Origin of the sequence: Qipengyuania benthica, assembly GCF_030717865.1 — a bacterium.
GTDB classification, from domain to species: domain Bacteria; phylum Pseudomonadota; class Alphaproteobacteria; order Sphingomonadales; family Sphingomonadaceae; genus Qipengyuania; species Qipengyuania benthica.
Genome location: NZ_JAVAIL010000003.1, coordinates 281956 through 393798 on the forward strand (window position 1 = coordinate 281956; position 111843 = coordinate 393798).

At 64.8% G+C, this 111843-nt stretch carries 114 protein-coding genes and 2 tRNA genes (2 of these 116 cut by a window edge); 59 read left to right on the forward strand and 57 right to left on the reverse strand.

Annotation, left to right across the window (positions count from 1 at the left end; all coding sequences use genetic code 11):
* The 5 genes from Q9K01_RS10255 to Q9K01_RS10275 all read right to left on the reverse strand — a co-directional run.
* Positions 1-740, reverse strand: partial view of a serine hydrolase gene (locus Q9K01_RS10255; RefSeq protein ID WP_305930155.1) — the 5' end (the start) only. It extends 838 nt beyond the left edge of the window; only the first 740 of its 1578 coding nucleotides appear in the window; it begins with the start codon at positions 738-740; its stop codon lies beyond the left edge, outside the window.
* Positions 737-1876: a YkvI family membrane protein gene (locus Q9K01_RS10260; RefSeq protein ID WP_305930156.1), complete on the reverse strand. Its 1140-nt coding sequence runs from the start codon at positions 1874-1876 to the stop codon at positions 737-739. Before Q9K01_RS10260 ends, Q9K01_RS10255 begins: the two co-directional genes overlap by 4 nt.
* Positions 1873-2913, reverse strand: coding sequence for an N-acetyltransferase DgcN family protein (locus Q9K01_RS10265; RefSeq protein ID WP_305930157.1), 1041 nt, complete (start codon positions 2911-2913; stop codon positions 1873-1875). Before Q9K01_RS10265 ends, Q9K01_RS10260 begins: the two co-directional genes overlap by 4 nt.
* A gap of 239 nt (positions 2914-3152) precedes the next feature.
* A complete protein-coding gene (locus Q9K01_RS10270) occupies positions 3153-4154 on the reverse strand; it encodes a dipeptide epimerase (RefSeq protein ID WP_305930158.1) in 1002 nt (333 codons plus the stop codon).
* A 5-nt stretch (positions 4155-4159) separates the two neighbouring features.
* Positions 4160-6142, reverse strand: a complete 1983-nt coding sequence (locus Q9K01_RS10275) for a serine hydrolase domain-containing protein (RefSeq protein WP_305930159.1) — start codon at positions 6140-6142, stop codon at positions 4160-4162.
* Positions 6143-6288: 146 nt separating this feature from the next.
* Between Q9K01_RS10275 and Q9K01_RS10280 the strand changes: the two genes are divergently transcribed.
* Entirely contained in the window at positions 6289-6915 is a 627-nt protein-coding gene (locus Q9K01_RS10280; RefSeq protein ID WP_305930160.1) for a helix-turn-helix domain-containing protein, read from the forward strand.
* A gap of 33 nt (positions 6916-6948) precedes the next feature.
* On the opposite strand, the gene Q9K01_RS10285 is transcribed toward Q9K01_RS10280, so the two are convergent.
* From Q9K01_RS10285 to Q9K01_RS10300, 4 genes are all read right to left on the reverse strand, one after another.
* Positions 6949-8904: a serine hydrolase domain-containing protein gene (locus tag Q9K01_RS10285; RefSeq protein WP_305930161.1), complete on the reverse strand. Its 1956-nt coding sequence runs from the start codon at positions 8902-8904 to the stop codon at positions 6949-6951.
* A gap of 103 nt (positions 8905-9007) precedes the next feature.
* Positions 9008-10468 (reverse strand): serine hydrolase domain-containing protein, encoded by a 1461-nt coding sequence (locus Q9K01_RS10290; RefSeq protein WP_305930162.1) that lies wholly within the window; start codon positions 10466-10468, stop codon positions 9008-9010.
* A gap of 137 nt (positions 10469-10605) precedes the next feature.
* The gene (locus tag Q9K01_RS10295; protein ID WP_305930163.1) at positions 10606-13263 is read right to left on the reverse strand and encodes a TonB-dependent receptor domain-containing protein; all 2658 of its coding nucleotides are present in this window, start codon (positions 13261-13263) and stop codon (positions 10606-10608) included.
* 263 nt (positions 13264-13526) lie between these two features.
* On the reverse strand, positions 13527-14669 hold the full coding sequence (locus Q9K01_RS10300; RefSeq protein ID WP_305930164.1) for a dipeptidase: 1143 nt from the start codon (positions 14667-14669) through the stop codon (positions 13527-13529).
* A 444-nt stretch (positions 14670-15113) separates the two neighbouring features.
* Here Q9K01_RS10300 and Q9K01_RS10305 point away from each other — a divergent pair, with 444 nt between their 5' ends.
* The 3 genes from Q9K01_RS10305 (at position 15114) to Q9K01_RS10315 (ending at position 19726) form a co-directional block, all read left to right on the forward strand.
* The gene (locus Q9K01_RS10305; protein ID WP_305930165.1) at positions 15114-16853 is read left to right on the forward strand and encodes an N-acyl-D-amino-acid deacylase family protein; all 1740 of its coding nucleotides are present in this window, start codon (positions 15114-15116) and stop codon (positions 16851-16853) included.
* Between the two features lie 96 nt (positions 16854-16949).
* Positions 16950-19028 (forward strand): S9 family peptidase, encoded by a 2079-nt coding sequence (locus tag Q9K01_RS10310; RefSeq protein ID WP_305930166.1) that lies wholly within the window; start codon positions 16950-16952, stop codon positions 19026-19028.
* Between the two features lie 200 nt (positions 19029-19228).
* Positions 19229-19726 (forward strand): hypothetical protein, encoded by a 498-nt coding sequence (locus tag Q9K01_RS10315; protein ID WP_305930167.1) that lies wholly within the window; start codon positions 19229-19231, stop codon positions 19724-19726.
* A gap of 13 nt (positions 19727-19739) precedes the next feature.
* On the opposite strand, the gene Q9K01_RS10320 is transcribed toward Q9K01_RS10315, so the two are convergent.
* Positions 19740-19829, reverse strand: a tRNA-Ser gene (locus Q9K01_RS10320).
* Between the two features lie 179 nt (positions 19830-20008).
* Here Q9K01_RS10320 and hspQ point away from each other — a divergent pair.
* Complete coding sequence (gene hspQ, locus Q9K01_RS10325; protein WP_305930168.1) at positions 20009-20389, forward strand: heat shock protein HspQ; 381 nt, start codon at positions 20009-20011, stop codon at positions 20387-20389.
* Between the two features lie 37 nt (positions 20390-20426).
* Here the strand turns inward: hspQ and Q9K01_RS10330 are convergent, their stop codons facing one another.
* Positions 20427-21332, reverse strand: coding sequence for an ABC transporter permease (locus Q9K01_RS10330; RefSeq protein WP_305930169.1), 906 nt, complete (start codon positions 21330-21332; stop codon positions 20427-20429).
* Positions 21333-21420: 88 nt separating this feature from the next.
* Here Q9K01_RS10330 and Q9K01_RS10335 point away from each other — a divergent pair, with 88 nt between their 5' ends.
* Together Q9K01_RS10335 and Q9K01_RS10340 are read left to right on the forward strand one after the other, a co-directional pair.
* On the forward strand, positions 21421-22146 hold the full coding sequence (locus tag Q9K01_RS10335) for a GcrA family cell cycle regulator (protein WP_305930170.1): 726 nt from the start codon (positions 21421-21423) through the stop codon (positions 22144-22146).
* Positions 22147-22248: 102 nt separating this feature from the next.
* On the forward strand, positions 22249-22773 hold the full coding sequence (locus Q9K01_RS10340; protein ID WP_305930171.1) for a DUF1993 domain-containing protein: 525 nt from the start codon (positions 22249-22251) through the stop codon (positions 22771-22773).
* A 15-nt stretch (positions 22774-22788) separates the two neighbouring features.
* Here the strand turns inward: Q9K01_RS10340 and Q9K01_RS10345 are convergent, their stop codons facing one another.
* The 6 genes from Q9K01_RS10345 to Q9K01_RS10370 form a co-directional block, all read right to left on the reverse strand.
* A complete protein-coding gene (locus tag Q9K01_RS10345; protein ID WP_305930172.1) occupies positions 22789-23469 on the reverse strand; it encodes a polyamine aminopropyltransferase in 681 nt (226 codons plus the stop codon).
* Between the two features lie 88 nt (positions 23470-23557).
* Entirely contained in the window at positions 23558-25861 is a 2304-nt protein-coding gene (gene pnp / locus Q9K01_RS10350) for a polyribonucleotide nucleotidyltransferase (protein ID WP_305930173.1), read from the reverse strand.
* Between the two features lie 174 nt (positions 25862-26035).
* Complete coding sequence (gene rpsO, locus Q9K01_RS10355) at positions 26036-26305, reverse strand: 30S ribosomal protein S15 (protein ID WP_305930174.1); 270 nt, start codon at positions 26303-26305, stop codon at positions 26036-26038.
* A gap of 5 nt (positions 26306-26310) precedes the next feature.
* On the reverse strand, positions 26311-27339 hold the full coding sequence (truB, locus tag Q9K01_RS10360) for a tRNA pseudouridine(55) synthase TruB (protein WP_305930175.1): 1029 nt from the start codon (positions 27337-27339) through the stop codon (positions 26311-26313).
* A complete protein-coding gene (locus Q9K01_RS10365; RefSeq protein WP_305930176.1) occupies positions 27336-28028 on the reverse strand; it encodes a site-2 protease family protein in 693 nt (230 codons plus the stop codon). Before Q9K01_RS10365 ends, truB begins: the two co-directional genes overlap by 4 nt.
* Positions 28029-28052: 24 nt before the next feature.
* Complete coding sequence (locus tag Q9K01_RS10370) at positions 28053-28628, reverse strand: thymidine kinase (protein ID WP_305930177.1); 576 nt, start codon at positions 28626-28628, stop codon at positions 28053-28055.
* Between the two features lie 123 nt (positions 28629-28751).
* Between Q9K01_RS10370 and Q9K01_RS10375 the strand changes: the two genes are divergently transcribed.
* Positions 28752-29201 (forward strand): DUF4126 family protein, encoded by a 450-nt coding sequence (locus Q9K01_RS10375; RefSeq protein ID WP_305930178.1) that lies wholly within the window; start codon positions 28752-28754, stop codon positions 29199-29201.
* 1 nt (position 29202) lies between these two features.
* Here Q9K01_RS10375 and rbfA read toward each other — a convergent pair whose 3' ends face one another.
* The 7 genes from rbfA to pspF form a co-directional block, all read right to left on the reverse strand.
* Positions 29203-29613 carry a 30S ribosome-binding factor RbfA gene (rbfA, locus tag Q9K01_RS10380; protein ID WP_305930179.1) on the reverse strand — a complete coding sequence of 137 codons (411 nt, stop codon included), beginning with the start codon at positions 29611-29613 and terminating at the stop codon, positions 29203-29205.
* On the reverse strand, positions 29613-30032 hold the full coding sequence (locus tag Q9K01_RS10385) for a PaaI family thioesterase (RefSeq protein ID WP_305930180.1): 420 nt from the start codon (positions 30030-30032) through the stop codon (positions 29613-29615). The genes rbfA and Q9K01_RS10385 overlap by 1 nt, the downstream gene beginning before the upstream one ends.
* Positions 30033-30173: 141 nt before the next feature.
* A complete protein-coding gene (infB, locus tag Q9K01_RS10390) occupies positions 30174-32717 on the reverse strand; it encodes a translation initiation factor IF-2 (RefSeq protein ID WP_305930181.1) in 2544 nt (847 codons plus the stop codon).
* A 16-nt stretch (positions 32718-32733) separates the two neighbouring features.
* Positions 32734-33483, reverse strand: coding sequence for a DUF448 domain-containing protein (locus Q9K01_RS10395; RefSeq protein ID WP_305930182.1), 750 nt, complete (start codon positions 33481-33483; stop codon positions 32734-32736).
* On the reverse strand, positions 33464-35170 hold the full coding sequence (nusA, locus tag Q9K01_RS10400) for a transcription termination factor NusA (protein ID WP_305930183.1): 1707 nt from the start codon (positions 35168-35170) through the stop codon (positions 33464-33466). The genes Q9K01_RS10395 and nusA overlap by 20 nt, the downstream gene beginning before the upstream one ends.
* Complete coding sequence (gene rimP, locus Q9K01_RS10405) at positions 35170-35736, reverse strand: ribosome maturation protein RimP (protein WP_305930184.1); 567 nt, start codon at positions 35734-35736, stop codon at positions 35170-35172. Before rimP ends, nusA begins: the two co-directional genes overlap by 1 nt.
* A 159-nt stretch (positions 35737-35895) precedes the next feature.
* Entirely contained in the window at positions 35896-36918 is a 1023-nt protein-coding gene (gene pspF / locus Q9K01_RS10410; protein ID WP_305930185.1) for a phage shock protein operon transcriptional activator, read from the reverse strand.
* Between the two features lie 171 nt (positions 36919-37089).
* Between pspF and Q9K01_RS10415 the strand changes: the two genes are divergently transcribed.
* The 14 genes from Q9K01_RS10415 (at position 37090) to Q9K01_RS10480 (ending at position 43860) form a co-directional block, all read left to right on the forward strand.
* The gene (locus Q9K01_RS10415; protein WP_305930186.1) at positions 37090-37242 is read left to right on the forward strand and encodes a hypothetical protein; all 153 of its coding nucleotides are present in this window, start codon (positions 37090-37092) and stop codon (positions 37240-37242) included.
* Entirely contained in the window at positions 37239-38225 is a 987-nt protein-coding gene (pspA, locus tag Q9K01_RS10420; protein WP_305930187.1) for a phage shock protein PspA, read from the forward strand. Before Q9K01_RS10415 ends, pspA begins: the two co-directional genes overlap by 4 nt.
* A 3-nt stretch (positions 38226-38228) precedes the next feature.
* Positions 38229-38525 (forward strand): envelope stress response membrane protein PspB, encoded by a 297-nt coding sequence (pspB, locus tag Q9K01_RS10425; RefSeq protein ID WP_305930188.1) that lies wholly within the window; start codon positions 38229-38231, stop codon positions 38523-38525.
* Entirely contained in the window at positions 38522-38908 is a 387-nt protein-coding gene (pspC, locus tag Q9K01_RS10430) for an envelope stress response membrane protein PspC (RefSeq protein ID WP_305930189.1), read from the forward strand. Before pspB ends, pspC begins: the two co-directional genes overlap by 4 nt.
* A 40-nt stretch (positions 38909-38948) precedes the next feature.
* Positions 38949-39260: a hypothetical protein gene (locus Q9K01_RS10435; RefSeq protein WP_305930190.1), complete on the forward strand. Its 312-nt coding sequence runs from the start codon at positions 38949-38951 to the stop codon at positions 39258-39260.
* Entirely contained in the window at positions 39260-39649 is a 390-nt protein-coding gene (locus Q9K01_RS10440) for a hypothetical protein (protein ID WP_305930191.1), read from the forward strand. Before Q9K01_RS10435 ends, Q9K01_RS10440 begins: the two co-directional genes overlap by 1 nt.
* Positions 39646-40005: a hypothetical protein gene (locus Q9K01_RS10445; protein WP_305930192.1), complete on the forward strand. Its 360-nt coding sequence runs from the start codon at positions 39646-39648 to the stop codon at positions 40003-40005. Before Q9K01_RS10440 ends, Q9K01_RS10445 begins: the two co-directional genes overlap by 4 nt.
* Entirely contained in the window at positions 40002-40295 is a 294-nt protein-coding gene (locus Q9K01_RS10450; RefSeq protein WP_305930193.1) for a hypothetical protein, read from the forward strand. Before Q9K01_RS10445 ends, Q9K01_RS10450 begins: the two co-directional genes overlap by 4 nt.
* A 33-nt stretch (positions 40296-40328) precedes the next feature.
* On the forward strand, positions 40329-40565 hold the full coding sequence (locus tag Q9K01_RS10455) for a hypothetical protein (RefSeq protein ID WP_305930194.1): 237 nt from the start codon (positions 40329-40331) through the stop codon (positions 40563-40565).
* Complete coding sequence (locus tag Q9K01_RS10460; protein WP_305930195.1) at positions 40562-40738, forward strand: hypothetical protein; 177 nt, start codon at positions 40562-40564, stop codon at positions 40736-40738. The genes Q9K01_RS10455 and Q9K01_RS10460 overlap by 4 nt, the downstream gene beginning before the upstream one ends.
* Before the next feature lie 38 nt (positions 40739-40776).
* Positions 40777-41184, forward strand: coding sequence for a SufE family protein (locus tag Q9K01_RS10465; RefSeq protein ID WP_305930196.1), 408 nt, complete (start codon positions 40777-40779; stop codon positions 41182-41184).
* A 1-nt stretch (position 41185) separates the two neighbouring features.
* The gene (locus Q9K01_RS10470) at positions 41186-41533 is read left to right on the forward strand and encodes a YbaN family protein (RefSeq protein ID WP_305930197.1); all 348 of its coding nucleotides are present in this window, start codon (positions 41186-41188) and stop codon (positions 41531-41533) included.
* Positions 41534-41684: 151 nt separating this feature from the next.
* A complete protein-coding gene (locus Q9K01_RS10475; RefSeq protein WP_305930198.1) occupies positions 41685-43517 on the forward strand; it encodes a sensor domain-containing diguanylate cyclase in 1833 nt (610 codons plus the stop codon).
* 193 nt (positions 43518-43710) lie between these two features.
* On the forward strand, positions 43711-43860 hold the full coding sequence (locus tag Q9K01_RS10480) for a hypothetical protein (RefSeq protein ID WP_305930199.1): 150 nt from the start codon (positions 43711-43713) through the stop codon (positions 43858-43860).
* A 36-nt stretch (positions 43861-43896) separates the two neighbouring features.
* Here Q9K01_RS10480 and Q9K01_RS10485 read toward each other — a convergent pair whose 3' ends face one another.
* Positions 43897-44820 carry a serine hydrolase gene (locus tag Q9K01_RS10485; RefSeq protein WP_305930200.1) on the reverse strand — a complete coding sequence of 308 codons (924 nt, stop codon included), beginning with the start codon at positions 44818-44820 and terminating at the stop codon, positions 43897-43899.
* 349 nt (positions 44821-45169) lie between these two features.
* Between Q9K01_RS10485 and Q9K01_RS10490 the strand changes: the two genes are divergently transcribed.
* The 3 genes from Q9K01_RS10490 (at position 45170) to Q9K01_RS10500 (ending at position 46497) form a co-directional block, all read left to right on the forward strand.
* Positions 45170-45505 (forward strand): hypothetical protein, encoded by a 336-nt coding sequence (locus Q9K01_RS10490; RefSeq protein WP_305930201.1) that lies wholly within the window; start codon positions 45170-45172, stop codon positions 45503-45505.
* Between the two features lie 129 nt (positions 45506-45634).
* Complete coding sequence (locus Q9K01_RS10495) at positions 45635-46024, forward strand: hypothetical protein (protein WP_305930202.1); 390 nt, start codon at positions 45635-45637, stop codon at positions 46022-46024.
* 152 nt (positions 46025-46176) lie between these two features.
* Positions 46177-46497, forward strand: coding sequence for a DUF6968 family protein (locus Q9K01_RS10500; RefSeq protein WP_305930203.1), 321 nt, complete (start codon positions 46177-46179; stop codon positions 46495-46497).
* 449 nt (positions 46498-46946) lie between these two features.
* Here Q9K01_RS10500 and Q9K01_RS10505 read toward each other — a convergent pair whose 3' ends face one another.
* From Q9K01_RS10505 to Q9K01_RS10515, 3 genes are read right to left on the reverse strand one after another with little or no spacing between them, the layout of a single operon-like run.
* Positions 46947-47447, reverse strand: coding sequence for a sterol desaturase family protein (locus tag Q9K01_RS10505; protein ID WP_305930204.1), 501 nt, complete (start codon positions 47445-47447; stop codon positions 46947-46949).
* Positions 47448-47454: 7 nt separating this feature from the next.
* Positions 47455-48246 carry a fatty acid desaturase gene (locus Q9K01_RS10510; protein WP_305930205.1) on the reverse strand — a complete coding sequence of 264 codons (792 nt, stop codon included), beginning with the start codon at positions 48244-48246 and terminating at the stop codon, positions 47455-47457.
* A 41-nt stretch (positions 48247-48287) separates the two neighbouring features.
* Positions 48288-48698: an acyl-CoA thioesterase gene (locus Q9K01_RS10515; protein ID WP_305930206.1), complete on the reverse strand. Its 411-nt coding sequence runs from the start codon at positions 48696-48698 to the stop codon at positions 48288-48290.
* A 103-nt stretch (positions 48699-48801) separates the two neighbouring features.
* Here Q9K01_RS10515 and leuC point away from each other — a divergent pair, with 103 nt between their 5' ends.
* From leuC to Q9K01_RS10560, 9 genes are all read left to right on the forward strand, one after another.
* Positions 48802-50238, forward strand: coding sequence for a 3-isopropylmalate dehydratase large subunit (gene leuC, locus Q9K01_RS10520; protein ID WP_305930207.1), 1437 nt, complete (start codon positions 48802-48804; stop codon positions 50236-50238).
* A 40-nt stretch (positions 50239-50278) separates the two neighbouring features.
* Positions 50279-50434, forward strand: a complete 156-nt coding sequence (locus Q9K01_RS10525; protein WP_305930208.1) for an isopropylmalate isomerase — start codon at positions 50279-50281, stop codon at positions 50432-50434.
* Positions 50434-51033 (forward strand): 3-isopropylmalate dehydratase small subunit, encoded by a 600-nt coding sequence (gene leuD, locus Q9K01_RS10530; protein ID WP_305930209.1) that lies wholly within the window; start codon positions 50434-50436, stop codon positions 51031-51033. Before Q9K01_RS10525 ends, leuD begins: the two co-directional genes overlap by 1 nt.
* Positions 51033-52034, forward strand: a complete 1002-nt coding sequence (locus tag Q9K01_RS10535) for an NADPH:quinone oxidoreductase family protein (RefSeq protein ID WP_305930482.1) — start codon at positions 51033-51035, stop codon at positions 52032-52034. Before leuD ends, Q9K01_RS10535 begins: the two co-directional genes overlap by 1 nt.
* Positions 52035-52104: 70 nt before the next feature.
* Complete coding sequence (locus tag Q9K01_RS10540; RefSeq protein WP_305930210.1) at positions 52105-52431, forward strand: DUF1476 domain-containing protein; 327 nt, start codon at positions 52105-52107, stop codon at positions 52429-52431.
* A gap of 4 nt (positions 52432-52435) precedes the next feature.
* Positions 52436-52669, forward strand: coding sequence for a BolA/IbaG family iron-sulfur metabolism protein (locus Q9K01_RS10545; protein ID WP_305930211.1), 234 nt, complete (start codon positions 52436-52438; stop codon positions 52667-52669).
* 40 nt (positions 52670-52709) lie between these two features.
* Positions 52710-53042: a Grx4 family monothiol glutaredoxin gene (gene grxD, locus Q9K01_RS10550; RefSeq protein WP_305930212.1), complete on the forward strand. Its 333-nt coding sequence runs from the start codon at positions 52710-52712 to the stop codon at positions 53040-53042.
* A 314-nt stretch (positions 53043-53356) separates the two neighbouring features.
* A complete protein-coding gene (locus Q9K01_RS10555) occupies positions 53357-54133 on the forward strand; it encodes an NUDIX hydrolase (RefSeq protein WP_305930213.1) in 777 nt (258 codons plus the stop codon).
* A 115-nt stretch (positions 54134-54248) separates the two neighbouring features.
* Entirely contained in the window at positions 54249-55628 is a 1380-nt protein-coding gene (locus Q9K01_RS10560; protein WP_305930214.1) for an NAD-dependent succinate-semialdehyde dehydrogenase, read from the forward strand.
* A gap of 35 nt (positions 55629-55663) precedes the next feature.
* Here Q9K01_RS10560 and Q9K01_RS10565 read toward each other — a convergent pair whose 3' ends face one another.
* Positions 55664-56380 carry a Crp/Fnr family transcriptional regulator gene (locus tag Q9K01_RS10565; protein WP_305930215.1) on the reverse strand — a complete coding sequence of 239 codons (717 nt, stop codon included), beginning with the start codon at positions 56378-56380 and terminating at the stop codon, positions 55664-55666.
* A 219-nt stretch (positions 56381-56599) separates the two neighbouring features.
* On the opposite strand from Q9K01_RS10565, the gene Q9K01_RS10570 reads away from it, so the two are divergent.
* Complete coding sequence (locus tag Q9K01_RS10570) at positions 56600-58042, forward strand: helix-turn-helix domain-containing protein (protein WP_305930216.1); 1443 nt, start codon at positions 56600-56602, stop codon at positions 58040-58042.
* Here the strand turns inward: Q9K01_RS10570 and Q9K01_RS10575 are convergent.
* The gene (locus tag Q9K01_RS10575) at positions 58039-58476 is read right to left on the reverse strand and encodes a DUF6894 family protein (RefSeq protein WP_305930217.1); all 438 of its coding nucleotides are present in this window, start codon (positions 58474-58476) and stop codon (positions 58039-58041) included. The two genes, Q9K01_RS10570 and Q9K01_RS10575, sit on opposite strands and share 4 nt — an antisense overlap.
* Before the next feature lie 178 nt (positions 58477-58654).
* Here Q9K01_RS10575 and Q9K01_RS10580 point away from each other — a divergent pair, with 178 nt between their 5' ends.
* Positions 58655-61153, forward strand: coding sequence for a CheR family methyltransferase (locus Q9K01_RS10580; protein ID WP_305930218.1), 2499 nt, complete (start codon positions 58655-58657; stop codon positions 61151-61153).
* A gap of 3 nt (positions 61154-61156) precedes the next feature.
* Positions 61157-61546 carry a PAS domain-containing protein gene (locus Q9K01_RS10585; protein WP_305930483.1) on the forward strand — a complete coding sequence of 130 codons (390 nt, stop codon included), beginning with the start codon at positions 61157-61159 and terminating at the stop codon, positions 61544-61546.
* Between the two features lie 61 nt (positions 61547-61607).
* Here the strand turns inward: Q9K01_RS10585 and Q9K01_RS10590 are convergent.
* Positions 61608-61684 (reverse strand) — tRNA-Arg (locus tag Q9K01_RS10590).
* 61 nt (positions 61685-61745) lie between these two features.
* On the opposite strand from Q9K01_RS10590, the gene Q9K01_RS10595 reads away from it, so the two are divergent.
* The gene (locus tag Q9K01_RS10595) at positions 61746-62486 is read left to right on the forward strand and encodes a queuosine precursor transporter (RefSeq protein WP_305930219.1); all 741 of its coding nucleotides are present in this window, start codon (positions 61746-61748) and stop codon (positions 62484-62486) included.
* Positions 62487-62554: 68 nt separating this feature from the next.
* Here Q9K01_RS10595 and Q9K01_RS10600 read toward each other — a convergent pair whose 3' ends face one another.
* The 10 genes from Q9K01_RS10600 to Q9K01_RS10645 form a co-directional block, all read right to left on the reverse strand.
* Positions 62555-65440, reverse strand: a complete 2886-nt coding sequence (locus Q9K01_RS10600) for a TonB-dependent receptor (protein ID WP_305930220.1) — start codon at positions 65438-65440, stop codon at positions 62555-62557.
* Between the two features lie 153 nt (positions 65441-65593).
* The gene (gene virB11 / locus Q9K01_RS10605; RefSeq protein ID WP_305930221.1) at positions 65594-66607 is read right to left on the reverse strand and encodes a P-type DNA transfer ATPase VirB11; all 1014 of its coding nucleotides are present in this window, start codon (positions 66605-66607) and stop codon (positions 65594-65596) included.
* Between the two features lie 14 nt (positions 66608-66621).
* On the reverse strand, positions 66622-67749 hold the full coding sequence (locus tag Q9K01_RS10610) for a TrbI/VirB10 family protein (RefSeq protein ID WP_305930222.1): 1128 nt from the start codon (positions 67747-67749) through the stop codon (positions 66622-66624).
* Complete coding sequence (locus Q9K01_RS10615) at positions 67746-68531, reverse strand: TrbG/VirB9 family P-type conjugative transfer protein (RefSeq protein ID WP_305930223.1); 786 nt, start codon at positions 68529-68531, stop codon at positions 67746-67748. The genes Q9K01_RS10610 and Q9K01_RS10615 overlap by 4 nt, the downstream gene beginning before the upstream one ends.
* On the reverse strand, positions 68528-69685 hold the full coding sequence (locus Q9K01_RS10620; protein ID WP_340324267.1) for a TrbL/VirB6 family protein: 1158 nt from the start codon (positions 69683-69685) through the stop codon (positions 68528-68530). Before Q9K01_RS10620 ends, Q9K01_RS10615 begins: the two co-directional genes overlap by 4 nt.
* Positions 69686-69702: 17 nt before the next feature.
* Positions 69703-72129, reverse strand: coding sequence for a VirB4 family type IV secretion/conjugal transfer ATPase (locus tag Q9K01_RS10625; RefSeq protein ID WP_305930225.1), 2427 nt, complete (start codon positions 72127-72129; stop codon positions 69703-69705).
* 28 nt (positions 72130-72157) lie between these two features.
* Positions 72158-72442 carry a VirB3 family type IV secretion system protein gene (locus Q9K01_RS10630; protein ID WP_305930226.1) on the reverse strand — a complete coding sequence of 95 codons (285 nt, stop codon included), beginning with the start codon at positions 72440-72442 and terminating at the stop codon, positions 72158-72160.
* A gap of 1 nt (position 72443) precedes the next feature.
* The gene (locus Q9K01_RS10635) at positions 72444-72743 is read right to left on the reverse strand and encodes a TrbC/VirB2 family protein (protein ID WP_422785306.1); all 300 of its coding nucleotides are present in this window, start codon (positions 72741-72743) and stop codon (positions 72444-72446) included.
* 7 nt (positions 72744-72750) lie between these two features.
* Entirely contained in the window at positions 72751-73368 is a 618-nt protein-coding gene (locus Q9K01_RS10640) for a lytic transglycosylase domain-containing protein (protein ID WP_305930228.1), read from the reverse strand.
* A gap of 168 nt (positions 73369-73536) precedes the next feature.
* Entirely contained in the window at positions 73537-73899 is a 363-nt protein-coding gene (locus Q9K01_RS10645) for a hypothetical protein (protein ID WP_305930229.1), read from the reverse strand.
* A 243-nt stretch (positions 73900-74142) separates the two neighbouring features.
* On the opposite strand from Q9K01_RS10645, the gene Q9K01_RS10650 reads away from it, so the two are divergent.
* A complete protein-coding gene (locus tag Q9K01_RS10650) occupies positions 74143-75726 on the forward strand; it encodes a hypothetical protein (protein ID WP_305930230.1) in 1584 nt (527 codons plus the stop codon).
* A 107-nt stretch (positions 75727-75833) separates the two neighbouring features.
* Positions 75834-78593 carry a TonB-dependent receptor domain-containing protein gene (locus Q9K01_RS10655; protein WP_305930231.1) on the forward strand — a complete coding sequence of 920 codons (2760 nt, stop codon included), beginning with the start codon at positions 75834-75836 and terminating at the stop codon, positions 78591-78593.
* Positions 78594-78666: 73 nt separating this feature from the next.
* Here Q9K01_RS10655 and Q9K01_RS10660 read toward each other — a convergent pair whose 3' ends face one another.
* From Q9K01_RS10660 to Q9K01_RS10670, 3 genes are all read right to left on the reverse strand, one after another.
* Positions 78667-79341: a response regulator transcription factor gene (locus tag Q9K01_RS10660; RefSeq protein ID WP_305930232.1), complete on the reverse strand. Its 675-nt coding sequence runs from the start codon at positions 79339-79341 to the stop codon at positions 78667-78669.
* 76 nt (positions 79342-79417) lie between these two features.
* Positions 79418-80560, reverse strand: a complete 1143-nt coding sequence (locus tag Q9K01_RS10665; protein ID WP_305930233.1) for an acyl-CoA dehydrogenase family protein — start codon at positions 80558-80560, stop codon at positions 79418-79420.
* Positions 80561-80571: 11 nt separating this feature from the next.
* A complete protein-coding gene (locus Q9K01_RS10670; RefSeq protein WP_305930234.1) occupies positions 80572-81549 on the reverse strand; it encodes an NAD(P)H-dependent flavin oxidoreductase in 978 nt (325 codons plus the stop codon).
* Positions 81550-81623: 74 nt separating this feature from the next.
* On the opposite strand from Q9K01_RS10670, the gene Q9K01_RS10675 reads away from it, so the two are divergent.
* Complete coding sequence (locus tag Q9K01_RS10675) at positions 81624-83147, forward strand: acetyl-CoA acetyltransferase (RefSeq protein WP_305930235.1); 1524 nt, start codon at positions 81624-81626, stop codon at positions 83145-83147.
* 87 nt (positions 83148-83234) lie between these two features.
* Here the strand turns inward: Q9K01_RS10675 and Q9K01_RS10680 are convergent, their stop codons facing one another.
* Positions 83235-84035 (reverse strand): crotonase/enoyl-CoA hydratase family protein, encoded by an 801-nt coding sequence (locus Q9K01_RS10680; protein WP_305930236.1) that lies wholly within the window; start codon positions 84033-84035, stop codon positions 83235-83237.
* 84 nt (positions 84036-84119) lie between these two features.
* Positions 84120-85304, reverse strand: coding sequence for an LL-diaminopimelate aminotransferase (locus tag Q9K01_RS10685; protein WP_305930237.1), 1185 nt, complete (start codon positions 85302-85304; stop codon positions 84120-84122).
* Positions 85305-85441: 137 nt separating this feature from the next.
* On the opposite strand from Q9K01_RS10685, the gene Q9K01_RS10690 reads away from it, so the two are divergent.
* From Q9K01_RS10690 to Q9K01_RS10715, 6 genes are all read left to right on the forward strand, one after another.
* Positions 85442-87352, forward strand: coding sequence for a PHA/PHB synthase family protein (locus tag Q9K01_RS10690; RefSeq protein ID WP_305930238.1), 1911 nt, complete (start codon positions 85442-85444; stop codon positions 87350-87352).
* 83 nt (positions 87353-87435) lie between these two features.
* The gene (locus tag Q9K01_RS10695) at positions 87436-88107 is read left to right on the forward strand and encodes a phasin family protein (protein ID WP_305930239.1); all 672 of its coding nucleotides are present in this window, start codon (positions 87436-87438) and stop codon (positions 88105-88107) included.
* A gap of 259 nt (positions 88108-88366) precedes the next feature.
* Positions 88367-88753, forward strand: coding sequence for an ATP-dependent Clp protease adapter ClpS (gene clpS, locus Q9K01_RS10700; protein WP_305930240.1), 387 nt, complete (start codon positions 88367-88369; stop codon positions 88751-88753).
* A 93-nt stretch (positions 88754-88846) separates the two neighbouring features.
* The gene (locus tag Q9K01_RS10705) at positions 88847-90073 is read left to right on the forward strand and encodes an LptF/LptG family permease (RefSeq protein WP_305930241.1); all 1227 of its coding nucleotides are present in this window, start codon (positions 88847-88849) and stop codon (positions 90071-90073) included.
* A 9-nt stretch (positions 90074-90082) separates the two neighbouring features.
* Positions 90083-91180 carry an LPS export ABC transporter permease LptG gene (gene lptG, locus Q9K01_RS10710; RefSeq protein ID WP_305930242.1) on the forward strand — a complete coding sequence of 366 codons (1098 nt, stop codon included), beginning with the start codon at positions 90083-90085 and terminating at the stop codon, positions 91178-91180.
* 192 nt (positions 91181-91372) lie between these two features.
* A complete protein-coding gene (locus tag Q9K01_RS10715) occupies positions 91373-91690 on the forward strand; it encodes a GNAT family N-acetyltransferase (protein ID WP_305930243.1) in 318 nt (105 codons plus the stop codon).
* A gap of 15 nt (positions 91691-91705) precedes the next feature.
* Here Q9K01_RS10715 and Q9K01_RS10720 read toward each other — a convergent pair whose 3' ends face one another.
* Positions 91706-92809: a fatty acid desaturase family protein gene (locus Q9K01_RS10720; protein WP_422785307.1), complete on the reverse strand. Its 1104-nt coding sequence runs from the start codon at positions 92807-92809 to the stop codon at positions 91706-91708.
* A gap of 129 nt (positions 92810-92938) precedes the next feature.
* On the opposite strand from Q9K01_RS10720, the gene Q9K01_RS10725 reads away from it, so the two are divergent.
* Positions 92939-94093, forward strand: a complete 1155-nt coding sequence (locus Q9K01_RS10725; protein WP_305930244.1) for a GNAT family protein — start codon at positions 92939-92941, stop codon at positions 94091-94093.
* Between the two features lie 126 nt (positions 94094-94219).
* A complete protein-coding gene (locus Q9K01_RS10730) occupies positions 94220-94666 on the forward strand; it encodes a response regulator (RefSeq protein WP_305930245.1) in 447 nt (148 codons plus the stop codon).
* Between the two features lie 328 nt (positions 94667-94994).
* Here the strand turns inward: Q9K01_RS10730 and Q9K01_RS10735 are convergent, their stop codons facing one another.
* On the reverse strand, positions 94995-95774 hold the full coding sequence (locus tag Q9K01_RS10735; RefSeq protein ID WP_305930246.1) for a Crp/Fnr family transcriptional regulator: 780 nt from the start codon (positions 95772-95774) through the stop codon (positions 94995-94997).
* 107 nt (positions 95775-95881) lie between these two features.
* On the opposite strand from Q9K01_RS10735, the gene Q9K01_RS10740 reads away from it, so the two are divergent.
* Positions 95882-96676: a response regulator gene (locus tag Q9K01_RS10740; protein WP_305930247.1), complete on the forward strand. Its 795-nt coding sequence runs from the start codon at positions 95882-95884 to the stop codon at positions 96674-96676.
* Between the two features lie 123 nt (positions 96677-96799).
* Here Q9K01_RS10740 and Q9K01_RS10745 read toward each other — a convergent pair whose 3' ends face one another.
* Positions 96800-98458 (reverse strand): CHASE domain-containing protein, encoded by a 1659-nt coding sequence (locus tag Q9K01_RS10745; RefSeq protein WP_305930248.1) that lies wholly within the window; start codon positions 98456-98458, stop codon positions 96800-96802.
* A gap of 251 nt (positions 98459-98709) precedes the next feature.
* On the opposite strand from Q9K01_RS10745, the gene Q9K01_RS10750 reads away from it, so the two are divergent.
* From Q9K01_RS10750 to Q9K01_RS10760, 3 genes are all read left to right on the forward strand, one after another.
* Positions 98710-98901, forward strand: a complete 192-nt coding sequence (locus tag Q9K01_RS10750) for a NepR family anti-sigma factor (RefSeq protein ID WP_305930249.1) — start codon at positions 98710-98712, stop codon at positions 98899-98901.
* Positions 98901-99509: a sigma-70 family RNA polymerase sigma factor gene (locus tag Q9K01_RS10755; protein ID WP_305930250.1), complete on the forward strand. Its 609-nt coding sequence runs from the start codon at positions 98901-98903 to the stop codon at positions 99507-99509. The genes Q9K01_RS10750 and Q9K01_RS10755 overlap by 1 nt, the downstream gene beginning before the upstream one ends.
* Positions 99510-99608: 99 nt before the next feature.
* A complete protein-coding gene (locus Q9K01_RS10760; RefSeq protein WP_305930251.1) occupies positions 99609-100796 on the forward strand; it encodes an AI-2E family transporter in 1188 nt (395 codons plus the stop codon).
* Positions 100797-100891: 95 nt separating this feature from the next.
* On the opposite strand, the gene Q9K01_RS10765 is transcribed toward Q9K01_RS10760, so the two are convergent.
* A complete protein-coding gene (locus Q9K01_RS10765) occupies positions 100892-101503 on the reverse strand; it encodes a superoxide dismutase (RefSeq protein WP_305930252.1) in 612 nt (203 codons plus the stop codon).
* Positions 101504-101707: 204 nt separating this feature from the next.
* Here Q9K01_RS10765 and glmM point away from each other — a divergent pair, with 204 nt between their 5' ends.
* Genes glmM through thiD form a run of 3 tightly spaced genes read left to right on the forward strand, consistent with a single transcriptional unit; the run spans position 101708 to position 104074 of the window.
* A complete protein-coding gene (glmM, locus tag Q9K01_RS10770; RefSeq protein ID WP_305930485.1) occupies positions 101708-103045 on the forward strand; it encodes a phosphoglucosamine mutase in 1338 nt (445 codons plus the stop codon).
* On the forward strand, positions 103045-103272 hold the full coding sequence (locus Q9K01_RS10775) for a DUF1272 domain-containing protein (protein ID WP_305930253.1): 228 nt from the start codon (positions 103045-103047) through the stop codon (positions 103270-103272). The genes glmM and Q9K01_RS10775 overlap by 1 nt, the downstream gene beginning before the upstream one ends.
* Position 103273: 1 nt before the next feature.
* Positions 103274-104074, forward strand: coding sequence for a bifunctional hydroxymethylpyrimidine kinase/phosphomethylpyrimidine kinase (thiD, locus tag Q9K01_RS10780; protein ID WP_305930254.1), 801 nt, complete (start codon positions 103274-103276; stop codon positions 104072-104074).
* Here the strand turns inward: thiD and Q9K01_RS10785 are convergent.
* Positions 104071-104979 carry an LOG family protein gene (locus Q9K01_RS10785; protein ID WP_305930255.1) on the reverse strand — a complete coding sequence of 303 codons (909 nt, stop codon included), beginning with the start codon at positions 104977-104979 and terminating at the stop codon, positions 104071-104073. The two genes, thiD and Q9K01_RS10785, sit on opposite strands and share 4 nt — an antisense overlap.
* 287 nt (positions 104980-105266) lie before the next feature.
* On the opposite strand from Q9K01_RS10785, the gene Q9K01_RS10790 reads away from it, so the two are divergent.
* A complete protein-coding gene (locus Q9K01_RS10790) occupies positions 105267-106199 on the forward strand; it encodes a galactosyltransferase-related protein (RefSeq protein WP_305930256.1) in 933 nt (310 codons plus the stop codon).
* 275 nt (positions 106200-106474) lie between these two features.
* Positions 106475-107218, forward strand: coding sequence for a Crp/Fnr family transcriptional regulator (locus tag Q9K01_RS10795; protein ID WP_305930257.1), 744 nt, complete (start codon positions 106475-106477; stop codon positions 107216-107218).
* Positions 107219-107231: 13 nt separating this feature from the next.
* Here Q9K01_RS10795 and Q9K01_RS10800 read toward each other — a convergent pair whose 3' ends face one another.
* Positions 107232-107828, reverse strand: coding sequence for an urea carboxylase-associated family protein (locus Q9K01_RS10800; protein ID WP_305930258.1), 597 nt, complete (start codon positions 107826-107828; stop codon positions 107232-107234).
* Positions 107825-108550, reverse strand: a complete 726-nt coding sequence (gene gntA / locus Q9K01_RS10805; RefSeq protein WP_305930259.1) for a guanitoxin biosynthesis heme-dependent pre-guanitoxin N-hydroxylase GntA — start codon at positions 108548-108550, stop codon at positions 107825-107827. The genes Q9K01_RS10800 and gntA overlap by 4 nt, the downstream gene beginning before the upstream one ends.
* A 373-nt stretch (positions 108551-108923) precedes the next feature.
* On the opposite strand from gntA, the gene Q9K01_RS10810 reads away from it, so the two are divergent.
* The gene (locus Q9K01_RS10810; protein ID WP_305930260.1) at positions 108924-109130 is read left to right on the forward strand and encodes a hypothetical protein; all 207 of its coding nucleotides are present in this window, start codon (positions 108924-108926) and stop codon (positions 109128-109130) included.
* Positions 109131-109216: 86 nt separating this feature from the next.
* Here Q9K01_RS10810 and Q9K01_RS10815 read toward each other — a convergent pair whose 3' ends face one another.
* From Q9K01_RS10815 to Q9K01_RS10830, 4 genes are all read right to left on the reverse strand, one after another.
* Positions 109217-110053 carry an SDR family NAD(P)-dependent oxidoreductase gene (locus Q9K01_RS10815; protein ID WP_305930261.1) on the reverse strand — a complete coding sequence of 279 codons (837 nt, stop codon included), beginning with the start codon at positions 110051-110053 and terminating at the stop codon, positions 109217-109219.
* The gene (locus Q9K01_RS10820; RefSeq protein ID WP_305930262.1) at positions 110050-110814 is read right to left on the reverse strand and encodes an SDR family NAD(P)-dependent oxidoreductase; all 765 of its coding nucleotides are present in this window, start codon (positions 110812-110814) and stop codon (positions 110050-110052) included. The genes Q9K01_RS10815 and Q9K01_RS10820 overlap by 4 nt, the downstream gene beginning before the upstream one ends.
* Before the next feature lie 14 nt (positions 110815-110828).
* Entirely contained in the window at positions 110829-111695 is an 867-nt protein-coding gene (locus Q9K01_RS10825; RefSeq protein WP_305930263.1) for an acyl-CoA thioesterase, read from the reverse strand.
* Between the two features lie 122 nt (positions 111696-111817).
* A protein-coding gene (locus Q9K01_RS10830; protein WP_305930264.1) for a 3-hydroxyacyl-CoA dehydrogenase NAD-binding domain-containing protein crosses the window boundary here: on the reverse strand, positions 111818-111843 show its 3' end. The gene runs 2011 nt beyond the window's last position; the window shows 26 of its 2037 coding nt (coding positions 2012-2037); its start codon lies off the right edge, out of view — the gene reads right to left on this strand; its stop codon occupies positions 111818-111820.

A 111843-nucleotide genomic window follows, 5' to 3' on the forward strand; every position in this document is an offset into this window, starting at 1 on the left:
CGTTCGTCGAGCACCTGCTGATCGCCGAGCCCGCGCAAGGGACCGTTCAGGCGCGCGTGGGGGTAAGAACGGTTGGGGATGCGAAAGCGGTTCTCGCTCTCGCTGGTCGCATTGTCCATTCCGCCGGCGCGCAGCACGCGTTCGCGAATGAAATCCTCCCAGCTCTGCCCGGTCACTTCCTCGATAAGCTGCCCCGCCACAGCGTAGAGAATGTTGTCATAGGCATAAGCTGCGCGGAAGCTGGTTTTGGGCTTCAGATACGCGACGCGCTCGACGGTTTCCCGGCGCGTGAGACTGCTTCTGGGGACGAACAGCAGATCGCCCTGACCCAGACCCAACCCGCTGCGGTGAACCAGCAGATCGCGGATCGTGATTTCGCGCGTGACCCAGGGGTCGTACATGCGGAACCACGGCATATGGTCGATAACCGGATCGTCCCACCCGATCTTGCCCTCGTCGACGAGAATAGCGAGCGCCGCTGCGGTCTTGGCCTTTCCGGTCGAACCGGTCTGGAACAGCGTCTCGCTGTCCACCGGCGCGCTCTCGCCCAGCTTGCGCACGCCCCAGCCGCGGGCCAGCGTGGTCTCGCCCTGCTCGACGATCGCGATGGCGATGCCGGGTGCTCCGATCTCTTCGCGAAGCGTCTCGACCTCTTGCACAAAGCCCTCCGGAGGCTCGGCCCAGGCTGCAGCCGGAGAGACGAGAAGCGCAGCGGACGCGAGCAGATGGAGAGGTTTCATATCGAGGTTTCCGATCTTTGCAGGGAGCGGCGGGCGAGCAGGCGGTAGGAGGCGATAGCCAGCAGCGGAACGACATAGACGGCGAGGAACAGCCAGGCGAGGAACCGGTAACCGCTGGCGATCAGGTCAACGAGACCGATCTCGGCGGCGACGACCATGCAGCCGGTCAGGATGACGGCGCCGATCGCTGCCCGCGCCAGGGTCCCCAGTGAGGACCGACCGCGGGCCTCCCACGCGCCGGAGATGCGTTCGTTGACCGCGTGGATCGCGCCGACGCCGCTTTCGAGCAGAGCCGTGAAGATCATCAGTTGGAAGATCACCGCGAAGCCGGGAATGGCCATCTGGCGCAGAAGGAAGTCGGAGGGAAGCGTCTCGCTGCCGATCTCCGGGTAGAAGGCAACCATCGCCACGAAGAAAAGAATTGCCGGAAGCATCGTCAGCGGGCCCGCGATGACCCCGGCCACAAGCGCATCGCGCCGACTGGTCAGATGCCTCAGCACCGGCAGGATAATGACCGCGCCGACGATATTGTAGCTGGCATAGGTCAGCCCGCCTGCAAGCCAGCCGTCGAGCGGCGGAGGCGATTGGGAAAAGCCCTCGCCGATCCTGTCGCCGAACGTGGCCAGCGCGACAATCAGGAACAGCGCATAGACAGTGTAGATCAGGAAGGAGGCGTAGCGGAACAAACGCTCGACCGCCGCGGTCCCGAAGGAGACAACCGCAAGGATGGTCACCGCCAGGAGGACCGATCCGACGACTGCGGGCCAGCCGAAAGTCGCCGCGCCGATCTCGCCCGCCGCAGCGCCGAACACCGCGATTATCAGCACCACGAAGATCAGATAGGCGATCTCGAACAGCACCCAGGCCGGGCCGAGCAACCCGCGGAAGAAGGATTTGTAATCATAGGCATGCATTTCGCGCGCCATCGCGAAGGTCACCGCGGCGACCAGGCTCCATATCGCTGTGGCGAAGAGCATCCCGGCCAATCCCCCCCAGGGGCCCGAGGGGATGAAATACTCGGCAAGTTCGCGACCCGTTGCATAGCCGCCGCCGATGATGACCGCCTTGAGCGCGAAGCCGGGCAAGAGGAAACGCTGAAACCAGCTGCTGCTTGCACGGGGATCGCTGTCGATCATGCGAGGCAGGCGTCCACGAGCGCCTCGAACGCCGGCCCGCCCCGAACCGGATCGGCGACCGGCATGCCGAGACGCGCGCTTTCATCCGCAAGGAGTTTCTCGGCGTCGCCATCGCTCAGGCTCGAGGTGTTGAGGCTGACGCCACCACAACGGATGGCCGGATTGGTCCGGCTCCCGAGGCGGATGGTCATCTCGATGACCTCCTCTATCGTCGGCAAATCGAATCCTTCCAGGCCGAGGATCGTCTTGCGCGTCGGGTCGTGGCAGACGACGAACACATCGGGTTGGCTGCCATGCAGCAGGCCGAGCGAGACGGCTGCGTAGGAGGGATTGAAGATCGAACCTTGCCCCTCGATCAGGTCCCAGTGCTGCGCCGGCGCATCGGGGCTCAATACCTCGGCCGCCCCCGCCTCGAAATCCGATACCACCGCATCCATCGGGATTCCGCCGCCGGCGATCATGATCCCGGTCTGCCCCGTCGCCCGGAAATCCGCATAGAGTCCTCTACCGGTAAAGGCGTGATATAGGGCCAGAGCGGTGTATTTCTTGCCCAGCGCGCAATCGGTACCGACGGTAAGCAGCCGCTTCCCGCTGCGTTTACGGCCGGTTCCGACCGGCAGGTCCGCGGGCGGAGTGCGAATGTCGATCAGGCGGCGATCGTTGCGCGTCGCGGCTTCCTTGAGGGCGGGCACGCTCGACAGGCGAACATGCAGGCCGCTGACGATATGCAGCCCTGCATCCATCGCGTCGACCAGCGCTTCGATCCAGCCTGCGCCAAGCACCCCGCCCTGATTGGCGACTCCGATAACGAGCGATTGAGCGCCAGCATCCCGGGCTTGGGCTGGCGTGATCCGCGCGAGCCCGGTCGTTACCGTAGCCCCCGGCAGAGCCATTTCGCCCACGCATTGATCGGGGGCCCAATGGGCGAGGCCGAAGGCGGTCTTCGCGAAGCTGGCCTCGGTGGTGTCGCCGAGAAACAGCAGATAGGGTTGCGGCACGACCAGACTCTCGGAAACCAGCGGAAGAGGAGCGTTCATTATGGCTAGGTTCCGGTGCAAGCGGTAAAGGCGGGCGCAATCGACACACCCCATTCGAAACTGGGTCGATCGAGGGGCGCAAGCGATGACGAGATCGCGGAGATGCTGAGGCCCTCTGTCGAGGGGGCGTCACTGCATCGGCTAACCGAATCCGCTTTCAACATCGCATCCCGTCCCCCGATTTGCCCATATCAGGACATAATGTCCTAATCAGAGAATTGTCAACCGGATCAAACCGATTACCAGCCCCAAATCCCGGCGGGGCAATGGATCAGGCCATCGCGATAGGCGACGCCCGGAGCGCGATCCTGCGCCAGGAAGGTCGGACCATCGAGATCGACCACGTCGCACAATTGCCCGAGCAGGTAGGAGGGCGCCATCGAGAGGCTGGTGCCCATCATATTGCCGACCATGACCTCTAGCCCGAGCTTGCGCGCTTCGCGCGCGATGGCGAGACCTTCGGTAAGGCCCCCGCACTTGTCCAGTTTGATGTTCACCATGTCGAACCGGCCGACGAGCGAAGAGGTGTCGGCGAACGTAACCGCGCTCTCATCCGCAACGAAGGGGAGCGGGCGCTTGATGCCGTCCAGATCCTCTTCCGCCCCGCGTCGCAGCGGCTGTTCGAGCATTGCGATCCGCGTTTCGGCGAGCGCGGGCAGCAGATCGCGCAGGGACTCGATCGTATAGCCCTGATTGGCATCCACGCCGATCCACGCCGTGGGTCGCGCCGTCCGAACTGCGACGAGACGCGCGATATCGAGCTCCGGCTCGCCGGTCAGCTTCAGCTTGATCGGCGCGTCGGGATCGAGCGCGAGCGCCGCCTCGGCCATCGCCGCCGGCTCGCCCGCCCCCACGGTCAGGGCGGATGGCAGGGCCCGCGGCGGATCGAGCCCGGCAAGCTTCCACACCGGGCAGGCTTGCTGCCTGGCTTCGAGCTCCCAATAGGCGCAGTCGATCGCATTGCGCGCGCCACCGGGAGGCATCAGGTGCTGCAATTCCTCGCGACTGGCACCGGCCTCGATACCCCCCCGGGCGTCTTCGACCTCGGCCAACATGTGGTCGATATCGTCGCCGAGATAATAGACCCCGGCTCCCTCACCCCGCCCGGCGTGCTCGCCGTCGGACAATTCGGCGACGAGCACGCGGGTCTCGGTAAAGACGTGACCGGAAATCCGGAACGGTTGGCGATAGGCAAACCGCTCGACGGTCAGACTGAGCTGCAATCGTGGCTTTGTGTTCATGGCTATCAATAGACCATGCTGAAGCCGTAGAGATTGTAGCCCAGCGTGACCCAGACCAGCACCGCCGCCGCGAGGACGAGCAGGATCGCCGCGATCCGCATCGTCCAGGCGCGCCGCTGCGTCCAGCTCAACCACAGATGCCAGATGGAGGCGATCAGCAAGCCGAAGGTCGCCACCGGGGTCAGCACGCGCAGCAGGTTGATGAGCCAGTCGAGCGGCCCACCGACGCTACCCAGATCGCTGGAGAAGGACAGGACCAGAGCGATCCATCCTGCGAACGCCAAGAGCGTGAGCCAGGCGAAGCCGCGCGACACTCGCCAGGCAGTCAAAGCCTTGCCATCCAGAACGAAGGTCGCCCCGAAACGGCGGCGTACCAGCGCCCGCACGGGCCAGGCGATCGCCGCGAGCAGCACCAGCGCCAGCGATGCCAGCAATGCAGGCATCAGCCAGGCGGGGTTGTAGGCGGCGGGGGCGGGCTCGAGCACCATGAAGGGCGAGACCGCATCGAGGCTGACCCGGACGACTTGGCCATCCACCACTTCGGCGGCGAGCCGTTCGCCGGTGGCGGTATCGCGCCAGACGAAGGGTTCCACCTCCACCCAGTCGCGGGCGCCAGCGGTGAGTCCGTCGAGCGCGGGGAAGGCGAGCTTGCCCTCGGGCCCGACGGTAATCTCCAGCGATCCGAGCAGCCCCAGCACGCGCATGAAATTGGTGAAGGAGCCGCGGCTGCTGACATAATTGCCGGCCAGCAGGTTCGCATGCGCGCGGGCGGTTTCGTCATCCACCCGTGTCTGCGGCTCTTCGGCAGGAAGGTAGCGATCGGCGAAACCGTGGAACAGCGCGCTGCGGATGGCACCGGACGCGCCGGCGACGCCATTGCTGTTCATCGAGATGTATACGCCGATATCGTCTTCGGGGAACAACCACAGATAGCTGTGGAACCACTGGGTGTCGCCGCCATGGGCGATCGCCCGCCGACCGTTGACCCATTGTTCGTAGAAGCCGAGGGCCATGGTGTTCAACGGTCCGAGGCCCGGCGCATCATAGTCATGCATCAGCCGCGCGGTTTCCGGGCTCAGGACGGCGCCCCCTTCGTTGAGATGCGCCATCATGAACTTGCCCATATCCGCCCCGGTCGAAGCCAGGCTTCCGGCGGGCCCAGGAACCACTATCTCGAAGGGCTTGGCCTCCTCGGTCGCGACCGAATATCCTTCGGACATCAGCGGTTCGAGCGCCTCGGGCAAAGGCTGGCGGAAGGTCGAGCGGGTCATGTTAAGCGGGGTGAACACCCGACGATCGATATAGTCGTCGAAGGTCATCCCGCTGACTCGTTCCACAATGTGGCCCGCGAGCGCGGTGGCATAATTGGAGTAGGCGGGGGTCGAACCGGGAGCAAAGACCCGTTCGGGCAGCGCCAGCGGCATCAGCTCGCCGAGCGACATCACCGCATCGGGATCATCGGTAATCAGGTAGCGGATCGACTCCTCGAACCCCGCAGTGTGGGTCATGATGTCGCGCAGCGTGACGGGCTCGCCCCGGAAGGGCGGAATTTCGAAATCGAGGTAGCGGTTCACATCGGCGTCGAGGTCGAGCTTGCCGGCTTCGACCTGCTGCATGACAGCGGTCCAGGTAAGCAGCTTGGAAACCGATCCCGGGCGAAACAGCGTTGCCTCGGGGTCGACTGGCTCGCGCGCGGCCACGTCGGAATAACCATAGCCTTTCTGAAGAACGACCTCATCGCCGCGGACCACCACCACCACGGCGCCCGCGATCTGTCCTCGCGCAAGCGCATAGGGGAGAAAGCCATCGAGCCAGGCTTCAAGATCGGCTGGATCGAGATCCGCCGTGTCGGATTCAGGTATGGTAGTCTCCACCATCGGCGCCACCGGCACCTCCGGGGTCCGATCCAGCAAAGCCGGTGCCTGCGCAGCCAGCGGCAAGGTGGCCAGTGCCGCCAGCCCCAGCATGATCTTGTGAACCAGACGCATCGCATTCTCCCCCCGGGCCGCTCCGCCGTCAGCTTTTCGGCTGGACGTAGGACCCCTGATCAGTAACATGCACCGCTGAATACGGCGTGGCTGAATTAGGACATAATGATCCTATTTAGAGAATTGTCAACGGGAGCGGTCGATTGATGGGAGTGCAGGCGAAACCACGGACGCTTGGCGAGGTGATGCGCGAAATCCGCTCTCGCAACGGCTGGACGCTCAAGGAGATGAGCGAGAAGTCCGGAATCCCCGTTTCGACGCTTTCCAAGGTCGAGCACAATCGCCTGACGCTGTCCTACGACAAGCTGCAGCAGCTCAGCCAGCGGCTCAATATTCGCATGTCCGATCTGTTCGCCGAGGAAGACCCGGCCAGCGCACCCCCGCAGGTCACGGGCCGCCGCAGCCTCGGAAAGCTGGACAATGCGGTCCGCGTGACGACCGACAATTACGATTATTTCTACCTCTGCACCGATCTGCGCCAGAAGCGGATGATCCCGATCGTGACCCGGATCCGCGCGCAGAGCGCCAAGGAATTCGGAGATCTGGTGCGCCACCACGGCGAAGAATTCATCTATGTGATCGAAGGCGGGATCGAGGTTCACTCCGAATTCTACGACCCCGTCCGGATCGATGCCGGCGAAGGTATCTATCTCGATTCCTCGATGGGTCACGCCTATGTGACCGCCGAGGGTTGCGAGGAGGCGGTGGTGCTCGGCGTGTGCTCGAGCGAAGGCGATGGTCTGATGGATTCGCTGCTCAACCTGCGCAGTTGAGCAGCGCCGGGCAATCCCGCCGCGCCCGCGCCGTCAGCGCACCTCCGTATAGACATATTCATGCTGGTTATCACGCACGGTTAGCGTGCGGCGACCGTCCAGATCGCCGACGACCGCCTCGACCGAGATGAGCCCCGGACCTGCCGTCACAAGCGATACGCTCCCGTCGGTATTGGCGCGCGTGGCGATCGGCCCTTCGACGAAGCCCGCCTTCATGGAATAGATTCCGTCGTCTCTGGTGACCCGGATAGAACCGATTTCGGGGTGCTCGTATAGAGAAGCCAGCCCGGCAAGAACTTCCGGATCGCCAGGCACGGTCAGGCTCGCCCGCTTGGCCTCGGCCTGCTTCTCCAGGCGCGCTGCGGCGACCGCGATTTCCTGCGTCGCTTCGGGCTTGCCGTCATAAACCACCTCGAGCAGTCGCCGCAGAAACGGGCCAAGCATGGAAGCACCGGCGTCTGAATTGACCAGGATGACGGCGCCGACCCCGGCCTCCGGCAAGAGGTAAAAATTGCTGTGGTAGCCCTGGAGAGTGCCACCGTGGGTCACGACCGACACATCGGCCACCTGCCGCTCCATCAGGCCCATTCCGTACCAGGCATTCTCCCCGATCGGCACGCCACGCTTGCGACGTTCGGTAAGGTTCGCTTCGCTGACGACGCGCTCGCCTTCGGGTGAGAGCCCCTTCGAAAGTTCGAGCTGGACGTACTTCGCCATGTCGGCGGCAGTCGACCAGGCGCCTCCGGCGGGTCTGTGCGGAGTGATCAGGTGATTGAAACGGTTCGACAGCAGGGTGACCTCGCCATCGATGTCGTAGCCATGGGGGCGCGCCCAATTGCCGCTCTCCCCCACCGCGAAATCGAAGGTGGTGTCGGTCATCCCCAGAGGATCGAAAATTCGAGTTTTCATTGCCTCGTCGAATGCCGCGCCGAGCTCCATGTCGGGATAGGCCAGCGCGCCGCCCAGATAGCCCGCCGCCGAAGCCATCAGGTTGTTGTACTGGTACAATTCGCCGAAATCGCTGGTCGGTTCGCTTTGCGCGAGCTGGCGGAAGGTGTCGGACGCCGGAGCCCCGCTATCGGCGAGAATGAAGGCATAGTCCTTGCGTGGCAGACCAGTGCAGGCGCAGACCAGATGTCGCACCAGGGTGGACCTCGTCGTCGCGTCGCTGCCGAGGCGGAATTCGGGATAGAGGTCGGTCACCGGCTGCTCCCAGCGCAGCTTGCCCTCGTCTGCCAGCGCCGAGAGCAGCAGCGTCGCCATGCCCTTGGTGTTGGATGCAATCATGAATTTGGTGTGTTCATCGACCGGTGCGTCCCGGCCAAGCGCGCGAACGCCGTAACCACCCTGCCAGACGACTTCTCCTCCGTCGATCAAGGCAATCGCCACGCCGGGCACCTCGAGCGTTTCAGCCGACTGAGCCACGAAATCCCGCAAGAGCTGGACGCGCTCGGGCGTGAGCCGATTGGCCGTCTGGCCGGCGAAGCTTTCGGGCCTGTAACCCGCTGGGCGTATGCTCTGGCCCACCAGCGATATCGCCGCCGTCCGCTTGTTGGCGACCAATTCGGAACCCTCGGTGATGAGGACGACCCACTCGCCGGCTTGGCGCAGGGCTGTGGCCGCAGCTACCGCGCGCTCGTTGGGCGAGGTTTCGTAGGAAGTATTGACCCGCTCGTCCCATCCATCGCCCGGGGCTCCGGCGGTTACCAGCCGGACCTCGCGTTCGGCCTGCGGATTGTAGAGCGACCAGGCCCGGGCGGTCGCGGCGCTTGCATCCGCCGCGGCTCCGACCTGAACTACGGCAACCCGCAAAGTGCCTTCGGGCGCCGTATAGACGGTCACGGGGCCCTGCGCGGAAGCGGCCCAATTTTCGGGCGCCGTATAGGTGATCGCTGCGGCATCCTGGGCCACGGCTTCGGACTTGACGGGCTCTTGCGCCGCCAGTGCTGCGGGGAGGCTCATCAGAGCCAGTCCAAGTGCCAGTTTCACGATGCTTCTCCCAAGGGTGGATACCAATGATTAAGCGCGATGCGGTCGGCGCTGTTGCACGCCTGTCGCGGGCATCGAACCTGCTGCTGCCCTGACGACCGTGTCAGGAGACCAGCCGATAAAGCGTATAGGGTTGCGCTTCGAACGAGAAGCGCGTGTCGCTTCCTTCGCCGTAGAACTGGATGAGCCCCAGCGGACCATAAGGCGTGGTCTCTTCGGTGACCTGCTGATAGGTTCCGGGACCGACCTGCTCCCACAGGATCGTCTGTCCCTGAATGGTCACGCTCAGCCCATGGTCGCCCTCGCGGCTAACCTGGATCAGGCTGGCCGGGTTCACCCTGTGATCGGTGTAGGAGCGGCGGTTGGTTCGGTAAGTACCCTCGACCGGTTCACCGGGCGCGCCCGTCCATTCGGGCAGGCGTACGGTCGGGACCAACCGCTCGACCACCATGGCGCTCAGTTCGGAGCGCGCGATCGAAGCCTCGTTGCCCCCCGTCAGCGATATGAAGAAGCCGACATCGGCTTCGGGAATGAGGATCAGGTTGGAATGGAATTCGCCGGTGTTCCCGCCATGCCCAATGATGCGGGGGTTCGAAGCGCGTGTTTCGAGAAACCCATGCCCGATCCCCGGAAGTCCGGGCGAGTTGGCGGCGAGACGCGTGCGCATCCGCTTGGCCGTATCGGCCTGCAGGATACGCGCCTCGCCCAGTCGGCCATCCTGAAGATGCGCTTCGACGAAACGCGCCATGTCGGCTCCGGTCGAATACAGCGAGCCAGCCGGAGCGATGTTGTAGATCAACTCGGCAGGCTGTGCTTCGAACCGCCCGTCTTTCCATTCGTAACCGATTGCGACATCGTTTTGCCAACTCTGCGGCAGCGGCTCACGGAAGGTGCTGCGCGTCATACCAAGCGGCTGGAAGATGTGGCGGTCGATATAGTCGGAGAAATCTTCGCCCGAGATGCGCTGAACGATATAGCCCGCGACCGCAGTGGAATAGTTGGAATAGGACACCTCGACGCCTGGCTCGCGCACCCGGGCCGGGATGTGACTGGCAAGCCAAGGGCCCAGCTCCTGATATTCATCCGGCGATGCGACGAACATGTCCTTGTAACCGTCCTCGAAACCCGCGCTGTGATCGAGCAGATGGCGCACCGTTATTTTCTGCGGGAAGGTTTCGGGAATCTCGAAGTCGAGGTGGCGGTCGACGGGATCGTCGAGATCAAGCTTGCCCTGCTCCACGAGCTGCATGACAGCCGTCCACGTGAACAGCTTCGACACCGAGCCGGGCCGGAACAGTGTTCTGGACGGATCGACGGGTTTGCGCGCCTCGACGTCGGCAAAGCCGTAGCCCTTCTGGATCACGACCTCGCCATCTTTCACCAGCACGAAGACAGCGCCGGCCACCTCGCGATTGGCGATGCCCATCGCCATCGCTCCGTCGATGAAATCTTCCAGCCCGGCCACTCGTTCATCGAGGGTCGTCGAAACCTCCGCGCGTGGGAGCTGCACCGGCTCCGCTGCCTGCGCAGGCGGCGCGAGCAACAGCATTGGCGCTATCAGCATCAGTCCGTATCGTTCCGCAGTTCCGGCCATTGTGATTCCCGCTGTCTCGAGTTCGGGAAGGAACGGCCAACGGCGGCCCCTTCCCGCATCATGTGGATGACTTATCCGGCCCGCGCCTGGACCCGGGCCGGAAGCGATCAGAACTTCACCTTCGCACCGACGGTGAAATACCGGCCCAGATTATCGTAATGCGCGCTGCCGGTGGTGGTGACCAGCGGCGGCTTGACGTCGAAGAGATTGCTCACATTTCCGTAGAAGGTGAAGCTCTCCATGACGTCGAAGCTGGCGTTGAGATCGATGTAAGTCCGCGCATCGATCTCGCCATTGACGATGTTCTGCTCGTCGTTGAAATCGCCGCCGCCGACATAACGTGCACGCGCACCGATGCCGAACGCATCTTCGTCGTAACCCAGGGTCAGGATGCCGCGCCACTTCGGCAGGCCGTCGACGACCGAATCGCCGACATCTCCGGCCACATCGCGGCGATTGAAGCCGGTCTGGAAGGCGAGTTCATCGACATAGGTCGCCAGAGCGCGGACATAGAAGCTACCGGGGAGCCCCAGAAAGCCCGAGATCGGCGTCCGATAGGAAGCCTCGAAGTCCACGCCGCTCGTCTCGAACTCGGCGATGTTCTGCGCCACCGCGAAGATAGTTTCGATTGTCCCGGTGGCGTCGCGAATGACGCTGTCGCAGGCGGCGGTATCGCCCTGCGAGCAGGCGGCCGTGACATCCGACGCACTGGGTGTCGCGATGGCGTTGTCGATCTTGATATCGTAATAGTCGATCGAAAAACTGAAACCGCTGAGGAAGGCGGGCGATACGGTAGCGCCAACCGTCCAGTTTTGGCTGACTTCCGGAACGAGGGCGACATTGCCTCCGCTGAAGATAGTGGCTTGCGGGTTGGGATTGTAGTTGGGATCGTTGCGGCCTGCCGAGTCATTGTCGACCACAGGGCGGACGTTGATCGTGTTGACTGCAAAGAGATTGCCGATGCTGGGTGCGCGAATGTCGCGCGAGCGGGTTGCGCGCAGCAGGAGATCGCGGAAGAGTCGCGCGGTTCCGCCGACCTTCCAAGACCAGATGCCGCCGCTCAGGCTGTAATCCGAATATCGGGCAGCGCCGTTGACATCGAGTTCGAGGCCATCGGATTGCCAGAGCGGCACAAGCGCCTCCACAAAACCCTCCTTGACGCTGAAGGCACCTTGCACCGGTTCGGTGAAGACCGGCAGGCCGAACACCCCGGCGCGATCGAGTTCGCCGTTGTCCGCCGCCTGCTCTTCCCAGCGCGCCTCCACCCCGAGAGCGACAGTGACCGGGCCGGCCCACATCGAAAGCAGATCGCCCTGGAGACGCGCTGCCGCCGAATCCAGCTTGTTGACGCTGCGTGAAAATTGGGTGCCGCTCACGTAAGCTCTCGCCTCGGGCGAGGAGGCTCCATCTCCGAAGGGGTTGAACGCCACGCAGGCAGGATCATCGTTGGTCGGATCGGCATCCGCGTTCACCGAACAAACGATCTGGCCGTTGACCGAGGTCGCATCGATGGCACGAGCGAAATTCGCGGGAATGGAAGAGTTGAAGAACCTCTGTTCGCTGTCGATCTCGCCGTGGCTGAAATGCGCGTCGTAAGCCCAATTCCCGCCAAGCGTGCCCTCGATGCCGACAGCACCTTCCTTGGTCACGCGCTCGGCGTCGAACGTCATGAAGAAAGTGTCGGTGAGCAAGCGTCCGATCAGCAGGCTCGTCTCGCCATTGGCGGCGAGCGTGTCGCTGATTGTGGGAGACAGGAACGGATTGGAGGCCGAGACCGCGAACACCGGGGATGAAAAATCTGGGAAAAACGGCTGGTTGGTCTTCGAACGACCATACATGGCATCGGCCCATACCGTCGCACCGCCACCGATGTCGTAGGTCAGCCTGCCATAAGTCCCGATCCGCTCAAGCGGATTGGCGACATAGAGCAGGTCGTACAGGCTGAAGAAATCGGCCTCGCTGGTCGGCCGCAAGCTCCCGTCGGGATTGAATACCTGACCGGCAAAAGAGCCGGCAAGAACAGTTCCGCCGCGAGTGATCGGCGCCAGATCGTTGACGTCGGGCTGCAGTTCGAGTTGCCCGCCGCCAATATTGACCAGGCCGGCGCCCAGCCACGGGCGCTCGCGTCGTCCGCCCGTGTCGACACCCTCATCGTCGAGATACTCACCGCCGATCATGAAATGACCGCGACCATCGGCGAAATCGGTCCCGAAGGCTGCATCGAAGCCATAGCGAAAACCATCGCCGCGCGAGGAGATCCCGGTCTGGGCGCCCAGAGTCACGCCATCGAGATCGTCGTTGAGGATGATGTTCACCACCCCGGCAACCGCGCCGGAGCCCCATGCCGCCGAGGCACCGCCGGTGACGAGTTCGACTCGATCCACGAGATTGGTCGGAACGAAGTTGAGGTTGTTGTCGCCCACGAACCGTCGGCCATTGACCAGGGTAAGCGTGCGAGCTGATCCCAGCCCCCGAAGATCGACCGGCGCCACGCCGCTCGAGGTGTTGCCGGTCGCGGTGGTCGGCGCCACCGAATTGCGGACCTGCGGCAGTTCGTTCAGCACCTGCTGGAGGTTGACCCGCCCGGCCTGCTGGATTTCGGTATCGCCAAGCACGGTGGTCGGAGTCGGCTGATCGAATCCGTCGCGCTGAATGCGAGAGCCGGTGACAACGATCGTCCCGGTCGGTTCTTTGGCTTCCGGCGCATTCTCGTCCGGCTGCTCGGCTGCTTCAACCGACTGGGCAAGCGCCGGGGCGCCGGCCAAGAGGGCGAAACTCGCGATCGAGCCCGAAAGCAATGTGCGGATTGTGAACTGCCTTAGGTACATGTTATCCCCCAACTCTGTTTGGCTTCGCTCAAGAAGCCGACCGAGACCTCTTCCTGGAATTCGCAGCGTCTCTGTTGAGTGTATTCCACCCTATGGACCGCTATCTTTTCAGCGATAATTTTGTCTTGATTGGGACATTTGCACTCAATTTAGAGAATGTCAAATTTGTCATGTGGTTCGCTTCGGAGTGCCGAACGGGGCTATTTCCAGGTCGCGCGAAGCAGGCGTGCGAAATTTCCGCCAAGCACCAGTTCGATGCTGTCGTCCGAATAACCACGGCGAATCATTTCCTCGACAAGGTCGAAGACCTTGCGCGGGTGATCGAAGCCATCGACATCGATCTTGTCGCGAAAGGCGTAGCTGTCCTTGTAGGCATTGCGCAGCATCGCGTTCTGGTCGGCGGGCATGTCGTCATAGCCGTTGAGATCGCTGTCGGAACCGATGCCGACATGCTCGATCCCCACCAGTTTCACCACGTGTTCGATATGATCGACATAATCCACGATGGTGGTCGGGTCGCGGTTGCTGATGAAATTGCGCACCCCGGTGATCCCCATCACCCCGCCCTTTGCGGCGAGCTTGACGATCATCTCGTCGGTCTTGTTGCGCGGATGTTCGTTAAGTGCACGACAATTGCTGTGAGTGAAGGCGATGGGTCGGGGCGAAAGCTCGACTGCATCCAGAGTCGTCCTGTCGCCCGAATGCGAAACGTCGATCAACATGCCGACGTCGTTCATCGCTCCGATGATCGACACCCCGAAATCGCTGACACCTGCGTCGACACGCTCGGTGGCACCGCTGCCGATCCGATTGAGGCTGTTGTAGGTCAGCTGGGCACACCGCAGACCCAAATCGTAGAAGAACTTGACGTCGGTCGCCCGCTCGAACTGATCCGCGTTCTGCAGGCCCATGATCATGCCAACCTTGCCCTCGGCCTTGGCACGTTCGAGGTCGCTGACCAGCCCCACCAGCGAGAATACGTCCGAATTGCGGCCGGCATAGCCCTGCCACGCCGCCAGGAATTCGAGCGCCTGCTCCTTGGCACGCGGGCCGCCAATTCCGACGGCATTCTGGATGCCCGTGATCCCCGAAGCGCGGAATTCGGCTTTCTCCCGGTCGGTCATCGGTCGGGCGGGGACCTCGGGGCGGAAATCGATCTTCGGAATGGCGAGCATGTCGAGCACCATCGCGCGCTCCACGATCGCGACGCTGCGCGCCGAATAGGTCCGGTCGCTCGCGCCGAGCCGATAATACCCCAGATTGATCATCGGTACCGACAGCAGCGCCCCCGCACCCGCCGCTTTCATGAAGCCGCGCCGCCCCGCCTTGATGCCATTCGCCATAACCGTCTCCCAAATTTCGCCTTGAAAGGGCTTGTCCTGATCGGAAAGTGAACGGCCCTTCGCAGCTGCGACCCTCGATTCCCGAAACCGCACGAATTTCCGTTATTCAGTTGCCCCATCATTGCGCTCGAACCCCGAGCGCCGCTTTGCTCGGCGAACCGATCAAGCCGCACTGTCCTGATTAGAGAAAGCGGGGGCTGACACAAAACCTGGCCTATTGCAACTTGCCTGGTCCGTTGCGAGCCTGGTGCCCCCACTTTCGGCGCGGGATGCAGCCGCCCGCCCGCCTCGTCCTTTTCAACAGTTGCATTTGATCCGACAGAATGACCTGAGGCTTGACATCTCCAAATAGGATGGTTGAGTCTCATTTGTAGATATTTGGTCCGTCAGTGACCGAGGCTCCGCGATGCAGGACGGATATCGGGAGCTAGGGAGGGGATTGATATGACGACCGTGAAAGAATGGCCCTGCGAGACTGCTCGCTTATCTCTGGCGACGCTGCTGCTTGCATCCATGACGGGCTGTGCAACCGCCGGAGGAACGGCCGATGTGGCCGGCTATGATCTGGTGATCCGCAACGGCTCGATCTATGATGGCAGCGGCAGTGAACCCTATGTGGGGGATCTGGCGGTCGAGGGCGACCAGATCGTTGCGATCGGACAAGTCCGCGGCGAGGGGCGCGAGGAGATCGATGCTGCCGGGATGGCAGTCGCACCTGGATTCATAAACATGCTGAGCTGGGCCAATCGTTCCCTTCTGGAAGACGGTCGCGGCATGTCCGACATCCGCCAAGGGGTGACGCTTGAAGTGTTTGGCGAAGGATGGACCATGGGGCCCATCAATAGCTCCATGCGACAGGAATTGCAGGCGCAGATGGGCGAAAGCGGCGTCGCCATCGGCTGGACCACCTTGGGCGAATATCTCGAAAATCTCGAGGAAAAGGGCATTTCGCCCAACGTCGCCAGCTTCGTGGGCGCGACGACTGTGCGGATCCACGAACTTGGCGAACAGGATGTCGATCCGAATCCTGACCAGCTTGCTCGAATGCGCGCGCTCGTTCGCCAGGCGATGGAAGAGGGCGCGATGGGAGTGGGATCTGCGCTGATCTACGCCCCCGGCAATTATGCCGAGACGCGAGAGCTCGTCGCTCTTGCCGAAGAGGCAGGCCGCTGCGGCGGTATGTATATCAGCCACATGCGTTTGGAAGCCGACGAAATCGGCAGCGCGATTGACGAGGTGATCACGATCGCTCGCGAAGCCGGCCTGCCGGCGGAAATCTATCACCTCAAGCTTGCCGGCAAGCGGAACTGGGACCGGTTGCCGGAGATCGTCGCCAAGATAGAGGACGCGCGTCGTTCGGGCATCAGGCTGACAACCAACATGTACCTCTACACTGCGGGTGGTACCGGCCTCGATGCGGTTATCCCCCCGTGGGTGCAGGCTGGCGGCCGCGACGCCATGCTCGAGCGGTTGCAGGATCCAGCGACCCGGGCCAGAATTCTACAGGAGATGCGCGCGGAAGAAAGCGATTGGGAAAACCTATTGCGCGCTGCCGGAGGTGATGGCGTTCTGCTGGTGAATTCCGAGAATCCCGAGTTCCAGCCGCTGATGGGCAAAACCCTCGCACAGATTGCCGCGTTGCGCGGAACGAGCGTGGAGGAGACCGCCGTCGATCTCGTCCTGCAGGATGGCCAGATCGGCGCGATCTACTTCATGATGTCCGAAGAGAATATCGCCAAACAGGCCGCGCTCCCATGGATGAGCTTCGGATCCGATGCATCCGCTCCCGCCGCCGAGGGCGAAACGCTCAACAGCGCAGCGCATCCGCGCACCTACGGCAACTTCTCGCGTTTGCTCGGCAAATACGTGCGCGAGGAAGAAGCGCTGCCTCTTGCTCGGGCAATTCGCGGGCTGACGGCCTTGCCGGCCTCGAACCTCGGGCTGCGTCAGCGTGGCAGCCTGGCCGTCGGCAACTTTGCAGATATCGTGATATTCGACCCGACCACTATCAGCGACCATGCAACTTACAATGCGCCCCACCAATACGCCACCGGTGTCACCGAGGTGTTCATCAACGGCGTGCAGGTACTTTCCGACGGGCAACATACCGGCGCGACACCGGGGCGGGTTGTTCGCGGGCCCGGATGGACTGGGTGGCCCGGGGGCGGCGCTTGCGCGGACTGAAGCGATATTCGACGTGTCAGCCGACGACGGGCATTGATAAGCTGGTTTTCTTCGGTGGTGCTGGGCGATGATTTTTCGAAAGTGGGGGACTGAACGATGCCTGGAACGAAACTTTGTCTGGCGGTGGCGACCTTGTTCACGGCCAGTTCGCTGTCGGCGCAAGTGGACGATGCAGAAAGCTTTCTCGAATTTCCCATAGCAACGGAAGTCAGCGCATCCGAATCTTCGTCCGTTGCGTGGCTCGTGGCGCAGGGGGACGAGACCCATCTGATGTACGCGCAGGCACCGGAGTTCCGGCCGGTCAAACTCTTCGGCCAGTCCGATGTAGAGGGACAGCCGATCACCAGCGTCCTTGCATCGCCGAGGGGCGACTATGTTGCCTATCTGACCGGTGTGCCGTTCAATGCCAGTGGAGACGCCTTCAATCCTGCGGATCTTCTTCGAGCCCCGTCGGCGACGCTCTGGCTGATTGGAACCGAGCCCGGCTCGAAGCCGATCGAAATCGGTGTCGGCTTCGGGCCGAGGTTTTCACCTGGCGGCGAGCAAATGGTTTATCGCAAGGGACGCGACCTGTGGTCGGTAAACCTCGAGCAACCGACGGCGGAGCCGACGGTCCTCGTGCAAGGCGGCGGCGGGTTCAACCAGGGCTTGTGGTCGAAAGACGGTCGGACGCTTTACTTCGTGCAGGATCGCGGGGGCTGGTCGTTCCTGGGTCGGTATTCGCTTGGAGAAGAGCGGGTGACATGGCTGGTGACCGGACCGCACCGCTTGAGTTCCCCCCAACTCTCTCCCGACGGCCGGACGATCGCTTATCTGCGCTGGCCCGCTCGCGAGCACACGAAATCCTATGATTTGACCGCAAATCAGCCCTTTGCCGTGGAAACGGTCGATATCGCTTCCGGGCAGGTACGGACCGTCTACGAGCCTGCCGGTGCCGCAGGATCGCAATTGTCGGATGATCCGGAGGGTCATTTGCGCTGGGCCGACGACCGCAACCTCGTCGTCCGGTCGGAGGCTGACGGCTGGGCGCGACTTTATGCCATTCCTCGCACCGGGGGAGCCGCACGCGCGCTCACGCCGACAGGCTGCGAAGTCGCCGAAAGCGAGCTCGCCGCTGCCGACAGCCTCTTCGTTATCCATAATTGCACAAACATCGACACAAGGCAGCTGTCGCAGATCATGGTTTCGACAGGACAGGCGCGAGCGATCTCAAGCCCGGATGTGGTGATGGGTCTTGCCCGTTCCGCTGGCGACAGCCGCTACGTGGCATTCACCGGAGGCGATGCAGAAGATGCGCCTCTTCTGCGCGTACTCGATCTGCGGTCGGGTCAATTCGCCCTTGTCGAGGAGCCGACCGACTACGGCTATTCCCACAGCTTCGATGCGCCTCCGCCGCAGCTGGTCCGGATCAAGGCGAGCGACGGCGGGACGGTGCCGGCGCAACTGTTTCTTCCTTCGACGGACGGTCCTCATCCAGCGGTGGTCTATGTTCACGGCGGGCCGCCGCGGCAGATGTTTCCCGGGTTCCACTTCGGCAGCTATTACGCCAAGGATTTCGCGGTGAACCGGCGGATGGCGGAACTGGGGTACGTCGTTGTCAGCATCAACTATCGATCCGGTGTTGGCTATGGCCGTGACTTCCGCGAGGCTCCAGGTCGTGCCTGGCGGGGCGCGTCCGAATATGCGGATGTACTCGGCGCGGGGCGCTGGCTCGAGCAGCGCGAGGAAGTCGATCCCGAACGCATCGGGATCTGGGGCGGCTCATACGGCGGATTGCTGACCGCTCATGCACTCGCACGGGATTCGGAGCTGTTTGCTGCCGGGGTGGCGATACACGGAGTCTTCGATTGGAGCTGGCCTTCGCCCACGCCCGGTCATCAGAATCCCAGTTTCATATTCGGCGTGAGCGAAGCGGACAGGCCTCTGGCGTTCGAGTCCTCGCCGCTTGCCGCGATCGATGACTGGACTTCGCCGGTGCTGCTGATCAGCGGCGACCGCGACATGAGTGTGGATGTGCTCGAAACGATCGATCTGCACCAGAAACTGAGCGCCAAGGGCGTCGACGTTCGCACTGTGCTCCTGCCAGGCGAAGCGCACGACATCATCCTTTTCTCGAATTGGCAGAAGATCTGGGAAGAGAGCCGTCGCTTTTTCGAAGAGAAGCTTGGCGAGTAGCGGGCTCGCAGCCACCACAGGCGACAGCTGAGCGGGTGGACTGGTTGAGGGGCGGCATCAGCTGCACTCTACGCCCTCCACGCAGAACTCGGACGCGAAAGCATCCACACCAAGGTCATCGAATCCCTGAGCGGCGCATTCCGGGGCGGGGCGCCGTTCGGACGTGGCAATCTCGCCCAATGCTGCGGAACCGCGTTCACTTGGAGCAGACCGTACACGAGAGCAAAAGCTACCAGGGACTGCATCCGCCAATCATCGATCAGGAACCGTTCGACGCGATGCAGGGGGGTGCTGGCGCGCAAACAACGCGGCGAGCGCATCCGGTATTCTTCGCGTGCTCCACTGCCGGACTTTGGAATGATGCGCTCGGCAACAGGATGGCGGCAACGCATGCTCACGACCGCGGCGGACAGCGCCATCTCTATGACATCCTCTATCTCATCTCCCCGGTTTCCGCATCACATACCGATGCGGCCCGGGTGTTGCAGCGGAGGCCGACGCCCGGAATGGAGGCCATCCTGATTGAGCGGCTGCGATGGTGGAGCAATCGGCCAAACGCTGGGTGGTCTGATTTCCTGCCTCTCGCCACTCGCGTAGAATTGCACTGCGAGGCAATGGTCGTGGATGTGCCGCCCCCGCCCCACGAGAAACGACTGATTCCGCGCCGTTTTGGACGCCTGCTGGCGTCGGAAGCATGACTATTGGACTAGTTGGCGGAGAGGGAGGGATTCGAACCCTCGGAACGCTTGCGCGCTCAACAGTTTTCGAGACTGCCCCGTTCGACCACTCCGGCACCTCTCCGCATCGCCCTGTCGGCGCGCTGGCGGGGCGAACCCCGCCCCGGTCGTTGGGAAGCCGCGCGGTTAGCCCAAGCTTTTGGGCGGGGCAAGCCGAAATATGCCGCGCGGGTGCGCAAAACGGGGGATGGTTGCCACGGATTACTTGTCACCGCAGTGCGGCACCCCATATTCCGTGTTCTCATGGATCGTGCCCTGTTCTTTTCGCCCCAAGCCGGTCGCACCATCGATGCGCCCGAGCTGGCCCGCACCCGCTTCGCCATCGGAGATGTGGTGCGCCACCGCATGTTCGATTTCCGCGGCGTGATCTTCGATATCGACCCGGTTTTCGCCAATAGCGACGAATGGTACGATTCGATCCCAGAGGGCATTCGGCCCGACCGCAACCAGCCGTTCTACCATCTTTTCGCCGAGACGGACGATTCCAGCTACACCGCCTATGTCAGCCAGCAGAACCTGGTGAGCGACTCGCTGGCCGGTCCGGTCGAGCATCCCGAGGTCGACCAGATGTTCGAGCAGTTCGAGAACGGGCGCTATCGCGTGCGTCGCTCGCTGACCCACTGAAACTCATACGGGACGGAGGCGAGGCCCGGCCTCGAACCTAGCTCTTGATCTTCCACCCCGATTTGAGCAGCCGGTAGCACAGCGCCGCCAGCAGCAGGTTGAGCACCGCCAGACCCAGCGCCGCCCAGACGATCGGCTGCGTCCCTTGGCCGATGTCGCTTTGCCCCAGAAAGCCGTAGCGGAAGCCCGAGATCACGTAGAAGAACGGGTTGAAGCGGCTGATCGCCTGGAACAGCGGCGCGAGATTGTCGATCACGTAGAAGGTGCCCGAGAGCAGACTGAGCGGCGCGATGACGAAATTGGTGACCGCGGCGTTGTGGTCGAACTTCTCCGCCCAGATCGAGGCCAGCAGCCCCATCAGCGCGAGCATGATCGAGCCCATCAGCCCGAACCAGACGATCGCCCAGGGCTGCACCACATGGAGCGTGACGCCGGGGTAGAGCGCCATCGCCAGCGCCACCGTGCAGCCCACCGCCAGCGCCCGGGTGACCGCCGCGGCGACGATGCCGGTCATCAGCTCGCCTTCAGACAAGGGCGGCATCAGCAGGTCAATGATCGTGCCCTGGATCTTGCCCGAAAGGAGCGAAAAGCTGGAATTGGCGAAGCCGTTCTGCATCATGCCCATCACGATCAGCCCCGGGGCGACGAAATCGGCGAAAGACACGCCGAGCACCTCGCGTCCGCCGCGCCCCAGCGCTACGGTGAAGATCACCAGAAACAGCAGCGTGGTGACCGCAGGCGCCCAGATAGTCTGGGTCTGCACCTTGAGAAACCGGCGCACCTCCTTAATATAGAGACTCCACAGTCCGATGCGGTTGATGCCGGTGATGACCGGCCGACCGTGCGGCGCGAACCGGGTGGAAGCACCGCCGCCTTCGCTCTCGACGAGAGAAGAGGCGGCGATTTGCGCGTCCGGGGCGGAGTTCGGGACTTGATCGGCCATGGGCGCGCGCCTACGTCGATGCAGCCCCGCTGACAAGCACGCTTCCGCGCGACCCGCCGGGCGCCCAATGCAAAATGGAATGATCTGAATGAGCTGGACCGACGAACGCATCGCGACCCTGAAAAAGATGTGGGAAGGCGGCGCCACCGCCAGCCAGATCGCCGACGAACTGGGCGGGGTCAGCCGCAATGCGGTGATCGGCAAGGCGCATCGCCTGGGCCTCAAGGCGCGCCCCTCCCCGGTCAAGGCGGCCGAGAAGAAGGCTGCCGTCGCCAAGAAGCCCAAACCCGCACCGAAGCCGGCTCCGAAGAAGCCGCAGGTCCGCGCGGATGCGCCCCCGACCGAGCCCGCGCCAGCGCCCAGCACCGCGCCCCCGCCTGCTGCGCCCGCGGCAGATCGGAAGCCGGAGCCGCAAGCGGAACCCGCGACCGCTTCGTCGAACCAGGCGCAGCCGCTGCCCAACCGCGCGCCCGACCTGCCCAAGATCGTTTCGGTCGGCCCGGGCGGCTTCCTGCGCCAGGGACCGGGCGATCAGCAGCCGCCGATCCCGCCGGCTCCGCCGCGCCGCCTGGTGCCGGCCAAGCCGAGCCCCGAGATCGCCGACAAGACCAGCCTGCTCGATCTGAGCGAAAAGGTCTGCCGCTGGCCGATGGGCCACCCCGGCGAGCCGGATTTCCACTTCTGCGGCACGGCGGTCAATCCGGGCTTCCCCTATTGCGTCGAGCATTGCGGCCGGGCCTATCAGGCGCAGCTGCCCCGCGGTTCGCGCCGTCCCCCGCCGCCGCTGCCGTTCGGCGGTCCGCGCGTGCGCTAGAGCTTCGGGCGATCTCCCGGCGGATATCGGCTGTCGCCGCCGAAGCCCTTGGACGCGCCCCACCGGCGCGCTATGGCTGCCTTGAAAATTCGGGAGCCTCCAATGCCGCTATCGCTTCACGCCGCTTTCATCCCCAGCGCCCTGCAGATGATCGACAGCACCAAGGGTCTCGTCGATCGCGGCGAAAGCTGGTGCAGCGAGCAGGGGCACGATCCCGCGCACGTCCTGTCCGCGCGCATCTATGAGGATATGTTCCCCTTCACCTATCAGGTGAAGAGCGTGGCGGTGCACACGGCGGGTGCGCTGGCGGGAGTGGCGAACGGCGTTTTCCAGCCCGACCTCTCGCCGCCGCCCGAAAGCTTCGATGGCCTGCGCGAGCAATTGGCGACCGCCCGCGCCACACTCGAGGGCGTTTCCGAGGACGATCTCGAGCAGGCGATCGGCCGCGACATGCGGTTCGAATTCCGCGACTTCAAGCTGGAGTTCACCGCCGAGGACTTCCTGCTCAGCTTCAGCCAGCCCAATTTCTACTTCCACGCCGCCACCGCCTACGACATCCTCCGGATGCTGGGCGTTGCGATAGGCAAGCGCGATTTCAGCGGACGGCTGCGGCTCAAGCGGGGCTGAGCGCCAAGGCCCCGGTTACGAAGCCCGCGCGAACCAGATGGTGTGGTGCGGACCCTTGTTGTTGGGCCGCGCGCGCACCCGGCGCTCCTCGATCTCGAAACCGGCGTCCTTCAGCCGGGTGCGGAATTTGGGATCGGGGGCGGCGGACCACACCGCCAGGATCCCGCCCGGCTTGAGCGCATCGCGCGAGCGGGCGATGCCGGTGCGGGTGTAGAGCCGCTCGTTGCCATCGCGGACGATCCCGTCGGGGCCGTTGTCGACGTCGAGCAGGATCGCGTCGAATTTGGGGCTGGTGCCGTCGTTGGCGTCGTCGATCAGCGCCGCGACATCGCACAGCACAACTTCGCCGCGCGGATCTTCGAGCGTCGTTCCGGTCAGATGCGCCAGGGGCCCACGCGCCCAGGCGAGGATCTCGGGCACCACTTCGGCGACCACCACCCGGCCATCCGCGGGGATCGCCGCCAGCGCCGCGCGATAGGTGAAGCCCATGCCATAGCCGCCGATCAGCACGCGCGGTGCAGGCGCGTCGATCTGTTCCAGCGTGAGCTGCGCGAGCTGTTCCTCGCTGAACTGCATCCGCGTTCCCATCAGCTCGTCGCGGCCGAGCATGATGATGTGATCGCGGCCGTGGCTGACCAGGGTGAGCGTGTCGCCGCCGGGAATCTGGGCGGTGGCAAGGGTTTCGCGCGGCAGCATCGGTAATCTCCAAACGAAAGGGGCCGCGAATGGATCGCGGCCCCCGGTCTTATCGTCATTTCAGCCGGGCTTGAACCCGGTCGAGGGCTCAATCCTTGAGGAAGTCCGGCACATGCGCGCCGCCTTCGCTCGAACCGCCGCCGCCTTCGCGATTGCCGCGACCACCACGATCGCCGCCACGGTCGCGGCCACCGCCGCCGCCGCCGCGCGGGCCGCGCCGGTCGCCGCCCCGGCCACCGCCGCCGCCCCCTTCACGCTTTTCGCGCGGAGGACGGGTGTCTTCGAGTTCCTCGCCGGTTTCCTGATCGACGACGCGCATCGACAGGCGAACCTTGCCGCGCTGGTCGATCTCGAGGACCTTGACCTTGACCTCCTGGCCTTCGGACACGACGTCGGTGGGCTTCTCGACACGCTCGTTCTTCATTTCCGACACATGGACGAGACCGTCCTTGCCGCCCATGAAGTTCACGAAGGCGCCGAAGTCGACGATGTTGACGACCTTGCCTTCGTAGATCTTGCCGACTTCCGCCTCTTCGACGATGCCGAGGATCCACTTGCGTGCGGCCTCGATCTCATCGGTGTTGGAGGAGCTGATCTTGATCACGCCCTCGTCGTCGATATCGACCTTGGCACCGGTCTCGGCGACGATCTCGCGGATGACCTTGCCGCCGGTCCCGATGACGTCGCGGATCTTCGACTTGTCGATCTGCAGCGTCTCGATACGCGGCGCGTGCTTGCTGACTTCGCCGCGGGCGGTGCCCAGCGCCTTGGTCATCTCGCCCAGGATGTGCGCACGACCGGCCTTCGCCTGCTCGAGCGCCTTTTCCATGATCTCGCGGGTGATCCCGGCGATCTTGATGTCCATCTGCAGGCTGGTGATGCCCGCTTCGGTACCGGCGACCTTGAAGTCCATGTCGCCCAGGTGATCCTCGTCGCCGAGGATGTCGCTGAGCACGGCGAAGTCGTCGCCTTCCAGGATCAGACCCATCGCGATGCCCGAAACCGGGCGTTCGATCGGCACGCCGGCATCCATCATGCTGAGGCAACCGCCACAGACCGTCGCCATCGAGCTCGAGCCGTTGGACTCGGTGATGTCGGACAGGATGCGGATGGTGTAAGGGAAGTCCTCGCGGCTCGGCAGCACCGGGTGCAGAGCGCGCCAGGCGAGCTTGCCATGGCCGACCTCGCGCCGGCCCGGGGCGCCGAAGCGGCCCACTTCACCGACCGAATAGGGCGGGAAGTTGTAGTGCAGCATGAAGCTTTCGTAGGACAGGCCGCCCAGCCCGTCGATCATCTGCTCGGATTCCTTGGTGCCCAGCGTGGTGGTGCAGATCGCCTGCGTCTCGCCGCGGGTGAACAGCGCCGAACCATGCGTGCGCGGCAGGAAGCCGACCATCGCCTCGATCGGGCGAACCTGATCGACCGTGCGGCCATCGATCCGCTGGCCGTCCTTGAGGATGGCCTTGCGCACGATGTCGCTTTCCAGCTTCTTCACCAGCTTGAGCTTGCCGAGATATTCGGCAGGATCGGCGTGATCCAGGCTCTCGTAATGGGCGCGCGCCTTGGCACGGGCATCGGCGATCGCGTTCTGGCGCTGCTGCTTGTCGGTGAGCTTGTAGGCGGCGGCGAGATCGTCGCCGATCAGCCCGCGCAGCTCGTCGAGCGTCGCGCTCTTGTCTTCGACCGGTTCGAGATCCCACGGCGTCTTGGCAGCCTGCTCGGCCAGATCGATGATCGCGCCGATGACCTTGCGGTTCTCGTCATGCGCGAACATCACCGCGCCGAGCATTTCCTCTTCGGTCAGTTCCTTGGCTTCGGACTCGACCATCATCACCGCGTCGTGGGTGGCGGCGACGACGAGATCGAGACGCCCGTCCTCGAGCGTCTTGGACTGCGCCGGGTTGAGGACGTATTCGCCGTCGATCATGCCGACGCGGCAGCCAGAGATCGGCCCCATGAAGGGCAGGCCCGAGATCGTCAGCGCCGCCGATGCGGCGATCATGGCGACGATATCGGCCTCGGTCTCGCCGTCATACGACAGCACCTGGCAGATCACGTTGATCTCGTTGTGGAAACCTTCGGGGAACAGCGGGCGGACCGGGCGATCGATCAGGCGGCTGGTGAGCGTTTCCTTTTCGGTCGCGCCGCGTTCGCGCTTGAAGAAGCCGCCCGGGATGCGCCCGGCGGCCGAGAATTTTTCCTGATAGTGGACGGTGAGCGGGAAGAAGTCCTGCCCTTCCTTCACACTGCGGGCGGCGGTCACGGCGCACAGCACCACGGTTTCGCCATAGGTGGCCAGCACGGCGCCGTCGGCCTGACGGGCGACGCGGCCGGTTTCCAGCGTGAGGGTCTTTCCGCCCCACTCCAGTTCTACTTTCTTGGTGTCGAACATTCTATTTCCTTCCGATCCCGCCTGCCACATTGCAGCGCGGGGCCTCCATTGTCCGGGGATGCCGTCCCGGTGCGGTGCAGGGCGTTGATCCGCCCCAGGGCGCGCGGACCGGATGCCCCCGCGCCGATAAGGGAAAGGGCGGCCCTTTATGGGAGCCGCCCTTCCACGAAACTCTTATTTCCTCAGACCCAGTTTCTGGATCAGCGCATTGTACCGCTCGACGTCTTTCCTCTTGAGGTAGGCGAGCAGGTTGCGGCGCTTGTTGACCATCATCAGCAGGCCGCGACGCGAATGATTGTCCTTGTGGTGGCCCTTGAAGTGGCCGGTCAGGTTCTTGATGCGCTCGGTCAGGATCGCGACCTGGACTTCCGGCGAACCGGTATCGCCCTCGGCTTGCGCGTTGTCCTTGATGATTTCCTGTTTCTTCTCGGCGGTAACCGTCATGCATTCTACTCCGCGACATCGGATGTGTTGAAACCCCGGACGACCTTGGCCGTCCCTCCGACGATCTCGATCAGCGCGACCGGAACATCCTCCAGTTTCGCAAAATAGAGCCCGTCGGTCTGGGGCATTCCCGAAATCACCCGGCCCTGGCGGACCGCCTGCGCGCTATCGGGGTCGAGGGAAAGGGCCGGGATGTCGTCCAGCCCCGCCTCCAGCGGCAGAAGCGATTGGTGAAGTGGCGCGCCCTTGCCGATTTCGTTCAGGGAGTCCAGCGAAATCGCCTGTTCCTCGCGGAACGGGCCCGCCTTGCTGCGCCTGAGATAGGTGACGTGCCCCACCGTGCCAAGCGCGCGTGCGATATCCCGTGCCAACGACCGGATGTAAGTGCCCTTGCTGACATGCGCGACCAGCGTGACGCTGTCCGCCAGCTCCAGCGGGGCACCCGGATCGTAAGGGTCGGGACGGCCCGAAGTGGTGGCGAAGGTGCTGCCGAGATCGATCGGCGCGCGCTCTCGCTTGTCGCTGTCGGCATCGCGCAACAGCGACAATTCATGGATCGTCACCTGCCGCGGCTTCATCTCGACCTCTTCGCCGGCGCGGGCGCGATCATAGGCGCGCTTGCCGTCGATCTTGAGCGCCGAATAGGCGGGCGGCAGTTGCTCGATCGCGCCGGTGAAGTGCTCCAGCACCCCGGCGATCGCAAGCATCGGCGGGCGATGCTCGGAGCGTTCGACGACCTCGCCCTCGGTGTCGAGCGTATCGGTCTCCTCGCCGAACTGGATGGTGAACTCATAGACCTTGCTGGCATCGAGCATCCGCCCCGCCAGCTTGGTCGCCTCGCCCAATGCGATCGGCAGCACCCCCTCGGCCAGTGGATCGAGCGTGCCGCCATGGCCGACCTTGGTCTTGGCGTAACCCGCCTCGCGCAGCACGCGCTTGACCGCGCCGACAGCCTGTGTCGAGCCCAGCCCGCGCGGCTTGTCGAGCACCAGCCAGCCGTGCGGCTTAACGCCGGAATTCGGTGGGGCGGTCATTCCGCAATCCCGCGGGCGATCCAGCCGGCGATGTCGAAATAGATCTCCTGCACCCACAGCACCGGCGGAAGGACCACGTTCTCGACCACGCCGCTATCGGGAAAGGCCCAGCTGGCCGCGATCAGCACGACGATGAACACCATCCCCAGCGCCTGCAGCCGCTGCCACTGGCGCTGATAGCGCAGCGGCAGCAGCCCGCCGACGATGTGCGAACCGTCGAAGGGCGGAATCGGCAGCAGGTTGAACAACGCCAGGAAGATGTTGATGAGGATGAAATAGGTGAAGCCGGCGAAGAACCACGGGTTGGGCTCGATGCCGGCAGCATGGCTCACGCCCATCACCACCCCCGCCAGAATCGCGCCCAGCAGCGCCAGGAGCAGATTGGTCCCCGGACCCGCCGCAGCCACCGCCATCATCCCGTAGCGCGGGTTGTCGAGCCGGTCCTGCCGCACCGGGACCGGCTTGGCCCAGCCGAAGATCGGACCGCCGAACAGCGCCAGCGCGCCCGGCACCAGCAGCGTGCCGACCGGATCGACATGGCGGATCGGGTTGAGGCTGAGGCGGCGCTGTTCCCGCGCGGTCGGATCGCCCAGCATCAGCGCCACCCAGCCATGGGCGACTTCATGAAAAACGATCGCGACGATCAGGCACGGGATCAGGATCGCCGCGAGAATGAGAGTTTCGAGCATTGTGGTTAGATAGGGCGTCGGCGCTCAGCCCGCCAGCGCCTCGCTGAAATGGCGGCGGCACAGCGCGAGATAGCGATCGTTCCCGCCGATCTCGGTCTGCGCGCCCTCGGCCACCGCCTCTCCGTGCTCGTCCACGCGCAAATTCATCGTCGCCTTGCGTCCGCAATGGCACACGCCCTTGAGCTCGACGAGCTTGTCGGCAATCCCGAGCAATGCGGCAGAGCCTTCGAACAATTCGCCGCGAAAATCGGTCCGCAAGCCGTAGCACACCACCGGGACCCCTCCCTCGTCGGTCAGCTTCGCCAATTGCCAGACCTGCTTGCCGGTGAGGAATTGCGCCTCGTCCACCATTACGCAATCGATCGGGGTCGCGGCATGAACCTCCATCACCGAACGCCACAGATCGGTGCCGCCCCCGAATCGGTGCGCTTCGGTCTCGAGCCCGATCCGGCTGCGGATCATACCTTCCGAGCGGGTATCGAGCGCAGCGGTCCACAGCATCGTCCGCATGCCGCGCTCGCGATAGTTGAAATCGGCCTGCAGCAGCGTGGAGCTCTTCCCCGCATTCATGCTGGCATAGTAGAAATAGAGCTTGGCCATGCCTCAACGTGACCGATAGCCGGCGCCGAAGCCACCCCCGATGCCATCCTGGTCGCAGCTTGTCTGCGGATAAGATCGCCACGCGATGCGTTGTCCCACTAAACGTCAGGAAGGACTCCAAGCATGATCCGTTCGCTCCTCATGGGCCTCGTCGCGGGCCAACGCGGCATGACCCCGCTGGCCGCCGTTGCCGCAGCGGCGCGGCGAGGCAATCTGCCCCCCGGCGCGCCGCTCGAACGGCTGATCTCGCATCCGGCAATCGCCGGCGGCACCGTCGCGCTGGCAGCGGCCGAGATGGCGGGCGACAAGATGAAATCCGCGCCCGACCGGATCGAGCCGCTGGGGCTCGTCGCGCGCGCTCTGACCTCGGCCTATGCCGGGGCGGCGCTGGCGCCGGGCGGCGAGCGGACGGCGGGTGCGATCCTCGGAGTCGCTGTGGCGCTCGGCGCGTCCTATGTCGGGTGGCGGCTGCGCTGCGCGGCGATGGAGCGCTATGGCCAAACCGCGACCGGGGCGGTCGAGGACGCGGTCGTGCTCGGCAGCGGTCTGAGCATCGCGCTCGCCCCGCGCTGACTCAGTTCGCGTCGCCGGACTCGTCGTTGAGATCGCGCGCGACCTTCGGGTCGTTGAGCAATTGCTCGATCCGGCTGGCCTCGTCGAAGCTCTCGTCGGCGCGGAAGCTCAGCTTGGGCGCGAATTTCAGCCCCAGCCGTTTGGCGACCTCGCGCTGGAAGAAGGCGGTGTTGGTGCGCAATGCCTTGAGCACCACCGTCTCCTCTTCGCCCAGCAGCGGCTTCACATAAGCCTTGGCGTTGCGCAGATCGGGCGACATCCGCACCTCGGTGACCGAGATCGTGGTGGCGCTGAGCACGTCGTCATGCGCCTCGCCGCGCGCGAGCAGTTCGGACAGGATATGGCGCACCCGCTCGCCGACCTTGAGCACGCGGACCGATTGCTGTTCGGGAGTGGCGGGGTTGCGGGCCATCAGGCGTCTCCCTGCGGACGGGGGGTGGGAATGGCGGTGCTGGTCGCGCTGGCGAGCACCGTGCCCTCTTCGGAAAGCAACTGGCCCTCGAGGAAGATGACCCGGCGTCCGCGCCGCACTACCCTGCCCTTGCCGATCAGCGGACCCGGTGGGACTGGCCTGAGCAGGCTCATGCTGATTTCCAGATTGAGCGGCGCTTCGGCATGATCGGTTGCCCAGACATGCGCCCAGCCCATCGCCTCGTCGAGGAACCCCGCGACCAGCCCGCCCTGCACGCTGCCGCGCGGAGTGATGAAGCTCGCAGGCGCGGTAAAGCGCAAGGTGATCTCCTCACGCGCCGCGTCGAAACTGTCGAACTCGACACCCATGAGATCGGCATGGGCGGCGTCCAGATTGTGCGGGCGTTCGGCCTTATTCATCTTCGACCCTCATGGTCCCGAGACCACGAACAGCAGGTCTCCGGCAAAATAGATCAAACCTAGAAGGACGGCGATCACCGCCCCAGCGAGGCCGAGAAACCGGAACCTGCGGCTGGGGCGGTAACGCAATACCGATTCCCGCTAGAGCGTGCGTTCGCGCAGCTCGACCTCGAAGACTTCGAGCTGGTCGCCCGGCTTGATGTCGTTGGTGTCCTCCAGGACCACGCCGCATTCGAGACCGGTGCGGACCTCGTCCACATCGTCCTTGAAGCGCCGCAGCGACGCGATGGTGGTGGCCGAGACGATGACGTCCTCGCGGGTGAGACGCGCGAACAGACCCTTGCGGATGACGCCTTCCTCGACCAGCAGGCCGGCCGCCTTGTCCTTCTTGCCCGAGCGGAACACTTCCTTGACGTGGGCCCGACCGACGACGGTCTCGATCCGCTCCGGACCCAGCTCGCCCGCCATCTCCTTCGCGACCTCCTCGGTCACGTGATAGATGACGTCGTAATACATCATCCGGACCTTGTCGCGAGCGATCAACTGGCGCGCCTTGGCGTTGGGGCGCACGTTGAAGCCGATGATCGGCGCATTGGACGCCGCAGCAAGGCTGACATCGCTCTCCGTGATCGCGCCGGCACCGGCATGCAGCACGCGGACCTTGATCTCGTCGTTCGATAGATTGTGCAGCGCGGTGTTGATCGCCTCGACCGAACCCTGGACATCCGCCTTCACCACGACCGGCCATTCGATGACGTTCGACTGGAGGTTGGTGAACATGGTGTCGAAGCTGGTGGGGGCGAGCGCGGTGCGGCTCTCCGTGGCCTTTTCCTGACGGTATTCGGCCACTTCGCGAGCGCGCTGCTCGTTCTCGACCACGGTAAGCTGGTCGCCCGCCTTGGGAACGCCGCCCAGACCGAGGACCTCGACCGGCATGGAGGGTCCGGCTTCCTTGATCTGCTTGCCGAGGAAATCGACCACCGCGCGGACGCGCCCGCTCTGGGTGCCGACCACGAAGGAATCGCCGCGCTTGAGCGTGCCGCGCGTCACCAGCACCGTCGCAACAGGACCGCGGCCCTTGTCGAGCTGGGCTTCGATGACGGTGGCTTCCGCCGGACGATCCGGACGCGCCTTGAGCTCGAGCAGTTCGGCCTGCAACGCGATCGCATCGAGCAATTCGTCGAGGCCCTGCTTCTTGAGCGCCGAGATTTCCACGTCCTGCACGTCGCCCGACATCTTCTCGACGATGACCTCGTGCTCGAGCAGGCGGGTGCGGATCTTGTCGGGATCGGCTTCGGGCTTGTCCATCTTGTTGATCGCCACGATCATCGGGACGCCCGCCGCCTTGGTGTGACGGATCGCCTCGATCGTCTGCGGCATGATGCCGTCGTCGGCGGCGACGACCAGCACCACCAGATCGGTGACATTGGCGCCGCGCTGGCGCATTTCGGTGAAGGCGGCGTGACCCGGAGTGTCGAGGAAGGTGACCATGTCGCCGTTCTTCGTCTTCACCTGATAGCTGCCGATGTGCTGGGTGATGCCACCGGCCTCGCCCTTGGTCACATTGGTGCCGCGCAGCGCGTCGAGCAGGCTGGTCTTGCCGTGATCGACATGGCCCATGATGGTGACCACCGGCGGGCGCGGACGCAGCGTTTCCTCGGGATCGAGATCTTCCTCGACCTTGATGTCGACGTCGGATTCCGAGACGCGCTGAATGCGATGCCCGAACTGCTCGACGAGAAGTTCGGCGGTGTCCTGGTCGATGGTCTGGTTGACCGTGACCATCATCCCGAGATTGAACAACTCCTTGACCAGATCCGCACCCTTTTCGGCCATCCGGTTGGCGAGTTCCTGCACCGTGATCGCCTCGGGGACGACGACGTCGCGAGCCTGCTTCTCGCGCGGCGTGGACGGTCCGCCATGCGTCCGGCGTTCTTTCTCGCGGGCGCGCTTGAGCGCGGCGAGCGAACGGGCGCGACGGCCCTCGTCCTCGTTGAGCGCACGGTTGACGGTAAGCTTGCCGCCCCGCCGCTTGTCTGGCTCCTCGCGGACCGGCTTCTCTTCCTTCTTCTTCTTTTCGGGGCGCTTGATCTCGGGGCGCGCGACCGGGGTGAAGCGGCGCGGCGCGGGCGCGGTTGCGCCTTCCGTTGCGGATTCAGGCTCGGCGGCGGCCGCTTCGGAGCCGGCTTCGGCAGCGGCTTCGGCAGCACTCGGCTCCGCAGCAGCCTTGGCCTTGGCCTCGGGCTCTGCTTCGGGCTCTGCGGCGGCTTCGGCCTCGGCCTTGCGGTTTTCTTCGGCGCGCTTCTTCTCGTCCTCGGCGGCCTGCCGGGCAGCCTCTTCCTCGCGCTTGCGCGCTTCCTGGCCCTGCAGCAGGCGTGCTTCCTCGGCTTCGCGCTGGAGACGCGCGACGCGCTCCTGCGGCGTTTCGCCGGAAAGGTCCTTCTTGACCGGAGCTGCCTTGGCGGTCGGCGCGGGAGCCGGCGGCGGCGGGGGCGGCGGCGCGGGAGGCGGCGGGGGCGGAGGCGGCGGCGCCTCGCCCGGCTTCACGAGCTTGCGGCGCCGCTTGACCTCGACCGCCACCTTGTTGGTGCGGCCATGGCTGAAGGTCTGCTTGACCTCGCCGGCATCGACCGACCGTTTCAGGCCGAGGGGTTTGCGGGCAGGCTTCTGGTCTTCGTCGCTCATCTAGCTCAACTGTCCTTCAGGTATTCGTATCGTCGATCCGGCGCTCTGCGGAAGCAGGCACGTCGTCGGTGGAGGCGGCTTGGCTGCCGCCGGTAAAATGCAACAATCGCTGCAGAAGCCCCGAGACTCGCCCGGCCGCTCCATCGTCGGCAAGCCCCAGATGGACGACGTTCAGGCGGCCCAATGCCACAGACAGCGCCGCGCGGTCCAGTGGCAAGACCGTTCCGCGCAGGCCGGAGCCCTCGCGATCGGAGCCGACGCGCCACGCCTGGTCGAGCTTGCGGCTCCCGTCCTCGCTGGCATCGCTGGCGTGAAGCAGCAGCGAAACCGCGCCTCCGCGCGCCGTTTCGGCAATGCGGTGGGTGCCCAATATGAGCGCACCGGTGCGCATTTCCAACCCCAGCCGGTCGAGCAGCGCTTTTCTCAGCGCATCCTCGACCTTCTCGGGCAGATCCGCCGGAATCTCGAGCGCCCCGGTCTTGAAGGCGCGCGACAGCGCTCCCTTCAGCCGGCCCTTGGCGAGCGCCTCGGTCAGTTCGCCGCGGCTGACGCCGATCCAGGCACCCCGGCCCGGCGCCTTGGCCTGGACGTCGGGCAGCACCAGCCCGTCGGGCGAAACCGCCAGCCGGATCAGGCCTTCGCGCGGCCCGGTCTCGCCGCTGAGGATGCAGCGGCGCTCCGGGCAGCGCTCCTCGGGCTCCGCTCTACGGGGCCGCGAGGCTTCGGCGATGTCGGGCGTCAGGCGCTCATTGGGTGGAGTCCGCATCGGCGGCCTCCTGAGTGTCGGGCCCGACTTCAGGCTCGCCAGCTGCGGCGATATCCGCTTCGGCAGGAGCCGCAGCAGGCGTCTCGTCCTCGAACCAGTGCGCGCGGGCAGCCATGATGATCTCATTGCCCTGTTCTTCGCTCAGGCCGAACTCGCCCAGCACGCCGCCCTTGTCCTGCTCGCGCTGCGGCGGACGCCGCATCGGCGGACCGGCTGCGGCGGCATCCGGGTTGGCGCGACGCCGCGGCGCCTCGCGCTTCTTGGCGATCAGTTCGTCGGTCGCGAGATCGGCGAGATCGTCGAGTTCCTTGATCCCGGCCTTGCCCAGGACCACCAGCATCTGCTCGGTGAGATGCGGGATCTCGGCCAGCGCATCCTCGACGCCCAGCTCCTTGCGCTCTTCGCGATAGGCGGCTTCCTGCCGCTCGATCGCCTCGAGCGCGCGGCTCTGGAGTTCCTCGGCCAGCTCCTCGTCGAAGCCTTCGATCGCCGCCAGCTCGTCGAGCTGGACATAGGCGACTTCCTCGAGCTCGGCGAAGCCTTCGGCGACCAGCAGCTGCGACAGCGTCTCGTCGACGTCGAGCTCTTCCTCGAAGGTCTTGGAGCGTTCGGCGAATTCCTTCTGCCGCTTCTCGCTCGCTTCCTCCTCGGTCATGATGTCGATCTGATTGGCGGTCAGCTGGCTCGCGAGCCGCACGTTCTGGCCGCGGCGACCGATCGCCAGGCTGAGCTGGTCGTCGGGCACCACCACTTCGATCCGGCCCTCTTCCTCGTCGAGAACGACGCGGCTGACGGTGGCGGGCTGGAGCGCGTTGACGATGAAGGTCGCCTGATCCTCGCTCCAGGGGATGATGTCGATCTTTTCGCCCTGCAGTTCCTGGACCACCGCTTGGACGCGGCTGCCCTTCATGCCGACGCAGGCGCCGACCGGATCGATCGAGCTGTCGTGGCTGATGACGCCGATCTTGGCGCGGCTGCCGGGATCGCGGGCGGCGGCCTTGATCTCGATGATGCCGTCGTAGATCTCGGGCACTTCCTGCGCGAACAGCTTGCGCATGAAATCGGGATGCGCGCGCGACAGGAAGATCTGCGGACCGCGATTGTTGCGCTCCACCTTGCTGATGATCGCCCGGATGCGCTCGCCCACCCGGGCAGCTTCGCGCGGGATCTGCTGGTCGCGGCGGATGACGCCCTCGGCGCGGCCCATATTGACGATCACATGGCCGAACTCGACCGATTTGATCACCCCGGTGATCACTTCGCCGGCGCGGTCCTTGAACTCCTCGAACTGGCGCTCGCGCTCGGCGTCGCGGACCTTCTGGAAGATCACCTGCTTGGCGCTCTGCGCGTCGATGCGGCCCAGATCGATCGCGGGCAGCGGATCGACGATGAAATCGCCGACCTTGGCATCGGCCTGGAGTTTCTGCGCGGCAGCGAGATCGACCTGCTTGAAATAGTCCTCGACCTCCTCGACCACCTCGACGACGCGCCACAGGCGCAGATCGCCGGTCACCGGGTCGAGCTTGGCGCGAATGTCGTTTTCCGCGCCATAGCGGTTGCGCGCGCTCTTCTGGATCGCCTCTTCCATCGCCTCGATGACGATTTCCTTGTCGATCATCTTCTCGGAAGCGACCGAATTGGCGATCGCGAGGAGTTCGGCCTTGTTGGCAGACATGGCACTGGCCATCAGCTGTTACTCTCTTCTTCTTCGGTTTCGATTACGTCCTCGACACCCTGGGTGTCGAGCGGTTGAGTCGCGGCGATGAGCGCATCCGTCAGGACGAGCTTCGCGGAATGGATAAGGTTGCGCGGGAAGGAAACCTCGCCGGCACGGTTGTCGTCCACGGTGACCAATTCGCCTTCGATCCCCACAAGGGGCCCGCGCAGATTGCGGTGGCCCTGGACCTTCTCGGTCAGCGCGATCTTGGCCTCGTGCCCCGCCCAGCTGGCGAAATCCTGTGCGCGGGTGAGCGGCCGGTCGATCCCCGGGCTCGAGACCTCGAGGTGATAGGCGCCCGGCACCAGCACGGTGCCTTCTTCCTCGAGCGCATCGAGCCGTTCCGAAACCCGGCGGCTGAGCGCGGCGCATTGCTCGATCACCAGCTGGCCCGTCGCCGGGTCCTCGGCCATGATCTGCAGCGCCTGCCCGCCGTCGCCGGCTTCCGAGGCGATCATCTTCACCCGCACGAGCTCGAAGCCCAGCGCCTGCGCTTCGGGTTCGATCACTTGTATCAGGCGCTCGATGTCGGCCATTCGGTCTCCGTGTGTGCGTTTCTCGTGCGTTCCGGCGATACCACCATGATGCGTCAACGAGGTTTCGCGCCGGCCCCTTGCGGCGCCAGCCCCTCAATGTCGCAACAGTATCGGGATTGAGGGTCAGCTAGGCGCAAAGGTGCGACATTGCAAGAGCGATCAGCCGTCGTCGGCGAGGCCGTGCTTCTTGATCGCGTGGCGCAGCTGATCGTAGCTCAACCCCAGCGCCTTGGCGGTCTGGCGCTGGTTCCAGCGGTTCCGGCCCAGCGCGTGTTCGAGAATGCGCTTCTCGTGCTCGTCCACCGCGGCGCGCAGATCGTCGACCGAATCGAGATCGGCAACCGCGGGACCAGGGCCTCCTGCGCTCTCCTCCGGCTGTGGCCGCGCATGGCTGGGGGTCGCCGGCTTCCACGGGCTATCGAAGGGATCGAACACCGCATGGGCAATGGGCGCGTTCCAGTCGTCCCAGCGATAGACCGCGCGCTCGATCACATTGCGCAATTCGCGGACATTGCCCGGCCAGGGATGGTTCTCGAGCTGCTCGGCGACATGCGGGGCGAAGCCGGGCCAGCCTTCCCAGCCGATCTCGGCGGCCATCCGGCGTCCGAAATAATCGCTCAGCACCTGGATATCGCCCTCGCGCACACGCAGCGGCGGCAGGGTGATGACCTCGAAACTCAGCCGGTCGAGCAGATCGGGCCGGAACTCGCCGCGCTCGGCCTTGGCCTGCAGATCCTCATTGGTGGCGCCGACGATCCGGACATCGATCCGTACGGGTCGGCTCGAGCCGATCCGCGTCACCTCGCCATATTCGACCGCGCGCAGCAATCGCTCCTGCGCCCCCATCGAAAGCGTGCCCAGTTCGTCGAGGAACAAGGTGCCCTTGTCGGCCTCCTCGAACCGCCCGACGCGGTGCTTAGTGGCGCCGGTGAAGGCGCCCGCCTCGTGGCCGAACAGCTCCGCTTCGATCAGCGTTTCGGGCAAAGCCGCGCAGTTCATGATCACCAGCGGCTCGTCCCAGCGGGTAGAGAGACGATGGAGCCGTTCGGCGATCAGCTCCTTGCCCGTTCCCCGCTCGCCGACGATCAGCACCGGGCGCCGCATCGGCGCGGCGCGGCTGGTGCGCTCCACCGCGTCGAGGAAGGCGCCGGACTGACCGACGAACTGATTTTCCCGCTCCATAGCCAAGATATAGCGAATTTCCCCAAGGATTGGCAATAGGCACCATACTCGTCCGTGCCGCGCTCTCCGAACCCTGCGCAAATCCGCCAGTCTCGCGGTTTGGCACACCGCTTGCAGAATACCTCGCAACACAGCCAGTCAAACGGCCCATCTCACGGGAGGAACCCCAAAATGTACGATCGCCGCTTCTTCGCCACCCGCCTGGGACGCGCCGCTCTGGTAAGCATCGGCGCGATGGTGATCTTCGTCGGCTTCAGCAGCCAGATCGCGGTCACCGAGCCCCTCCCCACGCTCGCCATCCACCCGCAGGTGGAACTGGCGTGAGCAAGCCGACCAACCCCCTAGGGCCAGAGCCTCGCTCTCCCGACAGTCCCGACCGCTCCGAAAACGGCGCGCAAGAGGCTTCGGCCCGCCCCGGTACCGACCGCGAGCCGCGTCCGTCGCGGATCGAGGAGGAGGTCGAGCGCCTGCGCCGGTCCCCCCGCGCGGCGCAGGCGTCCCACCAGGGCGAGCGCGAGGGCCAGCGCACCGGCGCCCGGCGCGGCAGCACCAAGGGCGACCCCTGGGAAGCCGCCGACAAGATCACCGAGTTTTTCTCCAACGGAGCACCTTTGATGGGTATTTTCAGCCGCACCCGCGACATCGTCGCCGCCAATTTCAACGACATGCTCGACAAGGCGGACGATCCCACCAAGATGATCCGCATGATCATCCTCGAGATGGAGGAAACGCTGGTCGAGGTCCGCGCCAGCGCCGCGCGCACCATTGCCGACCAGAAGGAAATGCACCGCAAGACCGTCCAACTCGACCGGTTGCAGGACGATTGGGCCGACAAGGCCCAGCTCGCGCTGTCGAAGGAGCGCGAGGATCTGGCCCGCGCCGCTTTGGTCGAGAAGAAGAAGGCAGCCGATATTTCCGACCAGCTCAAACAGGAGATCGCGGTGCTCGACGATGCGCTGCGCGCCTATGAGCAGGACATCCAGAAGCTGCAGAACCGGTTGCGCGAGGCGCGCAGCCGCCAGACCGCGATCGCCGCACGATTGGAAAGCGCCGAGAACCGGGTCAAGCTGCGCACGCTGATGAGCTCGGAACGCACAGACGACGCGCTGGCGCGCTTCGACCAGCTCGAACGCCGGGTCGATTACGCCGAGGGCCGCGCGGAATCGCTGTCGCTCGCCGAAGGCGGCAACAAGGCCACCCTCGCCGACGAGATCTCCGCGCTCGAGGGCGCCGATGCGATCGACGACGAGCTCGAACAGATGAAGCGCGCGCTCGGCAAGAGCGGCGACACCAAACAGGGGAACTGAGCCATGGAAGAAGTACTCGCAATCGCGGCAATCTTCGTTTTTCTCCCGTGGATCATCCTCCACTATGTGACCAAGTGGAAGACCTCCGCCTCGATCACCACCGACGACGAGGCGCTGCTCGAAGAGCTTTACAGCCTCGCCAAGCGCCTCGACGAGCGGATGGACACGGTCGAGCGGCTGGTCGCCTCGGACAATCCCGGCTTCAAGCCCGCGCGGCTGGTGCATGATTCCGAGGTCGACAACCAGCAGCTGCGCGAACTGGAAGAACTCATTGCCGAGAAGAAAGGAGCGAGCAAATGAACAGCCCCCGCACCACGCTTTACCGCGACAAGCAGAACGCCAAACTGATGGGCGTCTGCGCCGGGATCGCCGACTACACCGGGGTCAACCCGCTCTGGATCCGGCTCGGCTTCCTGATCGCGGTGCTCTCGGGCGTCCTCAGCCCCGTCGTCCTGCCGCTCTACTTCCTCGCCGGGCTGCTGCTCAACAAGAAGCCCGAATATCTCTACCGCGAGAAGCCCGAAGAGCAGAAATACTGGCAGGGCGTGCGCCAGAACCCCAAGCGCACCGCACGCCAGATCCGCTCGAAGATGAAGGATGTCGATCGCCGGCTGGCCGAGGTCGAGACCTTCTACGTCAGTTCGAACCCGCGCCTCCACGCCGAGATCGAGCGGCTACGCTGAGCGGCTTCAAAAACAACAACACAATCACGGGGGAATTCCAATGGAAGGCGTAATCGCACTGCTGATCCCGATCCTGGCGCTGTCGATACCGATCGTCGCGATCTGGACCAAGCACCGCCAGAAGATCATCGAGATGCAGGTCGACGCGACCGTCAGCAACACCGCCGAACGCGCCGCGCAATACGCCTCGCAGGTCCAGCAGCTCGAAGACCGGGTCCGGGTTCTCGAACGCATCGTCACCGAGAAGGGCTACGACATCGCGACCCAGATCGATGCGCTGCGTGACCAGCGCCGGGTGGACGAGACCGAAGCGGGCGTCTCGCTCGAAACCAAGCAGCGAGGAGTGGCGTAATGGAATTCGAGGGACCCGTCTTCATCCTTGCGATCATCGCCTTCAGCACGCTGGCCTGGCTGATCAACAATTGGATCCGCGCCAAGCACGGCTACGCCCTCGAGGACGAATGGGGCGGCAAGACCGAGCGCAGCGCCAACCCCGCCGACAGCGTAGAGACCGAGCAATTGCGCGCCGAAAACGCCGAGTTGCGTACGCTGCTGGGCAAGGTCGACCAGCGGATGCAGGTGCTCGAACGGATCGTGACCGACAAGGGCTATTCGCTCGCGGACGAGATCGAGGCGCTGCGCGACCGCGGACCCGCGCTCGCTTCGCCCGCCGACCGCACGGACACCTATAGCGATGGCGGCACCCCGCTGGCCGTCACGCAAAGGGAGCAGGCCCGATGAACGAAGCCGCAGAAATCGTCCCGCACCTTCCCTGGATCATCGGCTCCGCGCTGGCGCTGGGTGCATTGGGGACCCTAGGCTGGATCCACACCACCCGTCTCAAGATCAAGCACGGCTACCCGCTGGAGGGAATGTGGGGGCAGTCGCTCAAGCCCTCCACCGACGGGCAGACTGCCGAGCGCGTCAGGTTGCTGACGCAGGAAAACGCCGAACTGCGCGCCGAACTGGGCTCGATGAAGGACCGGCTGGTCAATGTGGAACGCATCGTCACCGACAGCGGCTATCATCTGACCGGCGAGATCGACCGGCTGCGCGACCACGGCGGCGCGAAGCGCGAAAAGGGGACCACGCAATGAGTTTCTGGACCGCCGCCGTCATCATCGTCCTGATCTGGGGCATCGTCCAGATCTATACCCGTCGCCACGATCGCGATCTGGGCGTAACGCGCGACGAGGATGGCAATCCGGTATTCGCGCCCTCGAAAGCCGATCCCGAAGGCGACGAGACCCGCCGTGAAATCGAACGCTTGAACGACCGCATCAAGGTGCTCGAACGCATCGCAACCGACGCCAACAGCCAGGAGGCGCAGGAGCGCCGCCGCATCGCCCAGGAAATCGAAGACCTGCGCGACAGGCAGGCCGAGTAACAACCACCGGGTACCAGGAAGGACATGAGGGAAATGTTCGAACCATCACTCGTCATCGCTGCCGCCGCGCTGATCGGCTTGGGCATCGTCGCCATCACGCTGTTGCTGGGCTGGCGGGGGTGGCTGGCGCTCAAGCAGCGCGAACTCGACAGCCACCGCAGCGAACCGCGCGAGCCCGGCTCGCCGATGGGCGCCGCGCGGATCGAGATCTCCGATCTCAAGGAGCGCATCCGCAAGCTCGAGGCGATCGCCAGCGGGGTGGATCTGTGAGCACAGCCCGGCAGGATGCCGCAAGGGTCGGGATCGGTCTGGGCAGCGCGATCGCGGTCGCGATCTCCTGGAGCCTGCACCAGTCGATCCTCTGGGCTGCGATCCAGGGCCTTTTGGGCTGGTTCTACGTTGTCTATTACGCGCTGACCCGGCCCGGCGGCCTGTCCGGCTGAGATGGACGCAGCATTGCGCCGCCGCTAGACGCAGCGCCATGAGAAACCTCGACGACATCGCCGAAGAATACCATTTCCTCGAGGGCGACGAACGCTATCGCCTGCTGATCGAGCTGGGCCGCGAACTCGATCCCATGCCCGAGGCGCTCAAGACCGATGCCACGCTGGTCCGGGGCTGCTCGGCATCGGTGTGGGTCTATCCCACCGAACAGGCCGGCCAGCTCCATTTCCTCGCCGACAGCAATGCCGCGATCACCAAGGGCATCGTCGCGCTGGTGATCGCCGCGGTGCAGGATCGGCCTGCCGCCGAGGTCGCCCGGATGGATGTCGCCGCCGCGCTCGACCCCTTCGATCTCAGGAACCAGCTTTCCTCCAACCGCACGCAGGGCGTTCCCAACATGATCGCGCTGGTGCAGCAACACGCCGCCCGGATCGCCGCGGGCTGAGATGCGCGCGCTCTATCGCGTCGCCGGTCTGCTGAGCCTCGGGCTGGGGATCGCGGGCGCCGTCCTGCCGCTGATGCCGACGGTGCCCTTCCTGCTGCTGGCGGTCTATTTCTTCGCCCGCAGCAATCCCGTCTGGGAACAGCGCATCCTCGATCATCCGCACTGGGGGCCGCAGGTGCGCGACTGGCGCGAACGCCGGGCGATCAGCCGCTCCGCCAAGACGCTGGCGGTGGGCGCGATGGCGACCGGAGCGGTGTTCACCTATTTCACGCTCGGCGCCCCCTGGTACTACGTCTCGATCGCGATCCTGGTGATCGCCGGGAGCTGGATCGCCACGCGCAACGAATGAAGGATCGCGGCCTCCAGGCTCACTCCGACGCCCATGGGCCAGCGGTTCTTGCGAACTCCAAATCGCTTGCCGGTCGGACCGCGTTGAGCCTAGGGCCCAACTTTTCGGCGGCTCGGCAACAGTTTTTCAATCGATGGTGGCTAGTCCGGGCATGATGAGATGGATTGAAAGCCACATCCCGGGCGGGAGAAAGACCGCCCTGCTGGCGCTGGCCTTCTTCGCAGTCACGTCGCTGACCATCGCGCTGACCCGGTTCGGGGATGCGCTCGCTCTGGTGTGGTTCGGCACCGCAATCCTCGTCACCGCGCTGATTGCGCTCCCCAGAGCGCACTGGACGCCGGTCATCTGGTGCTTTGCAGCGCTCAGCGCGGTAGCCACCAGCCTGTTCGGTTTCGGCCCCCACATGGCGCTGCAACTGGCCGCGGCCAATGTGTTCGAAGGCTACGTGATCGCGCGCCTGCTGCTTGCGCTGCGACCGCAGCGCGACTGGCTCGAGAGCGTCGACGGAATGATCGTCCTGATCGTGGCGGGCGGTATCGTCGGACCCGCGCTCGCGGCGATCCCGGGAGCTTTCATGGTGGCGCTGGTCACGCCGGGCGGCTGGCTCCCCCACGCCGTCGACTGGGTCGCCAGCCATGCGCTGGGCACGCTGCTCGGCTTCCCGATCGTCTATCTGACCGCCTCGCACGCACGTCCGAAAGGCGCCGCAGCCGTCGGCCTGCCGCTCATCCTCGAAGGGACCGCTCACGCGCTGACCGTCGGCGCGGTTACCGCGCTGGTGTTCCTGCAAGCCCAATTGCCGCTGTTGTTCCTGCCCATCGTCCCGCTGCTGTTCGCGGCGTTCCGCCTGGGTCGGACCGGCGCGTCGATCGGATTGATCACCATCGCCGTGATCGCCATCGGTTCGCTCTCCACCGGTGCCGGCTTTTCGCTCCCGGTCCTGAATGCCTTTGGCGACAAGGTCCTGTTCCTGCAGTTCTACCTCGCGGTGCTGCTGCTGCTCGCGCTGCCGGTCTCGGTGGCGCTCAAGCAACGCCAGCTGCTGTTCGACGAGCTCGAGGAGCAACGGGCACTCAAGGGGCTTATTTCGGACCATTCGGACGATGCGCTGCTCAATCTCGACAGCGCGGGTCTGGTGCGTTTCGCCTCTCCCGCCAGCGAGCGGCTGAGCGGCAGGGACGAGCTGATCGGTCGTCCCCTTACCGCGTTCTTCGAGCCGCTCGACGAAGCGCTCGTGCTCAGCGTCCTCGGCCACGCCGCCAACGAACCGGGGCGGACCTGCGTGCTCGAGCGCCCGGTGCTGCGCGGCGACGAGCAGATCTGGCTCGAGGCGCGGGTACGCGCCGTTCCGCTGGCCAAAACCGCGGGCCGGATCGCGGGCTACGCCGTCACCATCCGCGATGTCACCGCCAGCAAACAGGCCGAGCTGCGCGCCTTGCAGGAAGCCGATACCGACGCGCTCACCGGCCTGCCCAACCGCCGCGCTTTCCTCCGCCATCTCGACGCCCAGCTGGCTTACGCCGCGGATCGCCCGTTCGTCTTCGCCATCATCGATCTCGACCGGTTCAAATGCGTCAACGACACGCATGGCCACGACGCGGGCGATATGGCTCTGCGCCGGGTCGCCGCGGCGATGGGCCGGCTGAGCGCGCCCGAGCGCTTTTTCGCCCGGCTGGGCGGCGACGAATTCGCGCTGATCGCCGAAAACCACGACCCCGCCGAGGCGGTGGCTCTGTGCGAGGAATTGTGCGCCGCGGTCGCCGCGCTGGATCTGCCCGCGCCCGATGATTCCACCTTCTCGCTGACCGCCAGCGTCGGCCTCGCCCGGATCGACAGGCCGTGCAGCGCCTCGCTCGCCCTGCAGGCCGCCGATGGTCCGCTCTACGCCGCCAAATCGGGCGGCGGCAATCGGGTCGGGGTCGCCACCGCGACCCGGACGCAGCCCAAGATCGGCCGTCCGGTCAGCAGCAACCGGGCCGCCTGACGGCTTTCATCGCTTGCCGCGCGAGCGCCCCCTGGGTGCTCGCCCGGCCGGTCTGAGGTCCACCCTCTACCCGGTTGAAAATGTTCTTTTGCGCCGCGCGCTGCGCAGCGAGGCAGCCGCTTGGATTCAGGGGTCATTCAGCTCGGCTCGTCCTACATGAGGAACGTTTCATCGTAGAACAAGGAGCCTAGCCATGTCGCTCAGAAGCTATCGCAGCAGCAGTCCCGACGCATGGTCGGTGCCCCGGCCCTATAGCGACGCGAGCCTCAGGATGATGAAGCACGGTCGGGTGCTGCCGATGGAGGACGAGCCGCGGCGGCTGCGGCGCCTGCTCGGTTTCTGACCGTCGCGGGCGCAGCGAGCGCTGGGCCGCTCCGGCTCAGTATTCCGCGCTGAGCAAGGCGCGTCCGCCGCCCTGGAGCGTGGTCTGCACCGTGCCGGGCGCAGGATTGGCGGCGGCCAATCGCGGCGCGAAGCCATCGTAGATCGCACGCGCGGCGGTGGCGATCACCGCCGGGCGGTTGTCGCCGCCGCGCGCGAAGAAGGCGACCGCAAGACGGCGGCCGTCGGGCAGGGTCACAAAGCCGACATCGGTCGTATAGCGATTGAGCGTGCCGGTCTTGTGCTCGACCACCGTGCCCGGCGGCATCAGCCCGCGGATGCGATTGGATCCGGTCGCGCAGCGGCGCATCATATCCATCAGCGTAGCGCGGCTCTGCGCGCTCAGCGCCCGGTCGCCATCGATCAGGCGGAGCAGCTCGAGCATGGCCAGCGGGGTGCTGGAATCGCGCACATCCCACAGATCGCGACGCGCCGCGAGCAGATCGGCGATGTCGCGATCGACGCGGATACCCTCGAGCCCATGGCCGCGCAGCCAGCGGTGGATCGCCGCCGGGCCGCCGAGCGTGGCGATCAGCTCGTCGGTCGCGCGGTTGTCGCTGCGGACCATCATCCGATCCATCAGCTCGTAGGCGGTGGAAGCGCCGATCGTCTCACCCAGCGAGCGCCGCCGGGCATCGACTTCGGCGAGATAGGCCGCGGCGACCGCGATCTTCATCGTGCTCGCCATGGGAAAGGCCATGTCGGCATTGACCCCGATCGTCTGACCGGTGGCCAGATCGAGCGCGGCGATCCCGTATTCGCCGGGATTTTCCCGCGCGGTGGTGGCGAGCCGCTGCTCCAGATGCCGCAGCTCGAGCTGCTGGATTTGGTGCGGCTGAAACTCGAGCGGCTGGGCGCTGGCCATCGCCGAGGGCGCAACCAGCAGCAGAGCGAGCCAGGCGCCAAAACCGAATTTCCGCATCGTCAGTTCTCCCACCAACCGATTGAAGTACAAGGCAAGACTGCCATACCTTATGCTCTAACGCGAAAGCGTGAACAAGTCCTGAGTGCGGTGCCGTGGCTGATTGCCTGAGAGGTGGGATAGCAACTCCCGTCCTGCCGCGCGCGGCGAAAGCGACGATCTGCGCTGCTGCCAAGCCCGGCTGTGTATCGCTTCGCTGTCCTCGATGCAGAGCTACCCGCCACCCCGGCCCCGAACCGGACCGGCAGCAAACGACCCAGATGCAGACATTCGCAGTAAGGATGATGTCCATTCTCGCGAGTAGAGCATCACCATTGGCAAAGGTGCCGTTTCGGGATACCTTCCGCAAATGGTTTGGAGCCCTCTTCTCATCGTCGCGGCGATCCTGATCAGCCTGATGGGGGTGTTCGCGGGTTTTGCGATCCTGTTTCGGGTGCTGGGCAAGCGCGATATGATCAGTCCGATATTGCGCCGCTACCGCAAGCCCATTCTCTTAGCGTTTATCGGCGTGCTGCTGGTCGATCAGGTCATCAAGCTGATCGAGGGCCTTCGGGCAGGCAATTTCGGCCCAATTATCTCTCTGGTGGCGCTTGGCTTGATTGTCTGGCATTTTCGCGTGCGCCTTTTCGAAGGCCGCACACCTGAAGTTGGCCTTTCGCTGAAGGGCGAGGACAAGCAGTCTTAATCGCAAGGCTAATACCCCCCATAGCTACCGACAGCTTTCCACCCACTTTCAGTCATTCGGGGCGGAGCGGCTCGATCCTGCAACTGCCGGGCAGCTATCACCTCAATTCTGCCAGACGCGGAATTTCTGATGCCGACCCAGTTGCGGACATTCGAGCTGGCTCTAGTATATCGGGATATGCACCGGAGCCTAATCTCACCTCAAAACACCTTTTGGCAGAACGTGTGGGGCGTTCTAGCTGCGGCTGTCATCATCCCTGTTGCTGTTTTATTGAAGCTGGTGATGTTGCCGTTTGAGCGTCCTATGAATCGCACACCGGAAGAGGTTGTAGGCTATCTTCGCGAGTTCATCGATGGGACTGGCGGCGAGTGGGACTGGGACGATTTTGTTTCGATCCGGATAGCAGACCCGCACCTAGACTCGATTAGAGAGCGAGCAAGCAAGTACGCAGACGTCGGGCAAGGCGAATTGCAGTCATTGCTGCGCGAGGCAGAGGCACTCGAGTCAGCGCCGCGCTGAATTTCCGCTTCCCACCAATTTCGGACGTTCGCGCCTCGGTCGCTGGTCACCAAAAGCGGACTGGCGGCTTTCTGCGATTCTGTGCCAAAAGCTGCATCGCAGCTTACGACCCATTTGCGGACATTGTCGCTGGGTGGCATAAAAGCGATCCAATGGCATTCGTCGAACGCACTTTTTCAGCACCGGAGGGCGAAGTATTGGCGCACTTCGAAGCGCCATATCTTGCCCCCGGAGGTGAGTATCGCTGCCGTTGGCGGATCCAATGGCCGGACCGGATCAGCAGCCAGGAAACTGCCGGGATCGACAGCATCCAAGCTTTGATGCTTGCGATGCGGAGGGCTCGTTTGGATTTGGAAGAGAGCGACTACTTCAAGGCCGGAACCCTGACCTATTTGGACCAAACCGATCTGGACCTGCCGCCGGGCTGGGGTCTTGGCCCTCTGTATGATTCTGGCCGACCTCCGGTCGAATGACCGCGAACCACTCGGACCAAGCCATTCGCACCCGCGAAAGCGTACCCGGGAGCAGTCGGCCCACGGCCGATGGGGCTCGTTTCGCCGATATCCGGTCCAGCGACCGACGGCGACAGCACAGCTAGGGCACGGTTCAGCGCCACGCCGGTCACGCGCCATTTTCCTACACGCGCGCGATTTGCCACACTCGCCCGATGGCCCTCTCTCCCGCCTTGTTGGATTCGCCGCGGACCGCGCAATCGCGCGGCAGGGCGGGTAATCGGAAAGCCACACATCCCTGTAGGTTTGGCGCTGACGAAAGCCACGGCGGGGTTGCGAGAGCTACGCGCAAGCCGCTGAAAAACAGCGCCGAATCCGCAAGGGCGGAACCGCGTAAAACCCGCTTCCGTGTCAGACTAAGGTGTGGCTTTGCTCCGGTCCCTCGCCAGGCTCGCGCTCCGGTCCGGCGCTCAGCCGCCCGCGCTGTCGCGGACCACGGCGATGCCCGCCTCGCGCTGGCGCTTCAATTCGGCCTTGAGCCTGGCCGGGTCGCGCGCGAAGACGAAGCCGAAGCTCACTCCGCCTTCCTTGCCCACCGTCGCGTGGTGGAGCTTGTGCGCCTGCACCAGCCGCTTGGCGTAGCCGCGCTTGGGCACCCAGCGGAAGTAGCGCTGATGCACCAGCCCGTCGTGCACCAGCGTGTAGATCACACCGTAAAGCGTGATCCCGAAAGCGACCCACCACAGCAATTCGGAATAGAGATAGCCGGCAAGGAACATGAAGAACACGATCGTGCCGAAGGTGACCGCATAGAGATCGTTTTTCTCGAACGTCTTGTCGTGCGGTTCGTGATGGTCGCGGTGCCAGCCCCAGCCCCAGCCGTGCATGACGTATTTATGCGCCCACCAGGCGAACACCTCCATGCCCAGCACCGCCAGCGCGACGGTCAGAATGATGGCGGGGACGGTCATGCTTGTCTCACTTGCTCCGGTTGCGCGATTGCGGCTCTGGCCGACGCAGGCGGGGCAGCCCCCACCACGGGACATCGGGCGCGCGATGATGCTCGTGGTGATAGCCGAAATGGAAGCAGGATGCGAGCGATGCCAGCGTGCCATAGGCCTCGCTGCGGGCGTTGTGGCGATCGGCGAAGCCGGCCTCGCCCTCTGCCGTATCGTGATGGCGGTGCGGGCGGAAAGTGCCGAAATAGAACAATTGCACCGAGGAGGCGATCGCCGGGAGCCCGTAGAGCAGGACGATCTTTGCGACCGGAACCGCGAACACCACCCAGTAGAGCGTGACCACGCAGCACACGAACAGCGCCGAGCCCAACCCGAAATACCGTTTCAGGAACGTGCCGTACCAGCGCCAGAAGCGGGTCGGGTTGGCGGCGTCGAAATCGGGATCGCGCGCCGAGCCCGGGGCCTTGTGATGCGCGAAATGCGCATCGCGCATCCGCCGCCAGCCGAAGCCGGCATAGAGGAACAGCAGACCTGCGCCGATCGCGCCGTTGATCCCTCCGCCGCCGGGCACCAGCGAGCCGTGCATCGCATCATGGCTGACGATGAACAGCCCGACCGAGAGCCAGCATTGCAGCATGGCGATGCCCAGCGCGAGCGGCAGGCTGCTCCAGGTCAGGTCGAAAGCGAACATCGCGTAGAGATGGAGCGCCAGCCAGCTCGCGACGATCGCGGCGGCCAGCGCGAGGCCGATCGCGCCCTGCGCGGCTCGCGGGCGGCGCGCCGGAAGGGGGGCGGCGGGAGCGGGCGTCATGGGCGCCGGTCAGCCGCGCCGCGACAATGCGAGGCAGGCGCTCAGTTCGATGAGTCCTCGCCCGGGAAGAAGATGCTGCGCATCCCGTCGTCGATCCTGGCAGGGCGGTGGGTGTCGACATGAATGCAGCACCAGGCCGATTGCACTTCGGCCAGCACTTCCTCGCCCCGGCGGATGACCGTGGAATAGAAGGCGCGCGCGCCCTTGAAGCTCTCGAGCACGGTCTGCGCGATGACATCGTCCTCGAGAAAGGCGGGCTTGCGATAGGTGATCTCGTGCTTGAGCGCGACCCAGGCCTTGCTCGCCACCTCTTCGGCGGGCGCGAGTTTGCGCCAGTGCGCCAGCACCGCATCCTGCACCCAGCCGAGATAGCGGGCGTTGTTGACGTGGCCCATGAAGTCGATGTCGTCGGGCACGACGGTGATCGGAAAGGCGAATGGCTTTGCTGACATATGTGTTAGTTAGGCGTTGATACCTTTCTTTTCCATGACACGGCTATTGCTTGGGCGAGGAAAGATTGCGCCTGTTGCCGCCATGCCGCAAAACTGGCCCCCTATGGCGAGCAAACCGCGCACACTCTACGAGAAAATCTGGGACGCCCATGTGGTCGAGCGGCGCGAGGATGGCACCTGCCTGCTCTATATCGACCGGCACCTGGTCCATGAGGTCACCAGTCCGCAGGCCTTCGAGGCGCTGCGGCTCGCTGGTCGCAAGGTGCGCCGGCCGGACCTCACGCTGGCGGTGCCCGATCACAATGTGCCGACCACCCCGCGGCTCGCGCCCGACGGCACGCCGCTGCCGATCGCCGATCCGCAAAGCGCGGCCCAACTCGCTGCGCTGGAACGCAATGCCCCCGAGTTCGGCGTGCGCTATATCGCGGCGACCGCCGCCGAACAGGGCATCGTCCATGTGGTCGGCCCCGAGCAGGGTTTCTCGCTGCCCGGCGCGACCATCGTCTGCGGCGACAGCCACACCGCGGCGCATGGCGGGATCGGCGCGCTGGCCTTCGGGATCGGCACCAGCGAGGTCGAGCATGTGCTGGCGACGCAAACGCTGCTGCTCGCGCCGTCCAGGACGATGGAGGTGCGGGTCGAAGGCGCGCTCGGCCCCGGGGTCACCCCCAAGGATCTGATCCTCCACATCATCGGCCGCATCGGCACCGCAGGCGGGACCGGTCATGTGATCGAATACCGCGGCGCCGTGTTCGAGAGCATGAGCGTCGAAGGCCGGCTGACGGTGTGCAACATGAGCATCGAGGGCGGCGCGCGCGCCGGACTGATCGCCCCCGACGAAACGGTGTTCGCCTATCTCGAAGGCCGCCCCTATGCTCCCAAGGGCGAGGATTGGACCCGCGCGTTGGCCTGGTGGCGCTCGCTGCGCAGCGACGAGGGTGCGCGTTTCGACCGCAGCGTGGTCATCGATGCGGGCGCGATCGAGCCCACGGTGAGCTGGGGGACCAGTCCCGAGGACGTGGTCGCGGTCGGCGGCAGCGTCCCTTCGCCCGACAGCTTCGCCGACCCCGCCAAACGCGAGGCGGCGCGGAAGAGCCTTGCGTACATGGGGCTGGAACCCGGCACCAGGATCGCCGATATCGCGATCGAAAACGTCTTCATCGGCAGTTGCACCAACAGCCGGATCGAGGATCTGCGCGCCGCCGCGCGGGTGCTCGAAGGACGAGCCAAGGCCGCCGGGGTCCGCTGGGCGATCGTGGTACCGGGCTCCGGGCTGGTCAAGCGTCAGGCCGAGGCCGAGGGGCTCGACCGGATATTCACCGCGGCCGGCTTCGAATGGCGCGAGCCGGGATGTTCGGCCTGTCTCGCGATGAACCCCGACAAGGTTCCCCCCGGCGAACGCTGCGCCTCGACCAGCAACCGCAATTTCGTCGGCCGACAGGGTCCCGGAGCGCGCACCCATCTGCTCAGCCCGGCGATGGCGGCCGCCGCAGCGGTCACCGGGCGGCTGACGGATGTCCGCGAACTGCTGGCCGAATGACCCCTTGCCAGCCCCGTCCCCGCTGCCCCATGAGAACCGCATGACACGCAAGAAAACAGGCAAGGCCGCCATCGCAGGCGCCATCGGTTCCGCCGCCATCGCCGCGGCGATGCTCTATGTATCCAATCGCAAGAAGAACCGGCCCGAGCAGCCGGGGCCGATTCCCCCTTCGGGCGAGAACCCCGAAACCGATTGATGCAGCCGGTCGCAAACATCGAAGGCCGGGCGATCCCCTTTGGCGCGAAGAATGTCGACACCGACATCATCATCCCCGCGCATTGGCTCAAGACCATCACCCGCGAAGGGCTGGCGCAAGGCGCGTTCGAGACCGTGCGGGCCGAACCCGGAAACGTGTTCGACCGGCCCGAAAATCTCGGCGCGCCGATCCTGATCGCGGGCGACAATTTCGGCTGCGGTTCGAGCCGCGAACATGCCGCTTGGGCGCTGCTCGATAGGTGCATCCGCGCGGTGATCGCGCCCAGCTTCTCGGACATCTTTTCGAGCAACGCCTTCAAGAACGGCATCCTCGCGGTCGAGCTGCCGCAGGAGCAGATCGACCGGCTGATGGAGGTAGCGCGCGAGCACCCGATCTCGATCGATCTCGATAGCCAGATCGTTGCAACCCCCTGTCAGGATCGGTTCGCTTTCGCGATCGATCCGTTCCGCAAGCATTGCCTGTCGCATGGACTCGACGAAATCGGGATGACGCTGGCGCGCGATGCCGCCATTTCCACCTATGAACGCAGCCGGGCCGCCTCGCTGCCCTGGCTCGACAATCCGAGGGAGAATTCATGATGAAAGCCGTGCTGTCCAAAGAGGTCGGTGGCCCCGAAACGCTGGTGGTCGAGGAGATTGCCGATCCCAAGCCCGGCGCCGGTGAGGTGCTGGTCAAAGTCGCCGCCTGCGCGATCAATTTCCCAGACACGCTGATCATCCGCGACATGTACCAGTTCAAGCCGCCCCGGCCCTTCGCCCCGGGCGGCGAAATCTCGGGGACGATCGAGGCGCTCGGCGAGGGCGTCGAAGGGTTCGTAGTGGGCGACAGGGTGATGTGCGGCACAGGCAGCGGGGGCCTGCAGGAGAAGGTGACCGTCGCAGCTGCACGGCTGTTCAAGGTGCCCGAGGGCATCGACCTGGTGCAAGCCAGCGCGCTGCTGATGACCTATGGCACCACCATCCACGGGTTGAAGGATCGCGGCGACATCAAAGCGGGCGAAACCGTGCTGGTGCTCGGTGCAGCCGGCGGGGTCGGACTGTCGGCGGTCGAACTCGCCAAGGCCTATGGCTGCCGCGTCGTCGCTGCGGTCTCGACCGAGGAAAAGGGCGAGGTCGCGCGCAAGGCGGGTGTCGACGAGGTGGTGATCTATCCCCGCGCCCCCTTCGACAAGGACCAATCCAAGCAGCTCGCAAGCGATTTCAAGGCTGCGGTCGGGCCCGATGGGGCGAATATCGTCTACGACATCGTCGGCGGGGATTATTCCGAGCCCGCGCTGCGCGCGATCGCCTGGGAAGGGCGCTTTCTGGTGATCGGTTTCCCCGCCGGGATCGCCAAGATGCCGCTCAACCTCACCCTGCTCAAGAGCTGCGACATCCGCGGCGTGTTCTGGGGCGCCTGGGCCGCACGCGAACCGCAGCGGAACGCCGCCAACATCGCCGAGCTGTTCGATCTCTGGAAGGCAGGCAAGATCAACCCGATGGTCAGCGAGACCTATCCGCTCGAACGCGCCCACGAAGCCATCGCCAAGCTGGAAAATCGCGGCGCGATCGGCAAGCTGGTGGTGACGATGCCCGGCTGACAATCCGGTTGCCGGAGGGAGCCGCTAGGCCTATCCCCGGGCCGATTGCATCTGCCCCACGAGGATCACCATGACCGATTTCAAGGATCGCCAGCGCGGCGAAGAAGCCAAATATGCGATGGACGAGGAAACCGCCTTCAAGATCGCGGCGCGGCGCAACCGTCTGCTGGGCGAATGGGCGGCGGGACTGATGGACCTCACCCCCGAAGAAACCGACGCTTACAAGAAGGCGGTCGTCCAGGCCGACTTCGAAGAGGCGGGCGACGAGGATGTGGTCCGCAAGCTGCTGGGCGATCTGACCGCAGCCGCGAACGATGTGACCGAGGCGGATATTCGCATCAAGCTGGAGGAGTGCTCGATCGAGGCGCGCCGCCAGTTCATGAGCGAGCAGGGCTGAAGCAATGCCGATGCCTGCCGAAGAAATCGAACGCCTGATCAAGCATGCACTGCCCCAGGCGCAGGTCGAGATCCGCGACCTGGCCGGCGACAACGACCATTTCGCCGCGCATGTCGTTGCGCCGGAATTCGCGGGCAAGAGCCGGGTCCAGCAGCACAAGCTGGTCTATGAAGCGCTGGGCGGCAGAATGGGCGGCGAGCTCCACGCCTTGCAACTGACGACCCAAGCTCCCACCTGAATCCCCTGTTCAAATTCGTAATGGAAGGCAGGACACCCCAATGTCCGATGTGAATTCCCGTATCACCGGCATCGTCGGCGACAGCGACGTCGTTCTCTTCATGAAGGGCACGCCGCTGTTCCCGCAATGCGGCTTCTCGAGCCGCGCAATCGCCATCTTGGATCACTGCGGCGTCGCCTATGAAAGCGTCGATGTCTTGCAGGACATGGAGATCCGCCAGGGCATCAAGGGCTTTTCGGACTGGCCGACCATTCCCCAGCTCTACGTCAAGGGCGAGTTCGTCGGCGGCAGCGACATCATGATGGAGATGTTCGAGGCGGGCGAATTGCAGCAGCTCATGGACGAAAAGCAGGTCGCCAAGGCGGAGGGCTGAGCCGCCCCGCAGTCCCGGACCGAATCGCAACGACAACGGGAAAGGCCCGCGTGACCGACCAAAGTCACGCGGGCCTTTTGTGTGGGGCTTTCGGGGAGGCGGGATCGCAGACCAGGAGCGGCTCCGCCTCGGTTCGAAGACCATCAGGAATGCTTAATCCTTGCACGCCTCGTGCCAAATCCGTTCCGAGGCGGTTTCCTGCCGGTCACGAAGGTTAATGCCCGAGCCGCCGGACCTGCAGGTGTAAATTTTCCCGACAAGCGCGAGGCTTTGCAAGCTTGGCAAGCGCCCACCCGCCATGCACTAAGGCGGCCATGACCGCTTCGCCCGACCAGCCGATCCCTGCCGCAACCCTGGTGATCTTCCGCGAGGGCCGCCAGGGTCCCGATCCCGAATTGCTGATGGTGGTGCGCTCGCGAAAGATGTCCTTCGCCGGCGGCATGGCGGTGTTCCCCGGCGGTCGGGTCGATCGGGCGGACTACGCGCTGGCGCAGCAGCTGGAGCGGGACGAGCAACCCGATGAACTCGCGCATCGCATCGCCGCGATCCGCGAAACGCTCGAGGAGACCGGATTGGCGGTGGGGCTGCGCGGGACGATCGATGCCGCCCTCGCCCGCGATGCACGCGCCGAGCTGTTGAAGCACGGCGCGCTCGCCCCGGTGCTCGACCGTTTCGATTGGACGATCGATCGCGACGCTATCATTCCCTTCGCGCGCTGGCTGCCACTGGGCATGGCGCACAGCCGCATCTTCGACACCCGCTTCTATCTCGCCGATCTGGGAACCGGCGCGGTCGATGTGGAAGTCGATGCAACCGAGAACACCCAGCTGTTCTGGGTCAGCGCGAAAGGCGCGCTCGCCATGGCGCAGCGCGAGGAGATCGCGCTGATTTTCCCCACGCGGCGCAATCTGGAACGGCTGGCGCTGTTCGGCGATTTTGCCGCTGCCCGCGCGCATGCCGAGGCAACGCCGGTGCGGATCATCACGCCGCAGGTCGACGAGAGCGGCGCGGCGCCCGTGCTCAGGATCCCCGAAGACGCCGGCTATCCCATCGTCTCCGAGATGCTCGATCGCGCCATGCGCGGCGACTGACCCGCGCCATCACCGGCTGATCGCGGTTTCGCCACCGAAGCGGAACGGGTGGCGCTTCGAAACCGTTCTTTCGTCGAACTCTCGGACAAGACTTTCAGACAAGGACGCATTCATCATGGGCACGATTACCACCGTCAATCCGGCGACCGGCGAAGACCTCACATCCTACGAACAGATCGGCCGCGACGAAGCGAGCGACAGGGTCGAAGCCTGCCACGCGGCCTTCGAGAAGTGGAAGCTGCAATCGCTCGACGAGCGCGCCAAGGTGATCAAGGGCATTGGCCAGGCCCTGCGCGACAACAAGGAAGAGCTGGCGCAGCTGATGACCGACGAGGTCGGCAAGCTGATCAAGGACAGCCGCGACGAGGTCGAGCTGTGCGCCGCGATCTGCGACTATACCGCCGCCAACGGGCCGACCGAACTCGCCGATCAGCAGCGCGAGCCAAGCAATGCCGGCCGCGGCATCGTCACCTTCTCGCCGATCGGGGTGATCTACGGCATTCAGCCGTGGAACTTCCCATCCTATCAGGTGGCCCGCTACGCGATCGCCAATCTGATGACGGGCAATGGCGTATTGCTCAAGCATGCCAGCAATTGCACGGGCAGCGGGCTGAAGCTCGCGGAAATCTTCGTCGAGGGCGGGCTCCCCGAAAACCTCTTCACCGTGCTGGTGATCGATCACGACACCTCGGATGCCATCATCGAGCATGAGAAAGTCCGCGGCGTTACGCTCACGGGCTCGGACACGGCGGGCAAGACCATCGCCCAAGCTGCGGGCAAGGTGCTCAAGCCGACCGTCCTCGAGCTGGGCTCCAACGATGCCTATATGGTGCTGGAGGACGCCGATCTCGATCTGGCTGCAAAGGTCTGCGCCAATGCGCGGCTCTACAACAACGGCGAAACCTGCATCAACGGCAAGCGCTTCATCGTTACCGAGAAGGTCTACGACGAGTTTCTGGACAAGTTCAGGGCGCGCTTCGAGGCGGTCAAGACCGGCGATCCCAATGCCGACGATACCGACATGGGGCCGATGGCGCGCGTCGATCTGCGCGACACGCTCCAGAAGCAGGTCGACCAGAGCATCGAAAAGGGTGCCACCGTCGCCGTCGGTTGCGCGATCCCCGAGGGACCCGGCGCCTTCTATCCCGCCTCGATCCTGACCGATGTCGCGCCCGGCCAGCCCGCCTATGAGGACGAGTTGTTCGGCCCTGTCGCCTCGGTGATCAAGGCGAAAGACGACGAGGACGCGATGCGGATCGCCAACGACAGCCGCTACGGGCTCGGCGGCGGAATTCTATCCCGGAACGTCGACCGCGCGATCGAACTGGCCTCGCGCCATTTCGACACCGGCATGGTGTATATCAACACCTACGGCGTGGCCGATCCCTCGATGCCCTTCGGCGGCGTCAAGAATTCCGGCTATGGCCGGGAGCACGGCGGTTTCGGGATCAAGGAGTTCGCCAATGCGAAAAGCATCTTCGTGGGCAGCGCCTGACGATCGGCGGACCCGGCGATCGGCGGACCTGACGATCAGCGGAAGGTGCCGATGAGCCGCTCGTACTCGGCTTCCGGGGCGCCGTAGCTGGCACCTGCGAACTCTTCGAGTGCCGCACGGTCGCGCACTCTGACGCAGCCGCGATCCGATCTGATCAGATGCATCCCCTCGAGCTTTTGCAGGGCGAGGCTGACGGTGGGTCGCCTGACCGCCAGCATGATCGAGAGGAAATCATGGGTCAGTTCCAGCTCCTGGTCGTCCACCCGGTCGAGGCACATCAGCAACCAGCGGGCCAGCCGTTCGTCGACCTGATGAACCGCGTTGCTGAGCGCGGTGTAGGCCGTCTGGACCGACAGGACCTGCGCGAAGCGCAACAACGCGAGCTGGAGGCTGGAGCTTTGCGCGAGCGCCTCGCGCAAGGCATCCGCCGGAATGGAGAGACATTCACCCGGTAGCTGCATCAGACCTTCATGGGGGGTGCGGTCGTCGCCCAGCACCATCGAAACCGGCAGAAAACCCTCGCGTCCTACAAGGCCGTTTTCCGCGCGCAGCCCCTCGGGTGTGGTCGTCATGATCGAACCGAGACCGCTTTCGGGAAACCACACTGTCTCGATCCGTTCGCCCTTCGCGAACAGTTCGCCGCCGCGTTCGACCGAGCGACGATGCAGGTGCGGTTCGAGGAGGGCGAGATCGTGCTTCTCCAGCCCGCGCAGCAGGCGGTTGGTCGAAACGATACGAGTCTGGTGTAGCATGTGCGCTCCCGCCTTCGGACAGGAAGTCACCCTCGGCGCGGGCCCTGATACCCAGTAGCGCCGACTGCATCCTAGCATGGTGGAGATCTCAAACAAGTCGCCGGTCCGACGCGCATAAGTGTTTGGTTCGCCAGCGGACCCAACTCCCTTCCCAACACTTTATAGTGTATCAGCATAAAATCACGCTAGCAGGCAATCGAGACTGCCATGGAAAAACTGATGCAAGTTAATAATTACACCACTCCTTCCGCCCCGTCACGCGTCGGCGGACAGTCGAATACCTTTCTCGAACGGCTCGGCCGACTTGATTTGGTGGAAGACGGCGATCTTGCAGCTCTCGATACGATCTTCTCCAGCCCCGTCGATGTTCCCGCGAAGAAGGACTTCGTGGCCGAGGATCATGCTTCGGACCGCCTCCATGTCCTGCTCGATGGCTGGGCCTGCCGCTATCGGACCATTGCCGACGGACGTCGGCAGATCGTCACCGTGTGCCTGCCCGGCGACATCCTCGACATCGACCGGCTGTATCTGGAGGCGCCGGGCTGCGGAGTAGCAAGCCTCAGTCCGTGCCGCATCGCGTCGGTCCATCGCGAGGACCTGTTTGCGCAGATGGACCAGAATCATCGTCTCGCCACCGCCTTCGGATGGCTGGGAGCGGCGGACAACGCGCTCCTCGCGGAACATTCGGTCAATCTCGGGCGACGATCCGCGCGCGAACATCTGGCTCACCTGATGTGCGAAATCATGGTCCGCCTCGAATCGGTCGGCCTGGCCGACGGTTCGAACTGCTCCTGGCCGATCACCCAGGAACAGATTGCCGATATTCTCGGGCTCACCCCGGTCCATGTGAACCGGACGATGCAGGAACTCAGAGCGCGCCACTTGATCGAGATCAGCGGTCAGGAATTGCATATCCTCGATCGCAAGGGTCTGGAGCGCTCGGCCGGGTTCGACAGCGGCTATTTGCAACTCCACGGTTGCCGGCCGGAGATTCGGATCGTCTCGCACGCCGACCAGGTCTCCCGCAGCGCGGAGCAGGAGGAAGGCATTCAACTGCGCGACCGGGAAATGGCGCACCGGTTCAAGAATCTGGTGGGGGTCGCGCAGGCGCTGGTCCATCAGTCGCTTCGCAGCGACGTTCCCGTCGATCAGGCGCGAGAGGCGCTGCTGGCGCGCCTCGCGGTTCTGGGCACGGCGATCGACGCGCTGACCAAGGGTGACTGGCGGCACGGCCAGCTCAAGCGCGCGATCGAGGAAACGCTGGTCCTCCATCAGGGAATGGGCCGGATCCATTGCAGCGGACCCGACCTGAAATTGACCGCTCCCGCGCTGACGACCATCGCGCTGGCCTTGCACGAATTGCAGACCAATGCGCTGAAATACGGTGCGCTTTCGACCGACAGCGGGAGCGTCGAGCTGTTGTGGAAAGTGATCGACGGTCCCGCGGGGCCCCGCTTGTGGATGCAGTGGGCGGAACGGGGCGGCCCCGAGGCGCGCAAGCCGATGCACAGCGGTTTCGGCAGTCGGCTGATCGCCGAAAACACCGCGCACGCGCTTGGCGGCGAGACGATGGTGGATTTCACGCCCGAGGGTCTGACCTGGTTGCTGCTCGCTCCGCTCGACCGGATCGGCGCGAAGGACGACAGCGAAGCCGGAGGTTAGAGTTGCTCGGTCACCTTCCGGGGTCTTGGCGAAGTGAGGACATCCAGACGAGCCAGCAGTCTTTTCGCCTCGGCGAGCGAGGAGCGCGCGCTATCGAAGCCGAACCGCAGCTCGGTGCGCGCGGCCAGCACCCGGCGGTGAACCTCATCGATGCCGCGCTGGATCTCGGCGGATGAAACCGGCTTCTTCGGCGCCATCTGACAGGACTCGAGCGTTTCCGCGAACGGCAGTTGAAACAGCGCCGTCCCCTGCGCGTCGGCGATCTCGAACGCGCAGCCCATGGGATCCTGCCGGGCGTCGATCAGTTCCGGCCACATGTCGCGCGCGGCGCCGAATGCACCCAGATAGGCTTCCTCGGCAGAACCGAACTCGACGCCGGTATCATCCAGCGTCTGAGAGGTGCCATCGTGAAAGTGAAAGAAAAAACGGGGCAATCTGGCTGATATCCTGTAGCGAGTGGCTCTTTGGTGAGCCTTACCGTCAGCGAGGTTACGCCGCAATTAACCGGACCACGCCGCCTAGTACATCGGTTTTCCTGGCCCGGTTCTAAACGGACAATCGGCCCCTCGGCAACCTCCCCACAAGGACTTTGATGCGGATATGGATGTAACAGTGGATCAAGAAGCCGAACCGACGCCGATCTGCGCGATCGGTGCGTCGGCGGGTGGTATCGGTGCACTGCAGGAATTCTTCCGCCGGATAGACGATAATCTGGGCATCGCCTATGTCGTGATCGTCCACCTGGCCCCCGACTACCCAAGTCACCTCGCCGAAATCCTCGGCCAGTGTACCGCGATGCCCGTGCATCAGGTCGACGACACGCCCGAGCTGAAGCCCGATTGCGTCTATGTCATCGGGCCGGACCGGGAGCTGTCCATCACCGGGAATCACGTCAAGGCGCGGCCGTTCACCGAGCCGCGCGGTCAGCGGGCACCGATCGACATGTTCTTCCGCTCGATCGCGGCGGCGCGCGGCGATGGCTTTGCGGTGGTCATGACCGGCGCCGGCTCCGACGGGGCGGTGGGGGTCCGCAAGGTCAAGGAAGCCGGCGGCGTGATCCTGGTGCAGGATCCGCGCGAAGCCGAGTTTGCCATGATGCCGCGCAGCGCGATCGCCACCGGGGTCGCCGACTTTATCGAGCCGATCGCCGGCCTGACCCGGCGCATCGCCGAGACGCTGCAGAGCAAAAAGGCCTTGCAGCAGACGTCGGAAGAAGACGCCGATCAGCAGATCTTTAAAATTCTCGCCTTCCTCCGCGTGCGCACCGGACACGACTTCGCCAGCTACAAGAGCGCGACGGTGCGCCGCAGGATCGGACGGCGGATGGAGGTGACGCGGCAGGCCAGCCTGAGCGATTACGCCGATTATCTCAGCCAAACCCCGGAGGAAGCGCAGGATCTGCTCGGCGATCTGCTGATCTCGGTGACGTCCTTTTTCCGCGACCGCGAATCCTACGCCGAACTGGCGGAAACGGTCATCCCGACCCTGTTCGATGCCCATGGCGAACATGGCACGATCCGCATCTGGTCGGCAGGCTGCGCAACCGGCGAAGAGGCCTACAGCATCGCGATCCTGATGCTGGAAGAGGCCGAGCGCCGCGGCGTTCGCCCGGATATCCAGATCTTCGCGAGCGATCTCGACGAAGGCGCGCTGCGGACGGCGCGCGAGGGCCGCTATCCGCGCGCGATCGAGGCCGACCTCAGCGAAGAAAGGCTCGAGCGCTTCTTCCTTCAGGAACTCGAACATTACCGCATCCGCAAGGAGGTTCGCGACCTCGTGCTGTTCGCGCATCATAGCGCGATGAAGGACCCGCCCTTCATGCATCTGGATCTGGTCAGTTGCCGTAATTTGCTGATCTATCTCGAACGCGAATTGCAGCGGCAGTTGCTGGCGCTGTTCCATTACGCGCTCGATCCCGGCGGATTCCTGTTCCTCGGTTCGGCCGAAAGCGCGGATGCACGCAGCGACCTGTTCGCCTCGCACGCCCGCGATGCGCAGATCTATACGGCCAAGCCTCGCAACAAGCATTCGGTGGAACTGCTCAACCAGCTGCCGCGCAGCCACCGCAAGGACCTGCCCAAGCCGTCTCAGGCGACCGGTCGTGCCGAGCGCTCTCCGGTGGCAGCGCACGCCGCCGCGCTCGAAAGCGTTGCGCCGCCAAGCGTCTTGGTGGACGAAGATCAGCGGATACTTCACCTGTCGCCGGGTGCCGGCCGGTACATCATGCCGCCCGCAGGCCCGCTTACGCACGATCTGTCCGAAATCGTCCGGCCCGAACTGCGCGGAGAGCTCAGGAGCGCGTTGCATCGCGCCTTCGCGTCTCAGGAAGCGAACATCACCCTGCCCGTCAACGTCGGCTTCGATGGCGAGCGACGGCGGGTGACGATGTTCGTCGCCGCCCAGCCGAGCGAACCGCACATGGCCGCACAGGCGCTGGTCATGTTTCTGGACGGCGGCGCTGTGGCGGAAGGCGAGGAGACGGAGGAGGTCGGGCAAGGAGATGGCGCGCGCGAAGTCCGCCGGTTGCGCGAAGAGGTGCGCAGCGCGCAGGAGCGGCTGGACGCCAGTCGACGCGAGCACGAAAGCTCGGCGCAGGAATTGCGGATCGCCAACGAGGAACTGCAGTCGATCAACGAGGAATATCGCTCCACTGCAGAGGAACTCGAGACCAGCAAGGAGGAGCTGCAGTCGATCAACGAAGAGCTGCAGACGGTGAATTCCGAACTCAAGACCAAGCTCGACAACGTCGCCAGCGCCCATAGCGACCTGCAGAACCTGATCAACGCGACCGAAATCGGCACTCTGTTTCTCGATGCCGACTTGCGCATCAAGATGCTGACGCCCGCAGTCGAACAGCTCTTCAGCGTCAGCGAAAGCGATGTCGGTCGGCCGATCACCGATTTCACGCACAAGCTGGAATATGAGGGCGTCGAGAACGATGCGCGCCGCGTGCTGCGCGATCTCTCCCCGATCGAGAACGAGGTAAAGACGCGCGACGGCCGATGGCTGATGATGCGGCTACGCCCCTATCGAACCGTCGAGGATCGTATCGAGGGGATCGTGCTCAGTTTCGTCGAGATTACGGAGCGCCGCGATGCCCAGGACCGGTAGCGCATCAGCGAGGAACGCTATCGAACGCTGTTCCAGGCGATGGAAGACGGCTTCCTGCTGATCGGTGCTGCAGGGACCGAAGACCCGTCCAGGTTCCGTTTTCTCGAAGCCAATCCGGCGGCCGATCGCATGCTGGGGTCGTCGCTGGAAGGCGAACTGCTCGACGAAGCGAATTCTCCCTTCGAACCGCCCTTGTTCCCCGAGGTGCGCCAAGCGCTCGACGAAGGCAAACCGCGCCGGGCGACGGTCCAGTTGAAGGACAGCGGTCGCTGGCTCGACCTGGGGATCTCGCCCCTGCCCGGCGACCGTGCCGCAGTTTCCTTCAGAGATGTCACATCGATGAAGGAGTTGGAGCATCGCTTGGCGCACTTGCCGGAGCAATCCGACCAATAGCTCCGCCGGTAATCACCCGGACGCAACTCCGCGGCTCGGGACGAAAACAGCCGAAGGGGAATGGTGCGCCCGGCAGGACTCGAACCTGCTGCCTCAAGATTAGAAGTCTCGCGCTCTATCCAGATGAGCTACGGGCGCGCACCCGTGGGGCAATAGCGCGGCTTTGCCTTTGCGCCAATCGGCGATAGGACGTTGCCCGATGGAAAATCCTGCGCCGCCCGCCGTCCCGGCCACCGCCGAACCGCCGCGCTTCCGATATTACGATCTGGTGATGGCGGCTTTCGTCACCATCCTGATCCTGTCCAATCTGATCGGCGCAGCCAAGCCCTCCTTCATCACCCTGCCCGACGGCAGCGAGTGGTCGTTCGGTGCGGGGGTGCTGTTCTTTCCGGTCAGCTACATCATCGGCGACGTCTTGACCGAGGTCTATGGCTACGCCCGGGCGCGGCGGGTGATCTGGACCGGGTTCGCGGCGCTCGCGTTCATGGCTTTCATGGCGTGGGTGGTGGTCGCGCTCCCGCCCGCCCCCGGCTGGACCGGGCAAGCCGCCTACGAGCAGGTGTTCGGCAACACCTGGCGGATCGTCGCCGCTTCGATGATCGCCTTCTGGGCGGGCGAGTTCGCCAACAGCTATGTCCTCGCGCGGATGAAGGTCTGGACCAGGGGCAAGGCGCTGTGGAGCCGCACGATCGGCTCGACGGTGGTCGGTCAGGGGCTCGACAGCCTGATCTTCTACCCGCTCGCCTTCTATGGGCTGGCCGGCTGGCCCCCCGAATTGCTGTGGCAGGTCATGCTTTCGCAATGGGCGATCAAGACCGCCTGGGAGGCGTTGCTCACGCCCTTTACCTATCTGGTGATCGGCTGGCTCAAACGGCGCGAAGACATCGAAATATACGATACCGACACCGACTTCTCGCCCTTCGCCAGCACGCGCAGCTAACCGACTCCGGTATAAAAAAGGGCCGGACGATGCGCCCGGCCCCCTCCCTCTCCCAAGGAAGCGAAAGTCTAGAAAGTCACACCCACCCCGATGCCGTAGCGGCGCGGGTCGAGGGTGAAGATATTGGTGAAATTGCCCGAAGACGCATCGGTCAGATAGAGACCGGTGACCGAGTCGCTATCAAAGATGTTCTGGATGAAACCCCGAACGAAGAAGCGATCGTCGGGCCCGTTCAGTTGGATCTGCGCATTCGCCTGGACGAAGGGCTCGATCCTGTTGACGTTGCCGTTGAACACGTTTCCGTACTGTTCGCCCGTAAAGGCCAGATCGAACCGTGGCACCAGCGACCAGCCGTTGTTGAAGTCGGCCGTGTACTGAACGCCGACCGAGGCTTTCATTTCGGGCGCCTGAGGCAGTTTGTTGCCGTTGAGGTTGACCTCGACACCGGGGCTCAGGACCTGGATTCCTCCGAACGCCGCCCCGACCGCCTGCGCCTGCGCCTCGAGCGCGGAACAGATGCTGAAGGCACCGGTCGAAGCGATTCCGCCATCGCTCGGGAAGGCGGTCGGACCGCGCAGCCCGAGCGCAGGGTTGATCGTCGCAACGAAGGCGTTGGCATTCGCACCGGTGACCGCGCAGAGCGAACCGTTGGAGATGTCCTTGATGATCACGGCATTAGGATCGCCGCCGCCCGGATCGCGCGGATTCGAGAAGAACTGGTCACCGTCGACCTTGGCGTTGAGATAGCTGAACGACATGTTGATCAGCCAGGCCGGATCGGGCGCGATGACCGCCTCGACTTCGGCACCGTAAACGATGGCATCGATGGTGTCGTTGACCGAGGTGCGCGCCACGATGCGACTGAGCTGGAGACCTGAGTATTTGTAGTAGAACGCCGTGGCATTGAGCTGCATCCGCCCGTTCGCAAGCGAGTTCTTCGACCCGATTTCGAACGCATCGATGATCTCCGAGCCAAAGGATTCGGGAACCGCGAAGATGGGCGAGAGCGGCGGATTGATGCCCCCCGACTTGTAGCCGCGCGAGTAGGAGGCGTAGATCAGATTGTCCGGGGTGACCGCGAAATCGAGCACCGCGCGCCCGGTGATCTCGTCGAACGAGACGGACCGCTGCTGCACCAGCTGATTGCCGGGCGTGCCCGGGTCGGCATCGAACCCGCCGACGAAGGGCGAATCGAAAGGATCGCCGCCGCCGAAGGGATTGAGGAAGTTTGCCAGAGTGGTGCGGGCGGTGACATCCTTGGTGTCGTCATTGTAACGCAACCCGCCGGTGAACTGGAGCCGGTCGGTGAGGTCGACATAGACCTCGCCGAAGATGCCGAAGCTCTCCAGTTCGAACGACCGGGTGTTGTTGCGATACATCGAGGTCGCGAGATAGGAAGGCGGCGCGCCCGCCCCCAGCGCGCTGAACGTACCCAATATCCCGGTCGCATAATCGAGGCCGAAGGAGTTGACGTAGTAGCTGTTCGTATCCGTGGTCACATTGGCGTAGATGCCGCCGACCAAAAAGTTGAAGGGCCCGTCGAAATCGCTCGAGAGAATTCCTTCGACCGACCAGGCCTTGTTGTCCTGGTTCGAGCGATCGAAGGCCAGCGGCACATCCGCGCAGACGGCATTGCCTTCGTAGACGCCCCGGTTGCCGTCGTCATTGTCCGAAGCGCACAGGATTCCGTTGGGTCCGTTGGGTATCAAGGCATTGGCAATGGGTGCCAGATAGGCACCGATCCCGGGGGCTTGGGCGAAAGCTGCCAGCTGGTTGAGCGCTCCGGCATAGCCGCTGCGATCGAGCACGCCCAAATTGTAGTCCTGCCGGGAATCGACCCGGTTTTCCTGATAGGTGCCGCCGATCGAAAGGTCGAACGAGCCGATGGCTTGCTCCAGCCGCGCCTGGAGGATCATTTCGTCGGTGAAATATTCCGGCGTGAACGGCGTATTTACCGTGCGGACATCATTCGGCTCGTCGAAATTGGCGAAGCCGTCGGGACCGTAGATGCTGCCGAGGCCGAAGCCGGGGGGCAGGCCCTGGATGGCGTAGAGTTCCGAGGAAGAAAGCACCGATGCGAGCGTCGAATTCGCATTGGTACTGTCGAAGTCGCGACGGTTGGCCAGACAGCCGAGCACCCCGGTGGGATCGCGCTGACAGGTCTGCTTCTGGATGCGCAGACGGTCGTCGTCCTCGCGGAAGTAATAGCCGATCAGGTCGATGGTCGTATTGGCGCCCGGCTCGAACCGCAGCGAACCGCGCACGGCGTACATGTCGCGCCCGTCGATCGATGAATTGTCGAAGAGATTGGTCGTGTAGCCATCGCGGTTGAGGTAGAAGCCGGCCACGCGTACACCGATGGCTTCGCCGACCGGCACATTGATCATGCCGGTCGCCTTGATGCTGTCGTAATTGCCATATTCGAAGGTCGCGGCACCGCCGAAGCCGGACAGATCGGGTTTGGCGGTGACGACGTTCACCACGCCTGCCGTGGCATTGCGCCCGAACAACGTGCCCTGCGGACCGCGCAGGACCTCGATGCGTTCGAGATCGAAATATTCCGTTTCGAACAGGCGCGTGCCGAACAGCGGCGCTCCGTTCTGATGGATCGCGGTCGCGCTGTCGCAGGTCACCCCGACGCACAGATCGCCGATCCCGCGAATGGTGAAACTCGAAGCGGTGAAGTTCGACTTGGTGAAGGAGACGTTGGGAAGCGTGAGTTGAAGATCGCTCGCATTTTCGATCTGCTGCGCCTCGAGCGCTTCAGCATCGAACGCGCTGACCGCGATCGGCACTTCCTGCAAAGTCTGGTTTTGACGCTGCGCAGTGACGATGATCGTCGGTGCGTTGAAGCGCGGATTCTCCAGATCGCTATCGGCGGCAGATTGTGCGTGAACCGGAACTGCAACTGCACCGGCGCAAATGCCGGCCAGAAGGGTGGCCTTAACCCTCATAATTCCCTCTCCTCATCCAGCCGTCTATTTTTGCGGCTTAGACACGGAAAGGTAACAGATCGCCGATTGCTGGCAACCCTCTACGCAGCTATGTTGCGCACAGGCTCCATTATGCGTCTTTTTCGTTTTCCGGAGAGCCGGTCGGCGGCGCCATCAAACCAGTTCGCTGCTCAGCGAAATGTCGGCGATGCCGCGTCCGCCATGAGCATCACGGCCCAGTTGAACCAGAACGTCGATGACACTCGCGGCATAGGCGATCGTATCGGCGCGGGTCAGGCCGATCCCGGTCTGCATCACCATCAGCGATAACTGCTCGAGCGCGCCGCTCAGCGAATTGGCGTGGATGGTCGAGAAACTGCCCGGATGACCGGTGTTGATCGCGCGCAGGAAGCTGACACTTTCCGCGCCGCGCAATTCGCCCAGGACGATGCGATCGGGGCGCAGCCGCAGCGCCGCCTGAAGCAGCTCGTTGGCGGTGACCTTGGCCTCGCCCAATTCGCCCTTCACTGCCACCAGACCGACGCCGTTCTCGCCCGGCAGCTTGAGTTCGGGCGTATCCTCCACCAGCACCACCCGCTCGTGCCGCGGAATTTCTCCCAGCATGGCGTTGAGGAAGGTGGTCTTGCCGGTGCTGGTGCCGCCTGAGATCAGGATCGTCCGCCGCTGCCCGATCGCGGCGCGCAGAAAGGCGATCGGCTCGGCGTGCGGATCGGGCAGCGGTTCGTCGCGGCGCGGCGTGAGCGGGCCCTGATCGTAGGCGTCGAGCGTAAGGTCGAGCCGGCGATGGCGACGGATTGCCATCGTCCAGTGCTTGCGCGCAGCCGGCGGGCCGCAGAACTGAATCCGCGCGCCGTCGGGCAAGGTCGCGCCGAGCAGCGGATGCTCGCGATTGATCCCCTGGTGGCTGACCCGCGCCACCTGTTCGGCCAGCCGCTGGACCAGCCGGTCATCGACCTCGGCCACCGCAATCTTCTGCATTCCGGGATGGGCGGAATCCTCGATCCACACCTCCCCGGGGCGGTTGACGAGGATCTCGGTGACCGTGTCGCGATCGAGCCAGTGCCGGAACGGCGCGAGATAGGCATCGAGATAGACGCTGCGCTCGCCGGCGACGGGCTGCAGCGGCTCGATCTCGCCCGGCTGGAGGGTGTGAATATCCGCGCTCATCGCTCGTGATCGCCTCAGCTTACCTGGGTGAAGTCGAGATCGCGCGCGGTGAAGATGCGGATCGGCTCGCCCTGGCGCACGCGCACCGTCGGACCGCGCTGGCCATCCTGCTGCGCAGCGACGCTAGCGGCCGATTGCCCCGCACCGCCCAGCACCACCGATGCGCCGCCCGACCCGAGTGCGCTCAGGCCGCCCACGACCGACAACAGCATCGCCGAACCGAACCGCTTGAAGAAGCTGTTGCTGACCTTGCCCTGGAGCCCGGTGGTCCCGTCGAAACCGATCGCCGGAGAGGCGAGGTTCACCGATGCTCCGTCGGGCCGAATGATCCGGGTCCAGATCACATAGGCGCGCTTTTGCCCGCCCTGGAGACCGGACTGGTACTGACCGATCAGCCGGCTCGACCGGGGAACCAGAACCCGGGTCCCGTCGAAGCTCTTGACGTCCTGGCTGACCACTGCGCGGACATAACCCGGAACGTTGGTGTCGATCGCGGTCTCGAGCACGGCGGGAATCAACGTCCCTTGCGTCACCGTGGTCGATGGATTGGTCATCGCCTTCGCCTGCGCCGGCGCGCCGCCGACACCGCCCACACGGCTGGCGAAATCGCTAGCCGAATTGCCGGTAGCGCTCGTTGCAGCGGCTTCGCCGGCTGCGGTCGGGCCGGCCTGCAAGGTCGCCGCGGAGGAGCCGGAATCGAACACCAGCGTCGGGCTTGAATAGGGATTGCTCGCCGGCATCGATTGCGGCGGCGCCGAATACACCGGCGAAGGTGCCGGATCCGCGTAGGGCGCGGGCGGCGCCATCGGCACGGGCGCGGCGGCTTCAGCCGTAAGCGGTGCCGCGACCGGCACCGGCGCGGCAGCAGCTTGCGGCGCAGGCTGCGCGCTTCCGATCCCTTCGGGTTCGGCGACGCGCGCCGAATTCATGCTCCACAGCGTCACCGCACCCAGCGCGGCGACCAGCGCGATACCCGCGACCATCCCGACCCCTTCGCTGCGCCCCTTCCTGGCGGCGACCGCCGGAAAGCTGTTACGCTGAGCCAGATCGATGATCTCGGCATCCGCATCGTCGCGCGGATCGACGTCGTTGGCAGGTCCGGAGATCCCGCTCTTGGGCGGCATGCGCATGGCCAGTTTCATGATCCCACCTTTCCTGCCGAAACGGGAGCCGTTTCAGCGCGTGTTTCGCGTCGGGTCCGTTCTGGGCCGGTGTTGACGAGCGTGGCTTTCCCCTCGCCGGAGCGCAGCACGATCTCGCGCGGCACACCGTCGACCACGATGACATCCTCGCGCACCGTGAAGTTCACCGGCCCCTCATCGCCCTTGGCATTGGTGGTGAGGATGGCTGGAACGGCGCGCCCCTGCGGCCAGGTAAGGAACACCGCCTCGCCATCGTCGAAAATGCGCACCGGCAGCAGCGCCGTGTCGCCCGAAGCCGCCCAGGCGAAGTTGAGCTCCGCGGGATCGACCGACGCAAGCGGATCTGCGCTTGCCTCTGCCGCAGGGATTGCGCCGGCAAGCTGCGGCGATTCTTCCTTCGGCTCATCGGGATAGGTGAAGCTGAGGACGTAGAGCGGTTTCGCATTCGGACTCGCCACCAGGTCGAACAGATAGGTGCGCTTGTTGGTCACGACGGTCATGTTGGTCGAGGCGCGAGCTTCGAGCGGCTTCACGAACAGCAGGTTGGCGCGCTTGTTGGGCGTGATCTGCCAAGCCGTAGAGTCGCCGATGGCGACGTTCTCGATCGCTTCGCTGTCGTCGAAGCGGATCGTGGCCTGGACCTTCACCTGGCCGTTGACCCGGACCACCCGCGATTCGTCATAGGGTATCTCGACCAGCCGGTCGTCTTGCGCCGACAACGGCGAAGACAAAGGCGCGGCGAACAGGGCGAGCGCCAACGCGGTAGCGGTGGGACGGATCATTTCTTGGACTCCAGAGGACTCGTATTGGCCGAGCGGAAGCGGCTTCCCACGCCATGCGCACGCGATATCGGGGGGATACCGGGCTGCGCCGGAGCGGCGCCCGAAGCGGCGTTGAAAACCCGGGTGGTGCGGGCCTGCGCCGTCTGCGTCGACCCGCCCGCGTCATTGGCCGGCATGGCAACCGGCTGCGCGGCGATATCGATGCGGCGCGCCTGCGCCAGCACCTGCGAGGTGGCCCGCGCCTGCTCGGTCGCGGGTTGCCCCGCGGCGGCTGCGGGCGTGGAGGTATGGATGACTGTGGGCGCATCCTGACGGTCGCTTTCAGAGCGGGCGAGACCGAACACGGTCCAGCCGCCCACCATGGTCGCGGCTGTCCTGAGAACCAGCACCATCAGCGCGACGTGAACCGCGCCGATCATGAAGAAGCCCATCGCCGCTTGCGCATCGACCTGCCCCGGTGTCGCCACCAGCGTAGACAGGACCGGCACCGCCAGTTCGAGCATCACGCTGCCGCCGATCACCGCGAACAGCGGTGCCAGCGCCAGCATGGTCACGCCCTTGAGCCAGCCGGCGAACAGACCGCGCGTCCCCTCGAACAGCGCCATGACGACGAAGACCGGCCCCAGCGCCACCAGCACCGCCAGCGCGATGCGCGCGGTTACCAGCAGACCGACGGTCCCCAGCATGAACAGCATCGCCCCGAGCCACATCATCCCCTCGGGCGAGAATGCGGAGATGTCCTCGGCGCCCGCGCTCGCCTGCTGGATCGCAAGAAACACCACATCGATCTTCTGCGCGAAGGTCGTGGTGGCGGATTCGGTCGTGCCGGTCAGCACGCCCGCCAGCCAGTCGGGAGCGCCGATGGCCAGGTTCCAGACCACGCTCTGATAGGCGACCCAGCTGGTCGCGAAGGTCAGCACCAGACCCACGGTGATCATCCGCGGGGTCAGGGCCCGCACCCCGATGCTCGACCGGCCGGTCAGCAACTGCAGCCCGAAAATCGCGATATAGATCGTGAGCAAGATGGTCAGCACCGTGGCCATCGAGCCACCGGGGGCGAACAGTCGCCCGAAGGCCTGCGCGGTGAGATTGCCCGCAGTGCAATCGACCGCGCGCAGCGCCGCCGCGACGCCCGAACCGACCTCCTGGGCCACCTGCTGGCAATTCACCGTCATTCGGCGGCCAGTCGTTCGGGAATGTAGCCGAGGCTGTCGTTCGCGCCGCCGCCCGGCCAGGCCGCGCCGGTGAGCGAGGGGAACCAGTCCGCCGGATCGTCGCCGACCGCTTCTCGCAGCAGGTCGAGCCGGCGCACCGAACCCTCGCGTCCCGAAAGCACGGTCAGCACTTCGGGCGCACCCGAGAGGTCGAGCCGGACCACCACGCTGGCATCGGGCTGGCGGATCAGGAAGCAGCGGCTGTGGGCGGGCAGCGTGCGGATCAGCGCCAGCTCGTGCTGGGTCAGCCCGAACCCGTCGCAATAATCCTCGGGTCGCGCGCGGCTGTTGGGCATGAAGATCATGGTCGCGGTCTGTTCGACCAGCGCGGTGGAGATGCGGCTTTCGAGCGCATCGCGCGCGCTCTGGGTGGCGAAACCGACCAGCGCGTTGCGCTTGCGCAGCGTCTTGAGCCAGTCGCGGATCCGCGCGGCGAAGACCTCGTCGTCGAGCGCCTTCCAGCCCTCGTCGATCAGGATCATGGTCGGATCGCCGTCGAGCCGCTCCTCGATCCGGTGGAACAGATACATCATCGTCGGCGTGCGCAGCTTGGGGTTTTCGAGCAGCGCGGTCATGTCGAAGCCCACCACCCGCGTGCTGAGATCGAGCCGATCCTCGGCGTTGTCGAACAACCAGCCGTTCTCGCCCTCGCCGATCCACGCACCAAGCCGGTCGGCCAGATCGCCCGGCTGAGGACGACGGGTGCCCGAGAGCAGCTCCTTGAAATGGCGCAGCCGCCGCAGCGAACCGTCGTTGGCGTAGGCGGCGTCCACCGCAGCGGCGATGGTCGCGGCTTCTTCGGGTCCCTCGGCCTTGAGCAGGACGCCCAGCCAGTCGCGCAGGAAGGCTCGATTGGTGGCGTTGTCGGCAAGCGCCATCGGGTTGAAACCGGTCGGCTCGCCCGCGCTGATACGATCGTAGCGCCCGCCGATCCCGCGGATGAACAGCTCGGCGCCGCGATCCTTGTCGAACAGCACGGTGCGCGGCTTGAACTTCTGCGCCTGCGCGGCGAGGAAGTTCATCACCACGGTCTTGCCCGAGCCCGAGGGGCCGATGACCGAGAAATTGCCCAGATCGCCATGGTGGAAGTTGAAGAAGAACGGCGTCGCGCTGGTCGTCTGCAGCAGCGTCACCGCCTCGCCCCAGTGATTGCCCTCGGCCTTGCCCAGCGCGAAGCCATGGAACGAACCGAAGCTCGCCATATTGGCGCTCGAGATCAGCGCGCGGCGCACCAGATAGCCCTCGTTGCCGGGGAACTGGCCCCAGAAGGCGGGTTCCAGATTGGTGTCCTCGCGCACCGCGATCGCGCCGGTATCGGCCAGCGCTGCGGCACAGGCGGCGGTCGCATCGTCGAGCCGAGCGAGATCACGCTCGCGCACCAGCACGGTGAGATGATGATCGCCAAAACCCACTGCGCCATTGCCCAGCGCATCGCGCGCGGCGAGCATGTCGGCCCGCTCGGCGGCCGCCTCCTCGTCGGCGGATTTGAGCCGGCGGATCGCCAGATCCATCCGCTCGCGCGCGGTCTGCCGCTCCTGCGGCGCGTAGCTCTCGCTGACCACCATCTCGAAGGGCAACCGCAGCAGCGCGTCGAGCAGACCCGGGCTGGTCGCCTCGGGATAATCCTTGAGCCCCAGGATCGCGGCGAATTCGGGCGCGCCCGAGCCGCGCTGCTCCAGCGCATCGAGCCCGAAAGAAACCCTCCGATAGGGCAGCATATTGCCGATATCGACATCGTCGGCAGGCCGCCGCACCGGCCGCATTTCGCCGTTGTAGAGCGCCGAGAGCAGTTCCAGCAGCTCATTGTTGGTGGCGCCCTGCGGTCCGGTGTAATCGCCCAGCGGCTGCGCCCCATAGGCGGCGAGCGAAGCCATCAGCCCGGTCGCGGCGGATTTCAGCGCTCGCAGGTCCTTGGGGTCGGCCTCGATCTCGGCCCGACCCTTGCGGCGCCAGCTCTTGGCTGCGCGTTCCACAAGGCCAGCCTTGCCCCGCGCGGGGCGGCGGATCAGCGTGACGAACTGGTCGTTGATGAACAGCGAGCCCGAACCGAGCCGCTCCTTCCAGCGCTCCGAAATATGGCGGCTCAGATCGTCGGGATAGACACCCTCGAGATCGACCTCGACGCGGCGCCGCACCACGTGGTGATACATCACGAAGCGCGCATCCAGCGTCGAGCGCAGCATGATCTCGCGCGTCGCCGCATGGGCGTTGAGCGCTTCGCTGTCCTCGGTTTCGAACAGCAGGCCAGGCACCTGCAGCGCGGTCATCAGCGAACCGTCGCGCAGCAGGAGCGTGTTGCCGTCGACCAGCCGCGCATAGGGCAGCCGGTCGCCCGCGCGCGCTTCCCTGGCGCTCCAGGAGGCAGCTCCGATCCATTTGCTCATGCGGTCGCGGTCCTTCGTCCGTTACGCCTCAGGCGGCGTAGCTGTTGCAGCCCCAGCGGTTGTAATTCTTTACCCGCGGACATTTCGACACCTTGGTGATCCACAGATCGAAGATGCGCGGTTCGCGCAGGCAGGCGAAATAGCCGATGCCGTGGATGAGCAGCGCGGCGGGCAAGGCCCAGAAGCTGCCGGTGATCAGGAACAGCTCGGTCGTCACCATGCCGTTGATGATGAAATAGTTGAACGTCACCCCGGCGAACATCTGCGGCCGGGTGAGCGCGCGATGGACGGGGTGGCGGACGAGCTGCTGCATTTCAGGCGCCCGCCGCCTGCTGGATGCCCGCGACGATCGAGGCGGCTCCGAACAGGATGAAGGTGCCCAGGATCACCGTGGCGCCGAAGCGCCAGTTGAGCCGCCCGGTCAGCATCATGAAGCCCACCGCGGCGACCGCCATAACCGCGACCGCGGTGGCGACATTGCCGAGCAGCGTGCCCTGCAGCCAGCCGACTGCTGCCACGACCGGGCCCGATCCCGCAGGATCGGCGGCCTGCGCCAGCGCGGCGGTCGGTGCGGCGAACAGCGCCAGGGCAAGAATACGGAACATCGAACGCATCGAAAAGCTACTCCCGGGAATGATCGGACAGGCGGCCCATGATGGCCGCGACATAATGCTGGGTCTCGCGGATACGCGGGATGCCATTGGCGCGGATGACCCTTCCCGGCCCCGCGTTGTAGGCAGCCAGAGCGCGCTCCAGATCGCCGTCGAAGCGGTCGAGCTGTTCGCGAAGATAGCGGGCGCCGCCTTCGAGATTGGCGAAGGGATCATCGGGGTTCACCCCCAGTTCGCGCGCCGTGCCGGGCATCAGCTGCGCCAATCCGCGCGCACCGACCGGCGAGATCGCATCGGCGCGCCAGCGGCTTTCCTGCCAGACCAATGCTTCGATCAATGAAGCGCTGAGATCGAACCGGCGGGCGAGTTCGGCGACTTTGGCGCGGTAGGCCTGCGGCACGCCCTGCGCATGGCGGGCGGCGTCGCCGACAATGTGTTCGGGATGTGCGATACCGGTCGAAAACCCGGTTTCGGCATCGACACCATCAAGGAGGCCGGTGTCGAATTCGACATCGACGGTTTCGCGATCCGACACGACGGATGCGCCGCCGGCGATCCAGCGTGCGTTTTCTCCATCAATCTGCAACACGTCCGCCCTGGCTTGCGTGGCACCGAAGGCCAAGCTCATCGCCAGGAGGCTATGCGTGCACGCGGCACGAATCATGGCGCCCTCCACAGTCAGAACCCCGATGGGGGCTATACATGACACGCGGGTGACAAAGAAATCTTCAGTGCGAAGTTCGAACCGAGGGTTCGCGCCTTTTATCCGTCAGGAACCGGTCGGGCCCGAACCGACCTATCGCGCCGCAACGCGGGAGCCGGTAGCGAATTCGCCCCGCTCGAGCATAGCGAGCGCCTGCCGCGCGAGTCGGCGGGAGTCGATCCATTCGCCCTCGGCGGTTTCGAGTTCGACCCGCTCGGCCTTGTCCCGCGCAGCCTCGAACAATTGCCGAGCCAGCGCTTCATCGCCCTTGCGCGCATAGGCGATACCGAGATTGATCAGCCGCGCCGGATCGTCGTTCTCGATTTGGTCGTTGTCCATGATCGCGGCGATCGCGGCGGCATCGCGTCCCTCGACCAGAGCCTGATGCCCGAAATCGTCTGCGACCGGTGCCTGTACCATGGCCAGAATGGCAATCCCCTCTGCGAGCCCGAACATGATCTCTCTCCTTCAGTTCAATGAAGAGCCGTTTGAACACATCGCAAAAGCCCCTGCAACATATCTGTAACATTGTCACTGTTGAGTCATATCCTGCCGCATCTATCCATCGAAGCGGCTTTCTCCGGCGATTGTCGCGGAAATGTCATGGAGAGACCAAAACTGTCACGTGGCGGGCCTAGCGGGTGATTCGCGATCAGAATTTCGCGCCTTTCCATCCGGTTTTTGAGGGGACCGCAAACCGTGAAAACAATCACTCGCTCGTTCGTAATTGGTACCTCCGCTCTCGCCTTGGCGAGCTGCGGTGCCGATGAAATCGTCTCGCCGGGAACGGGCGGGAACATCACCATCAACAATCCGCCGGCCACGCCGACGCCAACCCCCACGCCGACGCCGACGCCGACCAGTTCGCTGGTCACTGCCGCAGCCGGCTGCCCGACCATTTCCAATCCCGACCAGCTGACCGACAGCGGCACGATCAGCGGCCCCACCGGCACCTATCGCGTCTGCACCCTGCCTGCGCGCTTTACCGCTTCGACGACGCTGCCGTTCAACCAGGGCCTGCTTTACCGGATGAATGGCCGCGTGGATGTCGGGACCGACGGCGGCCCCGCCCCAGACGCCAGCGATGGCCTGAGCGACAGCAACGTCACGCTGACCTTCGAGCCGGGTGTGAGAACCTATGCCAGCGGGTCGAGCTTCCTGATGGTCAACCGCGGCAGCGACATCAGCGCCGTGGGGACCCAGTCGCGCCCGATCATCTTCACCAGCCGCGACAATGTTCAGGGCCTGAACAACGTCAACTCTTCGGGCCAGTGGGGCGGTATCGTCCTCGCCGGTCGCGCTCCCGTGACCGATTGTATCGCGCCGGGTGCCGCTGCGGGCTCGATCAATTGCGAACGTCAGGTCGAAGGCGCGGCCCAGCCGGCGCTGTTCGGCGGGACCACCACCAACGATGATTCGGGCGACCTGGCCTACGTGCAGATCCGCTATTCGGGCTTCGTCCTCTCGGGCGACAACGAATTGCAGTCGCTCACCACCGGTGGGACCGGAACCGAGACAACCTTCGATCGCGTCATGAGCTACAACAGCTCGGATGACGGCGTCGAATTCTTCGGCGGCTTCGTCAATATGAAGCGGCTGATCGTCGTCGGCGCCGAGGACGATTCGATCGACACCGACACCGGAGTGAAGGCGAACCTGCAATTCGTAATCGCCGTGCAGCGGCCCAATGTCGGCGACGGCATCATCGAAGCCGACTCGACCAACGGTCTCGAGGAGCAGCTTCCGCGCCAGAACACGCGGATCTCGAACGCGACCTTCATCGCCAACAGCGGTGCGAAGGACCATGCAATCCGCATCCGCGGCGGCACCGACTATGCGATCGTGAACTCGATCCTGGTCGATGCTTCCGCTGCCACGCCTTGCCTGCGCATCGATCAGGCGATCACGCTTCGCGGCGCGAATGCTGCCCTGGACGAGGCTGGGCCGCCGGTGTTCAACTCGTTCGTGCTCGATTGCGCCACGGATTTCCGCAACGGCTCCGGCGGCACCACGGCCGCGCAGACCCAGGCAGTCTTCGACGCGGGCTCGAACAACAATGCCAACTTCACCGACACCCTCTCGATGACCTTCGTCAACGGCGCGAACGAGAACGGGGTCCCGGTGTTCGACCCGACGGTGTTCTCGACCTTCTTCGTGGTGCCGACCAACATCGGTGCGGTCTATCCGGGCAACGAAACCTGGATCAACGGCTGGACGTGCAACTCCGCCACGGTGACATTCGATTCCGGCGTCTCCGACTGCACTTCGCTGCCGGTCTACTGATCGGACGGAACCGGGGAGTGGCCGCCGCAGGGCGGTCGCTCCCCTCTTCCAACGCAGGAGCCCTCGGTTCCTTGAAATTACGACCGCAAATGAGGGGGTCACACCACATGTCGACTGGTAAGCGGCTGGCAGGGTTGCTGCTTTTCACAACCGCGCTGTCCTTCCCGGGCCACGCCTACGCGCAAGGTACGGGCGGCCCGCCCAACACCGGCGCGGAGGGAACGACGCCCGACGAGAATGCCGACGAGGTTCTGACGGATACCGCGCAAGGCACCGCGCAGACTCAGCAACCCGACGCGCTCGAAGAACAGCAGCCCGACGTCTCCATCCCCGGCGGCGGCGGCACGATCGTCGTCACCGGGCGGCGGCGGACAGATCCCGAACGCTCCTCCACGCAGGTGGTCTCGGTCCTCAGCGCGGAAAGCATCGCGCGCACCGGCGAAGGCGACATCGCGGGGGCGCTGAGCCGGGTGACCGGCCTCTCGACCGCCGGCAACGGCCTGGTTTACGTCCGAGGGCTGGGCGATCGCTATTCGCTGGCGCTGCTCAACGGGCTTCCCCTGCCCTCGCCGCAGCCGCTCAGCCGGGTGGTGCCGCTCGACATCTTCCCGACCAGCGTCATCGCATCATCGCTGGTGCAGAAGACCTATTCCGCGAACTTCCCGGGCGAATTCGGCGGCGGCGTGATCAATCTGACCACCAAAGCCATCCCCGACGAAAGCTTTCTGGAAATCAGCGTCAGCGGAAGCGGCGACGAGCAGACCACCTTCTCCAAGGGGTATACCTACTACGGCTCGCAATACGACTGGTTCGGCTTCGACGACGGCAGCCGGGATCCCGGGCCGCAGTTGCAGGGCTTCTTGGACAGCGGCGCGCGGATCGGCGATCAGGATGTCGACACCAAGGGCATATTGCTCGAGCTCGGCAATCCCAACCGTATCCTGCTGCAAGAGAACGACATGCTCCCGATCAACATGTCCGGGGGAATTACCGCCGGCACGTCGTTCGACTTCGGAGAGACCGGTCGGTTCGGCGTCATCGCCACCGCCTCGCTCAGCAACAAATGGCGCAATCGCCGCATCATCTCGCAAAGCGCGATCAATTCCGATCTCGATCTCGACAGCGATTTCGTCGAATTCGTCACCGACAACCGGATCCTGGCCAACGCCCTGCTCGGCTTCGGCCTGGAAGTCGGCGAACATCAGTTTCGCTTCACGAATGTCTTCATCCGCGACACGCTCAAGCGTGCCTCGCTGGAATTGGGAACGGATTTCCAGAACGACGATACCGATCTGATCCAGAACACCGCGTGGTTCGAACGCCAATTGCTCGATACGCAGTTCGTCGGCGAGCTCGAATTCGGCGATCTGTCCGTCGACCTGCGCGGGGGTTACGCCCAGACGCAGCGCGAAGCGCCATTCGACTGGGAGTTCACCTACACGCGGACGAACAATCCCAACGACCGGCTAGGCGATCTCTTCCTCAACACGCTCGACCCGCAGCGCGGCGGAGCGATCGTCTCCTTCTCGGATCTCACCGAGGATCTCTATTACGGCGGGATCGACATCAGCTATCTGATGACGGACTGGCTGAGCGCGACGGTGGGCTACGCCTATACCGATACCGAGCGGTTCTCGACCCGGCGCGAATTCGATATCCGCGCCTCGACCGGCTTCCCGGATGTCCTGGGCGCCTTCCGACCCGACAATCTGCTGGGGGATTCGCTGATAGAACTCGGTTTCAGTCCGGAAGCGCAGGCCGCGGCCGGTTTCGACCCGTTCCAATTCAATATTTTCGAGACCACCCAATCCGACCCTGCCTTCGCGGCGACGCTGAAGATCCATGCCGGATACGGCAAGCTCAACATCACGGCGGCTCCCGGACTGACGCTCGACGCCGGCGTGCGCTACGAAGACGCGGTCCAGACCGTCGATCCGGTCGAAGTCTTCGCAACTCCGCTGGGTTCCGCCAGTTCGACGCTGATCGCGAACGACTATTTCCTCCCCGCGGGCACCCTGACCTATGAGATCACACCCGACCTGCAGGCCCGGATCAGCGCATCCGCAACCATCGCCCGGCCGCAGTTTCGCGAGTTGATCTTCCAGACCTATTTCGATCCCGAGACCAACCGCCAGTTCAACGGCAATCCGCGGCTGATCGACAGCGAGCTGACCAATTACGAAGCACGTCTGGAATATTACCTCGGCGGTGGCGACCGGATCAGCCTCGCCGGCTTCTACAAGGATATCGAGAATCCGATCGAGGTCTTCTCGAGCTTTTCGGACAACGACCAGATCAGCGGCTTCGCCAATGCTCCCTCGGCCACTCTCTACGGCGCCGAGCTCGAGACGCAGGTGACGTGGGACCTGTATGATTGGGGCGGGTTCTGGGAGAGCAAACAGTTCTTGATGATCGCCAATTACACCTACACCCAGTCCGAACTGAAGGTCGGACCCGACGACATCGCGCGGGTCTTCCCCTTCGCCGATCAGCCGGCGACCAACTTCTTCCGCGACGGTGTCCCGCTGACCGGTCAGTCGGACCATCTGGTCAATCTCCAGCTCGGGCTGGAAGATCAGGAGGAGCTGCAGCAGTTCACCGTTCTGCTCAGCTACGCGAGCGAGCGGGTGACCAGCCGCGGCACCGCATCGCTGCCCGACATCGTCGAGGATCCGGGCCTGCGGGTCGATCTGGTCTATCGCCAGGGGCTCGACGCCTTCGGCATTCCACTCGAGCTCAAACTGGAAGCGCGCAATCTTACCGGGCGCGACCATCTCGAGTTCCAGGACAACGGCACCAAGCGGATCGACATCAACACCTATGAGGTCGGTCGCAGCTTCGGGGTCGGGCTCTCCGCAGAGTTCTGAGCCGGGCGGGCTTCACCAGTAGAGCGAGGGCCGTCCTGCGGGGCGGCCCTTTTCTTTTGTTGCGCTGTAAGGTTCAGACCGAATCGTAGACGTAGCCGACCGAGCGGACCGTGCGCAGCGGCGGCTCGGCCCCGGCCGCTTCGAGCGCGCGGCGCAACCGCCCCACCCAGACATCCACGGTCCGTTCGTCGATCGGGTCCCCGTCCTTGCCCAGCCCGGCGATCAGCGCCTGGCGGGTCAGCACCCGGTCGGGGTTCTCGGCAAGAAACCGCAACAGCCGGAATTCATTGGGGCGCAGGCTGACCGGCTTGCCAGCCCAGCGCGCCTGCAGCGAGCCCATGTCGATCGTCAGCGGACCGAGATCGAGCACCTTGGCAAGATGGCGCTGCTCGAGCGGCGAGCGCAGCGCCAGCACCCGGTCGAGCACGCTGCGGCGATCGAGCGGGCCGATCAGATAATCGTCCGCCCCCGCCTGCAGCGCGCGGCGGCAATCCTCGGCGTCGCCGCTTTCGAGCACCATGGTCACATGGGCATCCTGCATCCGCGGATCGGCGCGCAGCCGGCGGCACATCTCGAGCCCCGCCATTGTGGGGAGCACCCAGTCGACGAAGACCCAGACCGCGCCTTCGGCCAGCCGGTCCGGCCCATCGGCTCCCAGTCGTGCGAAGACGAAGCGCGTGCCTTCGTGCTCGAATGCGTCGAGCGTTTCGCCGAGTTCGGCGGTCAGGAATATCGTGACGGTTTCCACCCCGGGCCCCTCCTTGGGAGAGCCTCCGGATTGGCTGGCTAGTGTGACCCGATTGTGACGGCAGCGCTGGCGAAATTCAAATGGCGCGGCCGACCACTTCCTTCATGATCTCGCTGGTCCCGCCATAGATGCGCTGGACGCGCGCATCGCGCCACAGCCGGGCGATCGGATACTCGTTCATATAGCCCGCGCCGCCATGCAATTGCAGCCCGGTATCGCAGCACTCCCATTGCAATTCGGTGTGCCACAGCTTGGCGGCGCTGGCCTCGTCGGTGGTGAGTTTGCCCTGCAGATGGCGGGTGATCGCCCAGTCGAGATGCGCCCAGCCGACCTGCAGCTTGGCCTTGAGATCGGCGAGGACGAATTTGGTGTTCTGGAACTCGATCACGGTGCGCCCGAAGGCCTTGCGATCCTTCACGAAGGCGACCGTCTCGTCGAAGGCGCGCTGCGCCCCCGCCTGCGCGCCGACGGCGATGGAGAGCCGTTCCTGCGGCAGCTCCTCCATCAGATGGATGAAACCGCGGCCTTCCTGCCCGAGCAGATTGTCCCTGGGCACGCGGCAATCCTGGAAGAACAGTTCGGAGGTGTCGGCCGAATGCTGGCCGATCTTGTCGAGATTGCGCCCGCGCTCGAACCCGGGGGTCCCGGCATCGACCAGGATCAGGCTGGTCCCCTTGGCGCCCTGGCTGGGATCGGTCTTGGCGACCACGATCACGCAATCGGCGTTCTGGCCGTTGGTGATGTAAGTCTTGGAGCCGTTGACCACCCAGTGGTCGCCTTCGAGCGTGGCGGTGGTGCGGATGCCCTGCAGATCGCTGCCCGCGCCCGGCTCGGTCATGGCGATGGCGGTGATCACGTCGCCCGAGACCATGCCGGGGAGATATTTGGCGCGTTGCTCGTCGGTCCCCAGCCGCTCGAAATAATTGGCGGTGATGTCGTTCTGCAGCGTGAAACCGGCCGAGCTGCCGAGATAGGCCAGTTCCTCGGTGACCACGCAGTTGAAGCCGAAATCGAGCCCCAACCCGCCGTTTTCCTCGGCGACGGTGGGGCACAGCATCCCCGCCTCGCCCAGCGCCTTCCACGCCTCGCGCCCGACGATGCCCTCTTCCTCGTGGCGATCGAGATAGGGTGTCATGTGTTCGGCGAAGACCTTGCGGACGGTGCCGCGGAAGGCTTCGTGGTCGTCGCTATAGGCGGTGCGGCTGGCGGTATCGAGCATGGGTCTGGTCCTCAGGCGTTCAGGAAGCCGGTCAGGCGCTGGCGGATGATCTGGTCGGCTTCGGCCATGATCGTGTCGATCAGATCCTTGCAGGTCGGGATGTCGTGGATCAGCCCGGCGACCATGCCGCAGGACCAGGCGCCGGCGTCCATCTCGCCCTCCATCATGATCCGCGGATAGACCCCCGCGACCTCCTCGATGATGTCCTCGAACTTGAGATCGGCGCCGAGCTTGCGCTCCTTCTCGATCAGCCGTTCGACCGCGTCGTTGGTCATCACCCGCTCGGTGTTGCGCAGCGAGCGCATCACCAGCCTTGTGTCGAGCTCGGAAGCGGCGACGATCGCCTGTTTCACATTCTCGTGCACCGGCGCTTCCTTGGTGGCGATGAAGCGGGTGCCCATGTTGATGCCTTCCGCGCCCATCGCGAGGCTGGCGACGAGGCTGCGCGCATCGGCCTGCCCGCCGCTGGCGACGAAGGGAATGTCGAGCTCGTCCGCCGCGCGCGGGAGCAGGATCATGTTGGGGATGTCGTCCTCGCCGGGATGGCCGCCGCATTCGAAGCCGTCGACACTGACCGCATCGCAGCCGATCGCCTGCGCTTTCAGGCTGTGGCGCACGCTGGTGCATTTGTGGATTACCTTGATCCCGGCATCCTTGAGATGCGGCAGCACCGCCTGCGGGTTGTTGCCCGCGGTCTCGACCACCTTCACCCCGCCTTCGATGATGACCTTGATCAAACCGGCGTAATCGGGCGAATTGACGCTGGGCAGGAAGGTCAGGTTCACGCCGAAGGGCTTGTCGGTCAGTTCGCGGCATTTCGCGATCTCGGCGGCGAGCTTCTCGGGGGTGCCCTGCGTCAGCCCGGTGATGATCCCCAGCCCGCCCGCATTGGACACCGCCGCGGCGAGCTCGGCAAAGCCGACATAATGCATGCCGCCCTGGATGATCGGATGCTCGATACCGAACATTTCGGTGATGCGGGTCTTCATGGCGGCTCTCCCTTTGTGTTTCGTTTTGCAACGCGTATCGGTCGTACGAGAGGCGCGCAAGGGAGAGATGGTGCATGGACGAGCGGGACGAGACAGGCGAGCGCACACCGGTGATCGTGGGGGTCGGGCAGGTAAACGATCGCCCCGAGCGGCCCGAGGATGGGCTCGACCCGATCGGGTTGATGGCGGAGGCCTTGCGCCGCGCGGATGGCGATGCGGGCGGAAGATTGCTGGCGGGATGCGATTCTCTGGCAGTGGTGAGCCAGCTGGCCTGGCCGCAGCTAAACCCGGTCGATGGCAAGCTCGCCGAAGCGCTCGGCATTGCGCCCGCGCAGAGCGAGCAGACCGCGATGCCCAATGGCGACAGCCCGATCCGCCTGCTGCACGAAGCGGCGAACCGCATCGGCGCGGGCGAGGCGCGGATCTGCGCGGTGGTCGGCGCGGAAGCGCTGCGGACCGCGGCGCAGCTGGCTGCGGCCAAGGCGAAGGCGGGCGAGGACAAGCCCAATGCCCTGCGCGACGCCAGCCATCGAAGGCGCGTAGGCTATGCGCAGAGCTACGGGCTGACGGTGCCGGTCGATGTCTATCCGCTCTACGAGAACGCCGGACGCGCCGCCTATGGCCAGTCACTCGCTGAGGGCCAGGCCGAGAGCGGTGCGCTGTGGGCGGGGATGAGCGAAATCGCCGCGCAATGCGACCATGCCTGGATCCGCGATGCGGTTGCGGCGGAAGACATCGTAACGCCGTCCGAGCGCAACCGCCCACTCGCATTCCCCTACACCAAGCTTCAGGTGGCTAATTCCTCTGTCAATCAAGGGGCCGGATTTCTGGTCACCAGCCTGGCCGAAGCGCGGCGGCGCGGGATCCCCGAGGAGCGGCTGATCCATATCGGCTATGGCGCCGCGGCGCATGAGAATGGCGATTTCCTCCAGCGCGACAGCTACGCCGGCTCGCCCGGTCTGACCGTGTCGATCGCGCGGACGCTCGAACTCAACGGCGTGACTGCGGCCGATCTCGACCATGTCGAGCTCTACAGCTGCTTCCCCTGCGTCCCGAAAATGGCGCGCCGCGTGCTCGACTGGCCGCTGGACAGGCCGATCACGCGGTTCGGCGGACTGACCTTCGGCGGCGGACCGATCGGCAATTACATGAGCCATGCTGTGGCCTGCATGGTCGAGACCTTGCGCGAGACCGGCGGGCGTGGCCTGCTGTTCGCCAATGGCGGCTATGCCACGCACAACCACACGATCCTGCTCTCCGCCGAACCGACCGAGGCGCAATTCCCGCAGGACTTCGACTATCAGGCCGAGGCCGACGCCTTGCGCGGAGAAATCCCTCCGCTCGACGAGGCCTATTGCGGGCCGGCCGCAATAGAGACCTACACGGTGCACTATGCCCGCGACGGTGCGCCAAGGCTCGGAACCGTCGTGGCGCGGACACCCGCAGGGACGCGGACTTTGGCGAGCGTTCCGCCCGAGGACAAGGCGACGCTCGACCTTCTGACCAGCGGGGCACACGAGCCGGTGGGCAGCGCGGGTACGATCCTCGCCGGCGAGACCGGGGACGATCTGCGCCGTTGGGTGCCCGACGCCGCCTAGAGCACTTCTCCTCCCCCTCGAGGGGGAGGCCCACCCCCGGCCCCTCCCCAACGGGAGGGGAGAGAATGGCAGCGCTCTAGCTAAGCGTCACAGGTCGGTGAACTTGGCCGCGCGCTTCTGCATGCCCGCCATCACCGCCTCGACCTGGTTGGGCCTGCGGATGACCGAAGCCTGCTCCTCGCTCTCGGCGAGCAGGATGCTTTCGGTATCGCCCTCAAGCATCGTGTCCATCAGACGCTTGGCGGCGCGGATCGCCTCGGGGTTGCGGCTGGCGATGGTATCGGCGATTGCCTGCGCCCTCGTCAGCGGATCCTCATCGACGAATGTCGCCAGTCCGTATTGCACCGCCTCTTCGCCCGTGAATTCGCGGTTGGTGTAGACCAGCTCGCGCAGCACGTCGTCTCGCACCAGCCCGCGCCACAGCGCATAGCCGCCCATATCGGGCACCAGCCCCCATTTCATCTCCATGATCGCCATCCGCGTTTGCGGGTGGACCACGCGGATATCCGCGCCGCTGGCGATCTGCAGCCCGCCGCCGAAACACACGCCGTGCACCGCCGCGATCACCGGGACCGGGCATTTGCGCCAGGTCATGGCGACTTCCTGGAACTTGTTGGCATTGCCATGGGTGCGCTCGGTGATCGGCGCGGCATCGCCCGAGGGCGCGGCGGTGAAGCTCGCCATGTCGAGACCGGCGCAGAAGGCGCGCCCCTCGCCCGACAGCACCACCGCACGCAGGCCAGAAAGCGTCCGCACATGCTCCCCCGCAGCGATGATCGCGTCGAACATCGCCGGGTCGAGCGCGTTCATCTTGTCGCCGCGGGTCAGGCGGACATGCGCGACGCCATTGTCGGCGAGCTCGAAGGATACGCGATCATTGGGCTGCATGGGATGGTTCTCCTGAAGACTGCGCCGAGGACGGTGCGCGAGCGATGCGGCCCTGTCCACACCCTTCGGGTCTGGCCGAAGCGATCAACCGCCGCTCTTCGCGAGGAAGCGCTTGATGTTGCGCGCGGCCTGGCGGATGCGCTGCTCGTTCTCGACCATGGCGATACGGACATAGCCCTCGCCTTCCTCGCCGTAGCCGACCCCCGCGGCGACCGCGACATCGGCTTCCTCGATCAGCCGCTTGGAGAATTCGAGACTGCCCATGCTTTCGAACCCCTTGGGCAGCTTGGCCCAGGCGAACATCGAGGCGGCGGGAGGGGGGATCTCCCACCCCGCCCGGCCGAAGGATTCGACCAGCACGTCGCGCCGCTTCTGGTACAATTGGCGGTTGGACTCGATGATGTCCTGCGGGCCGTTGAGCGCGGCGCAGGCGGCGGCCTGGATCGGGGTGAAGGCGCCGTAGTCGAGATAGCTCTTCACCCGCGTCAGCGCCGCGATCAGCTCGCGATTACCCACCGCGAAGCCCATCCGCCAGCCGGCCATCGAGTATGTCTTCGACATCGAGGTGAACTCGACCGCGACCTCCTTGGCGCCCTCGGCCTGCATGATCGAGGGCGTCGGCACACCGTCGAAATAGAGTTCGGAATAGGCCAGGTCCGAGATCACCCAGACCCCGTTCTCGCGCGCCCAATCGACCACCCGCTGGTAGAATTCGAGATCGACGACTTCGGCGGTGGGGTTGGAGGGGTAGTTCACCACCAGCATGGTCGGGCGCGGAACGGTGTATTGCATCGCCCGGTCGAGTTCTCGCCAATATTCCTCGCCGGGCGTGGTCGGGACCGAACGGATCGTCGCTCCGGCAATGATAAAGCCGAAGGTGTGGATCGGGTAGGAAGGGCTCGGCGCCAGCACCACATCGCCCGGAGCGGTGATCGCGGTAGCGAAGCTGGCGAGCCCTTCCTTCGAGCCCATCGTCACCACGATCTCGCTTTGCGGATCGAGTTCGACCCCGAAGCGGCGCTGGTAGTAGCTGGCCTGCGCGCGGCGCAGCCCCGGAATGCCCTTGGACTGCGAATAGCCATGCGCATTGGGCTTGCGCGCGACCTCGCACAATTTGTCGATCACGTGCGGCGGCGGCGGCTGGTCGGGATTGCCCATCCCAAGATCGATGATGTCGCGCCCCGCCTGCCGCGCGGCATGCCGCATGGCGTTGACCTCCGCGATCACATAGGGCGGCAGGCGTTTGATGCGGTAAAAGTCTTCGGACATGTGGGTTCCCGGGACACGAATGGCGCTTGTCACATTGATTACCTATTCATGGCGCAGGCGCAAAGACAGTCGCTATAGCGGATGCGCGGATAATCTAGGCTGCCACGAAGGCATGCTTGCGCGGGAGGGAATTGGGAATGATCGACAAGGCGGAGACCGACAGGCCGGCGGCGGACGAACCGGTCGACGAAACGCGAGCCGACCCCTTCGCGCACGCACTCGAAGGACAGGCTCGGCTGGTGCAGGCGATGTTCGCCCCGCTGGCGAGCGGCTTGGGTGATCGGCAGGTCACGCCGGAGGACGCGCAACATTGGGCGGAGGTCGGGCAGAAGCTGCAGGCAATGTGGCTGCAGTACCAGACCGAGCGTTTGTCCGACCCGCAGGCGATGCTGCCCTATCTCGATCCCTCGCGCTGGATGACGCTGGCGCAAGGCTGGTTCCGGCAGATGCCGCTGGCGCATGTCGAGCAGCAGAAGGCGCTGTGGGACGAGGGCTTCCGGCTTTGGGAAGACGTGCTGGGACAATATGGCATCGGCCCCAAGGCGGATGAGGCGACCGAAGGCGATCCGCAACTCCCGCGCAAGGATCGCCGCTTCGCCGACGAGAGATGGCGCGCGCATCCGGCCTTCGCGCTGTTGCATCAGACCTATCTGTTCCTCGCCGAACGCGTCGGCGAGATGGTCGACCGTATCGAGGGCCTGCCCGCCGACAAGCGCGAGCAATTGCGCTTCACCACCAGGGCGATCACCGAAGCCGCCAGCCCGGCGAATTTCCCGCTGACCAATCCGGTGGTGCTCGAGCGCACGCTGGAGACGCGCGGTGACAATCTGGTCAAGGGGATGGAGCATCTGCTGGCGGATCTGCGCCGCGGACAGCTCAGCCACACCGATTCCAAGGCCTTCAAACTGGGCGAGAACATCGCGGTGACTCCCGGCAAGGTGGTCCATGAGACCCCGCTCTACCAGTTGATCCAGTACAGCCCGACCACCGAGAAGGTGCTCGCCACCCCGCTGATCATCTTCCCGCCGTGGATCAATCGCTTCTACATCCTCGACCTCAACGAGAAGAAGAGCTTCGTGCGCTGGGCGGTGGCGCAGGGTCTCACCGTGTTCATGGTCAGCTGGAAATCGGCCGACGCCAGCATGAAGGATGTGGTGTGGGACGACTATGTTCGTGCCCAGATCGACGCGATCGATCATGTCCGCGAGCGCCTCGATGTGCCCAGCGTCAACGCGATCGGCTATTGCGTCGCGGGCACGACGCTGGCGGCGACGCTGGCGGTGCTTCACCGGCGCGGCGAGCAGGAGAGGGTCAAAAGCGCGACCTTCTTCACCGCGCAGGTCGATTTCGAGAAGGCCGGCGAACTGCTCAACCTCGTCGACGATCAGCAGATGGCGGCGATCGAGGCGCTGGCGCCCGAAGGCTATCTCGATGGCCGCTACATGGCCGCGGCATTCAACATGCTGCGCGGCACCGATCTGATCTGGAACTATGTGGTCAACAATTACATGCTGGGCGAGGACTATCCCGCCTTCGACCTGCTCCACTGGAACGGCGACGTCACCAATCTGCCGGCGAAATGGCACCAGCAGTATCTGCGCGATCTCTACCGCGACAACCGGCTGGTGCAAAAGGACGAACTCAGCGTCGATGGCACGCCGATCGATCTCGACCTGATCCGCACTCCTACCTTTATCCAGGCCGGGCGCGAGGATCACATCGCTCCCGCCGAAAGCGTATGGCGGTTGACCGAGCACCTGAGCGGGCCGGTTCGCTTCGTGCTCGCCGGCTCGGGGCATATCGCCGGCGTGGTCAACCCGCCCGAGGCAAACAAATACCAGTACTGGATCAACGAGGCCGAGGTAGGCAGCCTCGAAGAGTTCACGCAAGGCGCGATCGAACACCCCGGTAGCTGGTGGCCGGACTGGATCGAATGGCTGCGCGCGCAGGACGGCGAGACGGTCCCGGCCAAGGGGAAGCGCAAGCCCGGCTCGCGTGGCGACATGGTGATCGAGGACGCACCGGGACGTTACGTCATGGCCCGCTAGCCAGCAATGGTGCAGTGCACAAAACCCTTGACTTCGCAATTGCAGCATCCTATTTGTGCATTGCAGCAAGAAGCGAGGAATGCATGGCCGAGACGCAACCGAAGGTAACGACCAGCGGGTCCGCTCGGGACGCCGGTGTCGACCTCAAGGCCGTTGAAAAAGCGGTCGCAGATGCTCCTGCCGCTGTCGAACCGGTTGCGGTCGCCAAAGCCGTCTCGCGCACGAAGAAGCCCATCTCGAAGACCAGCGCGGGCAAGAAAAAGGCTCGCGTCGGAAAGCCTACCCCGATCACCAAACCCAAGGATACCGTCATGGCCACTGCCAACCCCACCACCGATTTCGCCGCCACAGCCAAGGACGCCGCTGCCGAAATGCAGAACCGTGCCAAGGCCGCAGTCGAAAAGGGCGCCGTGCTGACCGGCGAGATCACCGAATTCCACAAGGGCAATCTCGAAGCGCTCGTCGAAACCGGCAAGCTGCTCGCCAGCGGCATGCAGGACATGGGACGCACCTATATGGAAGACGCCCGCACCGCTGCCGACACGGTGACCGAGGACGTCAAGAAGATGGCCGCGATCAAATCGCCCACCGAACTGTTCCAGCTGCAGGGCGAGATCGCCCGCCGCAATTTCGACGCCGCCGTCGCGCAGACCTCGAAGAGCACCGAAGCCATGATGAAGCTCGTCACCGAGGCTTTCGCACCGCTTTCCAACCGCGCCAGCGTCGCGGCCGAGAAGGTTTCGAACGCCGCCTGAATCGGCCCGTGCCGACTCCGGGCCGGTAACGATTTCCGTCGCCGGGCGTCTCTCTCCTCTCTCTCCCGCGCCCGGAGACAAACGACAACGGGTCGGATGGTGTGCATGCCGTCCGGCCCGTTTTCTCGTTCGTGGCCCCGCCCTCACCCACCGTCCCGCACGCGGACCGCCCGGCGAACGGCCTATTTTGTCATGAAACCGCCCTGATCTGCGCGCCATGGGTTGCGAAGCGACGCGGCCATACGATATTGCAGGCTCAATGCTCCGACTGATCGCCGCCTCCCACAGCCAATCGCCCTTCCCCGCGCACGCCGCGGACGAGGGCACGGGCGATAACGACGCCGATACGGAGCGCCGGATCGGTGTAGCCACCAAGACCCGCGCCAAGCCGAAGAAGCCGAGCCAGTACAAGGTGCTGCTGCTCAACGACGACTACACTCCGATGGAATTCGTGGTGATCGTCCTCAAGCGGTTCTTCCGGATGGACATGGAAGAAGCGACACGGGTGATGCTCCACGTTCACCAGCGGGGCGTCGGCGTATGCGGAATCTTCCCCTATGAGGTCGCCGAGACCAAGGTGAACCAGGTGATGGATTTCGCGCGGCAGAATCAGCATCCGCTGCAATGCACGCTCGAGAAGGCGTGAAGCGCAGCTTCGGGGCATGACCCGAAGACATTTCCGCGCTAGAGGCGGGCAACCCCCGAGCCCTCCACCACCGATCAGTCACGGCGCGCCTTGTTGAAATTCATCCCCAGCATCGATCGCTATATCTTCCGGCTCGTGATCGTGCCGATGCTGGGCGTGTTCGCGCTCGCCGCGTCGCTGCTGATGCTCGACAAGATGCTGCGGCTGTTCGACTTCGTCGCAGTCGAAGGCGGTCCGATCGGAGTCGTTTTCAAGATGCTGGCTACGCTGCTGCCGGAATACGCCAGCCTCGCCATCCCGCTCGGTCTGCTGCTCGGAATCCTGTTCGCCTTCCGCAAGCTCGCGACCTCGAGCGAGCTCGACGTGATGCGCGCGGTGGGTCAGAGCTACGGACGTCTGCTGCGCGTGCCCTACATCATCACCTTCGTGCTGATGGCGGTGAACATCGCGCTGGTGTTCTACATCCAGCCGATCAGCCGCTACACCTACGAGCAACTCGAGTACGAACTGCGATCGGGCGCGCTGGGCGCCTCGATCAAGGTCGGCGAGTTCACCTCGCTGGCCGATCGCATGGCGCTGCGGATCGAGGAGAGCGAGGACGATGGGCGGCAGCTGAAGGGCATTTTCGCGCGGGTCGCCAACGACAAGGGTCAGGTCCTGTCGATCTCGGCGCGCGAGGGCGCCTTCCTCGCCACCACCGACAGTCCCGACACGATCATCCTGCGGCTGCTCGACGGCACTATCGTCCAGGACACCGGCAGCCAGACACCCCGCGTGCTCACCTTCACGCGCCACGACTTGCCCATCGACCTTCCGCAAATGGAGGAGTTCCGCAATCGCGGCGACGCGGAGCGCGAGTATATCCTTCCCGAGCTGCTCAGTATCGGCTGGAGCGCCGAGGAGCCCGAAACCAGGCGCGACGCGAGCCAGGCCAGTTTCAATTTCCGTATGGTCGAGGTGGTAATGATGCTGCTGATGCCGCTGCTGGCGGTGGCGCTCGCCATCCCGCCCAAGCGCTCGACCAGCGCGCTCGGCGTTTTCGTCTCGATCGTGATGGTCGTCGCCTATCACAAGGTGAACGAATACGGCGAAGACATCGCGGCGCTGGGAAGGCTGGATCCGTTCCTTGCGCTGTGGGGCCCCTTTGTGATCTTCGCAGTACTGATTGGCTGGATGTATTATCGCGTCGCCTTCGTCCCCGGGGGGCAGGCCATCGGCGCGCTCGAGGCCGGGTTTGCGAAGAGCGCGAAATGGATCGGCCGACTGTTCGGCAGGGGCCGCCGCAAAGCGCGGGATGGCCATCTCGCTCCCGCCGAGTAGGACGGACGCATGCAACTCGATTTCTTCCCGTCGCGGACGCTGACCGTCTATCTCGCCAAGATGTTCATCACCCGTATCCTGGCGGTGCTGGTGATGCTCCTGCTGGTGCTGATGATGCTCGACCTGCTGTCGACCAGCGGCGAAATCCTCGCGGTGGAAGGCAATGGCCAGGGCGAGCTGCTCACCTATGTCAGCCTGCGCATCCCGCAGCTGGTCGCGCGTTTCCTGCCCTATTCGGTGCTGCTGGCGACGCTGATCACGCTCGTGGGGCTCAACCAGAACAGCGAAGTCGTGGCGATGAAGGCGGCGGGGCTGTCGGCGCACCAGGTACTCGCGCCGTTGCTTCTGACCGCGGCGCTGGTGGCGGTGATCAGCTTCACCTTCAACGAACGCGTCGTCACTCGCGCCACCGAAACGCTCAAGGCATGGGAGGCAACCGAATTCGGCGCACTTCCCCCAGAATCCGCCACCAGGGCGAACATCTATCTGACCGACGGGCAGAACGTCCTCTCCGCCGCCTCGATCAGCGGCAGCGGGGATGACCTCGTGATGGCCGGGGTGACCTGGTATCGCCGCAGCCCGGAGGGCATGATCGTCGAGCAGGTGCGGGCGCCGCGCGCGACCTATGCCGAACCCGGTTGGACGCTGGAGCAGGCGACGCGTTTCGAAGTGGCCAATGCCGGTTCGGAAAAGATCGAAAGGCTGGTCGTTGGCGACCAGATCACGCCGTCGCAGATCGATTTCGCCGCTGTCGATCCGGATACGCTGCCGTTCTGGGAATTGTCGGATTCGATCGCGCGCTACGAGGAAGTCGGGCGTCGCACGACGGAGTTGCGCGCGAAATGGTGGCACAAGTTGTCCGGCCCCCTGTCCTCGGTGCTGATGCCGCTATTGGGATCGATTGCGGCCTTCGGTCTGGCGCGTTCGGGGCAGCTGTTTCTGCGGGCGGTCATCGGCATGGCGCTGGGCTTCGCCTATTTCGTGGTCGACAACGCCGCGCTCGCCATGGGCAATTTCGGCGGATATCCGCCGTTTCTCGCCGCTTGGGCGCCTTTCCTGCTGTTCTTTCTGGTCGGAGAAACGGTGCTGGTGCGCACCGAGGAATGAGCGACTGGTCGATCCGACTGGCCAAGCTTGACGACGCCGAGGCGCTCCCGCTGATCGAGCGCAGCGCCGCAGCATTGTGGAGAGCCTACCCAAGGGTCGAAGGAATCGAACCCGATCGAACGCTCAGCAGCGAGCGACCGCACCCTGATCGCCAAGGGACGCAGCCTCGTCGCCACGGCCGGTGATCGCGTCGTGGGCTTTCTCGTCGGCGAACCCTACGGGCGCGAACTGCATATCCGCGAGATGGACGTGGCAAGCCAATGGCAACGTCAGGGCATCGGATCCATCATGATGCGGGCATGTGGAATCGATGCCGGCAATGCAGGTTTCGCAGCGCTGACGCTGACCACCTTTCGCCACGTTCCGTGGAACGCGCCGCTGTACTCCCGGCTCGGCTTCGTCGAAGTGGATCCCGAAGGGCATCCCCGGCTCGCTGCCGAACTGGAACGCGAAGCCGGGGCCGGACTGCAGCGCGAACAGCGCCTCGCCATGATCCGCTTCCTCGGCTGAAACGCGGACCTTGCCTCAGCGCGGGCGCATCGTGCTGCGCGCGATCCGCCCGACCAGCACCGCCATCCCCTTGTGGTTGGCGCCGTCATAGGTCGAGCCCTCGCCCAGATTGTCGCGCAGGCGGCGATGCGCCTCCGGCAGCGAGTGATAGGGCATCGAGGGCATCAGGTGATGCAACGCGTGATAACGCAGGCCCACCGGCGCCCAGATTTCGGCGATCGCACCCGGCGGCGGGACATTGACGGAATCCAGGAATTGCGCGGTAACCGTCATCGGTTCGCCCTCGTTCTCCCACAGATGCGCGACCAGAGTGCGCAGCTGATTGAGCACTGCGGTGACAGAGACCACCGCCAGCGCGATCAGCAGCGGCCGCCAGCCCAGCGCGAAGACGCTGCCGATCAGCAGCCACGACCACAGGAAACCGCCCGCTTCCTGGCGCAGCACCCGCGGGCGCAGTTCGCCCTCGGGCGGACGGCGGCGGAACCGCGGGTTGATCGAGAGCGCGGAGAAGCGCTGCCAGGTGAGTCGGCGGATCGCCGGCACCAGCGCCCCCAGAGGCACCAGCACCGCGAAACGGAACAGCAGTGCCACCGGCGCCAGCAGCGCGATCAGCACGAACAGCGGCAGCGACCACGGCTTCATCAGCGCCAGCGGGAGATATTCGGGATCCTCGACGGTACCGTACTGGGTGCGTTTGTGGTGCAGGGTGTGGACGCCTTCATACATGAAGGAGGGTGTCAGCAGCGGGATCCCGACCAGCAGGTTCCAGGCGGTGCGGAAGCCGGGCAGCGCATCGCGGTGAATATGCGACAATTCGTGGATGAACAGCAGCGCGCGATACAGCGCCAGAGCGGCCAGCAGCGCGAGCGCAACCGCCACAAGCGGGCTGCCGGCCATGATCGCCCCCGCCAGCGCGGCATAGCCGACGCCGGCCGAAAGCAGCATGTCGCTCCAGTAGATCGCGGGTCGCGCCTCGGCGATATCCTTGGTCAGATCGCGCGCCGCGCGCAGCATCGTCTTGTCGTCGGCGATCGGCACGCGCACCCGCTGCGCCGCTGGTGCGGTTGCGCCGATGTCGGCCTGGCCGATGTCGGCTTCGAGGGTCTGTTGCATGGTCATAATCGGCCTATCCGGAGCGGCAGCTTACCGCATTTCGACCGCACGAAACAGGGGCGCGCGGGTTCGCTTGACAAGTGCTCGTCTGCCACCGCAGGGGCAAACGCAGGCTGAACGAGGGTTCTCGGCGTTGTGACAGGTGAAATAGGCATCCGCCCGGTCTCGGGCAAGCGCGGACGCGCCGAATTCGTCGATCTGGGACGCCGCTTCGCCCGCGATGTTCCGCACAGCGTGCCGCAATTGCGCTCCGAACAGCTCGAGTTGATCGATCCGGCGCGCAACCCGTTTTTCGGCCATGCCCGCGCCCAGCTGTTCGTCGCCGAACGCGACGGCGCTCCGATCGGGCGGATCTCGGCACATATCGACGAGCTCGCGCTCGAACTGCCGCCTGAGCAGGGGATGGGACCCGGCGCCGGCATGTTCGGCTATTTCGACGCCGAGGACGAGCAGGCGGCGCACGCCCTGCTGGCCAAGGCCGAAGAGTGGCTGCGCCAGGAGGGTATGACCAGGGTTCTGGGGCCGATCTCGATGTCGGTATGGGAGGAGCCCGGACTGCTGGTGGCGGGCCACGATCATTCACCGATGATCATGATGGGGCATCACCCCGCGCATTATCGCGGCTGGATCGAGAGCGCGGGCTACACCGTGGCCAAGCTGCTGCGCACTTACGAACTGCCGGTAAAGGAGGAGTTTCCCCCGCTGATCCGGCGTATCGTCGCTTCGGGCGAACGTAATGAGCGGATCAAGGTTCGCTATGTCGACAAGGCGCAGTGGGATCGCGAGGTCCGGATCGTGCTGGAGATCCTCAACGACGCGTGGTCGGACAATTGGGGCTTCGTACCCTTCACCGACCGCGAGACCGCCTATGCCGGCAAGAAGCTGCGCCCGCTGATCCACGAGGAGATCAACATGATCGCCGAGCTGGACGGCAAGCCGGCTGCCTTCATGCTGACCTTCCCCGATGTGAACGATGTGCTGCGCAAGACCGGCGGCAAGCTCCTCCCCTTCGGCTGGCTGCGGCTGCTGCGCTGGGCCCGCAATCCTAAGGGTGCCGGGATGCGGGTGCCCCTGATGGGCGTGCGCAAGGAGTTGCACAATTCGCGCCTCGCAAGCCAGCTCGCCTTCATGATGATCAGCCAGATCCGCCACAACGCGGCGGAGATATGGAATTCGGAGCGCGGCGAGATCGGCTGGGTGCTCGACGACAACAAGGGAATGGTCGCGATCGCCGAGACGATCGGCGCAACCGTCAATCGCGAATATGCGGTGTTCCAGAAACCGCTATGACCCGGGCCCGCCGATTGTGACCCGCGCGCCACGCCGGCGCCGAAAAGATGCCGCTGGGGAACCATGGTCCGCTCGGCTCGCTTTTCATCACAATCCGCGCGTTTTTGCCCGGAAGGTTGGGGCCCGATGAAGCACACCGACACGAGCGGAAATTGTATCTCCCACGCCGAGGGCGTTTTGCCGGACCGCGTCCTGATCGTCGAAGACGATGCCATCCTCGCGGTCACGATCGAGATGACGCTGCGCGACGCGGGTATCCACGATATCGAAATGTGTTCCACGACCGAAATGGCGCTGGTCGCCCTGCGCGAGAAGCAGCCCGACGCGATCGTGCTCGATGTGCATCTGGCCGATCGCGACGATGGCTGGACCATCGCCGAGCTGGTGCGCTCGCTGGGCCCCAACAGTCCGCGGATCGTGTTCTCCACCGGCGCTCCGCGCGATATCCCGCAGGATATCGCCGAACTCGGCTGCGTGCTGGAAAAGCCCTACGATCCCGAGACGCTGGTCGATGTCCTGCGCGAGCCCAGACGGCGCGGGATCATCTCGCGGTTGAGGGGTGCGCTCACCTGATCGCCCGCCTCATTGCTGGATAAGCGAGGCGACCGAGCAACGCGGACGGCAACCGTTCGCCCGGCCGAGGCTGCGCCAAGATCGCATCAAAAAAAGGCCTCCGCTCCTTTGGGGGAACGAAGGCCTCGGGATCGTGTCACCAGCCGCTTGGACGGGAGGGGGGGTCTCGGCGGTGACATTAGAGAAATGGTCGGACTGGAAGTGGGTTCCCGGCGGGCGCGAAAATTATTTTTCGTATCTTCCCCCAAGCCGCGAGAGTTCCGTATCCGGCCTGGTATAAGGCGCCCCCTCACGGTCGCACCCGGCCGCCACCCACACCGGATCGCGGCTAGATGAACGGTCGGCGCTGACCGCTTTTTCGGTCGTAGCGCGCGTAGTCGCTGGCCGCATCGAGATCGGGCACGCTGATTTCGCCCGGGTTCCATTCGACCAGACCTTCGCGCGCCAGAGCTTTGATCTTCCTATTGGTGTGAACCAGCGACAGCCCGAGCATGTCGGCGATCTGCGTCTGATTGAGCGGCAGCGCCAGCCGGTTGTCCGCATCGGCCATTCCGACCCCGAGCGCACGGTCGAGCAACCAGACCGCGAGATAGGTGATGCGTTCCTTCGCCGAGCGCCGGCCCACCGCGACCATATGCTCTTCGAGCGCGGTCTCTTCTTTCGCTGCCAGCCAGGTCAGATCGTAGCCCAGCCCCGGATGGCGGCCGATCAGTGCGGAGAATTCGCTCTGCTCGAAGAGGCACAGCCGCGCGGGAAGCAGCGCCGCGACCGAATGGCTAGACGGCTCCTCGAATGCGCCCTGCAAACCGATCAGATCGCCGGCAAACATGAAATTGACGATCTGGCGGCGGCCGTCGTCCAGTTCGCGATAGCGCATCAGCACCCCTTCGAGCACTGTGTAGAGTCTGCGGCGCGTTTCGCCCTGCCGGACCACGGTCTCGAGCCGCTCGACCCTCACCTCGCCCTGCTTGAATCCCTGCATGTAGTCCAGTTGCCGCGGCTCGAGCGGTCGCAGACCGGCGCAATCCTGCAGGGGACAGGCGCGGCAGGGTATCGGATTGTCGACTGCGATCATTCGCGCATTGCCCCCGCTTGTCCTATCGACCATTGGCGGCGGTCTGAGAATTGTCAATTCGCCTGGGGATGGTCGCCAAGCATGCGGAACCATCCCAATTGGGCTGCGTTCTAGGCGCGCTAACCTTGGAAGGGGACTCTATGTCGCTTGGTGATCAGATTGCGAAGAATTTGCCGTATTTGCGCCGATATGCGCGCGCCCTGACGGGCTCTCAGGCGACGGGCGATGCCTTCGTCCGGGCCACGCTCGAAGCGGCGCTGGCCGACGAAGACCTCAAGCGTTCGCTCGATGGCGGTCGCGTCCCTCTTTATCGCGCCTTCAACAAGGTCTGGGCGAGCGCCTATCTCGAGACCCCCGAACCGGCCAGCGAGTCCGGCGCGCACGAGCAGGCGGCCAGCGGGAGGCTCAAGGCGATCACGCCGATGAACCGCCAGGCGCTGCTGCTGACCACGCTCGAGGATTTCTCGGTCGATCAGGCAGCGGAGATCATGGAGGTCGAACCCGACGAGATCGAGAAGCTGGTGCAGGAAGCGGTCGCGGAGATCGACCGCGAAACCTCGACCAGCGTGCTGATCATCGAGGACGAGCCGCTGATCTCGATGCAGCTCGAGGATCTGGTCAAATCGCTGGGTCACGATATTTGCGGAACCGCCGCCACCCGCACGCAGGCGCAGGAAGTCGTCGCCGAGAAGACCCCCGGCCTGGTCCTCGCCGACATCCAGCTTGCCGATGGCTCCTCGGGTCTCGATGCGGTGGACGATATCCTGGCGATCGACACCGTGCCGGTGATCTTCATCACCGCCTATCCCGAACGCCTGCTGACCGGCGACCGGCCCGAGCCGACCTATCTGGTCACCAAGCCGTTCCAGGAACAGACAGTGCGCGCTGCGATCAGCCAGGCGCTGTTCTTCGGGTCGAGCCGTCCGATCGGCTGAGCGGCTCTCCTATCGACAGTATCGACGAGAATGGCGGTCCTGCGGGGCCGCCATTTTTCGTTTCGCACGCGTGGAGCTTCGAGACTGCCCGTCGCTCGTGCCTCACCACCGGCGCCAAGGCGATCAGGCGTCGCGCAGCGCCTGTCGCTTGGCGCGGATCTCGAAGGCGCTGCGTTCGCGGACCGGCACCAGCAGGGTGCAGCGAACGCCCTCGGGCGCGAATTCGAGTTCGACCGGATGGCGCAATTCGTGCGCGACGATCTTCTCGATCAGGTCGGTCCCGAAGCCGCGTTCGCGCTGCTGCGGCACAGGCGGTCCCCCGCTCTCGACCCAGTGCAGCCGAGCGAGCTTTTCCGCAGCCATTTCCCAGGTGACCGAAACGGTCCCGCTTTCGGTGCTTAGCGCGCCGTATTTGGTGGCGTTGGTGGCCAGTTCGTGCAGCGCCAGACCCAACGACAGCGCGTCGTTGGGCGCGAGTTCCACCGTCGGCCCGTCGCAGATCAGCCGGTGCGCTTCGTCATGCGCATAGGGCGCCAGTTCGGCCTCCACGACGGCGGCGATTGGAGTGGTGCCCCATTCCGACTGGGTCAGCAGATCATGCGTGGCCGAGAGCGCGCGGATGCGGCCATCGAGTCCGTCGGCGAACTCCTCGACATCGTCGGCGCGGCGGCGGGTGAGCGCGACGATCGAGAGTACGTTGGCCAGCGTGTTCTTGACCCGATGGTTGAGTTCGCGGGTGAGCGAATTGCGGATCGAGTTCTGTTCGGCGAACCAGTTGAGCGAGCGCTGGTCCTCCAGCGCCTGCTGGGTCAGCAGCCGGGTCACGATCATCAGCAGGCTGGCGACCGCGAGGCCGAACAGCAGGGTGACCAGCGCCATCGCCGACAGCACGGCCTCGCCCGCGGACTGGATGACCAGCGTCATGTCGCGATTGGCGACCCGCACGGTCTGCTTCAGCGTCTCGCCGCCGAGTTCTTCGGCACCCAGACTGCCGAGCAGATTGTCCTGGTCGGGCGCGCCATCGTAAAGCCGCACGCCGAGCCCGTGGCGATCCACCAGTTCCGCCGCCGAGACGAGGAAGTCCTGCGCGTTGAACGGGCTCATGATGAAGCCCTTGAGCCGCCGCCCGCCGGCTCCGTCCTCGAACACCGGCATAAAGATCAGGAAGCCGGGCGCGCGATCGGCGCCTTCCTGGACGAGCACCACCCGTCCGCTGGCGGTCGGGCGCATGGTGCGCTCGGCTTCCTCCATCGCCGCGCGCCGGACGGGTTCGGAATACATGTCGAAGCCGATCGCCCGGCGGTTGCGCGCGGTATCGGGCTGGATGAGAGCGATCGGCACGAGCGTGTCGCGCGGTTCCTCCTCCAGCGTGGGCTTCACGTGCATCTCGGCGATGCGATAGCGGCCCAGATCGGCTTCGAAATCGGCCACTTCTCCGGCGGTCACAACCGGTGCCCAGCCATAGCCTTCCGCGCCGCGATAATCCGCATCGAGCCGCAGTTCCGCGACGAAGCGGCCGAAGGTGGCCATATCGACCCGTCCGACGGTGGAAAACAGCGCTGCGCCGGCGCGCAGATAGGAGGCGTTTACAGAGGCTCGACGCTCCAGCGCCGAGGCCATGGCGACGGCGGTCCGGTTCATCATCACCTGCTCGCGCTGCTGCTCGCCGCGCTCGATCGCGAAGACGCTCAGCGCGGTGATGGCGATAACGAGCAGGAAAATAGCCGCCGGGATCGCCCGCGGATAGGTGACGAGCCAGCGTCGCGGACCGGAATTAAGCATGCTGGCCTTTTGCGACAGGATTTCGTCCCCCGAGAGTTGCTTGCCTGACCGGAACGGCTGTAGGAAGCGTTAGCCATAAACACCCGGCCCTATGCAACCGGCCATATGCAACCGGCCATATGCAACCGATTGTGAGTGGGGAACCAAATTCACAAGGCTTCGTTCCCTGCTCACCCATGGGATCGAACAAATCGAACAAGCCGCGTTGCTTCGCAGGACGCGATTTGTGTTAAGGACGTGCCAAATCAATCATGACATCGGATAAAAAAGACCTCGAGGAGCGCGGTTCCGGCCCCTCCGGCGTCGAGCGCAAACGGGAAGCGGGCCGGGCGAAGCAGCCGCAATGGGCCAACGGCTTGCGACAATTGTACGATTCCGTGGTCGATGAAGACATCCCGGATCAGTTCAAGGATCTGCTCTCTAGACTGGACGCAAAGGACTGATGGGGGCGGAAAAACGGACGGCCAGCGAAAAGGCCGCATTCAAACGCGAACTGACCGAAGTGGTCCCGCACCTGCGCGCCTTTGCGCGCGGATTGTGCGGTCGTGCCGACATGGCCGACGATCTCGTCCAGGAAGCGCTGCTCAAGGCGTGGGCGGCGCAGGAGCGCTTCGAGCCCGGCACCTCGATGCGAGCCTGGACCTTCGTGATCCTGCGCAACGCCTATCTGACCGATATGCGGCGCAACCGCTTCCGCGGCGAATACGACGAAAACGTTGCCGAACGCATCCTCACCGCGCCGGCGGGCCAGGAAGAGCCGATCCACCTTTCCGACATGCACCGTGCGCTGCTGACCCTGCCCCCCGAACGGCGCGAAGCGCTGTTGCTCGTCGGTGCCGGCGGCTTCTCCTACGAGGAAGCCGCCAATATCTGCGGTTGCGCCGTGGGGACGATCAAGAGCCGCGTCGGCCGGGCCCGCGCCGCGCTCAACGCCATGCTCGTCGATGGCGACATTCCGCGCCGCTCCACCAAGGACGACATCGCGCATCGTGCCATCCTTGAGGAACTGGACGATGTTGCCGCGGGCAACGGTGCCGCTTCGCGCAGCTGACCGGCTCCCGCATCTGACGTCTGGTCTTTCTCGATCGCGGGGTCTTTCTCGATCGGGGGGTCTTGCCGCTTCGCCTCGCGCGGCGCATCCTGCGACGGCATGACCAAGCCCCGACCCGACCCGCAGCGCGCCGAAGCACTGGCCCGATCGGGCCGGCGGCTGGCTTTCGCCGAACAGGAACTGCGGCTGATTTCCGCGCTGGTGCTGCTGATCGGGCTAGGGCTGTTCCTGGCCCTGCCCTTCGTCCTGTCGATCGGATCGGTGGTGTTCCTGCCGCTGACTGCGGCCGTCGTGCTGACGATCATCCTCTCGCCTCTCGCCGATAAGCTGGCCATTTGGGGCCTGCCCAATGGCCTCGCCTCGCTGATCTCGCTGCTGGTGTTTCTGGCAATCGTGATGCTGGCGCTGGCGCTGATCCTCCAGCCCGCCTTCGCCCTGTTCGAGCAATTGCCCGAAATGGTCGATACGGTCGGAAGGCGCTTCGCCGAACTGCGCGACCGGTTCGGCTGGATCGCGCAGATCAATGAAGATCTGGCCGAGCTGATGGAGCGCGGCAATGGCGCGCGGGTGGTGATCGCCAGCCCCAGCCTGCTTCAGGAGATGGCCTTCGCGACCCCCAGCGTTCTGATCGAGATCGTGCTCATGCTGCTGATGACCTTCTTCATGGTCGAAGCGCGGGTAAGATTGCGCCAGCACCTGCTCCTCGGTCGCGCTTCCTTCGGGGCCAGCGTCAAGGCGGCACGCGTCCTGCGCGAGGTGCAGGACCGGGTGGCGGCCTACATATTGACGGTGGGCTGGATCAATCTTTGCGTCGGGGTCATCGTAGGCCTCGGGGCCTGGGCGCTGGGTGTCGAAGCGCCGATCATGTGGGGCGGGCTTGCCGCGCTGCTCAATTTCATCCCCTATATCGGTCCGACATTGATGATCGGCCTGCTGGCGCTGTTCGGCATCGGCACCACCGACACGGTGTTGCTGGGGCTCGTTCCCGCCGCCGCATACCTCGCCCTGCACACGATCGAGGCGAATGTGGTGACGCCGTCGATCCTGGGTGCGCGTTTCACCATGAACCCGGTGATGATCCTGATCGCGCTGAGCTATTTTTCCTGGATATGGGGTGTGCCCGGAGCGCTGCTTTCGGTGCCGCTGCTGCTGACGCTGACCGCCCTGTTCGAGCATGTCGGAACCCCCAATCTGGTCGGCTTCGTGTTCGGCGAACCCCTGTTTGCCGAGAAACTCCTTGTGGGCGAATCCGAAGACCAGACGGCGGGGGCCAGCGGCCCGGCGTAGCACACCGCCTCTCCCGCACCGCCAGAACCGGACAAAGAAAAGGCCCGCTCCCCGGGTTCGGGGGAACGGGCCTGATACTCTTTAAGAAAATTCGATCAGCCGGGATATTTCCAGCATTCGCCACGCGCAAGGTTCTCCGAAGCAAAGCTCCAGTTGAGCTTGTCGTCGAGCACCGCGTCGAGATATTTCGGGCGCGCATTCTGGTGATCCAGATAATAGGCGTGTTCCCACAGATCGATCACCAGCAGCGGATTGTAGCCCTGGTCGGCGAGCGTATCGCCATCGTGGGTTTCCTCGATCGACAGCTTGCCGTCCTTTTCGGCCAGCCAGACCCAGCCGCTGGCGAAATGGCCCGCGCCACGCTCGGCCAACTTGCTCTTGAGTTCGGCGATCGAGCCGAAAGCGGCATCGATCATGCTCTTGAGTTCGCCGGATGCCGCCGATTCCTTGCCGGTCAGCGAATGCCAGTAGAACCCGTGGTTCCAGCTCTGCGCAGCATTGTTGAACAGGCCCTGATCATTGACGCGCGCGTAGGCGACGACCTCTTCCAGCGGCTTGTCCGCCTGGTCGGTGCCGTCAATCGCCTTGTTGGTCTTGTCGATATAGGCCTGATGGTGCTTGCCGTGGTGATAGGACAGCGTCTCGGCCGAAATCGCGGGCTCGAGTTCGGTATCAGGATACGGCAGGTCGATGAGCTTGAAAGCCATGAGTGTTCCCCTCTGGTTCTGAATTCGTGAAATACGTTCAACCCAGGCAACGCTTGGCGCGGCGATGGGTTGCAGGAGTGCTAAAGGAAATTTTCGTCCGCTCCCACCCCCGATCGCGCCACCCAGAACGCCGCGTGAGAGAGGCCTTTCCATATCGTCGGCGAGCGGGCAGAAGCGCGCCTCGAGCCAGATGGTAGGATCATGATGACACGCAAGTTCTTCGGCACGGACGGAATTCGCGGACGGACCAATTCGGACAAGATGACCGCCTCGACCGCGATGTGCATCGGTCAGGCCGCCGGGGCGCATTTCCGCCGCGGGACGCATCGCAATCGGGTGGTGATCGGGAAGGACACGCGGCTGTCGGGCTATATGGTCGAGAGCGCGCTGGTGGCTGGCTTTACCAGCGTCGGGATGGACGTGATCATGACCGGACCCCTGCCCACTCCCGCGATCGCCATGCTGACGCACGAGATGCGCGCCGATCTGGGGGTGATGATCTCGGCCAGCCACAATCCTTACGAAGACAACGGCATCAAGCTGTTCGGCCCCGACGGGTTCAAGCTATCGGACGAGGACGAGATGGCGATCGAGGCGCTGATGGACGAGAGGCCCCAGCTTGCCGAGCCGCAGGATATCGGCCGCGCCCGGCGGATCGAGGACGCGCGCGGGCGCTACATCCATGCAGTCAAGCAATCGATCGGTCCCGACGTCCGCTTCGACGATCTCAAGGTGGTGGTGGATTGCGCGCATGGCGCCGCCTATCAGGTTGCGCCCTCAGCGATCTGGGAGCTGGGTGCCGAAGTCATCACGCTCGGCGTCACGCCGAACGGCACCAACATCAACGACGGGGTCGGTTCCACCTCGCTCGATGCGATCAAGGCGAAGGTGGTCGAATCCGGCGCCGATATCGGCATCGCGCTGGACGGCGATGCCGACCGGCTCATTCTGATCGACGAGAAAGGGCGCACGGTCGATGGCGATCAGATCATGGCGCTGATCGCCACCCGGATGATGGAGAAGGGAACGCTGCGGGGCGGCGGAGTGGTGGCCACGGTGATGTCCAACCTCGGGCTGGAACGCTATCTCGCGGGCATCGGGCTGACGCTGGAGCGGACCAAGGTCGGCGATCGCCATGTGCTCGAGCGCATGAAGCAAGGCGGCTTCAATATCGGCGGCGAGCAATCGGGCCACATGATCCTGCTCGATCATGCGACGACTGGCGACGGCACGGTGGCCGCGCTGCGGGTATTGTCGAGCCTCGTGCGCGCGAACCGCCCGGCGAGCGAACTGCTCCACCTGTTCGATCCGGTGCCGCAATTGCTCAAGAACGTGCGCTACGATGGCGGCGAGCCGCTGCAGGCGCAGAGCGTCGGGAAAGCGATCGCCGATGGCGAGGCGGAACTGGCCGGCAGGGGGCGTCTGGTCATCCGCGCTTCGGGCACCGAGCCGCTGATCCGGGTGATGGCCGAGGGCGACGATGCCGCGCAGGTCGAGCGCGTCGTCGACAGCATCTGCGATGCGGTGCGAGCGGTCGCCTGATGCTCGAGATGCGCCCCGATTGCGAACGCTGCGGCGCGGATCTTCCCGCGGAGGCGCCGGGCGGCTTCATATGCAGCATGGAATGCACCTTCTGTGCAGCATGCGCCGACAAGCTCGACGACGTCTGCCCCAATTGTGGCGGCGAATTGATGGATCGCCCGACGCGGTCCACAACGCTGCAGGAGCGATATCCGCCCTCGACCGAGCGCAAGCACCGGGCCGCCTGAGATGGACCGCCCGCCTGCACGCGTCCTTTCCATCGCCGGCTCCGACAGCTCGGGCGGCGCCGGGATCCAGGCCGATATCAAGACCATCGCCCTGCTGGGCGGCTACGCCATGACCGCAATCACCGCGATTACCGCGCAGAACACGCGCGGCGTCCAGGCGGTCGAAATCCTCCCCGTCGAGCTGGTGCTGGCGCAGATAGAATCCTGCCTCTCCGACATCGGCGCCGATGCCATCAAGATCGGGATGCTCGGTTCGCCCGCGATCGCGCATGCGGTGGCCGACCGCCTCGATGGCTTCGCCGGGCCGGTGGTGTTCGACCCGGTGATGGTCGCGACCAGCGGCGCCGAACTCGCCGACGGCGAGACCATCGCCGCCTTCGACCGGCTGCTGGCGATCGCCACGCTGGCGACCCCGAACCTGCCGGAACTGGCAGTGCTTTCAGGGAGCGAGCCCGCTACCCCCGAAGCAATCCTGCAAGCGGCGATGGCGCTTGCCGAGCGCCACGATGTGCAGATTCTCGCCAAGGGCGGGCATGGCAACGGCGCCGAAGTGCTCGACTACATCGCCTCGCCCTCGGGCAAGTTCGCCAGCTTCGGCCATGCACGGATCGAGACGCGGCATACGCATGGCACGGGTTGCACGCTGTCGGCCGCGCTGGCGACGCTGCTCGGTTTCGGCCAGCCGCTCACTGCTGCGATCCGCCTGGCGCGCGCCTTCACCTATCGCGCGATCGAACTCGCCCCCGGTTTCGGCGAAGGCAATGGTCCGCTCGGCCACCAGGCCGTGCGCCGGCTGGACTAGATCTCGAACTTGTAGAAATCGGCGATGTGGCCCCAGGCCTCGTCCGCGGTTTCGCACCAGCGGAACAGTTCGAGGTCCTTATGGCCGATCGTCCCCTCGTCGGCGAGCGCCTCAAAATCGATGACGCGGGTCCAGAACTCCTTGCCGAACAGCAGGATCGGCATGGGCTTCATCTTGCCCGTCTGGATCAGGGTGAGCAATTCGAAGAATTCGTCGAAGGTCCCGAACCCGCCCGGAAACACCGCCACCGCGCGCGCACGCAGCAGGAAATGCATCTTGCGCAGCGCGAAATAGTGGAACTGGAAGCTCAGATGCGGTGTGACGTAGCTGTTGGGCGCCTGCTCGTGCGGCAGGACGATGTTGAGACCGATGGTGTCCGCCCCGGCATCATGCGCGCCCTTGTTGGCCGCTTCCATGATCGAGGGTCCGCCGCCCGAGCAGACCACGAACTGGCGCTTGCCGTCCTCGACGATCGCCTTTTCGCTCGCAAGCCGCGCCAGCTCGTAGGCCTCGTCGTAATATTTCGCCTTGGCGACGAGGTTCTTCACCACACGCTGGTCGCGCTCGGGCAGATCGGCGAGGCCGGCGAGCGCCGTCTCGACCGAATGCGGCGGCGGGATGCGCGCCGAACCGTACATCACCAGCGTCGAGCCCACCCCGGCCTCGTCGAGCAGCATTTCGGGCTTGAGCAGCTCCAGCTGGAATCGCACCGGCCGCAGTTCCTCGCGCAGCAGGAAATCGCGATCCTGAAAAGCCAGTTCGTAGGCCGGATCGAGCGTCTGCGGGGTGGAATGCGGCTGGGATTTGGAGAATTGCGCCTCCTCCTCGGCCGGGTAGAAATTGCGAGCGGCGCGGTCGTGCTTCTCGGCGTGCCTGCTGATTTCGGGTCTAGGGGTCTCGGTCATTGGCTGCCGATAGGCAAACCCCGGCGCTGCGGCAAGCGCGCTGAACCGGTGGTTCGGGCAAACTTTCCTCTAAACTTATCTACGGTCGGTTCGCCCCTTCCTTTAGGCCGAGCCCTACCTTTCGCGCGAGGCTGCTAAACAAAGATTTGTTCTGACGACGCAACCCGCCCGTCGCCGTTATCCTTCTGAAGACATAGAAGGAATTTCCGGTGCCTACTCTCCCCCCTGGCTTTGTCGGTCGCTCGCACGACAAGCCGGCTCGCCATGGCGTCGCAGGAGCCGGTCGCATGAGAACCTCGATCTGCACGCTGGCGCAAGGCCGCGGGGATCTCCTGGCCAATTTGGTGCGCGGCCTCAATCACAGCCGCCGCCCGCCCGGCGAACTGGTGATCGCGGTGATGCAGGACCAGCGCTACGAGCTTCCCGCCACCGGCTTTCCGACAAGGCAGCTGATACTCGGGTCCGGGAATATCTCGCGGGCGCAGGCGCGCAACGCCGCCGCCGCCAAGGCTTCGGGCGATCTGCTGATCTTCCTCGATGCCGATTGCATCGCTTCCCCGACCCTGATCGAGAACTATGCGTTGGCCGCCGCGCTCGACGACGGCGTGCTGATGGGCGAAGTCGGCTACCTGCCCAAGGGCGCGACCGACGAGGGCATCGACTACGCCCGGTTCGAGCGCGAGGCGGTCAAACATCCGGAACGCGCTGGACCGCCGCCCGGCATGGTCGGTCGCTGCGGCGACTACCGGAGCTTCTGGTCGCTGAATTTCGCGCTACCCAAGACGATCTTTGAAAGGCTCGGCGGGTTCGACGAACGCTATCTCGGCTATGGCGGCGAGGATGCCGATTTTGGCCGCACCCTGGCCGAGAAGGGAGTGCCGCTGTGGTGGGCGCGCGGAGCGAAAGTCTATCACCAGCACCACCACATTCAGATCCCGCCGGTGCATCGTCTAGATGGCGTCCTGGCCAATGCAGCGGTTTTCGAGGACAAATGGGGCGAACCGACGATGGAGAACTGGCTTGGAGCGTTCCGGCTGATGGGGCTGATCGAACGCAAGCGCACAGGCTTTCGCAAATTGCGCGAACCGGGCGAAGCGGAACTGGCGGTAGCGCGCCTGCAAGCCGATCAGCCCTATGCCAGCAGCGCGCTGGCGCTCGAATGGCTCGAAGAACGCGCTGCCGCCGACGAGGCCCGGGCACCGCGAATGGCATCCGCGTAAGTTGCAAATCGGGGCGGCTGCTGGGTTCATCAGCGGTGCCGAACGCGGTCGGCTGAAGGGCCAGGGTGATTGGCTCCGGACCGGTTGCTCGCGGGCCGCGATCGTTCGGTCGTACCGCGGCACAAAGGCGCATCCTGCCCGCGTCCGAAGAAAAGCTCGCCGCGAAGGCTGCTGAATTTCACAAGAAATTCCGAAAATCCTAACATTCGTCAATGGACCTATCCGCAATCGGTTGCTTAATCGCGCCAAGATCTCGGGTGGGCAGAAAGACCGAAATGACGTTTCCCCTTACCGGAGAGTTTCTTGCCGGCCGCCTCCGGGAACAACTCAGCCACGACGATCTGGTCTGTATCGAGGATCTGGTCGGAGAGGTCGAAGAGCACAGCGACAGCGTCCGACTGGTCGAAAGCGGCGAGCCGATCGAAAAGAGCCAGCTGCTGATCGAAGGCTTCGTGTTCCGCACCATCGAAACCGAGAAGCGCCGTTTCATCGTCGGCCTCCATGTGCCGGGCGACTTCATCGATCTGCACGGTTTCGCGCTCAAGCAACTCGACCATACGCTGGTGAGCGCCGGCGCGGTCAAGCTGGGCGTAGTCCCGCACGAGCGTTTGCGGAAGGTAATGGGAGAGCGTCCGCATATCGCACGCGCGATGTGGTTTGCGACGCTGCTCGATGCGGCGATCCATCGCAAATGGATCCAGACGCTCGAACAACTCGATGCGCCGCGCCGGATCGCGCATCTCTACGCCGAGCTGCACGAGCGGCTCGAGCTGGTCGGCCGCCAGATCCCGCGTGCGCTGCGGACTCCCTTCACCCAGATCGATCTGGCCGACATGTGCGGGGTCAGCGCGATCCATGCCAACCGCGCGGTCGGCAAATTGCGCGAGCTGGGGATCGGCGAGATCCGCCGCGGCGACCTCTACACCGACGATTGGGACGCGCTCAAAGGCTATGCCCACTTCGATGCTAGCTATCTCTACGGCCGCGGCGCGCTCAAGCTGCAGGACAATTGGGCCTAGAGAAGACGGTGAATCAGGCCGGCTGGACGGCGTAGTCGATCGGCTTGAAGCTCCCGCCGTTCGAGGCATAGGCCGAGCAGGCAGTTAGCCCGACGATCATATCCATCTCGGCGCGCATCGCGATCCGGTCGCCCGGCCTGCTCAGCGGCGGTTTGACTTCGATGCCGCCGGACCGCCCGTCCACCGGCACGTTCATGAACAGGTTGAACGCGGTGGGGATCGCATCGGGCCCGATCCCGTAGGGCTCCAGGGCCGCCTGCAGATTGCCGAAACATCCGCGATGCTCCGGCTTGTCGGGATAGAAATGGCGGAAGGTATCCACGCTGCAGGGAGTGAGCAGGAAATCATGCTTGCCGACCGTGTCCTCGACGATCGTCAGCATCGGGTTGGAGCGGTTGGACCACAAGCGGTTGCCTGCGGTCAGCGCGATCGTTTCCTCGTAATCGAAGGTCCGCCCGTTGGAGATCACCTCGCCGACATCGTCCGCGCCATAGCAGACCAGATCCGAAACCTGCCCGCCGTCCGGATCGCTCACGATCAGGGTCTCGCCCTTGGCGAGCTCGAGCGCGACGCCGCTGCGCGGTTCGATGCGGTTGACTGGCTCGTTCACTGGCCCGCTCCCTCGCCGGTTTCCTTGGACTGGCTGCGCTTGTCGCTGAAGGGGCAGGTCCAGTCGGGCGCGACTGCCCGCCCGCTGTATTGCCGCGCCTCGCTGGTCTCACCGTGGCGGGCGAGCATCGGATTGAGCGAACCGGCGAATTTGGTGTCGCGCTCGAGAATGGCCTCGCGCATCCGCTCGTAGCGGCCCTGCTCGCGCAGCTGCTCGAACTGGTCGTGCAGATTGAACACCAGCGTCGGATAGGCGAACCGCCGCGCCGGGCGCGAGGCGTTGGGATGCAGGCCCACCACGAAGAAGGCTTCGCCGCCGAAACTCAACGAGAAATGCGGATCGGACGGATCGGGGCTGACGCTGTCGTCATAGGGCTGCGAGAGCCAATCGTCCTTGTCGGCGAGCGATTGCAGCCGCTCCCACAGCCGCTTCTCGAACGCCTCCTCGTCGGCATCGACCGGACCCTCGAACACCACCGCGAGGCTGCGCAGATAGCTGCGGTCGTCGCGATAGCGCTCCGCCCAATCGAGCAGCGCATCGTGGATCCGAAGATCGTCCCAGCCGCTCGCCATGTTCTTGGCGAACAGCATCTTCAACGTCCCGCGCGCCAGCGTCGATTTGGCTCCGACGCAAGGATATTCGGTGCGCTCGATGAAGGCTTCGAGGCGCTCGCGCATCTCGGCCTCCCGCGTTGGCGGGACGCTCATCACGGCGACGCTCATTGTACGATCCTCGCGCGAGCCCCGCTGCCGCTTGGAAGAGGGGTATCAATGGCCGGACTGTGCAGGACGATGACGGGAGCAATGGGCGGCTTCCAGCGGATTGGCATAGATCGAGACTTTCGAACTGTTCACGTTGTCTGTGCGGTGGAGCGAGCCCCTCCGCGGTGCACAGGTTGAACGCATCCGCCGACCGAACGGATCCAATATTGACATGAATTTATTTTGTCTCGGCGCAACAATCTTTCCGTCGGTCTTCCCGTGGCGCGGGAAATCGCAGGCTGATGGATAGTATCGAGACGCTTCTTACATATGTTGTCGCGAATCGATGAGCCTTGGACAATATTGCGTATCGGGCCTGTAGGGGGCAATTCCGATGCGACAGTTCAAGATTGTTGTCGAAGAGCGGTACAGGCGGGAACCCGGCATCGTCGAGTTCGAGGCGATTGAGATCGGCGCCGCATTGGAAATGGCGGCAAGCCTCGTTCAGGCTTCGCAAGCCGAAATGTGGTGCGACGGGAAGTTGCTGTGCCGATTGTCACGGCCAAGCGATTGCGGCCCGCCGTTCTGGCAGGTTTGCTGACCGGCACCACGCACGGCTGAACGAATGCGTGATCGCGCAGCCATCCAAGATAAGCGAGATCGCCATAGCACCAGTTCCGTTTACCTTCAGGAGGTGGGACGGCTCGCATCTCCCGGGGGCCGCGCGGTGGGATGCGAGGACGACAAGCCGCCGTCGACCGCCAGCGCCTGGCCGTTGACGTAGCTGGCGGCATCGCTGACCAGGAACAGCGCCGCCTCAGCGATCTCTTCGGGCCGGCCCCCTCGCAGCAGCGGGTTGAGTTGGCCGATCTTGTGCTCCTTGCCCGCCGCGCGCGCGCCGTCGAACAGCGGTTGGGTCATGCCGGTCTCGGTCAGCCCAGGCAAGACGGCGTTGACGCGCACACCGGTCCCGGCAAGCTGCTGCGCCGCAGTCTGCACCAGATTGATGACGCCCGCCTTGCTGGCGGAATATTGCGCCGGTCCCGCGCCCGAGCGCAGACCGGCGACCGAGGCGGTGCACAGGATCGCCCCGCCGCCGCCATCGCGGATCGCCGGCGCGGCGTGCTTGATCGCCAGGAAGGGGCCGATCAGATTGACCCGCAGAACCTCTTCCCAGACCTGCGGCGTCGCATCGAAGAACCCGCCGCGCACCCCGCCGGTGATCCCGGCATTGGCGAAGAAGATATCGAGCCTGCCGTATGTCTCGCCGGCGCGGGCGACCGCAGCCGCAACATCGGCCTCGTCGCCGGCATCGCCGATCATGGCGATCGCTTTCCCGCCCGCCTCTTCGACCGCAGCGACGGTGCGGTAAACCTCCTCGGTCCGGTCGAACAGCACCAGTCTCGCGCCCTCGCGGGCGAAGAGGAGCGCGCTGGCGCGACCGATGCCCGAGCCCGCTCCGGTTACGACCCCAACCTTGCCCGACAGCCGCCCGCTGGCTTGTTCGCTGGCTGGCGCGCTCATATCGTCGCGCCGCCATCGACCACGACCATCTGCCCGGTTGTCCAGCGGGCTGCGGGCGAGGACAGATATACGGCGGCGCCCGCGATATCGCGCGGCTCGCCGATCCGCCGCATCGGCAGCGCGGCCTCGGTCGCCTGCAGCGCCTTGGGGTTCTCCCACAGGGCGCGCGCGAAATCGGTCTTCACCAAACCGGGAGCGATGGCGTTAATCCGTACGCCGTGTTGCCCGTTCTCGACCGCGTAGTTGCGCACCAGCTGGAAATCGGCGGCCTTGGAGACATTATAGGCGCCGATGGTGGCCGAGCCGCGCAGGCCCCCGATCGAGCTGATCACCACGATCGCCCCGTCGCCCTTTTCGCGCATGTCCGGCAAGGCGAGCTGCATCAGCCAGTGGTTCGAGAGGATGTTGTTGTCGAGCACCTTGCGGAACTGCTCGTCCTCGATCCCGTCCATCGAGCCGTAATAGGGATTGGAGGCGGCATTGCAGACGAGGATATCGACCGGGCCGAGCTGCTCCTTGGTTCGAGCGAAAAGATCGGCAAGCTGTTCCTTGTCCGAGATGCTAGCCGCGATGGCGACCGCGCTCCCGGCACCGTGCTCGGCATTGATCGTGGCGGCGACTTCCTCGCAGGCGTCCTGCTTGCGGCTGGAAATCACCACCCGCGCGCCATGCGCGGCCAGCTCCTCGGCGATGGCCTTGCCGATCCCGCGGCTCGATCCGGTGACGATCGCGACCTTTCCGGTCAGGTCGAATAGGGACATTGTTCGTTCTCCTCTCAAGCGGTTTTTGGTTGGCTCGTCTTGCCGACACGATCGAGCGCTTCGCCCTTTGGCCGCATCAGACTTTCCTGGCTGACCGTAGCGACCAGCCGGCCTTCCTGCGAGAAGAAGAACCCGCGGTTCAGCCCGCGCCCGTGACCGGCCCAGGGGCTTTCGGTGGCGAACAGGTGCCAGCGGTCGAAATCGGGCGTCTCGTGAAACCAGATGGCATGATCGAGCGAGGTCGCCTGCACCGAGTCGCTGCCCGGCCGGATCGCGTGCGGGAGCATCGCATTGCGCAGGAACATCATGTCGGACGCATACGAGACCAAGGCCCGTTGCATGGCTGGTCCGGCGCCGGTCGGCTCGCGCATCCGCATCCACACGCCGGTGCGGGGCTCGCGCGGTTTGGCGCCGAACAGCGCGCCGGGATCTAGCGGCACGATCTCGATGGGCCGTTTCTGCAGCCGCTCGATCAGCGAGGAATTGGCTGCGCCGGAATTGTGCGCGTTCCAGCTCGCCAGATTTTCGAGCGCAGCGTCGATGTCGAGCGCGAAGGGCGCCTCGGCCTGATGCGAGAAACCGGACTCGGGCGCGTGAAACGAGGCGATCATTGCGCAGATCACGGTATCCGCCTGAACCGCCTCGACCCGGCGGGTGGCGAAACTGCGTCCTTGCGACAGGGTCGTGACCCGATATTCGACCGCGTCCTCGCGCGAGCCCGGCTTGAGGAAATAGGCGTGGAGCGAATGCGGCAGCCGCGCCCCCTCCTCTTCGGCGCAGGCCGCCATCAAACCTTGCGCGATGGCTTGCCCGCCGAACAGCCGCGGCCCCATCGCCGGCCCAGCCAATCCGGTCCAGCGCCCTTCACCCGCGGGCGCCACGGTCAGTATCGTTTCCAGATTTTCGATTGCTCGCCCCCTGATTAGTCTTGCCGGTTTCCCGTCGGAAATGCCCGAGGTGGACGATCGCGACGATCGCCCATGCCCGGAAACCTCTGTGCCGATCAGTTGAAGGTCTTGCCCGCCTCGG

Bases quoted from the DNA above. Each gene is read 5' to 3' on its own strand.
- pspC (WP_305930189.1), top strand. From the start codon at position 38,522: ATGAACAGCCCCCGCACCACGCTTTACCGCGACAAGCAGAACGCCAAA.
- Q9K01_RS10545 (WP_305930211.1), top strand. From the start codon at position 52,436: ATGCCGATGCCTGCCGAAGAAATCGAACGCCTGATCAAGCATGCACTG.
- Q9K01_RS10375 (WP_305930178.1), top strand. From the start codon at position 28,752: ATGATCCGTTCGCTCCTCATGGGCCTCGTCGCGGGCCAACGCGGCATG.
- Q9K01_RS10625 (WP_305930225.1), bottom strand. From the start codon at position 72,129: ATGAGCAAATGGATCGGAGCTGCCTCCTGGAGCGCCAGGGAAGCGCGC.
- pspB (WP_305930188.1), top strand. From the start codon at position 38,229: ATGGAAGAAGTACTCGCAATCGCGGCAATCTTCGTTTTTCTCCCGTGG.
- Q9K01_RS10330 (WP_305930169.1), bottom strand. From the start codon at position 21,332: ATGGCCGATCAAGTCCCGAACTCCGCCCCGGACGCGCAAATCGCCGCC.
- Q9K01_RS10795 (WP_305930257.1), top strand. From the start codon at position 106,475: ATGACGTTTCCCCTTACCGGAGAGTTTCTTGCCGGCCGCCTCCGGGAA.
- thiD (WP_305930254.1), top strand. From the start codon at position 103,274: ATGGACCGCCCGCCTGCACGCGTCCTTTCCATCGCCGGCTCCGACAGC.
- Q9K01_RS10275 (WP_305930159.1), bottom strand. From the start codon at position 6,142: ATGCGTCTGGTTCACAAGATCATGCTGGGGCTGGCGGCACTGGCCACC.
- Q9K01_RS10750 (WP_305930249.1), top strand. From the start codon at position 98,710: ATGACATCGGATAAAAAAGACCTCGAGGAGCGCGGTTCCGGCCCCTCC.
- Q9K01_RS10570 (WP_305930216.1), top strand. From the start codon at position 56,600: ATGCAAGTTAATAATTACACCACTCCTTCCGCCCCGTCACGCGTCGGC.
- Q9K01_RS10615 (WP_305930223.1), bottom strand. From the start codon at position 68,531: ATGATCCGTCCCACCGCTACCGCGTTGGCGCTCGCCCTGTTCGCCGCG.
- Q9K01_RS10675 (WP_305930235.1), top strand. From the start codon at position 81,624: ATGGACGAGCGGGACGAGACAGGCGAGCGCACACCGGTGATCGTGGGG.
- rpsO (WP_305930174.1), bottom strand. From the start codon at position 26,305: ATGACGGTTACCGCCGAGAAGAAACAGGAAATCATCAAGGACAACGCG.
- Q9K01_RS10470 (WP_305930197.1), top strand. From the start codon at position 41,186: ATGCGCGCGCTCTATCGCGTCGCCGGTCTGCTGAGCCTCGGGCTGGGG.
- Q9K01_RS10730 (WP_305930245.1), top strand. From the start codon at position 94,220: ATGAAGCACACCGACACGAGCGGAAATTGTATCTCCCACGCCGAGGGC.
- Q9K01_RS10600 (WP_305930220.1), bottom strand. From the start codon at position 65,440: ATGAGGGTTAAGGCCACCCTTCTGGCCGGCATTTGCGCCGGTGCAGTT.
- Q9K01_RS10690 (WP_305930238.1), top strand. From the start codon at position 85,442: ATGATCGACAAGGCGGAGACCGACAGGCCGGCGGCGGACGAACCGGTC.
- Q9K01_RS10655 (WP_305930231.1), top strand. From the start codon at position 75,834: ATGTCGACTGGTAAGCGGCTGGCAGGGTTGCTGCTTTTCACAACCGCG.
- Q9K01_RS10810 (WP_305930260.1), top strand. From the start codon at position 108,924: ATGCGACAGTTCAAGATTGTTGTCGAAGAGCGGTACAGGCGGGAACCC.
- Q9K01_RS10640 (WP_305930228.1), bottom strand. From the start codon at position 73,368: ATGAGCTTGGCCTTCGGTGCCACGCAAGCCAGGGCGGACGTGTTGCAG.
- Q9K01_RS10755 (WP_305930250.1), top strand. From the start codon at position 98,901: ATGGGGGCGGAAAAACGGACGGCCAGCGAAAAGGCCGCATTCAAACGC.
- Q9K01_RS10555 (WP_305930213.1), top strand. From the start codon at position 53,357: ATGACCGCTTCGCCCGACCAGCCGATCCCTGCCGCAACCCTGGTGATC.
- Q9K01_RS10305 (WP_305930165.1), top strand. From the start codon at position 15,114: ATGACGACCGTGAAAGAATGGCCCTGCGAGACTGCTCGCTTATCTCTG.
- Q9K01_RS10740 (WP_305930247.1), top strand. From the start codon at position 95,882: ATGTCGCTTGGTGATCAGATTGCGAAGAATTTGCCGTATTTGCGCCGA.
- Q9K01_RS10665 (WP_305930233.1), bottom strand. From the start codon at position 80,560: ATGCTCGATACCGCCAGCCGCACCGCCTATAGCGACGACCACGAAGCC.
- Q9K01_RS10340 (WP_305930171.1), top strand. From the start codon at position 22,249: ATGCCGCTATCGCTTCACGCCGCTTTCATCCCCAGCGCCCTGCAGATG.
- infB (WP_305930181.1), bottom strand. From the start codon at position 32,717: ATGAGCGACGAAGACCAGAAGCCTGCCCGCAAACCCCTCGGCCTGAAA.
- Q9K01_RS10745 (WP_305930248.1), bottom strand. From the start codon at position 98,458: ATGCTTAATTCCGGTCCGCGACGCTGGCTCGTCACCTATCCGCGGGCG.
- Q9K01_RS10645 (WP_305930229.1), bottom strand. From the start codon at position 73,899: ATGTTCGGGCTCGCAGAGGGGATTGCCATTCTGGCCATGGTACAGGCA.
- grxD (WP_305930212.1), top strand. From the start codon at position 52,710: ATGTCCGATGTGAATTCCCGTATCACCGGCATCGTCGGCGACAGCGAC.
- Q9K01_RS10480 (WP_305930199.1), top strand. From the start codon at position 43,711: ATGTCGCTCAGAAGCTATCGCAGCAGCAGTCCCGACGCATGGTCGGTG.
- Q9K01_RS10335 (WP_305930170.1), top strand. From the start codon at position 21,421: ATGAGCTGGACCGACGAACGCATCGCGACCCTGAAAAAGATGTGGGAA.
- rimP (WP_305930184.1), bottom strand. From the start codon at position 35,736: ATGGCCGACATCGAGCGCCTGATACAAGTGATCGAACCCGAAGCGCAG.
- nusA (WP_305930183.1), bottom strand. From the start codon at position 35,170: ATGGCCAGTGCCATGTCTGCCAACAAGGCCGAACTCCTCGCGATCGCC.
- hspQ (WP_305930168.1), top strand. From the start codon at position 20,009: ATGGATCGTGCCCTGTTCTTTTCGCCCCAAGCCGGTCGCACCATCGAT.
- Q9K01_RS10695 (WP_305930239.1), top strand. From the start codon at position 87,436: ATGGCCGAGACGCAACCGAAGGTAACGACCAGCGGGTCCGCTCGGGAC.
- Q9K01_RS10515 (WP_305930206.1), bottom strand. From the start codon at position 48,698: ATGTCAGCAAAGCCATTCGCCTTTCCGATCACCGTCGTGCCCGACGAC.
- Q9K01_RS10735 (WP_305930246.1), bottom strand. From the start codon at position 95,774: ATGGTCGATAGGACAAGCGGGGGCAATGCGCGAATGATCGCAGTCGAC.
- Q9K01_RS10415 (WP_305930186.1), top strand. From the start codon at position 37,090: ATGTACGATCGCCGCTTCTTCGCCACCCGCCTGGGACGCGCCGCTCTG.
- leuC (WP_305930207.1), top strand. From the start codon at position 48,802: ATGGCGAGCAAACCGCGCACACTCTACGAGAAAATCTGGGACGCCCAT.
- Q9K01_RS10465 (WP_305930196.1), top strand. From the start codon at position 40,777: ATGAGAAACCTCGACGACATCGCCGAAGAATACCATTTCCTCGAGGGC.
- Q9K01_RS10455 (WP_305930194.1), top strand. From the start codon at position 40,329: ATGTTCGAACCATCACTCGTCATCGCTGCCGCCGCGCTGATCGGCTTG.
- Q9K01_RS10370 (WP_305930177.1), bottom strand. From the start codon at position 28,628: ATGGCCAAGCTCTATTTCTACTATGCCAGCATGAATGCGGGGAAGAGC.
- virB11 (WP_305930221.1), bottom strand. From the start codon at position 66,607: ATGAGCGCGGATATTCACACCCTCCAGCCGGGCGAGATCGAGCCGCTG.
- pnp (WP_305930173.1), bottom strand. From the start codon at position 25,861: ATGTTCGACACCAAGAAAGTAGAACTGGAGTGGGGCGGAAAGACCCTC.
- lptG (WP_305930242.1), top strand. From the start codon at position 90,083: ATGCAACTCGATTTCTTCCCGTCGCGGACGCTGACCGTCTATCTCGCC.
- rbfA (WP_305930179.1), bottom strand. From the start codon at position 29,613: ATGGCCCGCAACCCCGCCACTCCCGAACAGCAATCGGTCCGCGTGCTC.
- leuD (WP_305930209.1), top strand. From the start codon at position 50,434: ATGCAGCCGGTCGCAAACATCGAAGGCCGGGCGATCCCCTTTGGCGCG.
- Q9K01_RS10535 (WP_305930482.1), top strand. From the start codon at position 51,033: ATGAAAGCCGTGCTGTCCAAAGAGGTCGGTGGCCCCGAAACGCTGGTG.
- Q9K01_RS10610 (WP_305930222.1), bottom strand. From the start codon at position 67,749: ATGAAACTGGCCATGCGCATGCCGCCCAAGAGCGGGATCTCCGGACCT.
- Q9K01_RS10440 (WP_305930191.1), top strand. From the start codon at position 39,260: ATGGAATTCGAGGGACCCGTCTTCATCCTTGCGATCATCGCCTTCAGC.
- clpS (WP_305930240.1), top strand. From the start codon at position 88,367: ATGCTCCGACTGATCGCCGCCTCCCACAGCCAATCGCCCTTCCCCGCG.
- Q9K01_RS10270 (WP_305930158.1), bottom strand. From the start codon at position 4,154: ATGAACACAAAGCCACGATTGCAGCTCAGTCTGACCGTCGAGCGGTTT.
- Q9K01_RS10280 (WP_305930160.1), top strand. From the start codon at position 6,289: ATGGGAGTGCAGGCGAAACCACGGACGCTTGGCGAGGTGATGCGCGAA.
- Q9K01_RS10540 (WP_305930210.1), top strand. From the start codon at position 52,105: ATGACCGATTTCAAGGATCGCCAGCGCGGCGAAGAAGCCAAATATGCG.
- Q9K01_RS10290 (WP_305930162.1), bottom strand. From the start codon at position 10,468: ATGCTGATAGCGCCAATGCTGTTGCTCGCGCCGCCTGCGCAGGCAGCG.
- gntA (WP_305930259.1), bottom strand. From the start codon at position 108,550: ATGAGCGTCGCCGTGATGAGCGTCCCGCCAACGCGGGAGGCCGAGATG.
- Q9K01_RS10760 (WP_305930251.1), top strand. From the start codon at position 99,609: ATGACCAAGCCCCGACCCGACCCGCAGCGCGCCGAAGCACTGGCCCGA.
- truB (WP_305930175.1), bottom strand. From the start codon at position 27,339: ATGACCGCCCCACCGAATTCCGGCGTTAAGCCGCACGGCTGGCTGGTG.
- Q9K01_RS10475 (WP_305930198.1), top strand. From the start codon at position 41,685: ATGATGAGATGGATTGAAAGCCACATCCCGGGCGGGAGAAAGACCGCC.
- Q9K01_RS10685 (WP_305930237.1), bottom strand. From the start codon at position 85,304: ATGTCCGAAGACTTTTACCGCATCAAACGCCTGCCGCCCTATGTGATC.
- Q9K01_RS10720 (WP_422785307.1), bottom strand. From the start codon at position 92,809: ATGACCATGCAACAGACCCTCGAAGCCGACATCGGCCAGGCCGACATC.
- Q9K01_RS10260 (WP_305930156.1), bottom strand. From the start codon at position 1,876: ATGATCGACAGCGATCCCCGTGCAAGCAGCAGCTGGTTTCAGCGTTTC.
- Q9K01_RS10815 (WP_305930261.1), bottom strand. From the start codon at position 110,053: ATGAGCGCGCCAGCCAGCGAACAAGCCAGCGGGCGGCTGTCGGGCAAG.
- Q9K01_RS10560 (WP_305930214.1), top strand. From the start codon at position 54,249: ATGGGCACGATTACCACCGTCAATCCGGCGACCGGCGAAGACCTCACA.
- Q9K01_RS10670 (WP_305930234.1), bottom strand. From the start codon at position 81,549: ATGAAGACCCGCATCACCGAAATGTTCGGTATCGAGCATCCGATCATC.
- Q9K01_RS10630 (WP_305930226.1), bottom strand. From the start codon at position 72,442: ATGCAGCAGCTCGTCCGCCACCCCGTCCATCGCGCGCTCACCCGGCCG.
- Q9K01_RS10775 (WP_305930253.1), top strand. From the start codon at position 103,045: ATGCTCGAGATGCGCCCCGATTGCGAACGCTGCGGCGCGGATCTTCCC.
- Q9K01_RS10490 (WP_305930201.1), top strand. From the start codon at position 45,170: ATGGTTTGGAGCCCTCTTCTCATCGTCGCGGCGATCCTGATCAGCCTG.
- pspF (WP_305930185.1), bottom strand. From the start codon at position 36,918: ATGGAGCGGGAAAATCAGTTCGTCGGTCAGTCCGGCGCCTTCCTCGAC.
- Q9K01_RS10680 (WP_305930236.1), bottom strand. From the start codon at position 84,035: ATGCAGCCCAATGATCGCGTATCCTTCGAGCTCGCCGACAATGGCGTC.
- Q9K01_RS10510 (WP_305930205.1), bottom strand. From the start codon at position 48,246: ATGACGCCCGCTCCCGCCGCCCCCCTTCCGGCGCGCCGCCCGCGAGCC.
- Q9K01_RS10565 (WP_305930215.1), bottom strand. From the start codon at position 56,380: ATGCTACACCAGACTCGTATCGTTTCGACCAACCGCCTGCTGCGCGGG.
- Q9K01_RS10395 (WP_305930182.1), bottom strand. From the start codon at position 33,483: ATGCGGACTCCACCCAATGAGCGCCTGACGCCCGACATCGCCGAAGCC.
- Q9K01_RS10505 (WP_305930204.1), bottom strand. From the start codon at position 47,447: ATGACCGTCCCCGCCATCATTCTGACCGTCGCGCTGGCGGTGCTGGGC.
- Q9K01_RS10820 (WP_305930262.1), bottom strand. From the start codon at position 110,814: ATGTCCCTATTCGACCTGACCGGAAAGGTCGCGATCGTCACCGGATCG.
- Q9K01_RS10635 (WP_422785306.1), bottom strand. From the start codon at position 72,743: ATGCGTTCGATGTTCCGTATTCTTGCCCTGGCGCTGTTCGCCGCACCG.
- Q9K01_RS10365 (WP_305930176.1), bottom strand. From the start codon at position 28,028: ATGCTCGAAACTCTCATTCTCGCGGCGATCCTGATCCCGTGCCTGATC.
- Q9K01_RS10445 (WP_305930192.1), top strand. From the start codon at position 39,646: ATGAACGAAGCCGCAGAAATCGTCCCGCACCTTCCCTGGATCATCGGC.
- Q9K01_RS10310 (WP_305930166.1), top strand. From the start codon at position 16,950: ATGCCTGGAACGAAACTTTGTCTGGCGGTGGCGACCTTGTTCACGGCC.
- Q9K01_RS10785 (WP_305930255.1), bottom strand. From the start codon at position 104,979: ATGACCGAGACCCCTAGACCCGAAATCAGCAGGCACGCCGAGAAGCAC.
- Q9K01_RS10265 (WP_305930157.1), bottom strand. From the start codon at position 2,913: ATGAACGCTCCTCTTCCGCTGGTTTCCGAGAGTCTGGTCGTGCCGCAA.
- Q9K01_RS10450 (WP_305930193.1), top strand. From the start codon at position 40,002: ATGAGTTTCTGGACCGCCGCCGTCATCATCGTCCTGATCTGGGGCATC.
- Q9K01_RS10765 (WP_305930252.1), bottom strand. From the start codon at position 101,503: ATGGCTTTCAAGCTCATCGACCTGCCGTATCCTGATACCGAACTCGAG.
- Q9K01_RS10525 (WP_305930208.1), top strand. From the start codon at position 50,279: ATGACACGCAAGAAAACAGGCAAGGCCGCCATCGCAGGCGCCATCGGT.
- Q9K01_RS10500 (WP_305930203.1), top strand. From the start codon at position 46,177: ATGGCATTCGTCGAACGCACTTTTTCAGCACCGGAGGGCGAAGTATTG.
- Q9K01_RS10300 (WP_305930164.1), bottom strand. From the start codon at position 14,669: ATGGCGAATGGCATCAAGGCGGGGCGGCGCGGCTTCATGAAAGCGGCG.
- Q9K01_RS10435 (WP_305930190.1), top strand. From the start codon at position 38,949: ATGGAAGGCGTAATCGCACTGCTGATCCCGATCCTGGCGCTGTCGATA.
- Q9K01_RS10345 (WP_305930172.1), bottom strand. From the start codon at position 23,469: ATGCTGCCGCGCGAAACCCTTGCCACCGCCCAGATTCCCGGCGGCGAC.
- Q9K01_RS10485 (WP_305930200.1), bottom strand. From the start codon at position 44,820: ATGCGGAAATTCGGTTTTGGCGCCTGGCTCGCTCTGCTGCTGGTTGCG.
- Q9K01_RS10790 (WP_305930256.1), top strand. From the start codon at position 105,267: ATGAGAACCTCGATCTGCACGCTGGCGCAAGGCCGCGGGGATCTCCTG.
- glmM (WP_305930485.1), top strand. From the start codon at position 101,708: ATGACACGCAAGTTCTTCGGCACGGACGGAATTCGCGGACGGACCAAT.
- Q9K01_RS10595 (WP_305930219.1), top strand. From the start codon at position 61,746: ATGGAAAATCCTGCGCCGCCCGCCGTCCCGGCCACCGCCGAACCGCCG.
- Q9K01_RS10385 (WP_305930180.1), bottom strand. From the start codon at position 30,032: ATGAATAAGGCCGAACGCCCGCACAATCTGGACGCCGCCCATGCCGAT.
- Q9K01_RS10495 (WP_305930202.1), top strand. From the start codon at position 45,635: ATGCCGACCCAGTTGCGGACATTCGAGCTGGCTCTAGTATATCGGGAT.